Here is a 111570-nt window from a genome sequence, read left to right as displayed (position 1 = left end):
CTGTCAAGGGTGGCGTAAGCTGCCATCAAACATCATATCTGCAATTTTCAAGGTTCAATCTGAGCCTATTTCTTAGACTTCATTTTTTCATAACTCATTTGACACTACCCAAAATAGTCATTTATGGCTGAAAGCCAGCTTCTTGATCAATATGAGAAGTGATATCGGTTATATTTTCACAGTGAAAGGGTATAGTGACAGGATCAAAGGAAGAGGTTTGGAGTTCTTCCTCCTGATTCCAGTTATGAACAGCCTGGTATTGGAGGGTTCCATTCAAAAAATCATAGAAGCTGACGTCATAGTCTCCTGACCCCCTGTCGAGCCCGGAAATCCAGTAGCTGTCCCAGATAAGCTCGCCGTTTACCAGGGAGAAGCTGCTTTCTGTTCCACCAAAACGATAGCTTTCTTTAATGATAAGCTTTCCACCGGAAATATCCATGCTCTGATAGGGATCCTGCCCCATCCCACCCTCAATGCTTCCGCCGACCAGGGAGGATTTTTGGGAAAGGGCAGTTTCTGCAGCGCTTTCTATATGAGAGCCGGACAGGGGAAGAATGGCTGTTTTTACAGCAGGCCGGCAGCTTCCCAGAAGTAAAATGCACAGAAGCATAAACAGGAGGTGTTTTTTCATATGGTTTTACCTCGTACACGTATAGCATGCGGATAGTCAGCAGAAATAAATGGTCCTGAATGAAAAAAGAAGCCCTTCTGAGTAGTGGTTTACCAGGACAATTATAGTATATCATGTAAGGTTTTCTGCTTTCAATGCTTTTCCAGCAGCTTCCGTCAGGAACAAGACAGAAAAACAGGTGCCCGGCGCATTTCTATTTAATTTGACGAATTTTGAAAAGTCCGGTATGATAGACAGAGAAAAAAAGGAAAGAGGAAAGAGCATGGCAGGTTCAATATTTGGAAGGCAGTTCTGCATTTCTACCTGGGGGGAATCCCACGGGAAGGGCATTGGCGTCGTGATCGACGGCTGCCCGGCAGGACTTCCTTTAAGTGAGGAGGATATACAGAAGTATCTGGACAGGAGGCGGCCGGGCCAGTCCCAGTACACCACCAGCCGGAACGAGGGAGATAAGGCAGAGATTCTTTCGGGAGTCTTCGAGGGGAAGACGACTGGCACGCCGATCTCGATTCTGGTGGCGAATACGTCTCAGCGTTCCCAGGATTACAGCGAGATTGCGTCCTATTACCGTCCGGGGCATGCGGATTATACCTTTGATCAGAAATACGGCTTCCGGGATTACCGTGGCGGCGGTCGGTCTTCCGGGAGGGAGACCATCGGGCGCGTGGCGGCGGGAGCCGTGGCGGCGAAGCTCCTCTCGGAGCTGGGCGTGAGTTTAAGCGCCTATACCCGTTCCATCGGGCCCGCGGAAATCGACTATGACCGCTTCGACGAGCATGAGATTCGCAGAAACCCGGTTTACATGCCGGATTCCCAGGCGGCGGAGCAGGCCATGATTTATCTGAAGGAATGCATGAGGGAAAAGGATTCCGTCGGCGGAGTAGTGGAATGTGTGGTCAGAGGCCTGCCGGCAGGCCTTGGAGATCCCTGCTTTGAGAAGCTGGACGCCAATCTGGCGAAGGCGATTCTCTCCATCGGAGCGGTGAAGGGCTTTGAGATAGGCTCCGGCTTCGGAGCGGCGAAGCTCCGGGGAAGCGAAAACAACGATCCCTTTGTGAACCGCGGAAACGGGATTGAGAAGGAGCGCAACAATGCGGGCGGAACCTTAGGCGGCATCAGCGACGGAAGTCCCGTCGTGCTGCGCGCTGCCATCAAGCCGACATCCTCAATCGCGGCAAAGCAGCATACGGTGAATCAAGACGGTGAAAACATTGAAATCAGTGTGCATGGACGGCACGACCCGGTGATTGTGCCCCGGGCAGTCGTTGTCGTGGAGGCTATGACAGCCCTGGTGCTTGCGGATGCCCTGCTCTGCGGCATGAGCGCAAGGATGGATTTCGTACGGAAAATCTGGGGGAAATAAGGAATGGGATTGAACTATGTAATTGCAGGCTCCGGCGCCACAGGCGGAAGCATCGGTGCCTTCCTGGCGGCTGACGGGCAGGACGTGGTCTTTCTGGCAAGGGGAGCGCAGCTGGAAGCCCTGAGAGAAAAGGGAATTTCCATGAGGCATACGGCAAAGGGAGATTTTACGGTGTGCCCGGTGAAGGCTGAGACTATGGAAGAATATGGCGGCACGCCGGATGTGGTCTTTGTATGTGTGAAAAGCTATTCCCTGGAGGATGCGCTCCGGCTTGTAAGGCGGACAGGCTCTCCGGAGACCGTGGTGATCCCGATTCTGAATATTTACGGCACAGGGGAGCGGATGCAGAAGGAGCTTCCGGATATGACGGTGACGGATGGCTGCATCTATGTGGCAGCCCATGTGTCTGCGCCGGGAGAGATTACCCATGGCGGAGATATTTTCCGGGTGGTGTACGGGCTGAGGCCGGGACAGGAGCCAGGCACGGCAGTGCGCGCCAAGCTGGAGCAGGTAAAGCGGGATCTGGATCATGCGGGAATCAGCGGAGAATATTCGGAGAATATCCGCCGGGATACCTTTAAAAAGTTCATGTACACCAGCCCGATGGCTGCGGCAGGAGAGTACTTCCATGCGCAGGCCGGAGATTTCCAGAAGGAGGGAGAGCCCCGGGATACCTTTATTGCCATGGACAGAGAATACCTGAGGCTTGCGGACGCCATGGGCCTCGGGGTTCCGGAGGATATGGTGGAGGTGAACCTTAAGATTCTGGATGATCTGAGCCCCGAAGCGGGAACCTCCATGCAGAGAGACATCGCAAAGGGCGGAAGGTCCGAGATCGCAGGGCTGGTCTATGCGGTGGAGGATATGGCTGCGGCTTATCAGGCAGAGATGCCTGTCTGCCGCAGGGTGATTCAGGAATTAAAGGCGAGAGGATTAAAATAGATGTATCGGATAGTAAAGAAAGACGGAAACGCGAAGCATGCGGAATTTACGACCGTGCACGGCACTGTGCAGACGCCGGTCTTTATGAACGTGGGAACTGCAGCGGCTATCAAGGGGGCTGTGGCGACCTCGGATCTGGAGCAGATCGGCACGCAGATTGAATTGTCGAATACCTACCATCTGCATGTGCGTCCCGGCGACCAGATTGTGAAAAAGCTGGGAGGCCTTCATAAATTTATGTCATGGGATAAGCCGATTCTGACAGATTCCGGCGGCTTTCAGGTATTTTCTCTGTCCTCCCTGCGCAAGATCAAAGAAGAGGGAGTGTATTTCAATTCCCACGTGGACGGACGGAAGATTTTCATGGGTCCGGAGGAGAGCATGCAGATTCAGTCGAACCTGGCCTCTACGATTGCCATGGCCTTTGACGAGTGTGCGCCCGCTCTGGCGGACCGCGGTTATGTGGAGCGCTCGGTAGCCAGGACGACCCGCTGGCTTGCCCGCTGCAAGGCGGAGATGAAGCGGCTGAACGCCCTGCCGGATACGATCAATCCAGATCAGCTGCTCTTTGGCATCAATCAGGGGGCGGTTTATGAGGACATCCGTATCGAGCATGCAAAGCAGATTACGGAGATGGAGCTGGACGGCTATGCCATTGGCGGGCTGGCGGTAGGTGAGACCCACGAGCAGATGTACCAGATTATCGAGGCTGTGGTTCCTCATCTTCCGGAGGATAAGCCCACCTATCTGATGGGCGTGGGCACGCCGGCCAATATTCTGGAGGCTGTGGACAGAGGGGTAGACTTTTTTGATTGTGTCTATCCGAGCCGGAACGGGCGCCACGGGCATCTGTACACGAATTACGGAAAAATCAATCTGTTTAACGCGAAATATGAGCTGGATGAGCGGCCCATTGAGATCGGCTGCCAGTGTCCGGCCTGCCGCCGCTACAGCAGGGCCTATATCCGCCATCTTCTGAAGGCGAAGGAGATGCTGGGCATGCGGCTCTGCGTATTGCACAACCTGTATTTTTACAATACCATGATGGTGGAGATCCGGGATGCCATCGACGCGGGCCGGTATCAGGCCTATAAGAAAGAAAAGCTGGAGAAAATGAGGTCTGGCTCTTGACCGGAGATCCGTAGTTATGCTACTATTATAACAGTGTGTCCTGGTGTTTCAGAATTCTGCCAGATGAGGAGCAGCATGGCAGAACAGCCATGTTCAGAGAATGCGGGACAGCAGTTTTATTCTAGGAGGAAAGAACATGAATTTACTGGCAACAAGCGGCGGCGCAATGGGATGGGAGGTTATCATCCTTTATGTAGTAGTCATCGGAGCGTTTATGTATTTTGCGGCGATTCGCCCGCAGAAGAAGGAGCAGAAGCGTGTGAATGCCATGCTTGCCAATATGGAGGTAGGCGATGCGGTAGTGACCACAAGCGGATTCTATGGAGTCCTGATTGATATCACCGAGGACGACGTGATTGTCGAGTTCGGAAGCAACCGGAACTGCAGAATTCCGATGAAAAAAGCAGCGATTGCAGAGGTGGAGAAGAGCAATGAGTAAAAAACCGACAGTACTGATGATCCTGGACGGCTATGGCCTGAATGAAAATCCGGAAGGAAACGCCATCGCGATGGCGGCTACGCCGGTCATGGATCAGCTTATGAAGGAATATCCCTTTGTAAAGGGAAACGCAAGCGGACTGGCCGTGGGACTTCCCGACGGACAGATGGGAAATTCTGAGGTGGGCCATATGAATATGGGTGCGGGACGCATCGTATATCAGGAGCTGACCCGCATCACCAAGGAGATTGAGGACGGAGACTTTTTTGAGAATGAGGCGCTTGTGGCAGCCGTGGAGAATGCAAAGGCGAAGGATTCTGCCCTTCATATGTTCGGGCTGGTGTCCGACGGCGGCGTGCACAGCCACAATACCCATATTTACGGGCTTCTGGAGCTGGCGAAGCGCCATGGACTGAAAAAGGTCTATGTACACTGCTTCCTGGACGGCCGCGATACACCGCCGACCTCCGGTAAGGATTACGTACAGGAGCTTACAGACAAGATGAAGGAGATCGGCGTCGGCGAGGTAGCCTCTGTGATGGGCCGCTACTATGCGATGGACCGCGACAACCGCTGGGACCGCGTGGAGCTGGCTTACAAAGCTCTGACAAAGGGCGAGGGCGTGGAGGCTTCCGATGGTGTGAGCGCGATTGCGGCTTCCTATGAGAAGGACGTGAACGATGAATTCGTAGTGCCGGCAGTTGTGATGAAGGACGGCAAGCCGCTGGCTACGATCCAGGACGGCGATTCTGTGATCTTCTTTAACTTCCGCCCGGACCGTGCGAGAGAGATCTCCAGAGCCTTCTGCTGTGATGAGTTTACGAACTTCCCGAGAGAGAAGAAGCTGGATCTGACCTATGTATGCTTTACCGAGTATGATCCGACGATTCCGAACAAGCTGGTGGCCTTCCACAAGGTAGAGCTTCACAATACCTTTGGCGAGTATCTGGGAGCCCACAATATGAGCCAGCTGCGTCTGGCCGAGACAGAGAAATACGCCCATGTAACCTTCTTCTTCAATGGCGGAGTGGAAGAGCCGAACAAGGGTGAGGAGCGTATTCTCGTGAAGTCTCCGAAGGTGGCGACCTATGATCTTCAGCCGGAGATGAGCGCGCCGGAGGTATGCGATAAGCTGGTAGAGGCCATCAAGGCGGATAAATATGATGTCATTATCATCAACTTTGCGAACCCGGATATGGTAGGCCACACGGGCGTGATCCCGGCAGCTGTAAAGGCTATTGAGACGGTTGACGGCTGTGTGGGACGTGCTGTAGAGGCTCTGAAGGAGGTGGACGGCCAGATGTTCATCTGCGCAGACCACGGAAATGCGGAGCAGATGATTGATTATAACACAGGCGAGCCCTGGACCGCTCACACGACGAACCCGGTTCCGTTCATTCTGGTGAACGCAGATCCGGCTTATACCTTAAGAGAGGGCGGCTGCCTGGCTGATATTATTCCGACCCTCATTGAGATGATGGGAATGGAGCAGCCGAAGGAAATGACGGGCAAGTCACTTCTGGTGAGAAAATAAATAGCTTTGTTTGACCGTAGGAGGTGTGAAAGTGGGTATTGTCAGAATTATATTGACGGTTCTGTTTGTTGCGGTATGTGTTCTCCTGACGATTGTTGTATTGTCTCAGGAAGGAAAGTCCAATGGACTTGGCGCGCTTGCGGGCGGCAATTCCTTCTGGGAGCAGAATAAAGGCCGTTCCCTGGAAGGAAAGAAGGTACTGTTTACAAAGATACTGGCTGTGGCCTTCATTGTGCTGGCGCTGGTACTGAACCTGAATATTTTCTAAAGAAACACAGTGAACAAAAGCACTCCCGGAAATTCCGAGAGTGCTTTATGTTTAAGGGAAAGCGGTAAGCTTTTCCCTGCAGCAGATCGGATATGGCATGGGAAACAAGACATTTGAAGAAAGAAAGAAAATTATATATGAATTTATCAGTGATCCGCATTATGTGCCTATGAAGGAGAAGGAGCTGGCAGTGCTCCTTCAGGTGGCCAGGGAGGATCGGGAGGAGCTGGCGCGTGTTCTGAAAGAGCTGCTGAGCGAGGGGAAAATCGAGCTTTCCAAGCGCGGGCGCTACAACAAGGCTGTTCCCAGGAGGGTTACCGGAATCTTTACGAGCCACGCAAGAGGCTTTGGCTTTGTGTCTGTAGAAGGGCAGGAGCAGGATATTTTTATCGGAGAGAACGATACGGGAGACGCTTTTCTGGGAGACACCGTGGAGGTCGTGCTGAAGGGGCGCGGCGGCAGAAGGCCGGAGGGAGCAGTTACAAAAATCCTGGCACATGGCGTCACGGAGGTGATTGGTACCTTTGAGCGCAGCAAAAATTTCGGCTTTGTGATCCCGGACAACCAGCGGATCAACCGGGATATTTTTATCCCTCTGGAGCGTACGCGGGGAGCAGTCACGGGCCAGAAGGTGGTCGCAGAGCTCACGGACTACGGACGGGGAAGAAAAAGTCCCGAGGGGCGGATCACGCAGATCCTGGGAGAAGCCTCAGATCCGGAGACAGAGGTTCTTTCTATTATGATGGCTTACGGCCTCCCGGCAGAGTTTCCGGAGCGTGTGGAAAACCAGGCGGAGCGGGTGGCGAAGCCTGTATCTCCGGCAGACTGTGAGGGGCGGCTTGATTTCCGGGACGAGATCTGCGTCACCATAGACGGAGAGGATGCAAAGGATCTGGATGATGCCGTGTCTCTGCGCCGGGAGGGAGAGCATTACATCCTTGGCGTGCATATTGCGGATGTGGCAAATTACGTGCAGGAGAACAGCGCTTTGGACTGGGAGGCCAGGGACAGAGGAACCAGTGTATATCTGGCAGATCGGGTGCTTCCCATGCTGCCCCGGACTCTGTCGAACGGGATCTGCTCCCTGAATGAGGGAGAGGATCGCCTGGCCTTGAGCTGCATTATGACGCTGGACGAAAAGGGAAGGATTGTCGGGCATACGATTGCGGAGACGGTGATTCGGGTGAGCCGGCGTTTAAGCTATACGGGTGTGCAGAGGGTTCTGGATGGAGAGCTGGAGGAGCAGGCACTGTATCCGGAGCTGGTTCCGATGCTGCTTGAGATGGAAAGGGTATCCGGACTTCTTCGAAAGCGGCGCAGAAAGCGCGGCTCCATCGATTTTGATTTCCCGGAGACAAAGGTAGTTTTAGATGAGAGAGGACAGGTGCTCGACATCCGGCCTTATGAGAGAAATGCCGCTACCCGGCTGATTGAGGATTTCATGCTTGCGGCCAACGAAACGGTAGCGGAGGATTATTACTGGCAGGCACAGCCCTTCGTATACCGGGTGCATGAGAAGCCGGATGCGGATTGTATGCAGAAGCTGGGGATTTTTATCCGGAACTTCGGGTACCGTCTCCGGACGTCCGGGGATGAGGTTCATCCCGGAGAGATCCAGAAGCTTCTGGATCGAATAGCCGGAACTCCGGAGGAGGCTATGCTGAGCCGGCTTACTCTGCGCTCCATGAAGCGGGCGCAGTACGCTACGGACTGCAGCGGACATTTTGGACTGGCAGCGCCCTACTACTGTCATTTTACCTCGCCTATCCGCCGGTATCCGGATCTGCAGATTCACCGTATTATCAAGGAAAATCTGCGCGGGCGTCTGAATGAAGAACGGACGCTGCATTATGAGTCTATCCTGCCGGAGGTGGCGAAGCATTCCAGTGAAATGGAGCGGCGTGCCGACGAGGCGGAGCGCGAGACGATCAAGCTGAAAAAGGCAGAGTATATGGAGCAGCATATAGGAGAGGAGTACGACGGGGTGATTTCCGGAATTACCGCTTACGGGCTGTATGTGGAGCTGGTGAATACGGTGGAAGGTCTGGTGCATGTAAATTTGCTGAAGGATGATTTTTACGAATTTGACGAAGGGGCGAACGAGCTTCGGGGAGCGCATTCGGGCTTCGTTTACCGGCTTGGCGAGAAGGTCCGTATCCGGGTAAAGGGAACAGACAGGCTCTGCCGGACGATTGATTTTGAACTGGTATAGGAACAAAGGAGTTTTAAGATTATGGGGAAGGACAACTTCAAGCTGGTTGCCAACAACAAAAAGGCATACCACGACTATTTCATTGACGATACCTATGAGGCGGGAATTTCTCTTGCCGGGACAGAGGTGAAATCTGTGCGCATGGGTAAATGCAGCATCAAGGAAGCGTTTATTAAGGTGGAAAAAAACGAAGAGGTGTATGTCTACGGCATGCACATCAGCCCATATGAGAAAGGAAATATTTTCAATAAGGATCCCTTAAGGCCCCGGAAGCTTCTGCTTCACAAATATGAAATCCGAAAAATCGCCGGAAAAACGGCTGAGAAGGGGTATACGCTGGTGCCCCTGCGCGTCTATCTGAAGGGCAGTCTTGTGAAGGTGGAGGTAGGACTGGCACGAGGCAAAAAGCTTTATGACAAGCGCCAGGATATTGCAAAGAAGGATCAGCGCCGGGAGGCAGAGAAGGAGTTTAAGGTAAAGAATCTGTAGGCTTCAAATAAAGCCTTCCGCAGCCGCAAAAAGGCTCCGGAGAGACACACGAGAGCCTTGTGTGTTAGAAAATGTTATATAATTGAAAAATAATGTTAAAAGTGTGATAGAAATTGTTAAAAAACGAAAATTTCAGCTTGATTTCCTGCGAAAATGTATTAAAATAAAAATAGCATCGTGTGCGGCGAGGGCTGAAAGAAAGAAAAAGGAGAGGAAATCATGATTATCACACAGAAAAAGCCCATCGAGGAATTGATGGCGATGATCGGCGATGCGCAGAAGATCGCGATCCTGGGCTGCGGAAGCTGCGCTACAGCCTGCGCGACCGGCGGCGAGAAAGAGGTTGCGGAGTTAAAAGCGTATCTGGAATCTCAGGGCAAGACGGTAGTGGCGACCGGTATGGCAGACTACTGCTGTATGAATATGGGTGTTAAGACAGCGATGAAGAAACTGACGGCGGCAGGACCCGATGCGGTTGTCTGTATGTCATGCGGAGACGGCGTTCAGGTGGCGGCAAACCACAGCCCGGCTCCGGTTTATCCGTCCAACAATACGATGTTCCTGGGCGAGGCGGTTCGTTTTGGACTCTTCGAGGAAGCCTGTCATCTCTGCGGAGACTGCATGCTGGGAAGCACCGGCGGTATCTGCCCGATTTCCCGCTGCGCCAAATCTCTGGTGAACGGTCCCTGCGGCGGACAGAAGAATGGAAAATGTGAGGTCAATCCGGAAAACGACTGTGCATGGATTATGATTTACAAGCGCCTGGAGGCTCTGGGACAGCTGGACAAGCTGACAAAGAGAAGACAGGATAAGGGATATGAGAAGGTGGCATATCCGAGAACAATCAATATTAGGGGGAACAAATAATGGGCATGTTGGAAAAAGCGCTGGAAAGCGGAAAATTTGGTGTAACCGTTGAGATGGCTCCCCCGAAAGGATACGATTTTACAGAACAGATGGAGGCAGCCGAGCTTCTGAAGGGAAAGGTACATGGCGTCAATGTGACGGACATGCAGTCCGCCTGCCTGAAAGCATCCTCACTGGGCCTGTGCATTAAGCTGAAACAGGCAGGTCTGGATCCGATCATCCAGGTGACGGGCCGCGACAGAAGCCGTATGGGAATCATGGGCGACATGTTCTCCGCGGCAGCCTTCGGCATCGATACCATGCTGGCTCTGACCGGCGACCATCCGACGGTAGGAGACTGCAAGCAGTCCAAGCCGGTGTATGACCTGGATTCCGTGGGGATTCTGCATATGCTGACTGCGATGGAGGCTACGGACAGAGACTGCGGTGGCAATGAGATCGAGGGCGGCGCTCCGGTCTTCTATAAAGGCGCGGTCGTAACGCCGGTTTACGATCCGCTTCCTCTGCAGATCAACAAGCTGCGCCAGAAGGTAGAGGCAGGCGCGCAGTACATTCAGACGCAGGGAATCTTCGACATTGAGAGTCTGAAGCGTTTCATGGACGAGGTAGACAAGGCGAATATCCATACTCATATTATGGCTGGCATCATTCCGCTGAAGGCGGCAGGCATGGCCAGATACATGAATGAGAATGTTCCCGGAATCGCGGTTCCGCAGGATATGATTGACCGTCTAGCAGCGGCAGCGGCTGAGGGCAAGGAAAAAGGCGTCAAGGGACTTCCCACGCAGCTTGGCATTGAGATGGCGGCTGAGATGATCGCGAAGATCAAGGACGAGGGAATCTGCGACGGCGTACATATTATGGCAATCGGCGCAGAAAAGAATGTGCCGAAGATCCTCGAGAAGGCAGGACTGACAATCGAATAAGCAAAAGAAGCAGATGGGATGCTCCAAAAGCCGCAGCAGGCGAAAGGGAGCATCCCTTTTTATAGAATCAGCGCCGGTATGTCAGGGACAATGCGGCATCCAATGAAAAATAAAAAAAGCTCTTGAAGTACAGGGGGACTTATAGTATAATAAACCAGATTTAGAAGAGGCAAAGAGGGCCGCGTGTGCAAAGAGGCAGTAACTGTCTTTTTTTTTTGAAAAAATAAGTTGCAGTTCACACCGCGTTCTGTGGGCGGAGTGAACAGCAGCTCAAAATCAAGCGCGAGGGAAAAGGAAAGGAACAGGTGGATTATGAAAGCTTTTCTGATACTGGAAGACGGACATGTGTTTACAGGTACCAGCATAGGGGCACAGCGCGAGGTGATAAGCGAGATCGTGTTCAATACCTCCATGACAGGATATCTGGAGGTGCTGACGGATCCGTCCTATGCGGGTCAGGCTGTGACGATGACCTATCCGCTGATTGGAAACTACGGTATATGTTACGAGGATATGGAGTCGGAGAGACCCTGGCCGGATGGTTATATCGTAAGGGAGCTGTCCAGGATCCCCAGCAATTTCCGAAGCCAGGATACGATACAGAATTTCCTGGAGAAATACGAGATTCCGGGAATCGCCGGAATCGATACCCGTGCACTGACGAAAATTTTACGTGAAAGCGGCACTATGAACGGAATGATTACCACAAAGGAGTATGAGTCTCTGGATGAGGTGCTTCCGCGTCTGAAGGCCTATACCACAGGAAAAGTGGTGGAAAAGGTGACCTGCAGAGAGAAAAAGGTTCTGGAAAATGACGGCCTGAAGGTGGCTCTTCTGGACCTGGGCGCAAAGCGCAATATCGCCCGCTCTCTTCATGAGAGAGGCTGCCAGGTGACGGTTTATCCGGCCGGAACGAAGGCGGAAGAGATCATTGCGGCGAAGCCTGACGGAATCATGCTGTCCAACGGCCCCGGAGACCCGAAGGAATGTACTTCGATCATCGAGGAGATTCGGAAGCTCTATGAGACTGATATCCCGATTTTTGCCATCTGTCTGGGACATCAGCTTATGGCGCTGGCTACCGGAGCAGATACCTATAAGCTGAAATACGGACACCGGGGCGGCAATCATCCGGTCCGCGATCTGGAGACGGGAAAGGTCTACATTTCCTCTCAGAACCACGGCTATGCGGTAGATACGAAGAGCCTTGACCCGGCGGTGGCAGTGCCGGCTTTTGAAAATGTCAACGACGGAACAAACGAGGGACTGCGCTATACGGGCAAGAATATCTTTACCGTACAGTTCCATCCGGAGGCCTGCCCGGGCCCTCAGGATTCCAGTTACCTGTTTGACCGCTTTATACATACGATGGAGGTGAAGAAGAATGCCTAAGAATCCTTCTATTAAAAAAGTTCTTGTAATTGGTTCCGGTCCGATCGTCATCGGACAGGCAGCGGAGTTTGACTATGCAGGCACCCAGGCCTGCCGTTCCCTGAAGGAAGAGGGGATCGAGGTCGTTCTTCTGAATTCCAACCCGGCGACGATCATGACGGATAAGGATATCGCGGATCATGTTTATATCGAGCCCCTGACCGTCGAGGTGGTAGAGCGCCTGATTATCGAGGAGAAGCCGGACAGCGTTCTGCCCACTCTGGGCGGCCAGGCAGGACTGAATCTTGCCATGGAGCTGGAGGAGCGCGGCTTTTTAAAGGAGCATAATGTCCGCCTCATCGGAACGACCTCCGAGACCATCAAAAAGGCAGAGGACCGTCTGGAGTTCAAGAGCACCATGGAAAAGATCGGAGAGCCTGTGGCGGCCTCCCTGGTGGTGGAAAGTCTGGAAGACGGCATCGCCTTTGCAAATAAGATCGGCTATCCGGTCGTGCTTCGTCCTGCCTATACCCTGGGAGGAAGCGGCGGCGGAATCGCCCACAATCAGGAAGAGCTGGAAGAGATTCTGGCCAATGGCCTGAGACTTTCCCGTGTGGGACAGGTGCTTGTGGAGCGCTGTATCGCCGGCTGGAAGGAAATCGAGTATGAGGTAATGCGTGACAGCGCTGGAAACTGCATTACCGTATGCAATATGGAAAATATCGACCCGGTGGGCGTGCATACCGGAGACAGTATCGTTGTGGCTCCCTCCCAGACGCTGGGAGACAAGGAGTACCAGATGCTCCGCACCTCCGCGCTGAATATCATCAGCGAGCTGAATATCACCGGAGGCTGCAACGTACAGTATGCCCTTCACCCGGAAAGCTTTGAATACTGTGTTATCGAGGTAAATCCCCGTGTAAGCCGTTCTTCCGCTCTGGCTTCCAAGGCGACAGGCTACCCCATCGCGAAGGTGGCGGCGAAGATTGCTCTCGGCTATACGCTGGATGAGATCCCGAACGCGATTACCGGACAGACCATGGCAAGCTTCGAGCCCATGCTGGACTACTGCGTCGTGAAGCTGCCCCGTCTGCCCTTTGATAAATTCATCAGCGCCAAGAGAACGCTGACCACTCAGATGAAGGCTACCGGAGAGGTTATGGCTATCTGCGATAACTTCGAGGGAGCTCTGATGAAGGCGATCCGTTCTCTGGAGCAGCATGTGGACAGCCTGATGTCCTATGACTTTACGGCTCTTTCCAGAGAAGAGATTTTAAAGCAGCTTGAAGTGGTGGACGACCGCCGCATCTGGCTGATTGCCGAAGCCATCCGCAAGGGCATTTCTTATGAAGAGATTCACGCTATCACAAAGATTGATCTCTGGTTTATCGACAAGATTGCGATTCTTGTGGAAATGGAGCAGGCCCTGAAAACACAGGAGCTGACTGCAGAGCTTCTGAAGGAAGCGAAGCGCGTCGAGTTCCCGGACAACGTGATTGCCCGTCTTACCGGAAGGACAGAGGAAGAGATCCGGGATATGCGGTACGCGAACGGCATCACGGCTGCATATAAGATGGTAGATACCTGCGCGGCTGAGTTTGCGGCCAGCACACCCTACTATTATTCCGTATTTGGCAGCGAAAACGAGGCGGAGACCGACAGCGGCCGTAAGAAAGTGCTGGTGCTGGGAAGCGGCCCCATCCGAATCGGTCAGGGAATCGAGTTTGACTTCTGCTCTGTACACTGTACCTGGGCCTTTTCCAAGGAGGGCTATGAGACCATTATCATCAACAACAACCCCGAGACGGTAAGTACGGACTTTGATATTGCGGATAAGCTGTATTTTGAGCCTCTTACTCCCGAGGATGTGGAGAATGTGGTGCGGCTTGAGAAGCCGGACGGAGCTGTCGTGCAGTTCGGCGGCCAGACTGCCATCAAGCTGACAGAGGCTCTGATGAAAATGGGAGTTCCGATTCTGGGGACCTCTGCGGAAAATGTGGATGCTGCCGAGGACAGAGAGCTGTTTGACGAAATTCTGGAGAAATGCGGCATTCCGCGTCCGAAGGGACATACGGTATTTACGGCTGAGGAGGCAAAGAAAGCGGCGAATGAGCTGGGCTATCCGGTTCTCGTGCGTCCTTCCTATGTGCTTGGCGGCCAGGGCATGCAGATTGCAATCAATGACAAGGATGTAGAAGAGTTCATCGGCATCATCAACCGGATCGCCCAGGAGCACCCGATCCTTGTGGACAAGTATCTGCAGGGCAAGGAGATCGAGGTGGATGCGGTCTGCGACGGAGAGGATATTCTGATTCCGGGTATCATGGAGCATATCGAGCGCGCCGGCATCCATTCCGGAGACAGCATTTCTGTCTATCCGGCGGGGAGCATCAGCGACAAAGTAAAGGCTACGATTGAAGAATATACAAGAAGACTGGCACGTTCTCTTCATGTCATCGGCCTTATCAATATTCAGTTTATCGCGGTGGGCGATGAGGTCTATGTCATCGAGGTAAATCCCAGGTCCAGCCGTACCGTGCCCTATATCAGCAAGGTGACGGGCATCCCGATCGTACCGCTGGCGACGAGGGTCATTCTGGGACACAAGATCAAGGATCTGGGCTACCAGCCGGGACTTCAGCCGGAGGCTGACTATTATGCGGTGAAGATGCCGGTATTCTCCTTTGAGAAGATCCGCGGTGCAGATATCAGCCTGGGACCGGAGATGAAGTCCACCGGAGAGTGCCTTGGCATCGCAAAGACCTTCAACGAGGCCCTTTACAAGGCATTCCTGGGAGCGGGAATCCGTCTGCCGAAGCACAAGAACATGATCATTACCGTCCGTGATGAGGATAAGGAAGAGGCAGTGGAGATCGCGAAGCGCTTTGAGGCGCTGGGTTACCGGATTTATGCCACCAAGGGAACTGCCCGTGCGCTTCTGGAGGCGGATGTATCCGTGCGTCTGACCAGAAAGCTGGAGCAGGAGTCCCCGAATATTCTGGACCTGATTCTCGGTCACAAGATCGATCTGGTGATTGATACACCTTCCCAGGGCGTGGAGCACAGCCATGACGGCTTTATCATCCGGCGGAACGCCATCGAGACGGGTGTCAATGTGCTGACTGCTATCGACACAGCGAAGGCGCTGGTGACCAGTCTGGAAAATACAGACGCAAAAGCACTGACGCTGATTGATATCGCAAAAATCTGACAGGATAAAGAGCTCCGGCTGCGGAGCTCTTCTCAGGGCTGCCGTGAAAACCAGGAAAGAAAAGCCGGGTTTTCATGTGCAGTCTCTTTTGGCATAAAAGAGGAAGAAAGGAAGTGGGAGGCGTGAGGATTGCGGCAGCGGCGCAGATGAAAGAAATAGATCGGGTGGCAATCGAGAAACGGGGAATCCCTTCAGAGGTTCTGATGGAGCGGGCGGCCCGTCATGTGGCGGAAGCGGCAGAGGAATTTCTGGAGAAGAGAAGGAAAGGTCCCGCTTCTTCCGGTGAGGCGGCGCCGGAAGCCGGCTTCCGGATTGCCGTGTTCTGCGGGCCGGGAAACAACGGCGGTGACGGCGTGGCGGCAGCCCGGTTTCTGAAGGAAAAGGGAATGAAGGTGAGAGCCTTTCTTGTGGGAAGCCGTGAGAAGCTGACAGCGGATACGCGCCTGATGGAAGAGCGGCTCCGGGAAGCAGGGCTTTTGCTTGAGGACTGGCAGACGGAAGCAGAGAATTCGGAACAGAAATCCTGGTGCGCTTCTGCGGATCTGATTCTGGACGCGCTTCTTGGCATCGGCCTGAGAGGTGAGGTGCGCCCGCAGATGAAGGAAGTGATTCTCTGGCTGGATTCTCTTTCTGTTCCGGTGCTGGCGGTGGATATCGCAAGCGGCATCGACACCGACACGGGAGCAGTTCTGGGAGCGGCCCTCCATGCTTCGCTGACTGTGACCTTTACTCTGCCGAAATTCGGCCATTATGAAGGACAGGGAAGCTGCCATACCGGAGGCTTAACGGTCTGTGATATCGGGATACCGGAAGAGGTGGTGGCTCAGGTGCTGTCTTCCGGGACGGAAATGAGGGCCGAAAAGAGCAGGGAAGAGTCATGCGCCGGAGAAGCCGGGCAGGGATATGCGGTGTTTGAAGCCTGTGACGAGGCCTGCGCCAGAGCCCTGCTTCCAAAGCGGCGGGAGGACGGTCATAAGGGGACCTTTGGAAAGGTCTCTATCACAGGAGGAAGTGTGGGCTTTTCAGGAGCGCCGGTGCTTGCTTCGCGGGGAGCGGCCCGCTGTGGGAGCGGTCTGGTATTTCTTGGCGTGCCCGAGAGCATCTATTCGATCACAGCAGCTTCCTGCCTGGAAGTGATGCCCTCGCCTCTTCCGGATCAGGGCGGAAGAATCTCTTCCGGAGCCTTCTTTCAGATTCTTGAGCGGCTGAACGCCTGCGATGCGGGCCTTATCGGGCCGGGACTGGGGAGAAGCCAGGAGCTTTCCCTGCTGGTGTGCAAGCTTCTGGAGCAGACGGCCACGCCCCTTGTGCTGGACGCAGACGGCCTTTATGCCGTCAAAGACAGAAAGGAATTGCTGAAACGCCGGTGTGAGAAGGGCCTTGTGACGATTCTGACGCCCCATGAGGGAGAATTCGCCTATCTGGGCGGCGATCTGTCAAAGGGACGGAAGACGGCGGCTCTCCGGTTCGCGGAGAAGTATGGCTGCATTCTGGTACTGAAGGGACCGGCGACTGTCACAGCCTCGCCGGAGGGAAAGGCCTATATCAATACGACAGGAAATAACGGAATGGCAAAGGGCGGAAGCGGCGACGTGCTGGGCGGCATGGTATTATCCCTTCTCGGACAGGGAATGAAGCCTCTGAAGGCGGCTGCGCTGGCGGTATATCTTCACGGCCTGGCCGGCGATCTTTGCCGTGGCAGGCTCGGGGAATACGGCATGCTGCCGGGCGATCTGGCAGAGGAGATCCCTGCCGCCATTCTGCGCCTGCAAAGAGGCTGTGGAGAGGAGCTGAGAACATGGTAGATATGAAAAGCCTGCTGACCATGCAGGGAATGATGTTTCTGATGATCCTGATTGGCGCGGGACTGCGGAAAATACAGATTGTGACCACAGAAGGGCGCAGAAGCATGACCAACCTTGTGGTAAATCTGGTCCTTCCCTGCAACATTCTGTACGCTTTTTCCAACGCGGACGCTTCCGCCTTCCGCTCCATGCTGGTGGTAGTGGTCATGGCCTTTTTGATTCAGCTTGTCTGGTATCTTCTGAGCAAGGTTCTCTGGAGAGATATGCAGGAGAACAGGCGGGGCGTGATGCGCTACGCCTTTCAGTTCTCCAACTGCGGTTATCTGGGAAATCCGGTTATAGAAGGGCTTTACGGCGCCCAGGGTCTTGTGTACGCCTCCGTCTTTCTGCTTCCGGTGCGCCTCTTTATGTGGAGTGTGGGACTGGAATGCTTTCAGGAGGAGGCAGGAAGCTTTCGGAAAACCATCAGGCGGGCGCTGACTCATCCCTGTGTGCTGGCCACGATTCTGGGCGTGCTGTGGATGTTCTTTCCCATAAAGCTGCCGGATTTTCTGTACAATACGATTTCCGGCTTTAACCAGTGTCTGACGCCGCTGACCATGCTGGTTATCGGCTTTATCATGGCGGAGACGGATCTGCGGAAAATGTTCTGTAAGGATCTCTTTGTCATTACGGCGCTGCGGCTTCTGATACAGCCCATGCTGGTGCTGGCAGTCTGCAGGCTTCTGAATCTGGAGACGCTGGTGGCAGAAGTGGTCACGGTTCTGGTGTCCATGCCTGTGGCAAATACGACGGCGCTTCTTGCGTCCCAGCATGACTGCGACTATACCTTTGCCAGCAATGTGGTGGTATTTACCACGCTGGTATCCATGATTACGATCCCCATTTACGGCCTGCTGGTGGGAGTGGTGTTCGGGTAAAGAGCGTGATCCCGGCTGGGAAACATCCGGCCTGCGGAAGCGGCCCTGGACTGGCCGGAATACTTGCCGGTCCTGTGGTTTTATGGTAAGATGTGCAAAGAAGATGTCCTAAGCGGATAAGGGCAGGCGGGACGGGAATAAAAAGCCTGCCGGAGGACCGCATTTTTGCGGCGGAAAGGGAGAAAGACAGCATTGAAGTGGAATAAATATACATTGAAAACCAGAACGGAAGCAGAGGATCTGATCAGCTCCATGATGCAGGATGCAGGAATCGAGGGAATTGAGATCGAAGACAAAACCCCGTTGAGCGAACGGGACAAGGAGCAGATGTTCGTAGATATCCTTCCGGAGGGACCGGAGGATGACGGAGTGGCCTATATCAGCTTTTATCTGGAGCCGGAGGATGATCAGGCAGAGATGCTGCGTAAGGTTCAGGAAGGACTGGACGAAATCCGCAGCTGGGGTGTGGACGTGGGAGAGGCCACGATCACTGCGTCCGAGACAGAGGATAAGGACTGGATCAACAATTGGAAAGAATTTTTCCACCAGTTTTATGTGGATGATATTCTCATCAAACCCTCCTGGGAAGAGGTGCAGCCGGAGGATCGGGACAAGCTTCTGATTCAGATTGATCCGGGCACGGCATTCGGAACGGGTATGCATGAGACCACGCAGCTGTGCATCCGCCAGCTCCGGAAATACCTGACGCCGGAGACGGTGCTTCTCGATGTGGGGACAGGAAGCGGAATCCTTTCTATCATCAGCCTGAAGCTCGGCGCGAAACGGGCGGTGGGGACGGATCTGGACCCCTGCGCCTTGGAGGCCGTGAAAGAAAATATAGAGGTCAACGGCATCGATCCGGCGTCCTTTGAGATGATGATTGGAAACATCATTACCGAAAAGGAAGTACAGGACAGAGTGGGATACGGCTGCTATGATATCGTAGTGGCCAATATTCTGGCGGAGGTGCTGGTTCCGCTGACGCCGGTGATTCTGGCGCAGTTAAAGCCCGGCGGAATCTATATCACTTCCGGTATTATAGACGACAAGGAAGCGCTTGTGGTACAGACAGTAAAGGACTGCGGACTGACGGTGCTTGAGGTGGCGCATCAGGGCGAATGGGTCAGCGTGACAGCCCGGAAGGAAGAGTAAAGGGGTTTTTGGATATGCATCGTTTTTTTGCGGATCCGTCTCAGATCGGAGAGAAAGAGATTGTCATAACCGGACCGGATATCAATCACATCCGGAACGTCCTTCGGATGCGGACGGGAGAGGAGATCCTGATTGCGGACGGACAGGGGAGCGAATACCGCTGCCTTCTGCGGGAAATCAGAGAGGACGAGGTGCGGGCCGAAATCTGCTGGAAGCTGGATGGAAGCGCAGAGCTTCCGTCTGCCGTCACTCTGTTTCAGGGGCTGCCCAAGAGTGACAAGATGGATTTTATTGTGCAGAAATGCGTGGAGCTGGGCGTATCCCGGATCGTTCCGGTGTCTACGAGACGGACGGTCGTGAAGCTGGATGCGAAAAAGGAAGAAAGCCGCAGAAAGCGCTGGACGGGAATCTCTGAGAGCGCGGCCAAGCAGTCGGGGCGCGGCGTGATTCCGGAGATTTCCGGCGTGATGAGCTTTCGGGAAGCCCTGGAGGAGGCAGAAAAGCTTGACGTCTGCCTGATTCCTTATGAGAGGGCAGAAAATATGGCCCATACCAGAGAGGTTCTGGGCGGCATTCCTTCCGGATCCTCCATTGGAATATTTATCGGCCCGGAGGGCGGATTTGAGGAAGAAGAGGTAGAGAAGGCCATGGCGGCGGGAGCAAAGCCCATTACCCTGGGAAGACGCATCCTGCGGACGGAGACGGCAGGCATGGCTGTGATGGCCATGCTTGGCTATCTGCTGGAGGAGTAGTTATGGAAGTATATTTGGACAATTCGGCTACGACCCGCTGCTACGAGGGCGCGGCAAAGCTGATGTATGAAATTATGACAGAGCATTACGGGAATCCATCTTCCCTTCACAATAAGGGCGTGGATGCTGAGAAATATGTGCGGGAGGCGGTGAAGCTTATCGCCCGCAATCTGAAGGTGGAAGAAAAGGAGCTTTATTTCACCTCCGGCGGCACGGAGAGCGACAATCTGGCTCTCATGGGCTGCGCCCGGGCAAACCGCCGGGCGGGAAATCATCTGATTACCACCTGTTTTGAGCATCCGGCTGTCCTGAACACGATGAAGGAGCTGGAGGAGGAGGGCTTCCGTGTGACCTATCTTCCGGTGGATGAAAGGGGCGTGGTGCGCCTGTCCGATCTGGAAGAAGCCCTCTGTGACGAGACGATTCTTGTCTCTGTCATGTATGTAAATAACGAGATTGGTTCGGTGCAGCCCATAGAGGAAATCGGCGCCCTGTTAAAAAAGCGGAACCGAAAGATTCTGTTCCATGTGGACGCGGTGCAGGCCTTTGGAAAATTCCGCATTTATCCGAAAAAGCAGGGAATCGATCTGTTAAGCGTCAGCGGACATAAGATCCATGGGCCGAAAGGAATGGGTCTTCTCTATGTGGACAGCCATGTGAAGATCCGGCCGATTCTGTTTGGCGGCGGACAGCAAAAGGATCTGCGTTCCGGCACGGAAAATGTGCCGGGCATCGCGGGACTTGCGGAGGCGGTAAAAGAGTGTTACACAGACTTCGGAGAGAAGACAGAACGCCTGTATACCCTTCGTGAATACTTTATCGGGGAAATCAGAAAGCTGGAAGGAACCACGGTAAACGGGCCTCAGGGAAGAGAAGGGGCGCCCCATATCGTCAGCGTAAGCTTTGCAGGGGTGCGGAGCGAGGTGCTTCTCCATGCGCTGGAGGATAAGGGGATTTATGTGTCCTCGGGTTCTGCCTGTTCCTCCAATCACCCGGCGGTCAGCGGAACGCTGACGGCTATCGGAGTGAAGAGAGAGCTTCTGGATTCCACGATTCGCTTCAGCTTCAGCGAGTTTACCACAAAGGAAGAGCTGGATTACACGCTGGAATCCTTACGGGAGCTTCTGCCGGTTCTGCGGCGGTTTACCCGGAGATAGGGACGGGAATAAGAGAAAGGGGAAAGAGATGTTTCACGCATTTTTGATTAAATATGGAGAAATCGGAATCAAGGGCAAGAACCGCTATCTGTTTGAGGATGCGCTGGTGGCCCAGATCCGCCACGCCTTAAAACAGGTGGAAGGAGAGTTCCGTGTAACCAAGGAGCAGGGCCGTATCTATGCGGAGGCTAAGGGAGAATATGACTACGACGACGCGGTGGACGCCATGCGCCGGGTATTCGGTATCGTGGGAATCTGCCCGGTGGTGATTCTGGAAGACCAGGGCTTCGAGAAGCTGGGAGAGGACGTGGTGTCCTATCTGAAAGAGCGGTACGGCGGGGACTGTGACAAAACCTTTAAGGTTCACGCAAAGCGTGCCCGCAAAACCTATCCCATGGCTTCCATGGAGATGAACGCGGAGCTTGGCGCGAAGATTCTGGACGCCTTCCCGAATATGAGGGTGGATGTACATGAGCCGGATCTGATGCTGCACGTGGAGGTCCGTGAGAAGATTTACCTGTATTCCGATGTGATTCCCGGTCCGGGCGGTATGCCGGTGGGAACCAACGGAAAATCCATGCTTCTGCTCTCCGGCGGCATCGACAGCCCGGTGGCAGGCTATATGGTGGCAAAGCGCGGCGTCAAGATCGACGCGGTCTATTTCCATGCGCCGCCCTATACCAGTGAGCGCGCGAAGCAGAAGGTGGTGGATCTGGCGGAAAAGGTGTCCCGGTATACAGGCCCCATCTACCTGTATGTGGTGAACTTTACAGACATCCAGCTTTATATCTATGAAAAGTGCCCTCATGACGAGCTGACTATCATCATGCGCCGCTACATGATGCGGATCGCGGAGCGGATTGCGGAAAAGACAGGCTGCCTCGGCCTGATTACCGGCGAGAGCATCGGCCAGGTGGCAAGCCAGACGGTTCCCAGCCTGGCGGCGACCAACGAGGTCTGCACGATGCCGGTGTTCCGTCCCCTGATCGCCTTTGACAAGGAAGATATCGTTACGATCTCAAAGCAGATCGACACCTACGAGACTTCCATTCAGCCCTTCGAGGACTGCTGCACGATTTTCGTGGCAAAGCATCCGGTGACGAAGCCGAATATCAACGTAATTAAGCGCTCTGAGCTGAAGCTTGCCGAGAAGATCGACGAGATGGTGGATAAGGCTATTGAGACGGCGGAGCTGATTGTGGTAGGATAAAGGTGTGCAGCCCCGCCTGATTTATCCCGGCCTCTCTGGAAGGTTTTCCGAAAAAGTCAAGCCTGCCTTGGGAGCCGGACCTCTTCCCAGAAATTTGGCACACGATAGAAAAAGACAATTTCTGTATCTGTCAGATAGAAGTCAAGGTCATCCCAGCCTGCGGCACCACTAAGTCCCATGGCGCTGCTTATTTCCTGCAGAAGCTCAGTGTCGCTGATTCCGGTGATCTGAGAGGGGGTTACCAGTTCTCCGGTCTCACAGTTCAGAGTAATTCCGTCGCAGTATGAATCGGGGTTTGCGCCTCCGTAATAGGATACATTGTTGATCCGGAGACTGACATAATCCTCACCAACGTAGGAAAGCGACAGGATTTTCAGCAGGGAAAAAGGTGTATTTAAAAAATCGTTGGAACCGGATTTGACCGACTGGGCTGTTTCCAGATAGGCCGCTTCGTACTCCGCGTAGATCTGCCGGAGCGCCTGGTTCAGGACAGAAGCATTGGGAACGGCTTCGCTGAAAAAGTATTCCTCCAGAGTGTAATAATAGTTCATTTTTCCGGTTTCATCGGAGAAAAATTCCTGCTGCTTCTCTTCGATGGAGCCGTATGTATTCAGGTCATAGACCTTCTTTGTTTCTCCGGCGTCCGTTTGCTCCGTTTCAGTCTCAGCTGCAGAATCAGCTTGTGGGATGTCTGCAGCATATTCCGGAAGAGGCAGTTCAGAGAAAAAAATTCCCGGTGTCGGGAGCCTGACCGTCGTGGGCGCGCCACTGGCATTCAGTCAGCTTCATCTGGGTAAAGGCAGCCCGGAAGGAGGAGTCCTCGGGGCTGCAGGCGTAGACGCCGAAAGAGACCTCGCCTCCGGCTTCCCACATATGGCAGATGCGCATCTGGTGAAAGTGAATTCCATCCTCAGAGCATTCGATACAGAAATCGCTTTCCCGGCGGCTCAGCCTGTACCACATGGATTTGGTGGAGGCGCTGATTTCCGTCGTGGCCCAGTCGGAATAGCCATGGTTGGTGACCACGCTTCCCAGATGCTGGAAGACTTCGTTTTCGTATTCTACAGAGCTCTTCAGCCAGTTCTCACTGTCCAGATAGAGAACGATCCCGCACTGGTCAAAGCGGTGATGGCTGTCCTCAAATTCCGTCTTTACAATAAAGGAAAAATATTTGTCACGTGTTTTCATCTGCAGGACAGGAGCGTTATCGTTGCGGAAATGATAATAGGTCCGCTGCCACAGATCCGTGTGAGGTTCGGTGATAATCTCGATCCGGTCCTTTTCAATCGAGAAACGTTCGGGGTTTCTTGTCCAGTACAGCTTGTTTACATCAAAATCCATCCTGCTTACCTCCGGGAGTTTTACTGGTATTCTGGCCTTAGTATAACATGAAACGGGCCGCAGGGAGAAAAAAATTAAAAAATTTGCAAAAACCCTCGTCTAAATGAATCCTTCATCCGTCTAATAGTTATAAGACAAAGAAAAAGGAGAAAGATTTATGAAAAAGAACACAGCAGTAATATGGATGGCAGCAGCAGGACTTGTATTTCTGGCAGGCTGCACAGGCGGAACAAGCAACAGCAGCACAGTGAAAACAGAAGCAGTAAAAGACAGCTCCCAGGCGGAAGCTATGGATACAGATTTGGAAAATGCAGCGGCGGAAGGGGAACAGCCGGATGTTTCAGGCGCTTTTGACTGGCTCCCGGCAGGTGTAGAGCGGCAGAAAGCTGAGACAGAGCCCAATGAGGAGCTCCGAAAGCTGATTGCAGAATATTATGAGATTCCGGATTATGAGCTGGCAGATTCCCGGTACTATTATGATTACGTAGATCTGGACAGTGACGGAGAAAATGAGATCTTTGCCGTTGTGGTCGGCAGCTATACAAGCGGCACCGGCGGTTCTTCCGCTCTCTGGTGTGCAGAGCAGGATGGCGCTCTTACTGTAAAGCAGGCGTTTACGCTTGTCAATATGCCTGTCATAGTAGTTGATAATGAAGAGGGGGGACCGAAGAATCTGGTTCTGGAGCGTTCCGGCGGCGGAGCGGGAGCTGAATATGTGGAGCTCACCTGCGCGGACGGAGTTTATACAAATGTATCAGACGCAGAGCTGGTAAGCGATCTGGAAAATCTCCAGGGAGTGGCTATTCTCTGCAATGATCTGGCAGACGATATGCAGACAGGGAACTATCTGACGCTGGAGCCGGCGGGAGAGTAGCGCCAGGCTCAGGCAGGGAAACTATACGTTCGGAGAGCAGCCCATGAAACGGCATTTGGGAAAACACGAATTTGCGGAAAAAATGATGGAGAACCGTAAGCGTTTTTACTGCATTGCCTACAGTTATGTAAAAAATGAACAGGATGCTCTGGATATCATCAGCGAGGCGACCTGCAAAGGACTGATTCATCTGAAGGAGCTGGATGAAGCAGAGCACCTGGTAACCTGGATGACAAGGATCATTGTGAATACATCGATTGATTTTATACGGAAAAATTCCCGCCTGACAGCCTTGCCAGAGGATTCAGGCGGATACCCGGAGGAGAGGGATTGGAAAGGCAGACAGCCGGAGGAGCCTGACAGAGAAACGCTTTTCGATCTCTACAACGCGATGGACCTGCTTGATCCGGAGGAACGGACCTATATTGTGCTGCGTTATTTTGAGTCCTATAATTTCCGGGAAATTGCGGAAATGCTGAAAATACCGGAGAGCACAGTGAAATCACGGTCTTACCGGGCGCTGGGAAAAATGAAACAGCACATGACTGGAGGTTAGAAAATGAATACAGAGAAATTCGCGTACGAAAATATCGAGGTGCCTGACGACAGACTTGTACAGGCAATATACAGTGGAATGGGCCGGGCAAAGAGGATAAAAAGAAGACAGTATGCCGCGCGTTCTCTTACGGCGGCAGCGGCTGTGTTTGCGCTTCTTTTGTGCAGCGCGAATATCCCGTCCCTGTATGCATATGCCAGTGAAATCCCGATACTGGGCGAGTTTGTCCGGGCGCTTCACGCAGGCAGCGGAGGCGAACAGACGCTTCATGAGGATATACAGGCTGAGATACAGGACAACGAGCTGGTGATTCATTTTATAAATGACGGACGTACGACAGACACTGTGGCGCCTTACACGGCTCAGCATTATTCTGCTCCTTCCAGAATTACCCTGACACTTGAGAGTCTGACAGAGGAAGAGTATGAAAAGCTGGAAAGCCAGATCAGGGAGATGAAGGGCGTCGCAGATGTCTACAGAATCCTTTCCCCTGAAAAAGAGAAAATCAGCTTTGTAATGGTGCTGGATCGCCTGTATGATTATGAGGTAGTGGAACAGATTTTCCCGGGGATGCTTTCTATCCGGCTGTTTCAGGACGCCTATTATGCGGCAGGGGAGAAGGCTCCGGAGCAGCAGGTGTATTATCTGCGGACAGAGGGACTGGGGCAGGATCAGAGGCTGGAGGAGCTGCTGAAGAAGTATCAGGCAGAGGATCCGGCCCAGGTAAAGACCCAGGCAGGCAGCTTCATTCTGACAATTGGAGAATTTTCCTCGGAGGAAGAGGCAGAAAACAGGCTCTCTGAGCTTCAAAGGGATTATGATGGAGCTGTGGAATTCCAGGTGTCTATGGGAATGGCGAAGGAAATTCCGGAGAAGTAGGAATGAAGAAAGATTCCCGGAAAATTTAAGAGTCCCGGAGGTCTTCGGACAGTTTCAGACAGCCAGGCAGGCGCTGTGATTTACAAAAATCACAGCGCCTGCCTGCGTCTGCCTGGCCTCTGAAAATATGGGAGAGGGATTTTCAAGGCCTCTTCCTCTTTTTTTTCCTGTTGACAGAGTATTTTACGCTTGCTATCTGCGGATATTTCGTATATTCTTACACTAAGCTGATAAGAGCATATATGCCGAAACAGCTCTGACCGTGTATACCCTTGTCGACTTAGGGTAACACAGAAGGGTACAAAAAAGAGAATATAAAAATATGCTCAATAGAAAGTAAAACAGGAAGGCTCGAAAGCATGAAGTTTTATATCAGAAGCTATACCTCGCAGGATTGTCCTCTGCTGGCGCAGCTGTTCTATGACACTGTTCATACCATAAACGCCAGAGATTATTCACCGGAGCAGCTTCAGGCCTGGGCCCCCGGCCTGCCGGATCTGGAGCAGTGGGATCGTTCCTTTTTGGAGCATACGGCTTATGTGGCGGAGGCAGAGGGCATTGTTGCAGGCTTTGGCGACATGGATGGAACCGGCTATCTGGATCGTCTGTATGTGCATAAGGATTATCAGGGAAAAGGAATTGCCACGGCTCTCTGCGACCGGCTGGAGTCTGCAGTCCAGGGAAGGATTGTGACTCATGCTTCTGTTACGGCAAAGCCCTTTTTTGAAAAAAGAGGATACCGGACTGTAAAGGAACAGCAGGTGGAGCGGCGGGGGATTCTTCTTACGAATTATGTAATGGAGAAGCAATTTTTTGATTTGTCAAGAAAAAACACTTGACACCCATCTGCTTATAGTGTATGATAACCAGGCGGGTGATGAGCATGGAGAAAATTTTGGAGCAGACTCTCCTCTATGATTTTTATGGGGAACTGCTGACAGAGCATCAGAAGCAGATCTATGAGGACGTGGTTCTCAATGACTATTCGCTCAGCGAGGTGGCGCAGGAGCAGGGAATCAGCCGTCAGGGCGTTCATGATTTGGTGAAGCGCTGCAACAGAATCCTGCAGGATTATGAATCCAAGCTTCATCTGGTGGAAAAGTTTGTGACCATCAAGGAGCAGGTAGAGCAGATGAAGCGTTCTCTTCTCGATGCGGAGCAGCCCGACAGGGAAGAGCTGACACGCCGGCTTGACGGGATACTGGAAAATCTGTAGACGGCGCCAGATGGAATAGTGGAGAATTTGTAGATGGCATTTGAAAGTTTATCTGATAAATTACAGAATGTATTCAGAAACCTGCGCGGTAAGGGTCGGCTTACGGAAGCAGATGTGAAGGCCTCTTTGAAAGAGGTAAAGATGGCGCTTCTGGAGGCGGACGTAAGCTTTAAGGTGGTCAAGCAGTTTATCAAGGCCGTAGAGGAGCGGGCCATAGGCGCAGATGTGATGAACAGTCTGACGCCGGGACAGCAGGTGATTAAGATTGTTCATGAAGAGCTGATCCGCCTGATGGGAAGCGAGACTACAGAGCTGAGGCTCAGCGGCGGAATTACGGTTCTTATGATGATGGGTCTTCAGGGAGCTGGTAAGACGACAACGGCCGCGAAGCTGGCCGGCAAGCTGAAAGCAAAGGGAAAACGGCCTCTTCTGGCAGCCTGTGACGTATACCGCCCGGCTGCAATCAAGCAGCTGCAGGTAAACGGGGAAAAGCAGGGCGTAGAGGTCTTCACGATGGGCGAGAACCAGAAGCCCGTCAATATTGCGAAGGGCGCTTATGAATACGCCAGGAAAAACGGCTTTAATGTGGTGATTCTCGATACGGCGGGCCGTCTGCATGTGGATGAGGACATGATGGCTGAGCTGCAGGAGATTCGGGACAATGTTCCGATTGATCAGACGCTTCTGACCGTAGATGCAATGACCGGACAGGATGCGGTCAATGTGGCAACCACATTTGAAGAGAAAATAGGAATCGACGGCGTGATTCTGACCAAGCTGGATGGCGATACGAGAGGCGGAGCGGCTCTGTCTATCAAAGCCGTGACCGGAAAGCCGATTCTGTTTGTGGGTATGGGGGAAAAGCTCTCTGATCTGGAGCAGTTTTATCCGGACCGCATGGCTTCCCGTATCCTTGGCATGGGAGATGTGCTGACACTGATTGAGAAGGCCCAGGAGACAGTGGATGAGGAAAAGGCGAAGGCTATGACTCAGAAGCTGAAGAAGGCTCAGTTCGGCTTTGACGATTATCTGGAAAGCATGAACCAGATGAAGAAGATGGGCGGTCTGTCCAGCGTTCTGGCGATGATGCCGGGGCTGGGAAATCAGATGAAGAACATTGAGGACGCCATCGACGAGAAAAAGATGGCCCGGACAGAAGCGATTATTCTGTCCATGACTCCCAAGGAGAGAAGTAATCCCGAGATCTTAAATCCCTCCAGAAAGAACCGGATAGCCCGGGGAGCGGGAGTGGATATCGCGGAGGTGAACCGCCTGGTGAAGCAGTTTGAGCAGATGCGGAAGATGATGAAGCAGATGCCGGGCATGATGGGCGGCGGTAAATTCGGTAAAAGGGGACGCTTTAAATTTCCCTTTTAAATATAACAATTTTACAGCATAATAATGCGGAGGTGAATGAGATGGCAGTAAAAATCAGATTGAGAAGAATGGGTCAGAAGAAAGCTCCTTTCTATAGAATCATCGTAGCAGACTCCAGATCCCCGAGAGACGGACGTTTCATCGAGGAGATTGGAACCTATGATCCGAGCACTGATCCGAGTACCTTCAAGGTAGACGTGGAGGCAGCTAAGAAGTGGCTGGCTAACGGCGCACAGCCTACGGAAGTGGTTGGCAAGATTCTGAAGGCAGCCGGCGTTGAGAAATAATCGAGGTAGGACATGAAGGAATTGGTAGAGGTGATTGCAAAATCACTGGTTGAGCATCCGGACGAGGTCGTTGTCACAGAGACTGAGAATGAGAAATCCATTCTTGTGGAGCTTAAGGTGGCGCCGTCGGATATGGGCAAGGTCATCGGCAAGCAGGGCCGGATTGCCAAGGCTATCCGCAGTGTCGTAAAGGCAGCTTCCTCGAAAGAAGACAAAAAAGTAGTGGTGGAGATTCTTCAGTAGAAGCTCCGAGAAAGGCGGCGGGTGGAAACACCCGCTGTTTTGCACGCAGGCAGTGAGCCGTGGAGAAAGGATAAAAACGTATATGGAGCCATATTTACGGGTAGGAGTGATTTCGTCTACGCATGGCCTTAAGGGAGAGGTCAAGGTATTTCCGACTACGGATGATCCGGAGCGGTTTCGGAAGCTGAAGACGGTTTTTCTGGATACGGGGAAGGACTATCAGCTGCTTACGATCACCGGAGTCCGCTTTTTTAAGAATCAGGTGATTCTGAAATTCAAGGAGTTTCAGGATATTAACGAGGTGGAGCGATATCGGGGCCGGGATCTGCTGATCAAGCGGGAACAGGCTGTCCCCCTTGGGGAAAATGAAAATTTTATTGTGGATTTGATAGACCTGGAGGTTTTTGATGATACAGAGCAGAGGCTCGGGATTCTGACAGATGTACTGCAGACAGGGGCCAATGACGTCTACGTGGTGGAGACGGAGGAGGGGAAGGAAATTCTGCTTCCCGCGATTCCGTCCTGTATTCTTGAGGTAGATTTGGAGAACGGGCGGATGCTCGTCCATGTGCCGGAGGGGCTGCTTTGATGAACAGATATTATGTACTGACCCTGTTCCCGGAGATGATTCGGAACGGCCTTGGGACGAGCATCACCGGGAGAGCCATAGAGAAGGGAATGATCGGCCTGGAGGCCGTGAATATCCGGGATTATGCGGGAAATAAGCATGGGAAGGTGGACGACTATCCTTATGGCGGCGGAGCCGGCATGGTGATGCAGGCAGAGCCAGTCTATCAGGCGTGGCAGTCTGTGACAGAGCGCATCGGGCATAAGCCGAGAGTAGTATATGTGACGCCTCAGGGCTCCGTCTTTCACCAGGCGATGGCGGAAGAGCTCGCGCAGGAGGAGGATTTGATTTTCCTCTGTGGACATTATGAGGGTGTAGATGAGCGGGTGCTCGAAGAGATTGTGACAGATTATGTGTCTATCGGCGATTATGTACTGACGGGCGGCGAGCTTCCGGCTATGGTGATGATTGACGCCATCTCCCGTCTGGTTCCCGGCGTATTGAGCAATGAAGCTTCCGCAGAGTTTGAGAGCTTTCAGGATGGGCTTCTGGAGTATCCCCAGTACAGCCGCCCGGAGGAGTGGCGGGGAAAGAGGGTTCCGCCGGTTCTGATGTCCGGACATCATGCGAAGGTGGAAAAGTGGCGCCTGGAGCAGTCGCTGCTTCGCACGAAGGAGCGGCGTCCGGATCTGTATGAGGCTTATCGGAAGGAGCAGGAGCGTATGTTTGAGATTCGTTTTGTCAGGGAAGGCCTTCGTTTTCGGGCGAAGGAGGGACAGACGATTCTGGATGCGGAGATTGCGGCGGGAATCGCGCCGGACGCTCCCTGCGGAGGCCAGGGTAAATGCGGAAAGTGCAGAGTGACCGTAAATGGAAAGAACGTCCTGGCATGCCAGACAAAGGCGGAACCCGGCATGCGCATAGATACCGGAGAAAAGAAGAAGGCAGAGGCACAGATTCTTGCTTCGGGAAAGAAAAGGGAGGTTCCCTTTGCGCCGGGCGAGCTGCCTGCTGAAGTGGAGAATCCCCTGCTTGCAGCCGTAGACGTAGGATCTACCACAGTGGTTGCCTATCTGATGGATGGCACAACAGGGGAGGAGCTTGCGGTGAAGAGCCGGATGAACCCACAGAGGCAGTATGGCGCGGATGTAGTCATGCGCGGAAGCTATGCGCTGGAAAAGGGAGCGTCCGTTTTAAGCAGCTGCATCAGAGAAGCAGTGGACAGCCTGCTTAAGGAGGCGGCGGAAGACTGTGGAAGAAGCGCCAGGGAGATTGTGAAGGTTTCGATGGTGGGGAACAGCTGCATGCACCATCTGTTCCTGGAGATACCGGTGGATTCTCTGGTGGTAGCACCATATGAGCCGAAGGTCAGAGAGGCCTTGAGGCTTACGGCCTCTGAGTGCGGGCTGGCCTCCTGTCCCCATGCAGAGGTTCTGTGGCTTGCCAATATCGGAGGCTTTGTCGGGGCGGATACGACGGGCTGCATCCTGGCTTCCGGGATCGCGGAGCAGGAGAGCCTGACGCTTCTGGTAGATATCGGCACAAACGGGGAAATGGTTCTCGGGAACAGGGAAGGGCTGCTTTCCTGCTCCACAGCGGCGGGCCCGGCCTTTGAAGGTGCGAAAATTACCTGCGGCATGCGCGGAAGCGAGGGAGCTATTGACCGTGTATGGATTGAAAAGGGAAGGCCTGCATACCATGTGATCGGCGGGGGAGAGGCAAAGGGCATCTGCGGCTCGGGACTTCTGGACGCGGCGGCCTGCTTTCTGAAGCTGGGCATCATCGATGAGGGCGGAAGAATGGAAGAGGACTGGCATTTTACGGACGAAGTCTATCTGAATCAGAGAGATATCCGGGAGCTTCAGCTGGCAAAGGCAGCGATCTGTGCCGGCATACGTCTGCTCTGCGCCCAGAGAGGGGCAGAGCCGGCGCAGATCAGCAGAGTGCAGCTGGCTGGAGCCTTTGGGAACTATCTGAATCCATCCAGCGCCTGTGCGATTGGGATGTTTCCGAAGGAGCTGGAAGGAAGGATCCGCTCCATAGGAAACGCAGCTGGCGAAGGAGCGAAGCTTGCAGTCCGAAATCAGGAGGAATATGAAAAAAGCGGCCGTCTGGCGGCGGAGACAGAATTTGTGGAGCTGGCGCTGAAACCGGAGTTTCAGGAGGTGTTTGTGGATGAGCTTGCTTTTCCGGAATGAAGAGGAAGAAAAGGCATTTGAAGCGGGAAAGGATTTGGCTCTCTCCTGCGGATTTTCAGAGGCGGCCCTGCTGGACTGCAGTACGATTGAACTGTCGGATGCGGTGCGGCAGATGTGCGAGAAGAATACCTGCGGTATGTATGCAGGGAACTGGGCCTGCCCTCCCGGCTGCGGAAGCCTGGAGGAGTGCAGAAGCAGGATTGGCGGATACCGCTGGGGCATTCTGGTCCAGACGGTCGGAGAGCTGGAGGACAGCCTGGACTATGACGGAATGATGGAGACGGAGAAGAGGCATAAGGAAACGTTTCTGAAGGCTGCGGAAATGCTGAAAAGGCAGTATCCGGGGCTTCTGGCTCTGGGCGTGGGCTGCTGCACCGTCTGTTCCTCCTGCTCTTATCCGGACGCGCCCTGCCGGTTCCCGGATAAGCAGATTTCCTCGATGGAGTCCTATGGCATTATGGTAAGCGATCTCTGCAGGGCAAATGGGCTTGGTTATTACTACGGTCCTGGAAAAATCGCCTATACCTCCTGCTATCTGCTGGGCTGAAGCCCTGCCGGAACGGCCAGCCAATGGAACTGCCGGTTCTGTCCGGCCGGAAGCCAGGAAAAAGAATGGGAGACTGGAAAGCGATGATTATCATAGGAGAAAAAATCAACGGTTCCATACCGGCGGTGGCAGAAGCTGTCGCGGGGCGGGATGCGGACTTTATCCGGAAGCTGGCAAAGCTTCAGGCGGACGCGGGAGCAGACTTTATCGACTGCTGTGCAGCGGTTCCCGTGGAAGAGGAGGCCAGGGTGCTGAGGTGGATGATAGACTGCATCCAGGATGTGACCGAGCTTCCTGTTTCCCTGGACAGTCCCAGCCCTGAGGTGCTGCTGGAGGTGCTCCCATATTGCAGGAAGCCGGGACTTATCAACTCTGTTTCCGGGGAAAGCGGCAAGCTGGAAAAGATTTTTCCGGCGGCTGCAGACACAGGCTGGGGAATTGTCTGCCTTCTGTCAGACGATACGGGAATTCCTAAGTATGCGGCAGACCGGATAAAGGTTTTCGACCGGATTATGGAAAAGGCGGAAAGCTATCAGATACCGCCCGCCCGTCTGTATATAGATCCCCTGGCGGAGATGCTGTGCCTCTCTGAAAACGGCATGGAGACCGCTGCAGAGGTGATAAGAGCAGTGCGCAGAAGATATCCGGATATTCATATCACGGCGGCTGTCAGCAACGTTTCTTTCCAGCTTCCGGTCAGGAGGGCGGTCAATCAGGGCTTTGCGGTTCTGGCCATGAACGCAGGTCTGGACAGCGCGATCCTCGATCCCTCTGACCGCAGTCTGATGGGCGTGATCTATGCGGCAGAAGCGCTTCTGGGACGGGACGAATACTGCCTGGAGTATATCAGCGCTTACCGCAGAGGAATATTCGGGCCGGGAAAGTAATCTGGGAAGCCGGAATAAGCCCGGCAGAACAGGCAAAAACATGCTTGCTTTTTCGCAGATGATATGGTAGAATAGTGTACGTTGTGATAAAAGCAGATGGTCCGCTGCCGCGGCAGACGGGAAGAGGCGCCTGTATGGGCGACAGGAACAGATACGTGCCGGCCTCCGGTGCGGTTCCGGCAGAGCTCTTCGCTTCTGCGGTAAGAACATCCAGAATTAAGGAGGAGACAACGAAATGAACGAAATTATCAAGAACATTGAAGCTGAGCAGCTGAAGGCTGAGGTTCCCCAGTTCAACGTGGGAGACACCGTAAAGGTTTACGGAAAGATCAAAGAGGGAAACCGTGAGAGAATCCAGGTATTCGAGGGCATCGTCCTGAAGAAGCAGGGAGGCGGAGTCCGCGAGACCTTTACCGTAAGAAAGAATTCCAATGGCGTAGGCGTAGAGAAGACATGGCCGCTGCATTCTCCGAACGTGGAGAAGGTGGAAGTGGTTCGCCGCGGTAAGGTTCGCCGTGCAAAACTGAACTACTTAAGAGGACGTGTAGGAAAGCGCGCAAAGGTAAAAGAGCTGGTAAAATAGTGTTCGCTGCTGTTTTGGACAGAGTATGGCTTGATAAAAAGGGGAGAATGAAAATTCTCCCTTTTTATGTATATGGCGGAAACGCCGCGGTACCGCAGGAGGGGCGCATAATGCGTTTGTGCGCCGGCGGTATGTGGGAAAAAGTCCCGGAGGAGACCTATGAGAGGCTTAAGCTTTCGGAGAAGGAAAAAGAAAATCAGTCTGACAGTGATCCAGAAAGCAGCGCTGTGGGTGGGAGAGGTGATTCTGGCCTTTGCCATCGGCTGTATGCTGGCCTGGTTTTTCGGCTTTACCCTGACGAATGTGGGCCAGTCCATGGAGCCTGTGATTTACAGCGGCGACAGGGTTTTGGTGAACCGTCTGATTTATGAATTTAAAACGCCGGATTATGGAGACCTGATTGTATTTAAACCAAATGGAAATGAGAATGCCCATTACCATATTAAGCGTGTCGTGGGAAAACCGGGCGACACGGTAACGATTGAGAGCGGGCGTGTGTTTATAAACGGTGAGGTGCTGGTTGAAGAGGTTCAGACGGACAGCATGGAGGACGCCGGACTCGCGGAGGAAGGCGTGACGCTGGGAGAGGATGAGTATTTTGTGCTGGGCGACAACCGGAACAACAGTGAGGACAGCCGGAGCGCCGATATTGGAAATGTAAATCAGAAGGATATCCTGGGAAAAGCCTGGTTTGTCATTTCGCCGGGAGAGCATTTTGGGTTTCTGAAGTAAGAAAAAGAGGTTTTTATGAATATACAGTGGTATCCTGGCCATATGACGAAGGCCAGGCGTATGATGCAGGAGAATATCAAGCTGGTAGACCTGGTGATTGAGCTGGTAGACGCCCGCGTGCCCTTCAGCAGCCGGAATCCTGATATCGATGAGATGGGAAAAAACAAAGCGAGGCTTCTTCTCCTGAATAAGGCGGATTTGGCGGATGAGGCTGCAAATGAGGCCTGGAGCGCTTATTTTCGGAATAAGGGCTTTCAGGCAGTGAAGCTGGATTCCAGAAGCAAAGCCGGATTTAAGGCTGTGCAGGCGGCAGTCCAGGAGGCGTGCCGGGAGAAGACGGAACGCGACCGGAAGAGAGGAATTTTAAACCGTCCGGTCCGCGCTATGGTGGCGGGCATTCCGAATGTAGGAAAGTCTACGTTTATCAACAGCTTTGCGGGCCGTGCCTGTGCGAAGACAGGAAATAAGCCGGGCGTGACAAGAGGAGCTCAGTGGGTGCGTCTGAATAAGCAGGTAGAGCTTTTGGATACGCCGGGAATTCTCTGGCCCAGATTTGAAGATCCGGAGGTGGGTCTCCGTCTGGCGCTGATTGGCTCTATCCGGGAAGAGGTGCTCAATACGGAGGAGCTGTCCCTGGAGCTTTTGAAGCTTCTGAATGGGCGCTACAGAAGTGTTTTGCAGGAACGGTACGAGATTCCGGAGGACCGGGAGCCTGCAGAGCAGCTCTATGAGATTGCAAAAAAGAGGGGCTGCCTGAAAAAGGGCGGAGAGGCCGACACCCTGAAGGCGGCGGCGATACTCCTGGACGAGTTCCGTTCCGGGAAGCTTGGCCGGATTACGCTGGAAATGCCATAACAGGAGGATGAGGTATGTTCAGACGAAGAAAAAAGGAAGAACCGGAGTTTGAAGAGGAGGAGAACAGGAAAGGCCCCTTAAGAGAGCTTCTGGGAATGCTGATTTATATCGGTATCGTACTGGCAGTGACTTTTCTGATTATTACGTTTGTAGGCCAGCGTACCCATGTAAGCGGCGAATCCATGGAAAATACGCTGGACGATGGAGATCAGCTGATTGTAGATAAGATTACTTACCGGTTCCAGGATCCGGAGCGTTTTGATATCATTGTATTTCCGTTTCATTATAAAGAAAATACTTATTATATTAAGAGAATCATCGGACTTCCGGGAGAGACCGTTCAGATTGCAGACGGAACCATTTATATAGATGGGGAAGTTCTGCAGGAATCCTATGGGCGCGAGGTGATGCAGGATCCCGGGATTGCCGCGGAGCCGATCACTCTCGGGGAGGATGAATATTTTGTGCTGGGCGACAACCGGAACCAGAGCTCTGACAGCCGGGATCCAAGCGTGGGCCTGATTCACAGGGATGAGATCATAGGACGCGCCTGGCTCCGCATCTGGCCGCTGGATTCTTTTGGCATCCTGAAGCATCAGTAGGACTGCCGTGCCGCAGAAAATGTGCTGTACCCGGAAGAAGATGAGCCGGCACGAAGGAGGAGCGAAAGAGATGACAAAGACAGAGCTTCTGCGCCTGCAGAGAGAGGAACGGCGGCAGGAAAAGCTGAAAGCCGAGCGGGAACGCCTGGAGACAATGAGAAGCTATGAGCGTCAATATGCCCTGCGCGGCGCCCTGTGCGGCATTGATGAGGTGGGGCGCGGTCCCCTGGCGGGTCCTGTGGTGGCCGGGGCTGTCATTTTGCCGCAGGACTGTGAGATCCTGTATCTGAATGATTCCAAGAAGCTGTCGGAGAAAAAAAGGGAGCTGCTTTACGATGAGATTATGGAGAAGGCTGTCGCTGTGGGAATCGGGGCGGTGAGTCCGGAGAGGATCGATGAGATCAATATTCTGCAGGCCACCTATGAGGCGATGCGGATTGCGGTGTCGAAGCTTTCCGTCAGGCCGGATCTGCTTTTAAACGACGCAGTGACGATTCCGCAGGTGGATATTCCGCAGGTGCCGATTATTAAAGGGGATGCGAAAAGTGTTTCCATCGCGGCGGCCAGTATCGTCGCGAAGGTGACGAGGGACCGGATGATGGTTCAGTATGAGGAGCTGTACCCCGGGTATGAGTTTGCGTCAAACAAGGGCTATGGCTCTGCCCGCCACATTGCAGCGCTGAAGGAGATCGGCCCCTGTCCCATTCATAGAAGAAGCTTTATCAAAAACTTTGTCAGCCAGGAATAGGAGAGGGCAGGCTTTTTGAAGCCTGCAGGAGAGGGTGTATGGAAAACCGCCGGAAAACCGGAGCCGAATATGAAAGGAAGACTGCGGAATACCTGGAGCGCCTGGGGTGGAAGATTCTTGAGCGCAATTACCGGTGCCGCACAGGTGAGATCGATCTGATCGCCAGGGATGGGCGTACGCTGGTGTTTGTGGAGGTGAAATACCGCCGCTCCAGAGCTTACGGAAATCCTGCGGAGGCTGTGGATGGCAGAAAGCAGCATACGATCTGCCGGGTGTCAGATTACTACCGGATGACCCATGGGATCTCAGAGGATCAGCCCTGCAGATTTGATGTGGCTGCGATAGAGGGAGACGAGGTATGCCTGATAAGGAATGCCTTTCCTTATCAGTGACGGCAGGCGGCGTCTTGAGAGAAAGGAAGAGAATATGAGACAGATAAACTGGAAGAAGGCAGAAGGAAGGTCCGAGGCAGAATTGCGGGAGCAGGCGGGCGTTCCTTTTTTTGTATTTCCGTCTATTGAGAAGACGGGCTGCGTCGTTCATGGCTTCTCGACCCGCCTGGGCGGCGTAAGCGAAGGAATTTTCTCGTCTATGAACGTGAGCTTTACAAGGGGAGACCGGGAAGAGGCAGTCCGGGAGAATTACCGGAGGCTTGGAGCAGCTATGGGATTTTCCTGTGAAAATCTGGTGTGCACGGATCAGACTCATACGGTAAATCTCCGTGTTGTGACGGAGGAGGATCGTGGAAAGGGCTTTGTGCGTCCGAAGGATTACACGGATATAGACGGCCTGGTGACGGATGTGCCCGGGCTTGTGCTTGCTGCCTTTTATGCGGACTGTGTGCCTCTGTATCTTGTGGATCCGGTGCGCCGCTGTATCGGCCTTTCCCACGCAGGCTGGCGGGGAACTGTCGGGAAAATAGGAAAGAAAACAGTGGAACTGATGAGAGAGCAGTACGGAAGCCGCCCGGAGGATCTGGTGGCGGCCATCGGCCCTTCGATCTGTCAGAGCTGCTATGAGGTCAGTAAGGACGTGATCGAAAAATTCCAGGAGGCCTTTGACGAGCGCTTCTGGCCGGAGCTTTTTTATGAAAAGGACGGAGGAAAATATCAGCTGAACCTCTGGCGTGCCAATGAGCTGAGCTTTTTGGAGGCCGGGGTAAGGGCGGAGAGGATCGCAGCCGCAGGCGTCTGCACCTGCTGTAATCCCGGGCTTTTGTTCAGCCACCGGGCTTCCCGGGGAAGAAGGGGGAATCTCGGAGCGTTTCTGATGCTGAAATAGGGCAGAGAATTTCCAGAAGCCACCACTTTACGATAGAACATATGTTTGCTAGCATGAGGACATAAGATTCTGCAGCAGGCAGGAGAGCTCCTCTTTTGCCGGCTGCAGCGCTCAGGAAAAGAGGTGGCAGGGAAATGGAAGAGAATACAGGAGCAGAAACGGGAGCGTTTCAGCCGGTCAACATTCCGGTACAGATGTTCTGCGCGGTAGACAGGACAGGCGTGATCACGTCGCTGCAGTTTCGTTTTGAGCTTTCCGGGCACAGGGTAGAGCTGATTAAGATCGAGAGAACGCTGTCGCGGGATGAGAAGAACTATGTGGGAATCCGGGAAAGACAGTATATCTGCTCGGCGGTGATGGAGGGCGCAAGAAGGCTTTTGGAGCTTCGCCTCGACGTGGAAAGCCAGAGATGGAGAATCTTTCAGTTCCTTTCGTGATGAAAAAGAAGCGCTTTGTATTTCATGTGGATGTGAACAGTGCTTTCTTAAGCTGGAGCGCGGTTTACCGGACCTGCATTCTGGGAGAAAGCGAAGATTTGCGGAGGGCGCCGTCTATTGTAGGCGGCGATCAGGAGAAGAGGCATGGAATTGTCCTGGCAAAAAGTATTCCGGCAAAGCAGTTCGGTATACAGACCGGAGAGCCTCTGGTTTCAGCCAGAAGAAAGTGTCCGGATCTGATTGTGATACCGCCTGACTATGGGCTCTATGTAAGGGCGTCCAGAGCGTTGATGAAGCTTCTTAGGCGGTATTCGGATCAAGTGATCCCATATTCTATCGATGAGGCCTGGGTCATATTCGACGGCTTTGAGAGTCTGTATGGCAGAGAGCAGATGGTAAGCCTGGCATATCAGATGAAGCAGGAAATCCGGGACTGGCTTAGCTTTACAGTCAACATCGGCGTTTCGACCAAGCTTCTGCTGTCGAAGATGGCTGGAGAATTTTCGAAGCCAGACAGGGTACATACCCTGTTTGAGGAAGAAATGGACAGGAAAATGCGGCCGCTTCCCGTCTCAGAGCTTTTTATGGCGGGTCCCGCCCTGTCGGGGAGGCTTCGCAGTCTGGGCATCCGTACCATAGGAGAGCTGGCGGACGCCGATCCGGAATTTATCCGGACCCATCTGAAGCGGCCGGGGGAAGTCCTGCAGGGATATGCAAGAGGCAGGGAGCTGGAGCCGTATATTTTTACACATGAGGAAAATAAGGGCTATGGAAACAGTATGACAGCTCCGGCGGATATCACAGAGGAGCTGTACCAGGCAGCCTGCCGGAGCTTTTTGGAGCTCTGGGATGGCCGGACTCCGGTCCGCCAGATAGGAGTGCATGCTTCAAAAACAGAGAAGAGCAGGGAGCGTCAGTATCCGCTTTTTGGCAGGGAGCGTCAAGAGCGGCTGGAACGGCTTGACCGGGCGGTAGATGATATTCGAAGGAGATATGGGGAAGACTCAGTGATGAGGGCTGCGTTTCTGAAAAGCAGAGTGCCGCATATGGGAGGCGGCCTTGACAGAGAACGCAGAACCGGCGTCACAGCAGGCATTGACGTAGAAAAGGAGGGGCAGGGAGTTTCTGATGTGCGGCAGATTTTATGTAGATGAAGAGGTGTGGAGGGAGATTTACAGAATTGCGGAAGCGTCCGGAAGGGGACAGAGCCTGCAGAAGCATGCCGGCCTGGGGACTGGCGGCAGGAGAGACGTGTTTCCCTCCAGCCAGGCGATGGTTATCCGGGGCGTTCAAAAGCGGGCAGAGGTACAGAATATGAAATGGGGCTATGAGATTCCGGGCCTGAAAAAGCTTCTGATCAACGCCCGTTCGGAGACTGTGCGGGAAAAGAGACTCTTTGGCCAGGACTTTGCGTGCCGGCGCTGCCTTATTCCTGCGAAAGGATTTTATGAGTGGAAGAGAAGCGGAAGCGGATCCGGGAAAACAAAATACCGGTTTCATGACGGGAGCGGGATTTTGTACCTGGCAGGAATCTACCGCATGTCGGAACAGGGGGAAGAATTCACGATCCTGACCAGGGCGGCGGAAGGCTGTATGGAGGGAATTCACAGCCGGATGCCTCTGCTGATAGATGCCGGGAGCATCGATGCCTGGCTGTTTGCAGAGGGAGAGGCGGAAAAGCTTTTACATGCTTCACTGCCAGGACTGGAAAGAGAGAGGGCAGAGGAAGAAGGAAAGGAGCAGGACGGCGGCTATGAACAGCTGAGCCTGTTTTAAAGATTTCTGTAGAGCTGTACTATATAAAGCCATATATAAAATACGGCCGGAAGCAGATGGTGATGCTTCCGGCCTGTTTTGTCTATGAATGTCTGGCTGCTGCTCAACAGGAATACAATCCTTTGTGGCGCATGCCGTACTTATTCCGCGCTCTGTGCAGTCTGCTTCTTTTCCAGCAGCCTGCGGATCTTTTCTGTAGGCGTATTGATCTTGCCCACAGGCGTATCGTGATTCAGCGTATCGATGATCGTAGCCAGGAACTTCGTCATGTCTGCCTCTGTATAGTAGGGCTTCTTCAGAAGCTCCGGATCACGGTAATTCAGATTCGTCGTCACGATCCGTTTGATATACCCCTTCTCATAATATTCGTCGAATTTGTCAAAGCCGTCTGTGAAGAGACCGAAGGTGCAGCAGATATAGACGTGCTTTGCGCCCCGCTCCTTCATCTGCTTTGCCACATCCAGCATGCTTCCTCCGGAGGAAATCATATCATCGATGATGATGACGTCCTTGCCTACGAGGCTGTCGCCCAGGAATTCATGAGCCACGATGGGATTCTTGCCGTTGATGATGGTAGAATAATCGCGGCGCTTGTAGAACATGCCCAGGTCAATGCCCAGCACGTTGGAAAAATAGACGGCACGCTCCATAGCGCCCTCATCCGGTGCAATGATCATCAGATGATCGTTGTCCACCTTCAGATCCGGCTCTGTGCGCAGCAGCGCCTTCATAAACTGGTAGGGCGGCTGGAAGTTGTCAAAGCCGTTCAGCGGCGTGGCGTTCTGTACCCGGGGGTCGTGGGCGTCAAAGGTGATGATGTTTTTGACTCCCATGTTCTGAAGCTCCTGGAGAGCCAGGGCACAGTCCAGAGATTCCCGGCGGGTCCGGCGGTGCTGCCGGCCCTCATAGAGGAAGGGCATGACCACGTTGATTCTGTGGGCCTTTCCGGTAGCGGCGGAAATCATCCGCTTCAAATCCTGATAGTGATCGTCCGGCGACATATGGTTTTCGTGTCCGCAGACCGTGTAGGTCAGGCTGTAATTGCAGATATCTACCATAATGAAGAGATCGCTCCCGCGGACCGACTCGCCGAGACGGCCCTTTGCCTCTCCTGTGCCGAAACGCGGGCAGGAGCATTCGATCAGGTAGGAATCCTGCGCGTAATCCTGGAAATACACGTTGTCCCTGTGCTGCGTGTTGGCAGTCCTGCGGAAATCTACGAGGTAGCGGTCTACCTTTTCTGCGAATTCCCGGCAGCTTTCCAGAGCTGCGATCTTCAGCGGCGCTACCGGTAAAATGTTTTCAAACTGATTGTTGTCTGACATGAGTCCCTCCGAATGTATGACGTAGTAGAAAAACGGGCGCAGTTAATATACGCTATATATAAATTTATACCATTTTCAGGGGGACAACGTCAAGACAGAACGGCTTTGTTTTAAATTAAAAACTGTGAAAAGGAAAGAGAGGGAGGAACGCAGCTGTGACATTGCTTTTTCTCCGCAAGTAGGTTATCATATAAAAAATGGAAAAAGGAATTCGTTATTATGAAAAAAGCAAGAGAACATGTCATAAAGGCTGTAGAGCCGGGCAGCATCGCGGAGGAGCTGGAGCTTTCTCCCGGAGACGTGCTGGTATCTGTGAATGGACAGCCGGTGAGGGACGTGCTGGATTATCATTACCTGATTAATGAGGAATATCTGGAGCTTCTTGTGCGCAAGCCGGACGGGGAAGAGTGGGAGCTGGAGATCGAGAAGGAATATGAGGACGATTTGGGCATAGAGTTTGAAAACGGCCTGATGGATGATTACCGTTCCTGCAGCAACAGGTGTATCTTCTGCTTTATCGATCAGCTGCCGGAGGGAATGCGGGACACGCTGTATTTTAAGGATGATGATTCCCGCCTGTCCTTCCTTCAGGGCAATTATGTGACGCTGACGAATATGAGCGATGAGGATGTGGAACGAATCATCACCTATCATCTGGAGCCGATCAATATTTCCTTTCATACGATGAATCCGGAGCTTCGGTGCAGAATGCTGCACAACCGGTTTGCAGGAGAGGCGTTGAAAAAGGCAGACCGCTTCTTTGAGGCGGGCGTCATGATGAACGGGCAGATTGTGCTCTGCAAGGGGATCAATGACGGCCCGGAGCTGGAAGCCAGCATTGAAAGGCTGGCCGGATACCTGCCGTATCTGCAGAGCGTGTCAGTGGTTCCGGTGGGGCTGACCAGTCACAGGGAGGGGCTGTATCCGCTAAAGCCCTTTACGAAGGAAGACGCCGAAGAGGTGCTGGACCTGATTCATGGCTGGCAGGAGAGGCTTTACCGGGAGCATGGAACGCATTTTATCCATGCGGGCGACGAGTGGTATCTGCTGGCGGGCCGGGAGCTTCCGGAGGCAGAGACCTATGACGGCTACCTTCAGCTGGAAAACGGCGTGGGAATGGTGCGGCTTTTCCGGGAAGAAATCCGGGAGGAGCTGGAGAAGGCGAAGGAGCAGGAACAAAGCCCGGGCGCAGAAGGACGCCGGGTGACAGTCGCCACAGGAAGGCTGGCGGCTCCGATCCTGCAGGAGGCTGCCCGGGCGGTGGAAGCGCAGTATCCGGAGGTACGGGTTCAGGTGCTTGCGGTAGAAAACCGGTTTTTCGGGGAGCGGATCACAGTGGCCGGCCTTCTGACAGGCCGGGATTTGAAAGAGCAGCTTTCCGGGCGGGAACTCGGGGATGCGCTCCTCCTGACGGAGAATATGTTCCGGGACGGCACGGAGGCCTTTCTCGACGACATGACGGCGGGAGAGCTTTCCGGGGCTTTACAAGTTCCCATAACTATTGTAAAATCAGACGGAAAAGCCTTTCTGGAGGCCGTGCTGGGCCTGGAGAAGGAAGAAAAGCCAAAAACAGCGGGGACGGAGCACAGAGGAAAGCAGCCCTATGAGCACCGGCCCTGAAAACAGGAAACGATACAGAACAGGAGAACGACGAATATTATGAGTAAGCCGATAGTAGCCATAGTGGGGCGTCCCAACGTGGGAAAATCCACACTGTTCAACGCACTGGCCGGAGAGAATATCTCTATCGTCAAGGATACGCCGGGTGTCACCAGGGACAGGATTTACGCGGACGTCACCTGGCTTGATCATTCTTTTACGCTGATTGATACGGGCGGCATCGAACCGGACAGCAGCGATATTATTCTCTCCCAGATGCGGGAGCAGGCGCAGATCGCCATCGATACGGCAGATGTGATTATCTTTCTGACTGACGTGCGCCAGGGACTGGTGGACGCGGATTCCAAGGTGGCAGATATGCTGCGGCGTTCCAGAAAGCCCGTAGTTCTGGTGGTCAACAAGGTAGACAGCTTCCAGAAGTTTATGGGAGACGTCTACGAGTTTTATAATCTCGGCATCGGAGATCCGGTGCCTGTTTCTGCCGCGTCCCGATTGGGCATCGGAGATATGCTGGACGAGGTAGTGAAGCATTTTCCGGAGGGAAGCGGAGAAGAGGAGGAGGACGAAAGGCCCAGGATTGCCATTGTGGGCAAGCCGAACGTGGGCAAATCCTCGATTATCAATAAGCTGATAGGGGAAAACCGCGTGATTGTCTCCAATATCGCGGGAACGACCCGCGACGCCATCGACACGGAGGTGCGCCGGAACGGCAGGGATTATATTTTTATTGACACGGCAGGACTGCGCCGGAAGAACAAGATCAAAGAGGAGCTGGAGCGGTACAGCATTATCCGGACCGTGACGGCTGTGGAAAGGGCCGATGTGGTGATTCTGGTAATCGACGCCACCGAGGGCGTCACGGAGCAGGACGCGAAGATTGCCGGCATCGCCCATGAGCGCGGCAAGGGAGTCATCATTGCTGTAAACAAATGGGACGCTATCGAGAAAAACGATAAGACGGTCTATGAGTACACGAATAAGATCCGGACAGTTTTGTCCTATATGCCCTATGCAGAGATTACCTTTATCTCAGCTGTGACAGGGCAGCGCCTGCCAAAGCTTTTTGAGCTGATTGATATGGTGATCCAGAATCAGAACCTGAGAATTGCCACAGGCGTCCTGAACGAGATTATGACAGAGGCCGTCGCCCTGCAGCAGCCTCCGTCAGACAAGGGGAAGAGGCTGAAGCTCTTCTATATTACACAGGTGGCAGTGAAGCCGCCGACCTTTGTAATTTTTGTCAATGACAAGGAGCTCATGCATTTTTCCTATACGCGCTATCTGGAGAACAAGATCCGGGACGCTTTCGGCTTCCGAGGAACAGCGCTTAAATTTTTGATTCGGGAGAGGAAAGGAGAACAGTAACTATGATACGGCTGGTATGTGTGGCGGTTGGCTATCTATTCGGCCTGTTTCAGACAAGCTATATTTACGGACGGCTGAGAGGCATGGATATCCGGGAGCATGGAAGCGGGAATGCAGGCGCGACGAACGCGCTTCGGACGCTGGGCTGGAAGGCCGGCGCCATTACCTTCCTGGGAGACTGCTTTAAATGTGTGTTTGCGGTGCTTTTGGTGCGTTTCCTGTTTGACGGACGGTATCCCGGTGAAAATATAGGAGTGCTGCTTGGCATGTATGCGGCCCTGGGCGTGATTCTGGGGCATAATTTTCCCTGCTACCTGAAATTTCATGGCGGCAAGGGAATCTCGGCGACGGCGGGCTTGTTTCTGTCTCTGGATCCTGTGCTGACGCTGGTGGCCCTGCTTCTTTTCGCAGGTTCCGTGGGAATCACCCGGTATGTGTCGCTGGGCTCCATTCTGGTAAGCATCTGGCTGCCGGCAGGAGTCGTGATCTACGGTGTGATGGGAAAATGGGGACTTGCCCAGGGGCATCTCTATGAAATGTATGCGATTGCGATCTTTCTGTGCGCCATGGCGCTTTTCCGCCACCGGAAAAACATTCACGGACTGCTGACCGGCACGGAGAGAAAGCTGGGAGAAAAAGCAGAATAGAAAATGATTAAGGAAAATAAAAGTTAAAGGAGAGAAACTATCATGGCAAAAGTAGGCGTTATCGGTGCGGGAAGCTGGGGAACAGCCCTGTCTGTGCTCCTGCACAGCAATGGGCACGAGGTATCCGTCTGGTCCATTTCCCAGCCTGAGGTGGATATGCTGAATGCGCAGCATGAGCATAAGGATAAGCTTCCGGGCGTGAAAATTCCGGAGGAGATTCTGATCACGACGGATCTGGAGGGGACTGTAAGGGATAAGGAGCTTCTGGTGCTGGCGGTTCCGTCCCCGTATACGAGAAGCACAGCCAGATCCATGGCGCCTTATGTGGCGGACGGCCAGCTGATTGTCAATGTGGCAAAGGGAATCGAGGAAAGCACGCTGATGATTCTGACAGATATTATCGAGCAGGAGATTCCCAACTGCCGGGCGGCGGTTCTTTCCGGGCCGAGCCATGCGGAGGAGGTAGGCCGGGGCCTGCCGACTACCGTGGTAGCGGGAGCTCATGACAGGAAGACTGCGGAGTTTATCCAGAATATTTTTATGAATCAGGTGTTCCGTGTGTATACCAGTCCGGATATGCTTGGGATCGAGCTGGGCGGCGCGCTGAAAAATGTGATTGCGCTGGCGGCGGGCATCGCGGACGGCCTTGGATATGGCGACAATACAAAGGCGGCCCTGATTACCCGCGGTATCGCGGAGATGAGCCGGATTGGCGTGGCTATGGGAGGCCGTCAGGAGACCTTCAACGGCCTTTCTGGTATCGGAGATCTGATTGTGACCTGCGCCTCGGTACACAGCCGGAACCGGAAGGCAGGATACCTGATGGGACAGGGAAAAACCATGCAGGAGGCCATGGATGAGGTGAAGATGGTCGTAGAAGGAGTGTATTCTGCCAAGGCAGCCATGGCGCTTGCCCACAAATACGGCGTAGAGATTCCGATCATTGAACAGGTAAACCAGGTGTTGTTTGAGGATAAGCCTGCGAGAGAGGCCGTGATGGATCTGATGCTGCGGGATAAAAAAATCGAAAATCCTCTGCTTCCCTGGGATTAAGCATACAAAAGCAGGAGAGCGGAGAAAGGCAGGAGGAAACCGATTAAAAAGGCAGGAACCAGGCGTTTTGGCAGGAGAGGGGGAACCAGACCATGCGCTGCTATAACTGTAATAAAAATTTTGATTATGAGAAATATTATGGAATCTGTCCCAAATGCGGCTGCTTTAACAAGAGGGAAACCCAGGAAGAACGTCATGGAGAACTGCATGACCGTTTTGGAGACGATTCCGATCACAGGGCAGAAGGGGCCTGTGGGAAGCCCGGGTCTTATACCTCGTATTCAGACGTTTCCTCTGCCGGCTCTTCGTCTGGTTCTGCCAGCTTCGGGGGCGTAGATGCCAGGAAGCGAACAAAGAAAAAGAAGGGCTCTGGTTTTCTGATATTCAGCATATTGGTCTTTATTTTGGGTATCGTGGATTTTGGAACCCAGCTTGTGCGCTTGGCTGCGAGTCAGGCGGGCTCGGGCGCGCAAGCGGACGCTGCGCTGAGCACGGCTGCGCATGAGGCGGGAGAAAGCTTTGCCTTTCAGCAGGGAAGCCTACAGGTGCTGGAGATAAAGAAGCTGGCGGATCAGAATACTCTGGCGGCGATGGAAGAAGGAATGGAGCTGGTCGCTGTACACGTAGCAGGGCAGGGAGATGGAATGTATGAGGATTATAATCGGCTTGCCCCGCCCTATCTTGAGGTGGACGGCGTATACCATGGTATGCTGTCTGCTTATGCCTTTGAGCCTTATGGACAGATGCTGGGCGCATTTCCGGTCCTGGATGAGTGGGCTTTGATGGGCGAAGAAAGCTGTGACGGCTGGTATGCCTTTCTTGTGGAAGAGGGGACGTCAGAGGCACGGTTCTGGATTGACGAATACGATGGAAGCGACTGGGACGGCGGCAGGCTTCTGGCAGGCCATTATGTGGATCTTACGATAGAGGCGGAAGAGAGCGGAGCAAAAGGAGGAGAGACAGATGAGCAGTAAAAAGAAAACTAGATGTTCTGTCGTCTTTCTGATTATCGGGATTGCTTTCTGCATTGCAGGCGGCGCCCTGTCGCTCATGAACAGCGGTCTTTCCTTTGGCTCCGGAGGGTCTGAAAAGGAGCCCTGGTGCGTGGTGGAGCCGGAAGGAGCAGTCAGACTGGGAGACACCTATGAGGGCGTCCAGGCAGAGGAGGGCTATGCCTTCTATGAGCTTACCTTTTCGGTGAGAAATGAGGGAGATGCAGCGGCTTATTATCAGATGCCGAGCCTGTATTATGAAGGCGAAGACTATGACGACGTGTACGATCATTATTACTGGGAGGAATCAGAGGAGGAGGCGGAAGAGCCGCTTTTTGACGGCTATTATGAGCCGTGTGTTCCGCCCGGAAGGACAGGAAAGGCCTCTGAGGTGGTACAGATCAGGGATGGCGTGGAACGTATCACGGCTTCCTATTATCCGGGCTATTCGATGGAGGAAGTGTCCTTTAAAATCGTGATTGGAAAAGAGAAATAAAGAGGAACAGGGTTCGGAGAGCGGTCAGGGAAGCTGGCGCTCTCCATATTTTGTTCCCACGGCCTGTGGGCGCAAATATTCCGCCCGCCTGCTGCCGGGTATCGGGCTTTGGCAATATCGTATATTTCGATTCGTACCAGCAAAAAAATCGATTGACAAACGTTCGTTTCCGGGTTACAATGTGTAAAGTGATGCGGCGCTTTAATGCGGCACAGCGTTGTGGCGAAAAAGCGCCGGATAGCGAAATGGAGATACAGGAGGATTTACTATGAAAAAGTTATTAGCACTGATGCTTGCCCTGGGTATGACCGTTTCTCTGGCAGCCTGCGGCGGAAACACAGACAGCGCAGATACGGCTTCCGAGGCGGAGGCCACAGAAGAGACCGCGGATGCGGCTGATACGGCAGAAGAGACTGCGGATGCGGCTGAAGCGTCCGGAGACGGCAGCTATGTCATCGGTATCTGCCAGCTGGTACAGCATGAGGCGCTTGATGCAGCGACCCAGGGATTTAAGGACGCCGTGACCGAGGCTCTTGGCGAAGAAAACGTGACCTTTGATGAGCAGAATGCTTCCAATGATTCCGCGACCTGTGCGACGATTATCAACCAGTTTGTATCCAACAATGTGGACCTGATTCTTGCGAACGCGACAGCGCCTCTTCAGGCGGCAGCCCAGGGAACGGATTCCATTCCGGTTCTGGGAACCTCTGTGACAGAGTACGGCGTAGCGCTGGATATCGATAACTTTGACGGCCTGGTAGGAACAAACGTATCCGGTACCTCTGACCTTGCTCCCCTGGATCAGCAGGCAGCGATGCTTCAGGAGCTGTTCCCGGACAAAGAGACAGTAGGACTTCTTTACTGCTCTGCTGAGGCAAATTCCCAGTATCAGGTAGATACCGTTCAGGGTTACCTGGAGGAAATGGGTTACACCTGTACACAGTATTCCTTCTCCGATTCCAATGATTTGGCTGCAGTAGCTGCGACAGCTGCAGGAGAGAGCGATGTCATCTATGTTCCTACTGACAACACAGTGGCGTCCAACACCGAGATTATCCGGAACATCTGCGAGCCGGAAGGCGTACCGGTCATCGCGGGCGAAGAAGGCATCTGCGGCGGATGCGGAGTAGCGACTCTTTCCATCAGCTACTATGATCTGGGCGTGGCGACTGGAAATATGGCAGTCAAGGTACTGACTGGAGAGTCTGATATCTCTGAGATGCCGATCGAGTATGCGCCTGAATTTACGAAGAAATACAATCCTGAGCTTGCAGAGGCTATGGGCGTGACAATCCCTGAGGATTATGTAGCGATCGAGACAGCGGCTGAGTAAGCGGACAGTGTGCTTAGATTCAGCTATGCGGTAGTTGTATGGCTGGCAGGATAAAATTATCAAAAGCGGAGAAAAAGGACTTCCCTTTTTCTCCGCTTTTTGATATACTATTGAAGATTGTACGCTTTTTTGCGGGAGGAAGCCGCAAGAGTAGAAGCGGTATTACGCAGGTAGGAGGAATTATAAGGTGGAAATCATGAAGTTTATCAACGCCCTTCCGGGTCCTGTCGCTCAGGGACTGATCTGGGGGATCATGGCGATAGGAGTCTACATCACTTATAAAGTGCTGGATCTGGCGGATCTGACTGTGGATGGAACGATGGCGACCGGAGGAGCGGTATGCATTATGATGATGCAGAGCGGACACTCGGTAGGTGTTTCCCTGTTTGTAGCGTTTTTGGCAGGCATGGCTGCCGGTCTGGTGACAGGGCTTTTTCACACGGCCATGGGGATTCCGGCGATTCTGGCGGGAATTCTGACGCAGCTGGGGCTGTATTCCGTAAATTTGAGGATTATGGATGAGAAAGCGAACGTTGCGCTTGCCTTTGGAAAATACGATCAGATCGTTTCCCTCCGCTGGGTCAGGGACGTGCCATTTTATCAGAATACCATTTTTGTATCTGCTATCTTTGTGGTTGTCCTGATAGCAGTTCTTTACTGGTTCTTCGGGACGGATCTCGGATGTGCGATTCGCGCAACCGGAAATAACGAAAATATGTCCAGAGCGCAGGGAATCAATACCAATACCAGCAAGCTGGTAGGCCTGATGCTCTCCAACGGCATTGTGGCGCTCTCCAGCGCTCTTTACGCCCAGTATCAGGGCTTTGCGGATGTAAACGCAGGCCGCGGCGCTATCGTCATTGGCCTGGCAGCCGTCATCATCGGCAATGTGCTGTTTGGAAAGATCAGCCGGAATTTTGCATTTAAGCTGGTATCAGTGGTACTGGGAGCCATCATTTACTGGGTGGTGTATCAGGTGGTCATCACGGCAGGCCTGAATGCAAATGACATGAAGCTCATCTCAGCTCTGGTAGTGGCAGTGTTCCTGGCAGTGCCTTATCTGAAGGGCAAGTATTTTTCAAAACCTGTAAAACGGGGAGGTGCGTCCAATGCTTAGGATGGAAGGAATCTGGAAGACCTTTAACGCGGGAACCGTCAATGAGAAAACGGCGTTAAGCGGTCTCAATCTGGAGCTGAAGGAAGGCGATTTCGTCACGGTCATCGGCGGAAACGGAGCCGGCAAATCTACGATGCTGAACGCGGTGGCAGGCGTCTGGCCTGTGGACGAGGGAAAAATTTTCATAGATAACGTGGATGTGACAAGGCTGCCGGAGCATAAGAGAGCAAAATACCTGGGGCGCGTATTCCAGGATCCGATGACGGGCACGGCGGCCGGCATGCAGATAGAAGAAAATCTGGCGCTTGCGGCAAGACGCGGGGAGTTCCGCTTCCTGAAGCCGGGAATTACCCACAAGGAGCGCAAATACTATCAGGAACGTCTGGCTGCGCTCGGCCTGGGGCTTGAGGACCGGATGACGACAAAGGTAAGGCTTCTGTCAGGCGGACAGCGCCAGGCGCTGACCCTTCTGATGGCGACGCTGAAGAAGCCGAGCATCCTTCTTCTGGATGAGCATACGGCGGCGCTTGACCCGAAGACGGCTGCCAAGGTGCTGGAGGCCACAGACCGGGTAGTGAAGGAAAATAACCTGACTACTATGATGATTACGCATAATATGAAGGATGCCATTGTTCACGGAAACCGCCTGATCATGATGTATGACGGTCATATCATTTATGATGTGGCCGGGGAGGAAAAGAAGAAGCTGAAGGTTTCGGATCTTCTGGAGAAATTTGAGCAGGCCAGCGGCGGAGAATTCGCTAACGACCGGATGATGCTGGCTTAAGCGCCGGGGCGGATGTGTAAAAAGTATGTGAAGCCACAGCCCTGGAAAGGTCCGCGCATTGACAAGGCGGGCAGAAATTGCTACAATTCATAGAACGGCATTGTTTCTGCCCGGAGAACAGAACTCCGTCAGGAGCGGATTTCCGGGCGGATGCAAGAGATTAAGGAACAAGGAGTGTGAGCAAATGAAGCGAGTTGTGTTTTCCATTCTGGTAGACAATACTTCCGGTGTGCTGAGCCGCATTTCAGGCCTGTTCAGCCGCCGGGGCTACAATATTGACAGCCTGACTGTGGGCAGAACTGCGGACGACCGCTATTCCCGGGCGACTGTGGTAGCCAAGGGGGATGAGATCATTCTGCAGCAGATCGAAAATCAGCTGAATAAGCTGGTGGACGTGATTGATATCAAGCGCCTGGAGCCGGAAAGCTCTATCTGCCGGGAGCTGATTATGATTAAGATCAAGGTGAGTGAGGAAAACCGCCAGTCCCTGATTGCGGTGGCAAATATTTTCCGGGCCAAGATTGTGGATGTGGCCAAAGGCTCTCTTGTGATTGAATTGACAGGAAATCAGTCCAAGGTAGATGCGTTTATCGATCTCTTGAGCGGTTATGAGATTCTTGAGCTGGCACGGACTGGAATCACAGGACTTTCCCGTGGAACCTTTGACGTAAAGATGTATGGCGAGGATGGCAAGCTGATGGATTACGACTTCAGCTAGACATAAATTAAACAAAATGGAGGAATGAAAAAATGGCAAAGATCTATTATCAGGAGGACTGCAATCTTTCCCTTCTGGAGGGTAAGACGATTGCGGTAATCGGCTACGGAAGCCAGGGCCATGCGCAGGCTCTGAATGCAAAGGAATCCGGCTGCAATGTGATTATCGGACTTTATGAGGGAAGCAAATCCTGGGCGCGCGCAGAGGCACAGGGCTTTGAGGTTTATACAGCTGCCGAGGCTGCAAAGAGAGCGGATATTATTATGATCCTGATCAATGACGAGCTGCAGGCTGCCATGTACAAGAAGGATATCGAGCCGAACCTGGAGGAGGGCAATATGCTGATGTTCTCCCATGGCTTCAATATTCACTTCAATCAGATCGTTCCGCCCAAGAACGTAGACGTAACCATGATCGCTCCGAAGGCACCGGGCCACACGGTAAGAAGCGAGTATCAGGCAGGAAAGGGAACTCCCTGTCTGGTAGCGGTACATCAGGATGCTACAGGAAAGGCTCTGGAGTATGCTCTGGCTTATGGTCTGGCTATCGGCGGAGCAAGAGCCGGAATCCTGGAAACCACCTTCCGTACAGAGACTGAGACAGACCTGTTCGGTGAGCAGGCAGTGCTCTGCGGCGGCGTATGCGCCCTGATGCAGGCAGGCTTCGATACTCTGGTAGAGGCAGGCTACGATCCGAGAAATGCGTACTTTGAGTGTGTGCATGAGATGAAGCTGATCGTAGACCTGATTTATCAGTCTGGCTTCGAGGGAATGCGCTACTCCATTTCCAATACGGCTGAATACGGCGATTACATCACCGGACCGAAGATCATCACCGAGGATACCAGGAACGCCATGAGAAAGATTCTGAAGGATATCCAGGACGGCTCCTTTGCAAAGGAATTCCTGCTTGATATGTCTCCGGCAGGCGGACAGGCTCATTTCAAAGCGATGAGAAAGCTGGCTTCTGAGCATCCGTCAGAGAAGATCGGAAAGGAGATCCGGAAGCTGTACAGCTGGAATGACCAGGACAAGCTGCTGGACAACTAAAAGGATGAAGAGCTGGAGCAAAAAGATTTATCTTGAGCTTCCGAAGCCTTCCGAAGAGGACCACCGTCCGCTGCAGGAGCGGCTTACAGCCGCCCTGGAGGACAGTGGTCCTTTCCGGCTGGAGGAAGAGGCGGCTTATATCCGGATGCGTCCGGCAGCCCTGCAGGACGCACAGGCGGTCTGCACGCAGGGAGACTTCCGGGTGACCGCTACTGTCGGCTTCGACGGCCGCGGCTGGGAGCTTTTGAAGCTGGAGCCGGGAGACACGACAGGAGCCCATTACGGCCTCTGCGCGGATCTGGGAAGCACGACCATTCTGATGGAGCTGGCTGACCTGAACACAGGAGAGATTCTGGGGGCAGAGAGCATCTTTAACCCTCAGATTAACTGGGGAGAGGATATTTTAAGCCGCATCTTTTATACGAAGGATCAGCCAGAGCACCGGAAGCGGCTTCAGAGGGCGACGGCGCAGGGGTTCCAGACGCTTATTGAGCTTCTGAAGGAAAAGACCGGAGTCGATACGTTTTCCTGCCCGGTGCTGATCGTTTCCGGAAATACGGCTATGATTCATTTCCTGCTGGGACTGGACGCCTTCGGCGTGTTTCAGACTCCTTATGCGGTGCAGACGCTTGCGCCTGATATCTGCCGGGGAGAAGAGCTTGGGATCCCCATAAATGGCTTTGTATACTGCTGTCCCGGAGTGGAAAATTATCTGGGCGGAGATATCGTCAGCGGGATGCTGGCTACAGGCATCCCGGATCAGGAGGAGATCAGCGTCTTTCTGGATGTGGGGACGAACGGAGAACTGGTAGTAGGGAACAGGGAGTTTCTTCTGGCCGGGGCCGGAGCAGCGGGACCGGCCCTGGAGGGCGGCGTCGTCCACACGGGAATGCGGGCGGAGAGCGGAGCGGTAGACCGGGTAGAGACGGAGCAGGGCAGGCTGAAGGCTCATGTGATTGGAGAAGGAGAGGCGAAAGGAATCTGCGGCTCCGGGATTGTGGATCTGATCGCAGAGCTGTTCTTAAACGGCTGGATCGATCTGCGCGGGAAATTCCGGGAGGAGGCGCCGGAGGTAGTCCGGATTCCGGGACGGGAAGAGGAGGAAGCTGAGCTTGCGGTAGAGTATGCGCCGGGGCTTTACTTTTATCAGGACGACATTGACGAGTTCCTGAAGACGAAAGCGGCTGCCATGACGATGGTGGAATACATGATGAACCTTATCGGCCTTACGATGGATGACGTGGCGCGTTTTTATGTGGCAGGAGCCTTTGGCACACATCTGGATAAGGAGTCGGCGGTGACTATCGGCCTGTATCCGGATATCAGCCGGGATAAAATCATTTCTCCGGGAAATACCTCTTTGAAAGGTGCGGAAAGACTGCTGCTTGACCGTTCCCTGGCAGCAAGGGCAGAGGAGATTGTGGGCCGGATGCAGTATGTGCAGTTTGGAACGGTGGAAGACTTCCTGCATCTGATGGTGGCGGCTGCGGCGATTCCCCATACAGATCTGCAGAGGTATCCGTCAGTAGTAAAACGGCTGAAGGAGAGAGAAAAGAACAGTTAAGGAAAAGCTGGAGGGGGGATTATGAATCGATTCCTGAAAAAACTGTATCTGGCGATTGTCATACCCTGTGCACTTAATCTGCCTGTTACTCTTTTTTGGCTGACAGGCATCATGATTGGGGATAAATTTGATTATGATTTTCTGGAGCTGATCGTATGGCTGGCCGCGGTATTTTTTCTCTGCGCCGGCACATACCTCTGGATTTTGGCAGGGCCTGTTCATGATGGAGGAAAGACAGGGCTCCGGGTGCGGATGATGATGGGAGGCCGGCGAAGCGTCTTCTGGGGCCTTTACGGGATGGCAGCTCAGATTTTCATAGCCTGTATTTTTTCATGGACTGAATCTGGAATACTTCGTGCATTCGGAGGGGGATTCTGGATTTCAGATATGCTTTTGGCTGTGACAGGGATTCTGTCTCTGCTTGGCGTGGGGGCGCTGCGGATCTTTTTCACCTCCAGGAGGCTGAGTATCGTCCGGCGGATCGTGATGCTGCTTACCTGGTGGATTCCTGTCGTAAATCTGGCTGTGCTTTTGTATGTCTGCCGCCTGGTCTATGAGGAATATGATTTTGAAAGAGAAAAGGCAGAGCTTCGCGCTCTGAGGGTAGATTCCGACCTCTGCGCTACACGGTATCCGCTTCTGCTGGTTCACGGAATCGGTTTCCGGGATCTCCGGTATTTCAACTACTGGGGCCGGATTCCCCTAGAGCTGAAACGGAATGGGGCGGTCGTTTATTATGGAAATCAGGAGGCGCTGGGAACCATTGCATACAATGCGGAGGACATCCGAAAAAGGATCCTGCAGATCCGGGAGGAGACAGGCGTGGAGAAGGTGAATATCATCGCCCATTCCAAAGGAGGGCTGGATGCGCGCTGCGCGATTTCCACCCTTGGCATGAGTCCCTTTGTGGCCTCTCTTACGACGATGAATACGCCGCACAGAGGCTGCCGCTTTGTGGATTATGCCTGCCGCCTGCCGGAGAGCTTTTACCGCTTTGTGGCAGGCTGCTTTGACCGGACGTTTGCCAGATTTGGTGACAAGGCTCCGGATTTTTATACGGCCACCCGACAGTTTTCTACAGAGGCAAGCGCCCGTTTTAATGAAAAGACACCGGATATGCCGGGAGTCTATTACCAGAGCTATACCTCAAAGATGAAAAATCCGTTCAGCCATCTGCTGCTTTCCATACCATACTGTATGATTCGTCCCCTGGAAGGAGAAAACGACGGCCTGGTCAGTGTGGAATCTGCCAAATGGGGCGAATTTCGTGGCGTTTTTTCTAATAAAAGGCTGCGGGGAATTTCCCACGGCGATATCATTGACCTGAAGAGGCAGGATTATAAGGGCTTTGATGTGGTGGAGACGTATGTGCAGATTGTGGCGGAGCTGAAAGAGAGAGGATTCTGAAAACAAAAAAGTATTGACAGAAGCCCGTTCAAACACTATAATCTTATTTGTGCAACGATCCCTTCAGCAGCAGATTGTGTGAGTGCTCGGCAGTTGAAGGTATATTACCCAGACAGTTGTCTAGTGCACAATATACAACTGGAGGGAGGTTAGGTGTGGTACTATGTCGAATGTAATCGTAAAAGAGAACGAGACTTTAGATAGCGCTCTGCGTCGTTTTAAGAGAAACTGTGCGAAAGCCGGTATTCAGCAGGAGATTCGTAAGAGAGAGCATTACGAGAAGCCCAGCGTAAGACGTAAGAAGAAGTCTGAAGCAGCGAGAAAGCGTAAATACAACTAAATTGTGCGTAAAATTCCCCGGCGGATGTCGGGGAATTTTTTCGGGATAAAATTTTGGTCTCCGGAAGGACGGAACAAAAAAATCTGCACAAATACCAAGAAAAACAGAAAGAAAAAATTACTTTTTTGTCATTTTTACTATAGCTTTTTGCACAAAAAAGATATAGTATAAGTGAGATAATTTGGTTGGCATCAGGCAGGGGGGCCGCTGCCGGCCGATAGACTTCATTGACATGAGACAGGAGGAAATCGCATGGAACAGATGGAGACTGTGCTCAGCAGGCTTTCTGAGATCGAAAGTGCGGCTGTTTCTCTGGAGGAAAAGGCAATAGAGCAGAAAAAAGAGATTGCTGCGAAATACAAAGAAAAAACGAAGGCCTTTGACGCAGAGATGGATTCCCAGACAGAGGAAAAGCTGAAAACTCTGAATGCAAAGCTGAAGGCAGAGGCCGAAAACGAACTGCTGAAGATGAGGCTTGAGACGGAACGCGAGCTTGGCGCCATAGAGCAGGAATACCGCCAGAACCATGAGAAGCTGGCGGAAGGAATTTTCCGCAGAATGATAGGAGAGTAGGCATGGGCAGTCTGATGAAATACAGCGCCATTGCCACGAAGATACGGGCCATGGAGAGCCGCCTTCTGAAGGAAGAGGATTACCGCAGACTGGCGGAGATGCCGAATGTGCCTCAGGCAGTGGCTTATCTGAAGAGAATCCCCGCATACGAGACCGTATTTGGCAGTCTGGATGAGACGCAGCTTCACCGCGGGCAGATTGAAAGGCTTCTGATTGGAACCTTATATCATGACTTTACAAAAATTTACCGGTTTTGTGACAGAAGCCAGAAGAGTGTCCTGAAGCTGTATTTCAGTAAGTTTGAGATTGCCGTTCTGAAGCGGGCTTTCCGGCGGGCATTTAATCATGGAGACAGGACGGCTGAGGAGAAGGAATTCCGTGCCGCCATACAGCACTTCACAGAGATTCCTCTGGATAAGCTTTCGGAAGCCGTGACGGTACCGGAGATTCTGGAGGCGTTGAAGGATACGCATTATTACAGGGTGCTTCAGAAGCTGGAGCAGACAGAACGGACCAGCCTGTTTGATTATGAAATGACCCTGGATCTCTACTATTTTTCCATGATCTGGAAGCAGAAGGATAAGCTTTTGAAGGGGAAGGAGCAGGAGCTCCTGACAAAAAGCCTGGGAAGCAAGATTGATTTGCTGAATATGATGTGGATTTACCGGGCAAAAAAATATTACCAGCTAAGTGAGGTTTCAACCTATACGCTTCTGATTCCGATTAATTACCGGCTGCATGACAGCGATATCCGAAGCATGGTGACTGCCGCGGATGAGAAGGAGCTGGAGGATGTGATCCGGAAGACTTATTATGGAAAGAAATTTCTGGAGCTGGACGGACAGAAGCTGGAGAGTATATTCAATCAGGTAATCCGAAAAATTTATGGGGAAGAAAAACGGAGCAATCCGTATTCGATGGCAGTAATTACCAGCTATATTTTTGAAAAAGAGAGGGAGCTGGATAAGCTGACCACTGTGCTGGAGGGTGTCAGATATGGCCTGCCGCCCGAGGAGACACTGAAATACGTGGAGCAGACGAAGGACGGAAGCACACAGTAGAGGAGGTAGCAGCAAGTGATTGTTAAAATGAAGTTCTTAAGCGTCACAGGGCCGAAGGACGATATTGAACGCATGGCCGCTCAATATCTTTCCAAGTATGAGATTCAGCTGGAGAATGCCCTGACAGAGCTTAAGACGGTACGAAATTTGAGGGCCTATACGGACAAGAATCCCTATGAGGAGCTGATCCGTCAGGCGAAGGAATACCTTCCCGCCGGACTGAAGACGGACAAGGAGTTTCCTGACATGACGCCGGAGCAGGCAGAGGCAATCCTGAAGGAAGCGGAGAGCCATCTGACCGAGCTTCGCAACCAGAGGGCTGAGCTTTCCGAAAAGAGGGAGAAATGCAAAAGCCTGATGGAGGATATCGATCCCTTCCGGGGACTTGTGTTTGATGTCCACAGCCTTCTGAAATTCCGTTATGTGAAATACCGTTTCGGGCGGATTTCCAAGGAATATTTTGATAAATTTGAGCGGTATGTCTATGACACGCTGGATACGATTTTCTATATATGCAGCAGCGATGACGAATACGTGTGGGGCGTGTACTTTGTGCCTGCTTCCATGTCGGACAGAATCGACGCTGTCTATGCGTCCATGCATTTTGAGCACTTCTACCTGCCGGATGAATATGAAGGGACGCCCAGCCAGGCCTATGAGGCTCTGCAGAAGAAGGCGGCCGGACTGGATCAGAAGCTGGCAGAGGTGGATCAGGCCATGACGGATGTGGTGGCGGATCACGCAGATGAGCTGGCAGGAGCGCTCCAGTTCCTGGAAAAGCGTTCCGCAAGCTTTGACATCCGCAAATTCGCGGCTCTGACGAGAGAAAAGAACAATGTTTTCTATATTCTCTGCGGCTGGATGCCGGAGGATCAGGCAGACGCCTTCCAGAAGGAGATTGAGGAGGATGAGCAGGCCTTTGTGGTGGTAGAGGATGACCATGACAACATTTTCAGCACGCCGCCCACAAAGCTGAAGAATTTCAAGCTCTTCCGTCCCTTTGAGATGTATGTGAAGATGTACGGGCTTCCGGCCTATAACGAGATAGACCCGACCATGTTTGTGGCGCTGACCTATGCGTTTGTTTTCGGCGCCATGTTCGGAGATGTGGGCCAGGGACTTGTCCTTCTTTTGGGCGGCCTCTTCCTTTATAAAAAGAAGGGAATGGATTTGGCGGCGATCATCGCCAGCGCAGGTGTATTTTCCACCTTCTTCGGTTTTATGTACGGCAGCTTTTTCGGCTTCGAGGATACACTGATCAAGCACATCTGGCTGAAGCCCAAGGAGGCCATGATGACGCTGCCTGTGATAGGACAGATGAATACGGTGTTTGTAGTGGCCATTGTCTTTGGAATGTTCCTGATCCTGACAGCCATGATTATGCATATTATCGTATGTGTCCGCAACCATGACGCAGAAGGGACCTGGTTTGATACAAACGGAGTCGCAGGCTTTCTGTTTTACGGCTTCCTGGTTGCCTGCCTGATTCTGTTCATGAGCGGCCACGCTCTTCCGGCGGCGATTATTCTGGTGCTCATCCTTGGCGTTCCGCTTCTGGCTATGGCCTTTAAGGAGCCCCTGGGAGCCTGGCTGGAGAAGAAAAAGGCGAAGTTTGACGACGGCATTCCGATGTATCTGGTGCAGACCTTTTTCGAGATGTTTGAGGTGCTTTTGAGCTTCTTCTCGAATACGCTGTCCTTCGTCCGTATCGGCGCTTTCGCGGTCAGCCATGCGGCCATGATGGAGGTTGTGCTGATGCTGGCCGGATTTACGAACGGCGGCAGCGGCAACTGGATTGTGATTGTTCTGGGCAACGCCTTCGTCTGCGCGATGGAGGGACTGATTGTAGGTATTCAGGTGCTGAGGCTGGAATACTACGAGCTGTTCAGCCGTTTCTACAAGGGAACCGGACATGCGTTCAAGCCCTATGAGATGAAGAAATAAAAAGCTTCACAATAACAGCAATAAAAATTTAAATATAAATATCTAAAGGTATTTAAGGAGGAAAATGAAATGTCTATGGTAGTGAGAGTATTACTGGTTGCAGCATTAATTTTAAGTATTATCGTTCCGTTTGGCGCATATTTCCTGGGAGAAAAGAACCGCAGGCGCTATAAGAGATCGCTTGCATGTAACTGTTTCTTCTTCTTTGGAACCCTGGCGCTGGCTTCTATCCTGTCTCTGGGCGGAGCAGGAAGCGTACAGGCTGCTGAGGCGGCAGCAGACGTGGCTGCGACAGGCGCGGCAGCAGGCGGTCTGTCTTCCGGCCTTGGATACATTGCGGCAGCTCTGGCTACAAGCCTTTCCGGCATCGGTTCCGGTATCGCCGTAGCTTCCTCTGCAAGCGCGGCTCTGGGAGCCATCAGCGAGGATCAGAGTATCTTCGGTAAGTCCATGATCTTCGTAGCTATGGCCGAAGGTATCGCTCTGTACGGACTTATCATCTCCTTTATGATTCTTGGACAGTTATAAGCAGCCCGCCTGAAAGGAAGGAATTCCTATGAAGATGTATCTGATAAGTGATAATGTGGACACCTGTACAGGTATGCGCCTGGCAGGGATTGAGGGCGCCGTGGTGCATGAGAGAGAAGAGCTGAAAGAAGAGCTTGATCGTGTGCTGGCAGATAAAGAGGTCGCGGTGATCATACTGACGGAGAAGTTCGGCCGGGAGTTCCCGGATCTGATCAATGAAGTCCGTCTGAGCCGCAGCCTGCCGCTCCTCATTGAGATTCCCGACCGTCACGGTACGACCAGGGAAGAGAACTTTATCACTTCTTATGTCAATGAGGCTGTGGGAGTTAAACTGTAACAGGAGCAGCAGGCAGTCTGGCTGCACTGTTACGACCAGGAAGAAGGAAGGTGGATCGTGATGACGACAGAAGAAAAACTGCAGCATTTTACCATGTACGCCATGGAAGAGGCGAGAAATAAAAGCAACACCATGCTCCGCGAATATACAGACGCCCTGGAAAAGATTTTTCAGGAGCACAAGGAAAAGAAAAAGCGTCAGGCTGATCTGGAAATCAAGACAGAGACGGCCCGTCTCGTCAGCGAGAATAACAAGCAGGCTTCCGAAGCGCAGATTGAGATCCGGAGAATGCTGAGCAAGCGCCAGGCAGAACTGAAGGACAAGCTGTTTGTGGAAGTGAAGGATATGCTGGCCCGTTTCGCGGAAACCAGGGAGTATCATCAGATGCTGGTGCGCCAGTTCCGGGAAGCCATGGAATTCGCGGGCGGAGAGGAAATCATACTTTATATCGATCCGTCGGACGCCCAGATTCAATATAGTATCGAGGCGGAGATTGGAGCTCCGGTGACGGTCAGCACATATTCTTTTCAGGGAGGAACCCGTGCGGTTCTCCCGGCGAGAAATATTCTGATTGACAATTCGTTTGAGACGAAAATCGCGGAAGCCAAGGAGCATTTCCAGCTAAAAGGAGGGGCTGTCCATGAATAGAACAGGTGTTATTTACGGAATCAACGGCCCCGTCATCTACCTGAAGGGAAATACCGGCTTTAAGATGTCAGAGATGGTTTATGTAGGCAAGGAAAAGCTGGTAGGAGAGGTCATTGGCCTGAATCAGGATATCACGACAATTCAGGTCTTTGAGGAGACTACAGGACTGAAGCCGGGCGAGCTTGTAGAGGCTACCGGAGACGCCATCTCCGTTGTGCTTGCGCCGGGTATTCTTCACAATATTTTTGACGGAATCGAGCGTCCCTTAAGCGAGATCGCAAAGACCGGGGGCGCGTATATCACCCGCGGTACCGTGGTGGATTCCCTGGATCAGACAAAGCTCTGGGACGCCCACATGGTAGTAAAGGCGGGCGACCGTGTGCGCGGCGGCACCATCCTCTGTGAGGTGCCGGAGACAAAAGCGATTGTGCATAAGGTTATGGTTCCTCCGGATCTGGAGGGAACGCTTATCAAGGTCATGCCGGACGGACAGTATACGATCAAGGATACGATTGCCGTTCTGCAGCTGGACGACGGTTCCGAGAAGGAACTGACCATGATGCAGAAATGGCCCATCCGTGTGCCCCGTCCCACGAGAAAGCGTTATCCGGCTGCGAAGCCGCTGATCACGGGACAGCGTATCCTGGATACCCTGTTCCCAATCGCAAAGGGCGGAACGGCAGCCATCCCCGGAGGCTTCGGTACCGGAAAGACCATGACCCAGCATCAGATCGCAAAGTGGTCTGACGCAGATATTATCATCTATATCGGCTGCGGAGAGCGTGGAAACGAGATGACTCAGGTACTGGAGGATTTCTCCAAGCTGGTAGACCCGCGGAACGGAAATCCCCTGATGGACCGTACCACGCTGATTGCCAATACTTCAAACATGCCTGTGGCTGCCCGTGAGGCAAGTATTTATACGGGTGTAACGCTGGCAGAGTATTACCGTGACATGGGCTATGATGTGGCGATCATGGCAGACTCCACCTCCCGTTGGGCGGAGGCCTTGCGTGAGCTGTCTGGACGTCTGGAGGAGATGCCTGCGGAGGAAGGCTTCCCGGCTTATCTGGCGTCCCGTCTGTCAGCCTTCTATGAGCGCGCCGGCATGATGATGAACTTAAACGGCACAGAAGGAAGCGTATCCATCATCGGAGCCGTATCTCCCCAGGGAGGCGATTTCTCCGAGCCGGTTACGCAGAATACCAAGCGTTTCGTGCGCTGCTTCTGGGGACTGGACAAGTCTCTGGCTTATGCCCGCCATTATCCGGCAATTCACTGGCTGTCCAGCTACAGCGAGTACATCTCCGATCTGGCGCCCTGGTATAAGGATCATGTGGCAAAGGACTTTATGGACTGCCGCAACCGTCTGATGGTGATTCTGAATCAGGAGAGCAGCCTGATGGAGATCGTAAAGCTGATCGGAAGCGACGTGCTTCCCGATGACCAGAAGCTGGTGCTGGAGATTTCCAGAGTTGTGCGTCTGGGCTTCCTGCAGCAGAACGCCTTCCATCCGGAAGACACCTGCGTGCCGATGGAAAAGCAGATGAAGATGATGGAGACGATTCTCTATCTGTACGACAGGGCGAAGGCTCTGATTACCATGGGTATGCCCATGTCTGTGCTGAAGTCGGAAAATATCTTCGAGAAGGTCATCGCCATCAAGTATGATGTGCCCAACGATCGCCTCGAGATGTTTGAGGATTATAAAAAAGCGATTGACGAGTTCTATGATCACGTACTGGAAAAGAACGCATAAGGGGGATGAATTATTATGGCAATTGAATATTTAGGCTTAAGTGAAGTCAATGGCCCTCTGATCGCCCTGGAAGGCGTCCAGAACGCTTCCTATGAGGAAATCGTGGAGATTAACATCGACGCGAAAAAGAAAGAGCTGGGACGTATCATAGAGTGCTACGAGGATAAAGCGGTGATTCAGGTGTTCGGCGGGACCGAGAATATGTCCCTGATCAACACCCGCACCAAGCTGACCGGACATCCCATGGAGATTGCTCTCTCCCCGGAAATCCTGGGCCGTACCTTCAATGGTCTGGGCCAGCCCATCGACGGCCTGGGCGAGATCGTGTCGGATGTGCACCGGAATGTAAACGGCCAGCCCCTCAATCCGGTGATGCGGGAATACCCCCGTAACTATATCCGGACAGGCTTTTCCGCGATTGACGGTCTGACGACCCTGATTCGTGGACAGAAGCTGCCGATCTTCTCCGGAAACGGCCTTCCCCATGACCAGCTGGCAGCCCAGCTTGTAAAGCAGGCTTCTCTGGGAGAGGATTCCGACGAGCAGTTCGGTATCGTGTTTGCTGCCATGGGCGTAAAGCATGATGTGGCTGATTTCTTCCGCCGCGCTTTCGACGAGAGCGGAGCCTTCGAGCACGTGGCCATGTTCCTGAATCTGGCAAACGATCCGGTGGTGGAGCGTCTGATTACGCCGAAGGTGGCCCTGACGGCCGCCGAGTATCTGGCATTTGAGTGCAACATGCACATCCTGGTTATCCTGACGGATATGACCTCCTTCGCGGAGGCCATGCGTGAGGTTTCCTCTTCCAAGGGAGAGATCCCGTCCAGAAAGGGATATCCGGGTTACTTATACAGTGAGCTGGCTGCGATTTATGAGCGCGCCGGCATCGTGGAGGGCGTGAAGGGATCTGTGACGCAGATTCCGATTCTGACCATGCCCAACGACGACATTACACATCCGATTCCGGACCTGACAGGCTACATTACGGAAGGACAGATCGTACTGGACCGTGAACTGAACGGCCAGGGAATCTATCCGCCCATCAATGTGCTGCCGTCTCTGTCCCGTCTGATGAAGGACGGTATCGGAGAAGGCTTCACGAGAGAGGACCATCAGGATCTGGCGAACCAGCTCTTCTCCTCCTACGCGAAGGTGGGAGACGCGAGAGCGCTGGCCTCTGTCATCGGTGAGGATGAGCTGTCCCCGATTGACAAGAAGTATCTGGAGTTCGGTAAAGCGTTTGAGGCGCATTTTGTAGGCCAGGGCGCGGATGAAAACCGTACGATTGAAGAGACGCTGGATATCGGCTGGAAGCTTCTCGGTATGCTGCCGAAGGAAGAGCTCGACCGTGCGGATACGAAGATTCTGGAGAAATACTATAAGCCGGCAGAAACAGAGGAAAATTAATCCGGGTTTCCGAAGGCGGGTTTCGTCTCTGGCTGCAGGTCTGTGTAAGGCCGTCCCGCAGATTTTCACTGTCCGTGTCCATCCCTTCCTGTACACCAGTCTGCTTCCCGTCGGACTAAAAGGCAGTCCGCCGGAATCAGACAGGCGTTCAGGAAGAGGCTGAGACACTGGACAGATGAAAGTCCGCGGGGTGCCTGTGGCGAATCTGCAGACAGTGGAGAAACTCCGCACTCCGGAAAGCCCCGAAGTGATTTTCCGGCCGTGTGGCGGAGCGGAGCAAATTCCCGCCTTTGCGACACGGCGGAGTGAATTTCTGCAGGGCGCGAGAAGTCGGAATTCTATATGGGTGTTCGGTTTGCGGTCCTGCCCAGAGGTTTTATCTTTCCAGTGTACGACCTCTTCATGAACAGATGTATGAACGGGGCGGACTGCTTTTTAGTCCGTCTCCGGGCATACAGATGTACAGGAAGGGACGGACATCGGAAAGATGAAACCGTCGGGCGGTACAGAAGACCCTGTACACGCGAAAGAACCCGCTTTCGCGCCGCGCAGAAAAGAAGGAGGTAATTGCATGGACAACAGTGCAGTCCCCACAAAAGGCAATCTCATAGCGGCAAAGAATTCTTTAACGCTGGCCCGCCAGGGCTATGAGCTGATGGACAAAAAGCGTAATATTCTGATTCGGGAGCTCATGGGTCTGGTTGATCAGGCGAAGGATATACAGGCCGAGATTCGTACCACCTTTACGGATGCTTATGCGGCTCTTCAGCGGGCCAATATGGAGCTCGGAATTAACGCTGTGGCTGATGTGGCCAGAAACGTCCCTGAGGAGAACAGCATCGAGGTTAAGACAAGAAGTATTATGGGTGCAGAGATTCCGCTGGTGCGTTATGACGCGGCTACAAGAGCTCCGGTCTATGCTTTTTACAGTACAAAGGAATCTCTTGATATCGCCAGAGTGGCCTTTGAGAAGGTGAAGGATCTGACGATTAAGCTGTCCATGGTGGAGAATTCCGCCTATCAGCTGGCAGCCAATATCAAGAAGGCCCAGAAGCGAGCCAATGCACTGAAGAATATTACGATTCCCCGGTACGAGGCGCTGACAAAGAATATTTCCAACGCGCTGGAGGAAAAGGACCGTGAAGAATTCACCAGGCTGAAAGTTATTAAGAGAATGCATGGATAAAAGAGACAAGGGTTTTCGACAGGTTAGACAAGCTGTCGGGAACCTTTTTTTGTTGATTTTTGATTGCCTTTTGACATGCTGCACGGTAAAATGAGTTGTAAGGATTTCCTAAAAATATGAGGTGCAGTCATGTATTACATTGGGATTTGTGACGATGGAAAAAATACCTGTTCTGAGCTGGAGCAGATGGTCCTTTTCTATGCAGAACAGAAAAGTATGAAATGGAAGACTGCTGTCTGGTATACGGGAGAAAGCCTGTGCGATTATCTGAAAGCAGGGAATCCGCTGGATGTCCTGGTGAAACCTATTCGGCAGGAACAGGTGGAAGAGGTTCTTGATCTGGCGGTGAAAATCCTGGGAAAAAATGAGACTAAATTCATGTATCAGAGCGGCAGAGACTATTATTATATCCCCTACGGAGATATCCGGTATTTTGTCAGTGAAGGAAGAAAAATCCGTGTTGTGACGACACAGGGAGAAAAGGAGTTTTTCTTTTACTTATTTGCTGAGAGGGGCGTACCTTCTCAGCAAATAGTCGTTATAAATCTGCAAAAGGGTGAAATGTGATGAGAGTTTATTTTGAGCGAATCTTTGCAATAATAAGTTCTTCTTTTCTATTGACTGTTATTTTAATAAGCATACACCTTTTAATCGCATTTGTGGGGCTATACAAAACGAATTCTGCTCAGGAAGGTGTAGATAAAGAGCATGTATATGTTGAACTGCAGCAGGAGAGCAGCCCTTTTGATGTCCCATTAGAAAATTATGTTGACTTCTATTCGCAGCTATGCAGTAATTCAGAATTTGAATATTATGAATGCTATTTACAATATTTAGAAATGAGATCGGAATCTGAGAGCTTCTTTGATTATGAAACGGAAACATTACAAAAAGGGGGTGACGCGGTTTTATGCGTCCAGATAAGTGAAAATCTGCAAAACAGGAACCATTTTGAATGCTGCAGGGGGAGACTTTTCGATACAAAAGATTTTCAGTATTATGGAGGAACGATCCCTGTTATTTTGGGATATGAGTATCGGGATGTGTATCAGATAGGCTTTCAATTTACTGCAGTATATCTGTATCATACATATAACTTTGAAGTTGTGGGAATTTTAGAAAAAAATTCCATAATCCAGAATCCGGGCACCACTATACTGCTGGATAAATATATTATCATGCCTGGTTTTAATGTTTGTAGTATGCCGCAGGAAAATGCGGGAATAACGATTCATTACGCGAATAAAACAAGCGGTTGTCTGGTGGCTCCAACAGAGAAATTTGCAGAAGTATCGAACTGTATAAAACAGTTATTACTGGATCAGAAATGTGGATATTATACGATGGATATTTTCCCTGTAAAATATAATGTCATAGAGAAAACAGGTTTTGATATAGGAAGTTTTATCATCGGCTTATCAATAATATTTCTGGCTTTTCATATACTGTATTACCGGCATGTCAAAAAAACAAAGAAATATATTATAAAAAACAGAGTCTTCTTTGCATGCGCAGAATTAGCAGGAACAGGGCTGCTGTTCCTGACGACGTACTATGCTTTTTCATTTTTGATAAGTATGAAAATGGATATGAGAATTTTGGGTATTTTCGGCATTTTCGTTATTGTTACAAAATATGTTTATTTGCCGCCCGGCAGAGAGATCTGAACGGTCAGTCCATGGGGGACGGAATCGGAAAACTGAATGGTTCCCTTATGGGCTCTGACAATCTGTTTTACCAGCTTTAAGCCCAGTCCATGCTCTGTTCCTGTACTGCCGTCCCGGCTGCTGGAAATATCCTGTCCCTGGTTCAGCCTGCCAAGGAGTACGGCAGACAGGCCGGTGCCGTTGTCCGACACGGTACAGAGACAGCGCCCGTCCTCTTCGTCCACGGAAAGGAGGATCTTACAGCCCTGGGGATTGTGGGCCATGCTGTTCTGAAGCAGGTTGTCCAGCATCCGCAGAAGAAGGCCGGCGTCGCCGGAAAGATGGATGGAGCGTCCCGGATGAATTTCGGAGAATGTGAGCTCATACTGCCCGGGCAGGCCGTTGTTCAGCACTTCGCTGACGGCCTGTCTTCCGATTTCCACCAGATCCACGTCTTTGAGGCAGGCGGCCTGGAGAGAATATTCCAGCCGGGTGGTCAGATTCAGATCGTCGATCAGCCGCTTCATTTTTTCGCTTTCCCGGCGGATGATTCCCGCCTGCTTCCTTGCCTCCTGGGGAAGAAGAAGGTTGTCCTCCAGTTCGCTGGCGTACCCGAGCGCCATGGAGAGTGGTGTGCGGATGTCATGGGAGACCCCGCGAATCCACTCGGCCCTTGTGTTATCCTTTCGGGTCATATAGGCGGCTGCCCGGTTCAGTCCTGCGTTGATTTCCGCCAGCTCGCCCTGTTCATCCAGATGCAAAGGCCTGCCGTGGCTCAGATCCTGGATTCCCTGCAGCGCCGGGGCCATGGCCTTTTCTACCCTGCGGGTATTCCGGAGCAGGAGAAAGGAGATCAGGAAGAGGTTGAACAGGAAGACTGCGGCGCTTCCTCCCAGCAGGAATCCCATATAAGGCCAGTTCAGGACATAATAATATTTTATCAGAGTCCGGGGCGGGAAGCCTGCCACCATCAGGCTCCCGTCCTCCCGCGCCCAGACCTTTACCGGGTAATCCTCCAGATACCAGCGGCTGAAGGAGGCGATGTCCCCGCTTGTGTAGGATCGGGGCAGCTCCTCCGGCAGATCCTGCTGCCAGATCACAGTTCCATTCTGGTCCAGCAGCATGGCCCAGGCGCCGCTTTCCTCCATCAGGGAGAGAGCGGTATCGTCGGCTGTCCAGACCCCATTCTGTAGCGTTACATGCCCGGAAAGCTCCTGGACAGAGAAGGAGGTATCGGAATCGCTCATGCTTCCTGCCACCATAATCAGAAAGAACAGGGTCAGGTTAATGATGATGAAAAGCAGTACAATTCGAATCGTGGAAAAAATGTACCGCCGGAAAAAGCGCTGTACAGGATTCATGGCTTCTCCTCCTTCAGGTTCAAACGGTAGCCCAGGCCCTTTACCGTGATCAGGGAAACGGGCCGGGAGGGATTTTCTTCTATTTTTTCTCGCAGGTGCCGGATATGGGTGGAGAGGGTGCTTTCATACCCCTGCCAGAATTCTCCGCATATGGTCTCGCACAGGATTCCCGTGGTCACGATCCGCCCCGCATTTTCAAACAGCTTTTCAAACAGCTGGAGCTCTTTGGCGGTCAGAGAGAGCGTTTCGCCGTCTTTCCATACCTCCGCGCGGGACAGATCCACGGTGGAAGCTGCCAGTTCGACCTGGCGCTGCTGCTCCGGATAGGCGCGGCTGAGAATGGCTTTTGTCCGCAGCAGCAGCTCTTTGGGCAGAAAAGGTTTGGAAAGATAGTCGTCCGCTCCTGTTTCCAAGCCCTCGATGCGGTCCTCCGCCTCGCCGCGGGCGGTCAGCATCAGAACGGGGACGCGGCTTGTGCGGCGGATCTCCCGGAGCACGGCAAAGCCGTCCATTCCGGGCATCATGACATCCAGAATGATCAGATCGGGCTTCTGCTCCCTCCACAGCTGAAGGGCCGCGGCCCCTGACGAGGCGGCAAGAAGGTCATGGTATCCTGCATTTGTAAAAATAGAAAGCAGCATTTCCAACAGGTTCAGGTCGTCATCCACCAGTAAGATTCTGTGATCTTCCATAGCTTTCCATCCTTTCATAATCGTTCGTCAGCGCCGGCGCACAGAGGCCGCATAGTCCTTTGGGTACACCGGCGCTGTCTGTATTATACCCTTGAAAACGCCATCCGGCTATTCTGATCCGGAAATCTCAGAGAAAAATTAAGGATCGCTCAGTCTTAACTCAAGGTGGGAGTGATATTCTGCTGATATCACGAAAAGGAGGTATTCGTCTATGAACGATTACATGATTGAGACCCGCGGGCTCACGAAAAAATATGGAGAGCAGCTCAGCGTATCCGGCCTTTCCCTTCATGTGAGAAAGGGCCGCATCTACGGACTGCTTGGGCGCAATGGCGCCGGAAAGACGACAACCATGCGGATGCTTCTGGGACTGACCGCGCCCACCTCCGGCGATGTAAAGATCTTTGGGAAACCCCTTCGGGGCAATGAAAAGAAAATCCTGCCGCGTATCGGTTCCCTGATTGAATCTCCCGGTTTTTATCCCAATCTGACCGGGACGGAGAATCTACAGATATTTGCCTCTCTCCGGGGATTAAAAAAGCCGAAATATGTGAAAAACGCTCTGGAGGTGGTCAACCTTCCATACAAGGATAAAAAGCTGTTTTCCCAGTATTCTCTCGGCATGAAGCAGCGTCTGGCTATCGCGCTGGCAGTCATGCACAATCCGGAGCTTTTGATCCTCGACGAGCCTATCAACGGTCTTGACCCCATCGGCATCGCGGAAATGCGGGATTTTATCCGGGAGCTGTGCGATGCTATGGATAAGACCATCCTGATTTCCAGCCACATTCTTTCTGAAATTTCACTGCTGGCGGACGACATCGGCATCATTGACCATGGCGTGCTGCTGGAAGAGGAGAGCCTGGAGGAGCTGGAGCGGAAGAATGGTAAATATTTCTGCTTCCGGGTATCAGACCCGAAAACGGCGGCCCGGCTCCTGAAGCAGCAGATGGGAGTCCAGGACATTGCCATCGGAAATACGAATGAGCTGACGGTTCGGGATTCCGGCCTGGAAACAGGCGCGGCCGTCCGGCTGCTTGTGGAGGCGGGCCTGACCGTGTCGGACGCTCATCTTTATGAGGAGACCCTGGAGGACTATTTCAAAAAGGTGACAGGGGGTGAGGGCATTGCTTAAGCTTTTTCGCTGTGAATTCGCCAAGCTGCGGAGAAAGCCTCTGTTTTTCGCCGCGGCGGCGGTGTCTGCCCTGATTCCGCTGGCCTACGCTCTGTTTCTGCCTGATTTTAAGCAGTTTACAAGCAGCAGGGAAGCAGTGGATTCCATGATGGCAGCCCTGTTTCAGATGAGCGCCTATCTGCTTTTGATGCCCGCGCTGGTCGTGCTGGCCTCCAATCTTCTCTTTGAAGAACAGGACAATGATACGCTCAAAAATCTGGTGACGGTTCCCGTAAGCAAGGCATCCCTGGCTCTGGCAAAAATGCTGCTGCTGTTTTTGTTTTCCGCCGCCTTCATGGCTGTGGGAGGACTGGTGAACCTGGCCCTTGTGTCGGCGGCAGGCTGGGCGCCGGAGGGCTTTTGGAGGCTCTTCTGGGTGGGAATCGGCCAGGGGATCATGATGTGGGCCGGAGCGCTGCCCTGTATTCTTTTGGTGGTGCTTCTGAACCGCAGCTATATTATTTCCGTAATCATCGCCTTTTTCTATACAACCATCAATTACATTTTCGGCATGAATGATCTGCTTATCATGCAGCCCTTCGGCTTGAATCCGGGGACGCTGCTTCCGGGCTCCCTGGCCTTCCGCTGGTACTTTCAGTATTTTGACACATCCCATGCAGGCGCGGAGACAGCGGCCTTGCTGGAACGGATCAGTCCCTATTTTGTGACGGTTCCCCAGGCCTTTCTTGTAACCGGCGCAGAGGCCGTTCTGTTTTTGACTTTGATTGCTCTTGTCTATAAAAGACAGGCTGCTGAAAAGAAGGAGGTGTGAATCATGTGGAATATCATCAAAGGGGAATGGCAGAAGCTGCGCCGGTGCCAGATTTTGCTGGTAGGAATCGTGGCGCTGGCTCTCTGCCCTGTGGTGCAGTATGGAAGCCAGCTCATTGTCAATCCGGAGATACGGGACCCGAATTACGATTTTGTCCATCTGTTTTCCAGTGTGGTCTGGGGAAATACGCAGGTTTTCCTGCCTATTTCTCTCGTGATGACTGGAGGATGGATGATTGACCGGGAGCATACCAGTGACACCATGAAAAATCTGCTCGCTGTGCCGGTATCCTATCACAGGCTGCTGGGCGGAAAGCTGGCCGTGGCCGCGGCTTTGTCCCTGGTATTCGGGGTATACAGTGTCATTGCGACAGTGGTGACGGGGAGCCTGGCCGGGCTGGACGGATTTTCCATGATTGTTCTGGCGCGTCAGGGAGGCCAGGTGATTCTGGCGGCTTTTTATACCGGGCTTGTCTGCATGCCGCTGATCCTGATCTTCGGACAGATCCGGGGCGCTTATCTTGGCGGGTCGCTTCTGACCTTCTTTCTTGGCTACTGCATCCTGTTTTTCAAAGGCGGCTTTCTGCTTTCCGCGTATCCCTTTTCCGCGGCACTGGTGCTGTCCGGATTTGATATGCAGGAATACAACGGCGCCATAGAGTCTCCCAGTATTCCGCTGGCGCTTTTAGGCATGCTTTCGGTTCTGCTTTTGACTGCCGGAGTCCTGTTCTTCTCCCGTCCGGGCAGCAAAGCCGGAAGCTCCGGAAAGAAGAAAAAGAAAAAGGGCCGCGGCCAGCGCAGATAAGCCGGCAGCACAGATAAGGAGGACTTTATGAAACAGACAGATCTTATGAAACAGACAGAGCGAAAGAAAAAGGTATTGGCGGCGCTCTGCGCAGTTCTGTGCGCAGGCCTGCTGTCCGGGTGTTCTTCCGGCGGGGTTCTGGATAGTAAGGAAAAAAATGAGCAGCTGAAGGATACCATTCTGGAGACTTATGACGCGCTCATAGGAGGGGCAGGCACAGCAGTCCTGACCCCCGAGAGATCGCTGGAAGGGAGACTTACGAGAGGAGAAGATGATTATACAGGATCTTACAGGGCGTCTTATTATGAATTTACAGGCATGGAAGTGCTGTTCGGCGGCACGACGCTGGAACGGGAGGAGGGAGGAACCCTGGAGCTTACCTGCTCCCTTTCCCTTGAGAGTGGGAAGGCGGAAATATTCTTGTGTTCCGGCTCCGATGATCCGGAGATCCTTTTATCCGGGAGCGGGGAGTATACCGGCGCCTGGGAGGTAGACGGGGGAAGTACCTATATTGGCGTGCGGTGTGAGGACGCGGTGGGAGAGGTGTTTATTCAAATAGAATAGATAGAATATCGTGCGTGCAGAAATGTGGAACACGCGTCCCCTTTCTGTTGCTATACAGGCCGTCCTTTAAATGTTATTATTTTAACAAACAAAGGGGCTTGATAGCCGGAAAGGGGATTCATATGAAAATCAAAGCAGCAGTGACACACGCAAACGCAGAGCCGTTTCAGATTGAGACGGTGGATCTGGAGGAGCCGAAGGCGGGGGAAATTCTGGTGAAAATCGCAGCCTGCGGAATCTGCCACACCGACGAGGCCACGCAGCACGAGCAGGTGCCGACGCCGCTTCCGGCCGTGCTGGGACATGAGGGAGCAGGCATTGTGGAAAAGGTCGGAGAAGGCGTGACCGAGTTTAAAAAGGGGGACCGGGTCGGCTTTTCCTTTGCTTTCTGTGGTCACTGTGATAACTGCCATACGGCTCATGTGGCAAGCTGTGAGCATTTCAACGACATCAATTTTGGCGGCGTTCTGCGGGACGGAACCTCGAGATTGTCCCAGAACGGCGAAACACTTTCCATGTTTTTCGGCCAGTCGGCCTTTGCGGAGTATGCGGTGGTGGACGCGGACTGCGCGATCAAGGTGGAGGATGACAGCATCGATCTGGGGATTGTGGCGCCGCTGGGCTGCGGCATTCAGACAGGAGCGGGAACGGTGCTGAATTTCCTGAAGCCGGAGTTTGGTTCTTCCATCGTCGTATTCGGCTGCGGAGCTGTATATTTCGCCGCAGGGCTTAAGCCGCACTCTTTACGCGCTGGAGGAAGAGCTTCAGGTCAGGCTCTTTGAACGCTCTGTGAAGGGGCTTGAGCCCACCAGAGCCGGAGACTATTTTTATCAAGAGGCGGAGAAGCTTCTGAAAAGCATGCATCAGACGGCATTTCAGGTGCGGAGCCTTTATGGGGAAGAGGAAGCCCTGCGCCTGGTGTGCAGCTACGGGGCGCTGTCGGCCCTGCCCTATTCCAGAATTCTGGAATTTAAAAGGAAGTACCCGGAGATTCATCTGCAGTGGAGGGAATACCCGGATCTCCAGGCGGAGCAGCAGCTGGTTGAAGGCGATTACGAGATAGGGCTTCTGGTGAAGGGGGAGGAGCCGTTTGGAGACAGATATGAGAGCATCGATCTGTTTTCCCGCTGTATCAGGATTCTGGTGTATGAGGGACATCCGCTGTACGAACGGGAGCGTCTCACCTATCAGGATCTGAAGGACGAGCCTCTCATTATGGAGGGAAATGATTTCCGGATTTATGAGGTGTTCCGGAAAAAATGTATGGATGCCGGCGTATATCCGGAGATTGTGGCAGAGACCGGTGACATTGGCTTCTGCCATGAGCTGTGCGCAATGAAGCAGGGCTTAAGCGTCACCATTGATTTTGTGACAGAATATATCAGAACCGGCGGAGTGAAGGCGCTGCCCCTGGAAGAGCCGGAGATTCTCTGGACCGTGCAGCTGGTGCGGCACAGGGCGAACCGCCTGTCGCCGGCTGCGGAGAAATTTTTCAGGTATATCTGCAGTGGATTTCGTTGAAATCAGATAATAGAAGTGGAAGGAATTCTGAGCAGTACAGGAAAGCCGTATCTGGATATTTATTTTATGCGGGGAAGTCTGGCTGGTGTGAATCTGTTTCCGTTTCGGACGATTTTGGAACAGCTGTCGGGAAGAAATGAGTATTTAGGTGTGAAGGATATTTTCGTAAATGCGGTTATTAACTTCGCAGGGAACATCTGTCTGTTTGTACCGGTTGGTTTTTTATTGCCTGAAATCAGCAGGAGGTTTCGAGACATACGAAACGCTCTGGCTGTTCTGGAGACTGGTGTATCACTGCAGATTAGCCGGAAAAAAATTACGAGGTTAAATGTACGTAAAAAAATACAAAACTTTATTTTAGGGCTTGTTACTACTTTAACAACGTGCTATAATACAGTGGATTGCTGAAAAATTATCAAATTATATCACGTAAACGAGAGAGAGGTAACAGTATGAACAGTGAGACATCAAACAAAATCGTTGTAATCGGCGCCGGCAATGTAGGAGAGACTATCTGCTATACGCTGATGCTGCGCGCCCAGGTGGGCGAGATCGTTTTGATCGATGTGAATGAGAAAAAGGCGAAGGGCGCCGCTCTTGATATTTCCCATGGTACAGCCTTCTATAGCCAGGTACGTATCAAGCAGGGAGGCTACGAGGAATGCGCGGATGCGAAGATTATCATCGTGACCGCAGGCGTTGCACGTAAGGAAGGACAGACCCGTCTGGATCTGGCAAAGGTCAACACAGGCATTGCCAGGGATATCGCACAGAACATTATGAAGTATGCGAAGAATCCGCTGATTATCGTTGTGTCTAATCCGGTAGATGTAAATACCTATCTGATCCAGAAAGAGACAGGACTTCCGGCAGAGCGCGTAATCGGAACGGGAACTTCTCTGGATACCGCACGCTTCCGTTATCTCTTGAGCCGCCGCTGCAAGGTGGACATCCGCGATATTCAGGGATACATTCTTGGTGAGCACGGCGATTCCCAGGTTCCGATCTGGAGCAGCGTAAACGTGGCAGGCGAGACCATCGACCATTTCCTTCCTGCAGATGAGAAAGAGAAAGAGGAAGTAAAAACAGAGATTGCCACCAAGGCACGTACCGCAGGCGCAGACGTTATTTCTCTGAAGGGTGCTACCTTTGACGGAATCGCAATGTCTGCTTTCCGTATCGTAGAGTCTATTCTGAAGAACCAGAATACCGTTCTTCCGGTTGCTCATGTGCTGGATGAGAGCTACGGCGATATGGCAGGCTCTACCATCAGCCTTCCCTGCGTTGTAAACGGTGAGGGTATTGCCAGAACTCTGAAGATTTCCATGACAGATGAGGAGCTGAAGGCTCTGGGACATTCTGCGAAGGTGCTGAAGGACTTTATCGCAGACGTGGTTGCGAACGACTAAGCTGCGCAGGCATTTCGGCCTGAGAGGCTCCGGTGGCGCCTGCGGGCTGCGAATTGAAACTGCATAACAGCAGATCATAGAAGTAAAAAGAGGTACGGATTGAGAGAAAAATCCGTATCTCTTTTTTTGATCTGTGAAAAAAGTTTGAGTTTGATCCTGGAAATCTGTTTTGGAAATTTTGACATAACGTCTTGAGGGGATCTTGAGAAAACAATTATCAGTCAATAGCCTCTGTTTTTGGTATTGTATGTTAAGTATATGACAATATAGTTAACAAATTCACATATATAGGGAAAAAGTGTTGGATTAGCAGCTGCTAATTCCTAGAAAACAACTCGGAATTAACAAAAACAGATGAAAAAATAACACAGAAAATAACATTTTGCATAAATAATTTCGAAAAAACCACAAAAAAATCCCCGGAAGGGGTTGTTAAAAAAATGACGACATGATACAATGTTGAAAAATTGATAGAAATTTATCAAATGGAAAGAAGGAGGTAGTCAAATGGTGTACAGCTATTATCCGGGCTGCACGTTGAAAAACAAGGCGCAGGACCTGGATCGATACGCCAGAATGTCGGCAGAGGCGCTGGGCTTTACGCTTCAGGAGATTGAAGAGTGGCAGTGCTGCGGAGCTGTCTATCCTCTGGCTTCGGACGAAATCGCCACAAAGCTGTCGGCAGTCCGCGCCTTAAACGACGCGAAGGAAAAGGGCCAGGATTTGGTGACGCTCTGTTCTGCCTGTCATCATGTCATCAAGCGTGTGAACGACGATATGCAGCATGTGGAGGATATCCGCACCAGAGCAAACAACTATCTGAAGCTTGACGAGCCTTATCTGGGAGAGACAAAGGTGCTTCATTTTCTCGAAGTGCTCCGCGACCGGGTGGGCTTCGATACCCTGAAGGAAAAGGTGGTGCGTCCTCTGACCGGACGGAAAATCGGCGCGTACTATGGCTGTATGCTGCTTCGTCCAAGCTCCGTGATGGCCTTTGACGATCCGGAGAATCCCACAGTGATGGAGGACTTCATCCGGGCGCTGGGAGCGGAGCCGGTGGTCTATCCGTTCCGAAACGAGTGCTGCGGAGGCTACATATCCCTGAAAGACAAGCCGCTGGCCGGAAGCCTGGTGGATAAGGTCATGGAATCGGCGGTCTGTCACGGGGCGGAAGAGCTGATTACCGCCTGTCCCCTGTGTCTCTATAATTTGAGGAACAGCGGAAGCCGGGAGAAGGTTCCGGTGACCTATCTGACAGAGATTCTTGCGGAGGCTCTGGGACTGCTGCCGGAGGAAGAAGCGCCGGATCATGCGGCGGTTTCCGGGACGGAAAGCCAGGGAGAACACGCGGAAGGAGGAACGGCAGATGTATAGCACAGAAACGGCAAAGGCTGACATGATCCGCGAGATCAGCGGCGTCAATACAAGAAAGTGCATGAAGTGCGGCAAGTGCTCCGCATCCTGCCCGGCCTATGATGAGATGGACGTCCGGCCGCATCAGTTTGTCTCCTATGTGGAGAGCGGCGATGTGAGCTCTCTTCTGGAATCAAAGAGTCTCTGGAAATGCCTTTCCTGCTTCGCCTGCGTGGAGCGGTGTCCGAGAGACGTGAAACCGGCGAAGCTCATCGAGGCGGCAAGGCTGATGGTGATTCGCCAGAGAGGCGGAAACTATCTGAGCCCGGACGAGGTGCCGGAGCTTCTTGATGAAGAGCTGCCCCAGCAGCTTCTGGCAAGCGCGTTCCGCAAATACAGCAAATAGAGAGGATCAGGAGGTGAAGAAAAGTGCATAGAATAGGAGTATTTGTCTGTCATTGCGGTACGAACATTGCGGCGACGGTAGACATTGACCGCGTGGTGGCAGCGGCGGCGAAGGAGCCGGGCGTGGTACACGCGGAGGATTACCAGTATATGTGCTCCGAAGCCGGACAGCTCAAAGTCCGGGAGGCCATAAAGGAAAAACAGCTCACAGGCATCGTTGTCTGTTCCTGTTCTCCCAGAATGCACGAAAATACATTCCGCCAGGCGGCGCAGCGCGCAGGCTTAAATCCCTACATGGTAGAGATTGCGAATATCCGCGAGCACTGTTCCTGGATACATAAAGACAGAGAGGAAGCCACAGAGAAGGCCATTATTCTGGCGAGGGCGGCCATCGCGAAGGTGATGCTGAACGCACCCCTGACGGCCGGGACCAGCCGGGTAGTGAAACGGGCTCTCGTGATTGGCGGCGGGATCGCCGGCATCCAGACGGCCCTTGACATTGCCGAGGCCGGCTACAAGGTGGACATTGTAGAGAAGACGCCGAGTATCGGCGGAAGAATGTCCCAGCTTGACAAGACCTTCCCGACCCTGGACTGCTCTGCCTGTATCCTGACGCCGAAGATGGTGGAGGCGGCAGCCCACGAAAACATCACCATTTACACCTACAGCGAGGTGGAGAAGGTGACAGGCTTTGTGGGCGATTTTCATGTGGAAATCCGGAAGAAAGCCAGAAGCGTGGATATGAGCAAGTGTACGGGCTGCGGCGTCTGCCAGGAGAAATGCCCGTCCAAAAAGGCGCCCAACGAGTTCAACCGGGGACTTGATAAGAGAAGCGCCATCTACACGCCTTTTGCCCAGGCCATCCCCAACGTGCCTGTCATTGACCGGGAGCACTGCATCAAGTTCAAGACCGGAAAATGCGGCGTCTGCGCGAAGGTCTGCCAGGCCGGAGCCATTGACTATGAGCAGAAGGATGAGATCATTACGGAAAATTACGGAGCCATCGTGGTAGCTACAGGCTTCGATACGATTAAACTCGATAAATATGACGAATATGCTTACAACCAGAGTCCGGACGTGATTACCTCCCTGGAGCTGGAGCGTATCATGAACGCGGCAGGCCCCACAAAAGGCCATCTGGAGCGTATGTCGGATCACAGGGCTCCCAAGTCCATGGTATTTATCCAGTGTGTGGGCTCCCGCTGTGCCGATAATCGCGGAAAGAGCTACTGCTCCAAGATCTGCTGTATGTACACCGCCAAGCATGCGATGCTGATCCGCGATAAGTATCCGGATGTGGATGTGACGGTATTTTACATAGACGTGCGTACGCCGGGCAAGAACTTCGATGAATTTTACCGCCGGGCCGTGGAAGAATACGGCGTCCATTATATCAAGGGCCAGGTCGGAAAGGTGGCGCCCCAGGGCGATAAGCTACTGGTACAGGGCGTGGATCTGCTGGACAACAGGCGGATTCTCATGGAAACGGACATGGTAGTTCTGGCGACGGCGATAGAGCCGAATCCCGACGTGCGGAAAATCGCAACCATGCTGACGGCCAGCATCGACACGAACAATTTCCTGACGGAGTCCCACGCGAAGCTGCGTCCGGTGGAATCGCCCACGGCGGGCATCTTCCTCTCCGGCGTCTGCCAGGGACCGAAGGATATTCCGGAGACGGTAGCCCAGGCTGGAGCCGCGGCTGTGAAGGTAGTCGGACTTCTGGCAAAGGACCATCTGGTGACGAATCCCTGCGTGGCCAAGTCGGATACCCTGCTCTGCAACGGCTGTTCCTCCTGCGAAAAGGTCTGCCCCTACGGAGCCATTTCCTATGAGGAGCAGGAAGTGAACGACCACGGCATCCGGGAGACGAGACGTGTGGCAGTGGTCAACAGCGCCCTCTGTCAGGGCTGCGGAGCCTGCACAGTGGCCTGCCCGTCAGGCGCCATGGATCTGCAGGGCTTCTCAAACAGACAAATTCTTGCGGAGGTGGATGCGATATGCAGGTAGAAAATACAGAATTCCGACCGAAAATCGTGGCGTTCTGCTGCAACTGGTGCAGCTACGCCGGAGCGGACCTGGCCGGCAGCAGCCGCCTTGCCTATCCGGCGGATGTGAAGATTATCCGGGTGCCCTGCTCCTGCCGGGTGAATCCCATGTTTATCTTAAGAGCTTTCCAGAGAGGAGCCGACGGCGTGATCCTGTGCGGCTGCCATCCGGGAGACTGCCACTATACCACAGGCAACTATTATACCAGAAGAAGAATGACACTTCTGTTCTCTATGCTGGATTACCTGGGTGTGGAACACGGGCGTACCCGCGTGGAATGGGTGTCCGCAGCCGAGGGCGTCAAGTTCTCGACGACCATGAATGAGTTTGTGGCGAAGATTCACGAGCTCGGAGAAAACGTAAGACTGGAGGATCTGCGATGCAAGAACTGATCACAAGAGCAAAAGAGCTTCTGGCTGACGGAACCGTGTCGCGGGTGCTCGGCTGGAAAAAGGGCGATATGGGCTGGGACCCGGAGCCTGCTTATTTTGAAAAAGAAGAAGATTTGAAAGATTTCGTGTATAACCCCTTCTGCGGCGCGAATTTAAGCAAGTATCTGATCGCAGCCGGGAAGCTTCCGGGCACGACGCTGGTATTTTTAAAACCCTGCGATACCTACAGCTTCAACCAGCTCACAAAGGAGCACCGGGTAAAGAGGGAGAAGACTTATATCATTGGCGTAGGCTGCCATGGAACCCTGAAAGCAGAAAAGGTCTTAAGCGCCGGAATCAAGGGCATCGAGGACGCCGCCATTGAGGGAGATACGCTGAAAGTAAAGACCCTTTACGGGGAAAAGGAAATGCCCCTGATGGACGCCCTTCTGGAGCGCTGCCAGGTCTGCAAAGGGAAAACCCACGTGGTCTTTGACGAACTGATTGGCGCAGAGGAAGGCGAAGAGGCGGGACCGGGAGGACTTGCCGGAAACCGCTTTGCGAAGGTGGAAGAGCTGGAAGCCATGCCGCCGAAGGAGCGCTTCGCGTTCTGGCAGGAACAGCTTTCCAAATGTATCCGCTGCAATGCCTGCCGGAATGTCTGTCCGGCCTGCAGCTGCCTGAAATGCGTGTTTGACGGCAATCAGTTCGACAGCAGCCAGAAAGCGAATGCCGATACCTTTGAGGAGCAGATGTTCCATATTATCCGGGCTTATCATGTGGCCGGACGCTGTACAGACTGCGGCGAGTGCAGCAGGGTATGTCCGGAAGGCATCCCGCTTCAGCTTCTGAACCGGAAATTTATCAAGGATATCAATACATTCTACGGCGAATATCAGGCAGGGGCCGATACGGAAAGCCGGGCTCCTCTGACGGATTTTACCTTTGAGGATGTGGAGCCGGGGATCGTAAGTGAGAGAGGAGGCGGAAGATAGCATGTACAGAATCGACAAAAGCAGGCTCGCAGAGCTCTTTGCAGCCATAAGCGGAAATCAGGATCTCTTCCTCCCCTTACGGAAAGCCGATCAGACCAATTACGGGCTCTGGAGTGAAGAAGAATGCTTTGATCTCGATACGCTGAAAACCGTAAAGTCTGCCAAGGACTGCTTCTTTCCCCAGAGCGAGGTGCTCTACCGCTGTAAGAACGAGGACGGGAAGCTCTCCATCGATCCGCAGAAGCTCTGCGACAGGCCGTTTGTGGTCTTTGGCATGCGCGCCTGCGACGTGAAAGCCATCGAGGTGCTGGACAGAGTCTTCTTAAGCGATCCGGTGGATACCTTCTATGCGGCCCGGCGGGAGCACGGCACTATCGTATCCCTGGCGTGCCATGAGCCGGAAGAAACCTGCTTCTGTAAAAACTTCGGTATTGACGCGGCAGAGCCGGGAGCTGATGTGGAGACCTGGATCATAGAGGACGGACTGTACTGGAAGCCGCTGACGGAAAAAGGAGAGGCGCTTACGGTATCTCTGGCCGGGCTTCTGGAAAATGCGGATGCTGCTTCCACGCCGGACGCGGCGGAGAAGGCGGAAAAAGCCGTGGCGAAAGAGCAGTCATCCATTCGTGAAATCATTGAGAAGCTGCCCCTTTCCCATCTCGACCTTTCCAGATTCAAACCGGAAAATACCATGGAGCTTTTTGATTCTCCGCTCTGGGAAGAGCTGTATAAGCCCTGCCTGGCCTGCGGAACCTGCACCTTTGTATGCCCCACCTGCCAGTGCTACGACATCCGGGATTTCGACGGCGGAAAGAACGGCGTACAGCGTTACCGCTGCTGGGATTCCTGCATGTACTCTGACTTTACCATGATGGCCCATGGAAACCTGCGAACCAGCCAGATGCAGCGGTTCCGCCAGAGATTCATGCACAAGCTGGTCTATTATCCGGCCAACAATGACGGTTTATATTCCTGCGTGGGCTGCGGACGCTGCGTCAGCAAATGTCCCGCATCCCTGAATATCGTAAAAGTGATTAAGAAAATGGGAGGTGAGGCGTAATGTGTGAATGCAGCTGCGGCGGAAAGACAAAACCGGACACTCTGATTCCAATGATTGGCGTCATCACGGATATCCGGACGGAGACGCCGGATGTAAAGACCTTCCGCGTGGTAGGACGGGATGGAAAGAAGCTCTTTGAGCATATGCCCGGACAGTGCGCTTTTGTTTCGGTGCCCGGCGTGGGCGAGGCGATGTTTTCCATTACCTCTTCACCGACCAATACCGAATTCCAGGAGTTCAGCATCAAGCGCTGCGGAACCCTGACGGATTACCTGCATAATATGACGGCCGGCGAGGAAATCACCGTGCGCGGACCTTACGGCAATTCATTTCCGGTGGAGACGGCCCTGAAGGGTCAGAATCTTCTGTTTATCGCTGGAGGAATCGGCCTTGCGCCTCTGCGCTCCGTCATCAATTATGTGCTTGACAAGCGGGACAGCTACGGCGCGGTAGATATTCTGTATGGTTCCCGTTCCATGGATGACCTGGTTCAGCTGAAAGAAATCCGGGAGGTCTGGGCGAAAACGCCCGGTGTGGATGTGTACCTGACCATCGACCGGGAGCAGGAGGGCTGGGACGGCCATGTAGGCTTCGTTCCTTCCTATCTGAAAGAGCTGGAATTTGCCACAGACAAGACAGTGCTGGTCTGCGGACCGCCTATTATGATTAAGTTCGTGCTTGCGGCGCTTACGGAAATGGGCTTTGACAAAACCCAGGTATACACCACGCTGGAGCTCCGGATGAAATGCGGCGTCGGCAAATGCGGCCGCTGCAACATCGGTTCCAAATACGTCTGCAAGGACGGCCCCGTGTTCCGCTGCGATGAGATAGACGAACTGCCACCAGAGTATTAAGGAAAGGAACGGTATATAGAACATGCAGGATATGGTAAACGTATATTTTTATGGAAAAAAATATTCCGTGCCCGCAGATCTCACAATCATGGCTGCCATGGAATATGCAGGCTACCGGCTGGTCCGGGGCTGCGGCTGCCGCCACGGCTTCTGCGGTGCCTGCGCGACCATTTACAGAATCAAGGGAAACAACGAGCTGAAGACCTGCCTGGCCTGTCAGACCCAGGTGCAGGAAGGCATGTATATCGCTACGCTGCCCTTCTTCCCGGCAGACAAGCGGAATTATGACATGGAGGAAGTCAGCCCGAAGCAGCGGGTGATGATGGATCTTTACCCGGAAATTTACAGCTGCATCGGCTGCAACGCCTGTACAAAGGGATGTCCCCAGTCGCTGAACGTAATGCAGTATATTGCGTATGCACAGCGGGGTGATTTCGAGAAATGCGCGGAGGAGTCCTTCGACTGCATCGGCTGCGGCATCTGCACCTCCCGCTGTCCGGCAGGCATCTCTCATCCGATGGTAGGCACTCTGGCCAGAAGGCTGACGGGAAAATACATTGCCCCGAAGGCAGAGCATCTGGCGAAGCGTGTGGAGGAAATTCACAGCGGAGCCTTCGACGACCTGATTGAGCAGATTATGGAGAAGCCCATCACGGAAATGAAGGAACTGTACAATAACCGGGAAATTGAGAAATAAGGAGGGAAGCGGATATGTATACAGCGGAAATGCTGGAATCAATTAAAAAGGTGGAAGCTACCAGGGCGCAGCGCCTGGGCGTGGAGCCCAGAAGAATGACAGCAGAGGAAAAGGACGAGCTGCTGCGCAAGTTCCATCCGGATTACCGGGCGGAGGGCTTCCAGGAAATCAAGGTAGGCCCGAATAAGGGAGAAAAGGCTCCTTTTGAGCTGGGAACCCTGCTTCACTCCAACAGCCGCATTTTGAATGTGCCGATTGACCTGGATAACATAGATTACGACGCGGATGTGCTTGTTATCGGAGGCGGAGGAGCAGGCTCTTCCGCAGCGCTGGAAGCCCAGGCAGCCGGCGCCAGGGTGATTATGGTGACCAAGCTGCGTATCGGAGACGCCAATACCATGATGGCGGAGGGCGGCATTCAGGCGGCTGATAAGGAAAATGATTCTCCCCAGCAGCATTATCTGGACGCTTTCGGCGGCGGGCATTTCGCGGCAAGGCCGGAGCTTCTGCGCCGCCTGGTAATGGAGGCTCCGGACGCCATCCAGTGGCTGAACGATTTGGGTGTGATGTTTGACAAGGATAAGGATGGGCGGATGATCACGACCCATGGCGGCGGAACCTCCCGCAAGAGAATGCACGCCTGCAAGGATTACTCCGGAGCGGAGATCATGCGTGTGCTCCGGGATGAGGTCTGGAACCGTCAGATTCCGGTGGTGGATTTTACGGCGGCGGTAGAGCTGATCAAGGATGACAGGGGCCAGGTGGCAGGAGCCGTTTTGCAGAATATGGAGACGGGAGAATATAAGGTTGCCCGCGCAAAGACGGTGATCATCGCGACGGGAGGAGCGGGACGGCTTCATTATCAGAATTTCCCCACTTCCAACCATTACGGCGCCACAGCAGACGGACTGGTCATGGGATACCGGGCCGGAGCCCCGCTTCTCTACCAGGATACGATTCAGTATCATCCTACCGGAGCGGCGTACCCGGCGCAGATCTTCGGAGCGCTGGTGACAGAGAAGGTGCGCTCGGTAGGTGCGATGCTGGTAAACGTGGACGGCGAAGCGTTCATGCACCCGCTGGAGACGAGAGACGTATCGGCAGCCTCCATCATCCGGGAATGCACCGAGAGGGGAAAGGGAGTTAAGACTCCGACAGGCTGGGGCATCTGGCTGGATACGCCGATCATTGAGATGCTTCACGGAGAGGGAACGATTGAAAAGCGGATTCCCGCCATGCTGCGGATGTTCCTGAATTACGGCATTGATATGAGAAAGCAGCCGATTCTGATTTACCCGACGCTGCATTACCAGAATGGCGGACTGGAGATCGGAGGAGATGGCTTTACGAAGGTGATTCCAAACCTGCTGGTGGCAGGAGAGGCTGTGGGAGGCATCCACGGAAGAAACCGCCTGATGGGAAACTCGCTTCTTGACATCATTGTGTTTGGACGGAATGCCGGAAAGGCTGCAGCGGTAAGGTGCAAAGAAGTAGAGCTTGGAAAGATGAACCTGAACCATCTTCAGGAATATGCAGATGAGCTTGAAAAGGCCGGTCTGCATACGGGAAGCGTATCGCCGATGCTGCTTCCGGATTATACGTTCGGCTTGCCGAGATAGACAGCTGGGAAGGACAGGAGGGAATGACATATGGGGGTTATCCAATGGTTTCAGGAGAATGTATTTTCCAATACGCTGATGATGGTGTTTTTGATTGCTGTCATCGGGTATCTGGTAGGAAGTATTAAAATCTGCGGTCTTGAGCTTGGGACCGCAGGCATCCTGCTGGTGGCTCTGGTCTTCGGCCATTTTGGCGTGGAGATTCCGGATTTGGTGCGGGAGCTGGGACTGATCTGCTTCGTGACCTCGGTGGGGTTTATCGCAGGGCCGAAATTTTTCCGGAATTTTAAAAGCAACGCGGGCTCTTACATTCTTTTGGGAGTGCTTGTCATTGCCGCAGGGGCGCTGACCTGTGTGGCGGTTATCCGGATATTTGGAATTCCCACGGATATCAGTGTGGGAATGATGACCGGAGCGCTTACGAGTACGCCGGGGCTGGCGGCGGCTCTGGAAGCTACAGGATCGGACGCGGCTTCCGTAGGCTATGGAATCGCATATCCATTTGGAGTAGTAGGAGTGGTGCTCTTTGTACAGCTTGTGCCAAAGATTTTGAAGGTGGATATGGCTGCTGAGCGTGAGAGATTTGAAGCGGCGGCAGGCGTGGAGGTGGAAGAATACCACAAGACGAAAAAGGAAGAACTGTTTTACGCGGACAGTATGGGATTCTTCCCGTTCTCCCTTGCGATTGCCTTTGGAATTATTCTGGCAAAGATCGAGATTCCGCTGCCGGGCGGCGCGGTGTTTGCGCTGGGAACCTCCGGCGGGCCTTTGATTGCGGGGCTGATCCTGGGTCATTTCGGTCACTTTGGACGTCTGAGTGTACAGGTAGAGAAGCATGTGCTGGAGTGTCTCAGAGAATTCGGGCTTGCACTGTTCCTTCTGGGAGCCGGCGCGCAGGCCGGAGCAGGCTTTGTGGAGATTTTGAAGGAGCATGGAGTTCTTCTGTTCCTCTATGGAGCGCTGATGACGCTGATTCCGATGTTCATTGGATATTTCTTCGCTGTGAAGGTGCTGCACCTGAATCTGTTCAACACGCTGGGCTCCATCTGCGGAGGTATGACCAGTACGCCGGCTCTCGGAACCCTGATCCGTGTGGCGGAGACAGACGATGTGGCAAGCGCTTATGCGGCCACCTATCCCATAGCGCTGGTATCGGTGGTTCTGGCCAGCCAGTTTATCGGAATCTTCCTGTAGCATTATGTAGCATTAAGCCATGCGCAGGAACAGGGGGATTACGGATGGGATGTTTGCATCCCAGACGGAATCAGCCTGTTCCTGAATACGGCGCAAGCCGAGAGCGAGACGGAGCAAAGCGGAGTCGAGCTGCGCGTGGCTTAATGCGAAAAGAGAATGCACAGGAACAGAAAATATGATAAAATAAGAAACAGGTTTTATATTGATGGAGGTGAGAAGCTATGCGGGAAATACAGGCACAGCAGATTACAGACGTGATAGAGCGTCTGTGCATTGAGGCGAATGAGCAGCTGCCGGAGGATATCAAAAATGCAATCCACCGCTGCCGTGCATGCGAGGACTGGGGGATCGCCCAGGGGGTTCTTGATCAGATTATCACAAATTTTGAGATCGCGGGAGAAGAGAAGGTGCCGATCTGCCAGGATACGGGCATGGCCTGTGTCTTTCTGGAGATTGGTCAGGATGTACATATCACAGGCGGAGATTTGACGGAGGCTGTGGATGAAGGAGTACGCCGCGGCTATGATAAGGGATATCTCCGGAAATCTGTCGTGCGCGATCCGGTGCGCCGGGGAAACACAGGGGACAATACACCGGCTATGCTTTACACGGAGATCGTGCCCGGCGAGCAGATCAAGGTAACGGTAGGCCCGAAGGGCTTTGGAAGCGAGAACATGAGTGCGATCCGGATGTTCAAGCCCTCTGCCGGGATTGAGGGAATCAAGGATTTTATTCTGGAGACAGTGGAGAATGCCGGTCCGAATCCATGTCCGCCCATGGTAGTCGGCGTAGGAATCGGCGGAACCTTTGACAAATGCGCGCTGCTCGCAAAGAAGGCTCTGATGCGCAATACGGAAGTGAGAAATCCGGATCCTTATTACGCAGCGCTGGAGGAGGAGATGCTGGAGAAGATCAACCAGCTTGGAATCGGCCCCCAGGGCTTTGGCGGACGGACGACGGCTCTGGCCCTGAATATCGAGACTCTTCCGACTCATATTGCAGGTATGCCTTGCGCGGTAAATATCAATTGTCATGTGACGCGCCATAAGACGGAGGTGATATAATGGAAAAGCATATTACCCTTCCTCTGACAGAGGAGCTTGCCGCCACGCTTCATGCAGGCGACACGGTATATTTGACAGGAACCATTTATACATCCAGGGATGCAGGCCACAAGCGGATGTGCGAGACGCTGGCCAGAGGAGAAAAGCTGCCCTTTGATCCGATGGATGCGACGATTTACTATGTGGGCCCGACACCTGCCAAGCCGGGACAGGTGATTGGAAGCGCAGGACCGACGACCAGCGGCCGCATGGATGCCTATGCACCGACCATGATGTCTGTGGGAGCCCGCGGTATGATCGGAAAGGGGGCGAGACTTCCCGAGGTGGTCGAGGCCATGAAAAAGTATCACGGAGTTTACTTCGGAGCCATCGGCGGAGCCGGAGCCCTGCTTGCAAAATGTATCAAAAAATGCGAGCTGATCGCCTATGAGGATCTGGGCGCGGAGGCTCTCAGAAAGCTTTATGTAGAGGAAATGCCTCTCGTGGTTATTATCGACAGCGAGGGCAGAAACCTTTATGAGGAAGGAAAAGCCGCTTATCTGGCAGCGAAGCAGTAAGGGAAAAGAATGGCAGGACAGGGGCTGGCGCAACATTTCTGCGGCGGCCCCTTTTTCAAATAGAAAAGGTATGAAATATATGAAAATCCGTCTGGAAAAGGCTTCGGAATCTTATATTGTGGGAGTGCTTCTGGCTGTTACCGGGGGCTTTCTTGATGTATATACCTATGTGTGCCGCGGCGGCGTGTTTGCGAACGCCCAGACAGGCAATATCGTTCTGCTGGGAATCAGCGCCGCGGACGGAAACTGGGAGCAGATCTGGTCTTATGTCTGGCCGATTCTGGCGTTTATGGCGGGAATCCTGCTTACGGAGGCTGTGCGGAAAAAATACCGCTACAATCCGGGGCTCCACTGGAGACAGATTGTGATTGCGCTGGAATTTGTGGTACTGCTGTGTATCGCCTTTGTGCCGTCGGGCCCCTGGGATGATATGGTCAATACGCTGGTGTCCTTTGTCTGCTCGATGCAGGTGGAAAGCTTCCGCCTGCTTCACGGGAATGCCTATGCAACTACGATGTGTACCGGAAATTTAAGAAGCGCGACAGAGCAGCTTTTTTATTATAATATCAATAAGGATAAAAAAGCCAGAAACAGAAGCCTTCAATATTATGGAATTATTTTCTTTTTTATAGTGGGAGCGGTCGTGGGAACAGCTTTGACAAGAATGCTTCTGGAAAAAGCAGTGCTGGTCGTCTGCTTCCTGCTTTTGACAGTATTTGTTATCATGTTCATTCCCCCGGCTGAGCAGACAGAAGCGGCGTATCGTACGGATGGAAAAGGCTAAGCCAGGGAGTGCCGCCAGAAGACGAGGAAGGGTTTTTCTTTACAGGCCGTAAAAAAAATGTTAAAATGGACAGAAATTTATAAAGCAAGGGAGTAATGTTATGTCAGGTGATACACTGAAGATACTTATGGCGATGATTGGCTATATGCTGGTAGTCATCGGAATCGGCCTGTATTTTGCGAAGAGAGCGCAGGCAAACTCGGAAAATTATTTCCTGGGCGGCAGATCTCTGGGCCCATGGGTGGCGGCGATGAGCGCTGAGGCTTCGGATATGAGCGGCTGGCTTTTGATGGGGCTCCCCGGGGTGGCCTACTGGTGCGGGCTTGCGGATGCGGCATGGACAGCCATCGGCCTTGCCCTCGGAACCTACGTAAACTGGCTGATTGTGGCGAAAAGGCTGCGCCGCTATTCAGCGGTGGCAGGTGATTCCATTACGGTTCCGGATTTTCTGAGCAACCGGTTTCATGAGAAAAAGAAGGTGATTCTCGGAATTTCGGCAGTTTTCATTCTTGTGTTCTTTACGGTATATGCGGCAAGCTGCTTTGTGACCTGCGGCAAGCTGTTTTCCACATTATTCGGAACCTCTTACCATTCAATGATGATTGCAGGAGCGGTTTTTGTTTTGATTTATACCTTTATCGGAGGCTTTCTTGCGGAAAGCGCCTCTGATTTTATGCAGGCGGTTGTTATGGTAATCGCGCTTCTTACCATCCTGGTGCTTGGAACCTCGGCGGCAGGAGGACTTGGAAACGTCATTGAAAATGCAATGAAGATTCCGGGATATTTTTCCCTGACCTCCATTGCGACGCCGGTGACTGACGCGGCAGGCGTGCAGCAGGCGGCAGGCGGGGTTCCGCTGTTCGGAGAAGCGGGAAGCTACGGCTTCCTTACCATCATTTCCACACTCTCCTGGGGACTTGGATACTTTGGCGTGCCTCAGGTGCTGCTCCGCTTTATGGCTATCCGCAAGGAGGGTGAGCTGAAGCAGTCCAGAAGAATTGCGACCGTATGGTGCGTGGTTTCCCTGGCGGCAGCCGTGACGATCGGTGTGATTGGACGTTCCCTGTTCCCGGTGGAGGAAACCCTGGCTACCGCAAGCGGAGCGGAAAACGTGTTTGTTGTGCTGTCTCAGGCGCTGCTCCCGGCAGTGCTGGCCGGAATTATTATGGCCGGAATTCTGGCAGCGACTATCAGCTCCTCGGATTCTTATCTGCTGATTGCAGCTTCTGCCGTTTCTAAAAATCTCTATGAGGGAATTTTGAAGAAAAATCAGGCGGACGACAAAAAGGTTATGAATCTGTCCAGAGTCATCCTGCTTGTAATTGCTCTGGTAGGCATGGTGATTGCCTGGGATGAGGACAGTGTCATTTTCAACATTGTGTCCTTTGCGTGGGCTGGATTTGGAGCGACCTTCGGACCGATTATGCTGTTTTCTCTGTTTTGGAAGCGCACGAACCGGTATGGCGCCATCGCAGGCATGCTTTCCGGCGGAATCATGGTCTTTGTATGGAACCTTCTGCTGAAGCCCATGGGCGGTATCTTCGGAATTTACGAGCTGTTCCCGGCCTTTGTGATTTCCTGTATTGTAATTGTCGTGGTATCTCTTGCTACAGAGGCGCCCTCTGACGAGATTACAAAGGAGTTTGAACTGGTAGCCGGAAAGCAGGAGATCCGATAATGGCAAAGCATAAGGAGAAGGACGTCAAAACGAACGCCATGCGGATTCTGGAGCAAAAGAAGATTCCTTATGTGGTACATACCTATGACTGCGAGGAATTTATGGACGGAATCAGCATGGCGGACGCTCTGGGCCAGCCTCATGAGCTGGTTTACAAGACCCTGGTGACGGCTGCAAAAAGCAGGGAGCATTATGTCTTTGTAATTCCGATTGAGGCGGAGCTGGATTTGAAGAAGGCCGCAAAAGCGGTTGGAGAGAAAGCGATAGAAATGCTTCCGCTCAAGGAATTGACAGAACTGACCGGATATGTCCGGGGAGGCTGTACCTGTATCGGAATGAAGAAGCAGTTTCCTGTTGTCATGGACGAGAGCGCGCGGAAGCTTTCAAAGGTGATGGTCAGCGGAGGAAGAAGAGGCTCCCAGATGGAGCTTTCTCCTCAGGATCTGATGCGGGCTGCAAACGGCAGCTTTGCAGATGTGACAGCGTAAAACGCTGGCTTTTCAGCTTTGGAGTGCGGGGCCGGAAGCTGGGCCGGGAGCAGTGCCAGGCAGAAAATGAAAAAAAATAAAAAAATGCTTGCAAAATGTCTGGTTCTAGTATATACTAAGCAAGTCGGCAGGCGGGAAACAAAAAAGCCTGCACGTGGTCGATTGGTCAAGCGGTTAAGACGCCGCCCTCTCACGGCGGAAACAGGGGTTCGATTCCCCTATCGACTGCTGAAAAGCCCTTGGATTCCAGGGGCTTTTTGTTTTGCATGAAAGCCTTATGGGTTGAATCAGATAGCCGCTTTTACGGGCTTTCCAGAACTTGCTTTGCTGAAACCCGGGAACCTTCGCATACTAAGCAGCAGAATGAATGGCAATTTGATGCTTTCAAGGAGACTGCCAATATGCGTGGTAAATATGACTTCTATTCCTTTTTTGTGATTCCGGCGCTGACGCTTCTGCTGGCGGCGGGGGATGGGCTGACAGGGACGAATTTTTCCGTGATTGGAAACCGGGAAGGGAGCAGGGGAATATTTCTGCTCTGGAGCGCTGCAGCAGGGAATTATTTTTATTTGTATGGAAAAGATTTGATAGAATACGCTGACTGCAGAGACAAGCTTGTAAGAGCTTTTCTTTCCGCCGCCTTTCTGCTTTTCCTGTGCGGAACAGGGCTTCCCTATCTGCCGGGCAAGGTGCCTGTCCTTTCACGGCTTCATGTATGGGCTTCCTTTGGAGGCCCGTTTTTCCTTTTCCTGTGTCTGCACAGGCTTGTCTGGGTGACGGAAAAAAGGGAGGGCTGCAGAATGCGGGGACAGAAAATTTTTCAGCTTTCTGTGGCTGCAGTAGCGGCAGCGCTGTATCTGTGGGTTGGGATTGTATCCAGCCTGCTGGAGATGTTTGTGACCTTCAGCACCTGCGTCTGCTTTGCGGATCTTCAGCGAAGATTAGAAAAAATACGTTTGTCAAACCACTAGATATTGTGGTATACTATGCTAGTTAAGATGCAAACAGAACATTTGTGCGAATGAGGTGAGGGAGTGAAGGATAAGAAATGTCTTCTGTCAGCTGCCTGGCTGGTTCTGGCGGTAGTGGCAGGTCTGTATGTTTTATATCAGAATGGCGTGAACCTGGTCAACTCGGATGATGCCGGAGAAATGATTCTTGCGCAGCTTCTTTCGGAGGGAAATGGAATTGCGACAAGGGAATGGGTATATTCTTCAGAGCTGCGTGTGATCAATACACAGCTGATCCGTGCTTTTCTGTTTCGGTTTACAGACAGCTGGACGGCTGTCCATATCATAGGCAACGTTGCTTTGTATGCATGGCTCCTGTTGTCATACGCATTTTTTATGCGCTGGTTTACAGGGGACATAAAATGGTTCTGGTATACGGCGCCATTTCTTCTGATTCCTTTCAGCCAGATGGCCTTTTATGTGATCGGGCGGATGGGATACTATATCCCTCACATTGCCCTGTCCTTTCTGATCCTGGGGCTTTGGGGATATCTTTACAAAGATACGAGATACCGGAAGGCTGCCTGGATTGTTCTTCTTTTTGTTTCATTCGGAGCCTGTCTGGGAGGAATCCGGCAGCTTTTGATCACTTTTTTCCCTGCCTGGGCGGCCTTCTTTTTTATGATGCTGAGACGCTTTCCGCAGGTAAAGAGCCTGAAAGACTTTTTTGTGAAGCACAGCTATCTGTGGGCCAGTACGCTGGCGGGGATACTGGGGTATCTGGTCAATACGGCGGTGCTGTCCAGAATCTTTGTTTTTGACACCTATTCAGGCATGTACCTTCATCAGCCGGATCTTGACAGGATCCAGAATGTACTGATCCGGTTTCTGGACGCTTTCGGGTATTCGGAAGCGGGAGTTCCCGGTACAAGGCTGTTTTCTGTGGACGGCATTTTTTTTGTACTGAGTCTCGGATTTATGGTATTGATTCTGCTGATTCTGGTGATCCTGTGGAAGCAGAGAAGCAGACTGAGGCTGTTTTCTGAGTTTTTGCTGTGGTTCAGCATCTGGGGATTCGTATTGCAGGTAATTCTGTTTCTTTTTACAGATACGTCTATCCAGAGCAGATATTTTATCTTAAACATTATTATGTTTGTTCCTCTGCTGGCGGTATTCTATCTTGAGACAGACTATTCTGCTGTCATCCGCAAAGGGATTCTGATTGCAGCCGCCTTATGGATCAGTGTGCTGGGGATCCGGGAATACAGTCTCTGCCTTCAGGATAATGGAAACGAGGCGCGCATGGGAAGCATTGCATATCTGGAAGAACAGGATTATACGTTTGGATATGGAACCTTTTGGAACTGCAATGTCGTTACAGAGCTGACAGAGGGTGAGATTGAAATGGTTCCCTTCTCTGGCGGAGACGGAGAACAGCTTTCCCTGTATCCGTGGCTGGCCAAGATGGAGAATCTCTTCCTGGAGGAGCCGGTAAGCCCGGTCTTTCTGCTGCTGCATTATAACGAGCTGAACCAGTATGCGGAGCTGATTCAGGGGAAAGAGCCGGTTTATAAGGATGACTCTTATTATATTTACCTGTTTGACAGCTCAGATGAATTTTTGGAATTATTTAATCAGGAGTGAGAAATGATATGACAAAGAAAACCACCTACGACGCAGACAGTATTTCGGTGCTGGAAGGTCTGGAGGCTGTACGCAAAAGGCCTGGCATGTATATTGGAAGCGTATCCCGAAAAGGATTAAATCACCTGATTTACGAGATCGTGGACAATTCCGTGGACGAGCATCTGGCAGGCTTCTGTTCTGAGATTTGCGTGTTTCTGGAGAAGGATGGCTCCTGTACCGTGTCGGACAACGGCCGGGGAATCCCGGTGGATCTGCATGCGAAGGGCGTCTCTGCGGAGAGGCTTGTGTTTACGACGCTGCACGCAGGCGGAAAGTTCGACGATTCTGTGTACAAGACCAGCGGCGGCCTGCACGGCGTGGGCTCTTCTGTGGTGAACGCCCTGTCTACCTACCTGGATATTGAGGTGAGCCGCGACGGCTTCATTCATCACGATCATTATGAGCGCGGAGTACCGACCCTGGAGCTGAAAGACGGTCTTCTGCCGACGATTGGAAGGACGAAGGAGACCGGAACAAAGATTAATTTTCTGCCGGATCCGGAGATTTTTGAAAAGACCAGGTTCCAGGCAGAGGAGGTCAAAAGCCGTCTTCATGAGACCGCCTATCTGAATCCGGCGCTTACGATTATTTTCGAAGACCGGCGCGGCGAGCAGACAGAGCATGTGGAATACCATGAGGAGAATGGGATCGTCGGCTTCGTAGAGGATTTGAATAAGAATAAAGAAAGGATTCATGACGTCATCTATTTTAAGGGAGAGTCGGAAGGGATTGTCGTGGAAGGGGCCTTCCAGTATGTGAATGAATTCCATGAGAACGTGCTGGGCTTCTGCAACAATATTTACAATGCCGAGGGCGGCACTCATCTGACTGGTTTTAAAACCAGCTTTACGACGATCATCAACAACTATGCGCGGGAACTGGGAATCCTGAAGGAAAAGGATTCCAACTTTACCGGAGCCGATGTGAGGAATGGAATGACAGCCGTCATTTCCATCAAGCATCCATCCCCCAGATTCGAGGGGCAGACAAAGACAAAGCTGGACAATCAGGATGCGTCCAGGGCAGTGTCCAAGGTGGCGGGAGACGAGATAGTCCGCTATTTTGACCGGAACCTGGAGACTCTAAAGAGTGTGATTGGCTGTGCAGAGAAGGCCGCAAAGATCCGCAAGACGGAGGAGCGGGCCAAGACAAACCTTCTGACAAAGCAGAAATATTCCTTTGACTCCAATGGAAAGCTGGCGAACTGTGAGAGCAGGGATCCTTCCAAATGTGAGATTTTTATTGTAGAGGGAGATTCCGCCGGAGGCTCTGCGAAGACAGCCCGGGATCGGAATTTCCAGGCGATTCTGCCTATCCGCGGAAAAATTCTCAACGTGGAGAAGGCGAGCATTGATAAAATCCTGGCTAATGCAGAGATTAAAGCCATGATCAACGCCTTTGGCTGTGGCTTTTCGGAAGGGTACGGCAACGATTTTGACATCGCAAAGCTGCGGTATGACAAGATTGTCATTATGGCAGATGCCGATGTGGACGGGGCCCACATCTCTACCCTGCTTTTGACGCTGTTTTACCGGTTTATGCCGGAGCTTATCTATGAAGGCCATGTCTACATTGCCATGCCGCCTCTTTACAAGGCTATGCCCGCCCGGGGCGAGGAGGAATACCTCTATGATGACAAGGCCCTGGAACGGTACCGGAAGCGCCATAAGGGCAGCTTTACGCTGCAGCGTTATAAGGGACTTGGGGAGATGGATCCGGATCAGCTCTGGGAGACGACGCTGAATCCCAAGACCCGGATTCTGAAAAGGGTAGAGATTGAGGACGCCCGCATGGCCTCCAGTGTGACAGAGATGCTGATGGGGACAGAGGTGCCCCCCAGGCGTGCGTTTATCTACGAGCATGCCTGTGACGCAGAGCTGGATGTATAAGGCTGAAGGGATCAGGGAGGAATTATGGAAGAACAGATTATACGCACGGAATATTCGGATTTGATGCAGAAATCCTATATCGATTACGCGATGAGCGTCATTATTTCCCGCGCGCTGCCTGATGTGCGGGACGGCCTGAAGCCTGTGCAGAGAAGAACGCTTTACGATATGTATGAGCTTGGGATCCGTTATGACCGGCCCTACCGGAAATGTGCCCGTATCGTCGGAGATACCATGGGTAAGTACCATCCTCATGGGGACAGCTCTATCTATGAGGCGCTGGTGGTGATGTCTCAGGAGTTCAAGAAGGGACTGCCGCTGGTGGACGGTCATGGAAATTTTGGTTCCATCGAAGGAGATGGGGCGGCGGCTATGAGGTATACGGAGGCCAGGCTTCAGCGGGTGACCCAGGAAGCCTTTCTTTCCGATCTGGACAAGGATGTGGTTGACTTTGTCCCGAACTTTGATGAAAACGAGAAGGAGCCTGTGGTACTGCCGGCGAAGGTGCCGAACCTGCTGGTAAATGGTTCCGATGGAATTGCGGTAGGTATGGCGACCAGCATTCCGCCCCACAATCTGGGCGAGGTGATTGACGCGGCCAAGGCCTATCTGAAGGATCCGGATATTTCGACCGAGAAGCTTCTGGCGCTGATGCCGGGTCCGGATTTCCCTACGGGGGGCATTGTCGTAAATAAGGATGAGCTTCCGGCGATCTATGAGAGCGGCACTGGAAAGATCAAGCTTCGCGGCCGGGTCGAGGTGGAAAGACTGAAGGGCGGGAAGGAACAGCTTGTCATAACTGAGATTCCTTATACGATGATCGGCGCGAACATCGGAAAGTTCCTGAATGATATTGCCTCGCTTGTGGAGACGCGGAAGGCTCCGGAGATCACAGATATCTCCAACCAGTCCTCCAAGGAAGGGATCCGCATTGTCCTGGAGCTGAAGAAGGGTACGGACACAGAGGCTCTGAAGAATCTGCTTTATAAGAAAACACGTCTGGAGGATACCTTTGGCGTCAATATGCTGGCGGTGGCCGACGGAAGGCCGGAGACCCTGGGGCTGAAGCAGATCCTGGAATACTATATCGAGTTTCAGTATGAGCTGGCTACCCGGAAATACCGGACCCTGCTTGCAAAGGAGCAGGAAAAACGGGAGATCCAGGAGGGCCTCATTAAGGCGTGCGACGTCATCGATCTGATTATTGAAATCCTAAGAGGCAGCCGGAGCGTCAAGGAGGCCAAGGCCTGTCTGACGGAAGGAATCACAGAGGGGATCCGCTTTAAATCAGAAGCGTCCAGAAAGCGGGCGGCGAAGCTGCGTTTTACCGTGCGCCAGGCGGAGGCCATTCTGGAGATGCGCCTGTACCGCCTGATTGGCCTGGAAATTCAGGCCCTGATGGAGGAAAATAAAAGGACGCTGAAGAATATCGCAGAGTATGAGGATATTCTGGAAAACCATCAGAGCATGACCCGGGTGATTGTCCGGGAGATGGATGCTATTAAAAAGGCATTTTCCAGGCCGAGACGGACTTCTGTGGAAAACGCGGAGGAAATCGTTCTGGAAGAAAAGAAAATCGAAGAGATGCCGGTCATGTTTCTGATGGATCGGTTCGGCTATGCCAAAACGGTCGATATGGTTGTGTACGAGCGCAATAAGGAGGCGGCCGACTGCGAATATAAATATGTCTTTCCCTGTATGAATACAGGAAGGATCTGCGTATTTACCGATACCGGGAAGCTACACACTATCAAGGTGCTGGATCTTCCCTTCGGAAAATTCCGCGACAAGGGCTCACCCATCGATAATTTCAGCAATTACAGCAGCAGTGAGGAGCAGCTGGTGGGAATAGGAAGCATGGAAGCGCTTCGGGATAAGAAGCTGTTTTTCGGAACGAAAAGCGGCATGCTGAAAATTGTGGATGGAAGTGAGTTTGAGACAAACAAACGGACTGTGGCGGCTACCAAGCTTGCGGAAGGCGATGAGGTTCTTCTCGTGGCAGTTACTGATGGAAGCGAGCAGACGGTGCTCCAGAGCCGGGAAGGATATTTCCTGCGTTTCGGCGTCGCAGAGGTGCCGGAAAAGAAAAAGGGAGCCATAGGCGTGCGCGGAATGCGGCTGGGAGAAACGGATTCCCTGGAAGCGATCTATCTGTATCATGCAGGTACGGAGCAGACGATAGAGTACAGAGGGAAAACGATGGTTCTGAATAAGCTGAAAGCAGGAAGCCGTGACACGAAGGGAACAAAGGTGAGGGGCTGAACATGAAGATATTAGTGGCGCTGCCTCTGAACGAGAGGCAGAAGGAAAAACTGGAACAGAATTTCCGGCATCAGGAATTTGTGTACTGTCTGCCGGATCAGCTGACAGAAGAGATTCTTTCAGATGTGGAGGTCATTCTGGGAAATGTGCCGCCAAGGCTTTTGGCTCATGCGGGAAAGCTCAGGTGGCTGCAGCTGAATAATGCGGGCACGGAGGGCTACTGCGGCGGCGCGCTGCCCGAAGACGTCCTGCTGACGAACGCTACCGGAGCTTATGGGCTGGCAATCTCTGAGCATATGGTGGGAATGCTGTTTGAGCTTCAGAAAAACCTGAATCTCTACAGCCGGAATCAGAGAGAGCATGTCTGGAAAAGCGAAGGCCATGTCAGGATCATTGAGGGAAGCCGGGTGCTTGTGATAGGCTTAGGAGACATTGGAACCGCCTTTGCGCAGAAGATGAAGGGGCTTGGCTGCCGTACTGTGGGAATCAAGCGCAGAGAGGCAAGGAAGCCGGAGGGAGTGGACGACCTCTATACGCTGGAGCGCCTGGAGCGGCAGCTGCCTCTGGCGGATATCGTGGCCTTATGCCTGCCGGGAAATCAGGACACCAGGCATATGCTGAATGAGGAACGCATTGGAATGCTGAAGAAAAATGCTGTGGTTTTGAACGTGGGCCGGGGCATGACTCTGGATACAGAGGCGCTTACGAGGGCGCTTAAGGAGGGACGCATCGCGGGCGCCTGCCTGGATGTGACAGATCCGGAGCCGCTGCCTTCCGATCATCCGCTTTGGGATATGGAAAATGTGATTCTGACGCCGCATGTGTCCGGAGGGTTTACGCTTCCGGAGAATCTGGAAAAAATTCTGAATATCTGTATCGAGAACCTGGAGTGTTATCTGGTAAAAAGGCCTCTCCGCAATGTGGTAGACAGGAAGACGGGATACTGCATGTGAAGGCGGCCGGGGGCGGCATCCGGCAGGGATGCTGTTTCAGCCTTTACTTGCCAAGAGAGAAAAGCTGTGGTATGATTTTGGCAAATTCACAGCAGTGCATCCCGGAAAAGGAAGAAGACTGGGGAACTGCTGAAAACACGGATAGAGAAGCGAGGAGACGTTATGGAGAACGAAACGACTGGTAAAAATTTTATTGAGCAGATGATAGATAAGGATCTGGCGGAGGGCGTGTACGATACCGTCCATACCCGGTTTCCGCCGGAGCCCAACGGCTATCTGCACATCGGACATGCCAAGGCGATCCTGCTGAGCTATGGAATTGCCAAGAAATATGGCGGAAAATTTAATCTCCGGTTTGATGATACAAATCCGACCAAGGAGAAGACAGAATTTGTGGAGTCCATCAAGGCCGACGTTCAGTGGCTGGGCGCGGACTGGGAGGAACGCCTGTTTTTTGCGTCCGATTATTTTGAACAGATGTATGAGGCGGCTGTAAAGCTGATTAAGAAGGGAAAGGCCTATGTCTGCGATCTGACTGCGGATGAGATCCGCGAGTACCGCGGAACGCTGACGGAGCCGGGAAAGAACAGCCCGTACCGGGAGCGCAGCGTGGAGGAGAACCTGCAGCTCTTCGAGGAAATGCGTGCAGGGAAGTACGCGGATGGGGAGAAGGTTCTGCGTGCGAAGATTGATATGGCTTCGCCGAACATCAATATGCGCGATCCGATTATCTACCGGGTAGCTCATATGACCCATCACAATACAGGCGACAAATGGTGTATTTATCCGATGTATGATTTTGCGCATCCCATCGAGGACGCCATTGAGGGAATCACGCATTCCCTGTGCACACTGGAGTTTGAGGATCACCGTCCGCTTTATGACTGGGTGGTTCGTGAGCTGGAGTATCCGATGCCGCCCCGCCAGATTGAGTTTGCAAAGCTTTACCTGACCAATGTGGTCACAGGAAAGCGTTATATCAAAAAGCTGGTGGAGGAAGGAATTGTGGACGGCTGGGATGATCCCCGCCTGGTTTCCATCGCCGCGCTGAAGCGCAGAGGCTTTACGCCGGAGTCCATCCGGATGTTTGTGGATCTCTGCGGCATTTCCAAGAGCCAGTCCTCAGTAGACTATGCGATGCTTGAGTACTGTATCCGTGAGGATCTGAAGATGAAGCGGCCGCGCCTGATGGCGGTTCTGGATCCGATTAAGCTCGTTATTGACAATTATCCGGAGGGACAGGTGGAGTACCTGGATGCTGCCAACAACCTGGAAAATGAGGAGCTGGGCAGCCGGAAGATCCCGTTCTGCCGGGAGCTGTACATTGAGCGGGAGGACTTTATGGAGGAGCCCCCGAAAAAATATTTCCGTCTCTTCCCGGGCAATGAGGTTCGCCTGATGCACGCATATTTCGTGAAATGCGAGAGCTTTGTGAAGGACGAGACCGGAAAGGTCGTTGAGGTGCACTGCACCTATGATCCGGAGACAAAGGCCGGCAGCGGCTTTACAGGGCGCAAGGTGAAGGGAACGATTCACTGGGTTCCGGCGCCTTATGCAATTACGGCTCAGGTGCGTCTCTACGAAAATATTATCGATGAGGAGAAGGGCGTTTACAATGAGGATGGAAGCCTGAACCTGAACCCGAACTCTCTGACTGTGATAGAGAATGCTTATCTGGAGCCGGGATTTGAGGGCGCAAAGCCCTATGACAGCTTCCAGTTTGTGCGCAACGGCTTTTTCTGTGTGGATGCCAGGGATACGACTCCGGAGAAGCTGGTATTTAACCGCATTGTATCGCTGAAGAGCTCCTTTAAGCTTCCGAAGGCCTGAGCCGGAACACCGCAGCTCTGGCGAGGCTCCGAAAAGCCTCCAGGAGAAAGGGAAAGGGAGAGGAGAAGATGCGGGAGCTTGCAATCAGTCTTGACCCGGAGGCCCGGGAGCCTCTGTACGAGCAGATTTACAGCTATATGAAGCATGAAATCCAAAAAGGGCAGCTGCGCGCAGGAGAGCGGCTGCCCTCAAGTCGATCCCTGGCTGCGTCTCTGGAGGTGAGCCGCAGTACGGTGGATCTGGCATATGAGCAGCTGGTGTCGGAGGGGTATCTTGAGGCAGTACCCTGCAAGGGCTATTATGTGTGCCGGATCGAAGGGCTTTACAGCCTGGATCCGGGAAAGGAGCCGGTGAGGGAAAAAAAGACGGATGCTGCTTCACTCTGGGATTACGATCTGACGCCCAATGGGATTGATTTGGAGAGCTTTCCTTACGATGTCTGGCGCAGGCTTACGCGGAACGTGCTTCTGGACGACAGCAGGGAGCTGTTTCAGCTGGGAGATCCGAAAGGGGAATGGGAGCTGCGGGAGACGATCAGCCGCTATCTTCATCAGGCCAGAGGAGTCAGCTGCAGTCCCGGACAGGTGATTCTGGGAGCCGGAAACGATTATCTTCTGATGCTGCTTTCGGCGCTTCTGGGAACAGAGCACCGCGTCGCGATGGAGAGTCCGACCTATAAGCATGCATACCGGATTTTCGAACAGCTGGGCTGCCCGCTTACGACAGTTCCCGTGGATGCCCAGGGAATGAGCGTGGAACAGCTGGAGGCCTCAGGGGCGGATACCGCCTATGTGATGCCGTCGCATCAGTATCCCCTGGGGATTGTGATGCCAATCAAAAGACGCCTTGAGCTTTTGAAATGGGCTTCGGAAAAGGAAGGACGTTATCTCGTTGAAGATGATTATGACAGCGAGTTCCGCTATAAGGGAAAGCCGGTTCCGGCGCTTCAGGGCTCCGACCGGTATGGCCGTGTCATTTACATAGGAACTTTTTCGAAGTCCATAGCACCTGCGATTCGGATCAGCTACCTGGTTCTGCCGGAACCGCTTCTCTTAGAATACGAAGCGAAAATAGCGCGTTTTTCCTCAACGGTTTCCCGGATTGATCAGATGGTCCTGAATGCTTTTATCCGGGACGGCTATTTTGAGCGGCACTTGAACCGGATGAGGAGAATTTACGGCAGAAAGCATGATATCCTTCTGGAAAAGCTTCGGGAGCTTTCCGGCATCTGCAGAATCTCGGGAGAAAATGCAGGCGTTCATCTGCTGGCGGAATTTCACAACGGCATGAGTGAGGAAGAGGCCATCCGCAGGGCAGCGGGTCAGAGAGTCCGGGTTTATCCCCTCTCAGAGTATTCGATTGGCGGGACGCAGAGCAAAAGGGACAGAGCAGCCGTGCTTCTGGGGTATGCGACGCTGACAGAAGAGGAGCTTGAGGGAGCGGCAGAGCGGCTTATCCACGCCTGGGGCGGCAGCCGGGAACAGCGTGCAGAGGCTGAGGCAGGCATTTGTTTCCAAGCCTGGGGTAAAAACAGGGAAAATGGCAATACTGTTTTCAGATAAAAGGAGGAAAGGCATATGAGCGAAAAAATCTTAACCGTGACATCCGAAAATTTTGAAGAGGAGGTGCTGGAATCAGCGCTCCCGGTCCTTGTGGACTTCTGGGCGCCCTGGTGTGTCTACTGCAGGAGAATTGAAGCTGCGGTGGAGGAGCTTGCGGAGGACACAGAAGGGAAGCTGGTGGTCGGCAAGGTAAATGTGGACGAGCAGGCAGCTTTGGCGGACCAGTTTGGAGTAGAGACGATTCCAAGCCTGATTCTTTTCAGAAACGGTGAAAGAATCGGAGAGGATCTGGTAGCTCCCGGCTCCAGAGACGCGATAGAGGAATGGCTGGAGGATAACGAAATTGCTTTATGATATGATTGTGATTGGCGGCGGCCCCGCCGGGTACACAGCAGCCCTTTATGCGGCGAGAAGCGGCCTTTCTGTGCTGGTTCTGGAAAAGCTGTCTGCAGGCGGGCAGATGACCAATACAGAGCAGATAGACAATTATCCGGGCTTTCCGGAGGGGATCGGCGGTTTCGAGCTCGGAGAGAGAATGCAGAAGGGCGCCCTGCGCTTTGGGGCAGAAAATCAGTTCTCGGAAGTGAAATCCGTCGAGCTTTCCGGGCAGGTCAAAATTGTCCGTACCCGGAAAAAGGAATTTCAGGCACGGACAGTGGTTCTGGCTGCAGGAGCCTATCCACGCAAGACGGGAGTGGAGGGCGAAGACCGGTTTGCGGGCCGCGGCGTGGCTTACTGCGCAGCCTGTGACGGTATGTTTTACAAGGATAAGACTGTGGCTGTCTATGGAGGCGGCAACAGCGCGGTGGAAGATGCTCTCCTGCTCTCCCGAATCTGTAAGAAGGTTTATCTGATTCACAGAAGAGATACCCTGCGCGCCACGAAGGTTTACCAGGATGCGCTTTTTGGGAGCAGCGTGGAGCTGGTCTGGAACAGCCGGGTGACGGCGTTTCTGGGAGACAAGCATCTGAGCGGAGTGGAGATAGAGGATACGAAAACGGGAGAAAAGCGGGAGCTTTCCCTGGACGGAATTTTTGTATCCATTGGCCGGATTCCGGACACCGGGCTTTTTGAGGGCCAGGTGGACATGGATGAGGCCGGTTACCTGATTGCAGACGAAACGACGCGCACAAATCTTCCCGGGGTATTCGCAGCGGGAGATGTGAGGACAAAGCAGCTCCGGCAGGTGATTACGGCGGCAGCCGACGGAGCGGCTGCCGCGTGGAACGCGGAGCAGTATCTGGCAGAAGAAGGGTGTTAGGATTTTACAGGGCAGAAGCATCGGCCTAAAGCCGGGATCCCGGATTGCTTTTCCGGGATCCCGGCAATTTTTATAAATACGGAAAATTATAGTTGTGTATTCTTATGCAATAGGTTAAAATGGAAGACATACAACAGAAAGCGGCAGAGCCATCCGGCATAATAAAAGTATTCAGCACGGTTTCCCCCCACTTGAGAATATCCGGCTGCAAAGGAAGGGCTGCTGCTGCGTAACAAGGGAGATTAGTTATGAGTTTCAAAAAGAAAAATGGACAGGCTCCGGCGAAAAAGGATTTTACCAAGCTGAAGACGCCTCACACCTATGCGATTATCTTTTTCGTAGTAATCGTCTGCTGGCTTCTTACCTATCTGATTCCGGCAGGAAAATTCAGCACCCATACAATCGAATATACAGATGCGGACGGCGGTACGGCTACAAGAACGGTCCTGATGGCGGACACCTTCCGTTATTACTATAATCTGAACACAGACTTTGTGGCAGGCGCTCTTGAGGAGATCAGCCAGGATCAGGCTGTGATGGAAGAGTGGGAAGTGGATCCCGAGGCGCTTGCGGCGCTGATGGAGACAGATTCCTCTGCATGGACACAGGAAGATCTGGATGCGGTGGGCATCAGTGATGATGAAATGTATTCCCGGTATGGGGAAGAATTCTATGATACCAGCAAAAAGCTGCACAAGACGGCAGGCGTCTGGGGAACCGAGGATTTCGGCGGTTTCGGCTTCATGAACTATGTATTTGAGGGCCTGGTGACGGGAGACCGTTCGGGCTCTGCCGTAGGACTTTGCGCGCTGATTCTGGTAATCGGCGGCTCCTTTGGTATCATCATGAAGACAGGAGCGATTGACGCGGGAATTTATGCGTTTATTCGGAAGACCAAGGGTCTGGAGAGACTGGCCATTCCGCTGTTCTTTATTCTGTTTTCACTTGGAGGCGCGACCTTCGGCATGGCGGAGGAATGTATTCCGTTTGCGATGATTATGGTGCCCTTTGTGATTGCGCTGGGCTATGACTCCATTGTGGCCGTTACGGTAACCTATGTAGCTTCCCAGGTAGGTAACGCGGTATCCTGGATGAGCCCCTTCTCTGTGGCGGTTGCTCAGGGTATTGCAGGCGTTCCGGTGCTTTCCGGCGCCACCTTCCGTCTGACAATGTGGGTAGTTGTGACGCTGGCTTCTGCGGCATTCCTTATGGTGTATGCAGAGCGTGTCCGTAAAAACCCGCAGCATTCCGTAGTATATGCGGGAGACGCTTACTTCCGGGATCGGATGGTATCCGTGACAGATGAAGAGAGAGAGTTCAATCTGGGCCATAAGCTGATTCTTCTGGAGATGCTGGCCGTGCTGATCTGGATCGTCTGGGGTGTAACCCAGAAGGGCTTCTATATTCCGGAAATCGCTTCTCAGTTCTTTGTGATGGGATTCGTGGCCGGTGTAATTGCAATTATCTTCAAGCTGAACGGCATGACGATCAATGGGATGGCCTCTGCGTTCCAGGGAGGCGTAGCCGACATAGCAGGAACCGCCATGGTTGTAGGTATGGCAAAGGGAATCCTTCTGGTGCTTGGCGGTTCTGACGCGGATGTGTATTCAACGCTGAACACGATTCTGTATGTGATTGGAAATGCCCTGGAAGGAATTCCGTCCTTTATCGGAGCATGGTTCATGTACATTTTCCAGAGCCTGTTTAATCTGGTTGTGACATCCAACTCCGGACAGGCCGCACTGACGATGCCGATTATGGCGCCGCTTGCGGATTTGGTTGGAGTATCCCGTCAGATTGCAGTTCTGGCTTACCAGCTGGGCGCAGGCTTTGTGGATGCGTTTACACCAGTATCAGCCAGCCTTATCGGAGTTCTGGGTGTGGCCAGGATCGACTGGGGTACCTGGGCGAAGTTCCAGATTAAGATGCAGGCGTTTTTCTTCTTGATGGGAACGATTTTTATCGCTATTGCGGTGGCAATGAACTTCCAGTAAAACTGATATCCGTGTGCGGGGATGGATGTCCCTGTACACGGATACTTTTCATTCACGGATCCGCGGCAGGCGCGGAGAAACAAACAGGAAAGCAGGGATAAATATGGCAATGGTTACATTGATCCGAAACGCAAAGGTTTATCAGCCGGAGTATGCCGGAGTAAAGGATATTCTGGTACTCGGCGGCAGAATTGCAGCGGTAGGGGAAGGACTGAAGGCTGATTTCGGCGGAAGCGTAGAAGTAGAGGAAATGGATGCGGACGGTATGGCTGCCGTGCCGGGCTTTATCGACAGTCATGAGCATATTCTGGGAGGGGGCGGCGAAGGCGGTTTTCAGACCAGGACACCCGAAGCGTCGTTGGGAGATCTGATCAGGAACGGAATTACTACTGTGGTGGGCTGTATCGGAACAGACAGCGTGGCCAGAGATATGACGGCTCTCCTGGCGAAGGCCCATGCACTGGAAAATGAAGGAATCAGTACTTACGTGTATACAGGCTCCTATCGTGTTCCGGTACAGACGCTTACGGACAGCATCATGAAAGATATTATGATGCTGGACAAGGTGATTGGCGTCGGAGAGGTGGCAATTTCAGATCACCGTTCTTCGCAGCCCACCTTTGAGGAATTTGCCCGGATTGCGGCGGACGCCCGCGTAGCCGGCATGCTTTCCGGCAAGGCCGGAGTGGTGAATGTGCATCTGGGAGACAGTCCGAGACATATGGATCTGATTGAGCGCGTGCTTCATGAGACAGAGATTCCGGCTTCCCAGTTTCTTCCCACCCACGTAAACCGCAACGCAGGCCTTTTTGATGCCTGCCTGGAGCTTGCAAAGGAAGGCCTGACCATTGATTTTTCGGGCAATGAGGACATCGATTACTGGGAAACGATCTGCGACGAGGTACGGGTATGCAGAGGCGTCAGAAGACTGCTGGATATGGGAATTTCCAGCGACCGTTTCACGATTTCCTCTGACGGACAGGGCAGTATGCCTGTCTTCAACGCACAGGGAGAATATCAGGGAATTGGCATCGGAAAGGCGTCCAGCCTGCTCAAAGAGATTCGCGAGTGCGTACAGAAGGAAGGAATTCCGCTGGAGATTGCAGTAAAGGGAATTACCTCGAATGTGGCTTCTGTGTTGAAGCTCGGGGCCAAGGGACAGCTTAAGGCTGGATTTGACGCGGATATCTGTTTCCTGACGGATGACACGCTGGAGCTTAAGACGGTTATGGCGAAGGGGCAGTTTGTTGTGAAAGACGGAGAGCAGCAGGTATTCGGAACCTTTGAGAAGAAATAAAGGAAATAAAAGATAGAAGGATGCAGGGCTTTCGATTTTCTGTATCCTGTGTTCGGACATTTCACGGACATCTGTATGCTTCCGGACGGACTGAAGTCCGCCTGAACCACACAGATGTCCGCGAAAAGCCGGACACTGGGATATCAGAAAACCGAAAGCCCGTATTTGCTTCTATCGTTTATTTCTGATGGCGGTGAAACAGAGGGGGATAGGACAGTCAGCTCATTTAGTGAATGGTGGGAGATTTAGATGACAAGAAATTTATTGCGTATACAGAATGTGTTTCTGTGATGATGTGCGTATTGGAACGCGGGGTAGAAATCTGAGCGGGGCGAATCTATGTAAGCTTTCTGATATCCACGTGTCCGGCTTTTCGCGGACGCATGTAGGATTCAGGCGGAACTTGGTCCGTCCGGAAGCATACATGCGTCCGTGAAACGTCCGCAAGGTGAATTGCCACGCAGTGGCAAGAGAAAGCGGCCTGGGCCGAACACAGGATACAGAAAGCGTCTCTTATTCTGTAATGGTTTCTTTTACTTCCTCCGCTGCGTCTGCAACTGTTTCCTTCACTTCCTTCGCAGCTTCCTTTACAGTCTCGCCTGCATCCGCAGCTTTTTCCTTTACGGCCTCGGCTGTGTTGTTCAGAGATACATAGCCTCTCTCTGCCTGGGTGTCGCTGTCCAGATCCTCATCCTCGAATTCGTCGTCAAAATCATCGTCCAGATCGCTGAAATCCTCTTCCGGTGCGAAGAACTTTTTGTAAAGCGCTACGCCTCCGGCCACGACAGCGCTTAAAGCAGCCACGGTTCCGACAAATTTCAACAGCTTTTTCATATTACAGTTTCCTCCTTAAATAGATTTCTGATTTTTTGCTCCGGCGGCCGCAGCCGGTTCCGAAGATTATGTTTGGTAATTTTTCTCTATTGTAATACGGAATGGCAAAAAAGAAAAGCGAAAAAATATTAAAAATTTGTTGTCATTATAAAAAATATATATTACTCTATTAGATGGTACCGGAAGAGACAGATAACATGTGCAGACGAACTGCCGGACAGAAAGGATTTGTGCGGAATGAAAAATCGAATTTCCAGTATCGTTCTGGGGCTCCTGCTGATAGCGGCGGGCGTCAGCTATGCAGGCAATACGCTGGGATTTTGGGATTTCACGCTGTTTTTCAGAGGCTGGTGGACTCTGATTATTATTATACCCTGTATTGTAAGTATCATACAGCGCGGTGTGAACGGCGCCAATGCTGCCGGCCTGATTGTCGGAGCCGCCCTGCTTCTGGGCGCCTGGGATGTGATTGATTTAAGCCTGCTGCGCCGCCTTCTGGTTCCGCTGATTCTGATTTTGATAGGAGTCAGCATCCTGCTTTCCAATACAAGGATAAAGAGAGCCGCTGTCAACGCGGCCTGTGTTTTTGGAGGAGTAAATATCAAATGAAAAAGAAACTGATTCTTGCTTCGGCTTCGCCCCGGAGGAAGGAAATTTTAGAGCAGATGGGCCTTGCTTTTTCGATTTGCCCAAGCTCTGGAGAAGAACAGCTGAACACGGCAGATCCGGAAGAGGCAGTGAAAGAGCTGGCTCTTCAGAAGGCTTTGGAGGCGGCAGAGAAGCAGACAGAGCCCGCCCTGGTCATAGGGGCGGATACGGTTGTGGCTTTTGAAGGAAGGATTCTTGGCAAGCCTGCAGAGGAGGAGGACGCTGTTCGCATGCTGAAAATGCTTTCGGGAAACACGCATATGGTGTATACCGGAGTCGCCGTGATAGATACGGAAACAGGAAGAACCGTAAGCCATTTTGCAGAAGGCACCAGGGTAAGCATGTACCCGATGACGGAACAGTGGATCCGGAGGTATGCAGCCTCTGGCGAGCCCATGGACAAGGCCGGGGCGTACGCGATCCAGGGAGGCTGTATGCCGTTTATCCGTGAGATTCATGGAGAATATATGAATGTGGTGGGCTTTCCGGCAGCCCGTTTTTATCAGGAGCTTTTGAGGCAGGGAATTGACCTGCTGCAGCCGGAAGAGGAGGATGAGGCATGAGTTATCGGGCATGTATCTTTGATTTGGACGGCACATTGTGCGACAGCGTGGAATCGATTGCCTGGAGCGGAAACAGGATGCTTTCGGACTTGGGACTGCGCCAGGCGACGCTGGAAGAGTATAAGGCTTTTGTAGGAGACGGCGTGGATGTGCTTATGCGCCGGCTGCTGCGCTTCGGAGGCGACGAGGAGTGCGCCCGTTTTGAGGAGGCGAAAAAGCTCTATACAAAGTATTTTCATGAGGGCTGCCTGTATCATGTGAAGCCATATCCGGGAATTCCGGAGGTGCTGAAGAGGCTGAAAGGCGAAGGGGCGAAGCTGGCGGTTCTGTCGAATAAGCCCCATGAAAATACGGTGAAGGTGATAGAAAAGACGTTTGCTCTTGATACCTTTGATCTGGTGCAGGGCCAGTCGGATCTGTTTCCAAGGAAGCCGGCGCCGGACGGAGCGCTGTATCTGGCGGAGAGGCTTGGCGTTCTGCCGGAGGAATGCCTGTATGTGGGGGATACGGGAACAGATATGAAGACCGGAAGAGCGGCGAACATGTATACGGTCGGCGTGCTCTGGGGATTTCGGGACAGGGAAGAGCTCGAAAGAGACGGCGCGGACCAGGTGATTGCACAAGCCGGAGAGCTTGCAGATATTTACGGAAGGGAGAAATGAGAAATGATAAAGCTCGTGGCCAGCGATATAGACGGAACTCTGCTGCCGGAGGGAACCGCGCAGATTAACCCGGAAATTTTTGAGACGATCCGGAAGCTGAAGGCAAAGGATATTCTGTTTGCCGCAGCCAGCGGACGCCATTATACAAGTATGTCGAAGCTCTTTGAGCCGGTAAAAAACGATATGATTTTTATTACGGAAAATGGGGCCTATGTCTGCTGCAGAGGCTATGATATGCTGGAACAGCTCATTGACTGGACCTTAATCCGCCAGTGGGTACAGGAGGTCCGCCGTATTCCGGGAACCAGCTTTACTCTGGATACCAAGGAAGGGTTTTATACGGAAAGCTCGGATCCGGAATTTCTGGATCTGGTGGAAAACGGATACAGAAGCAGAATCACCGTTGTAGAGGATGTGCTGGCCCGGGAATACCGGGTGAATAAAATGGCCATTTACCGGAAAACAAATATCCGGGAGGTGGCGGATATCATGATTCCCCGCTGGAGAGACAGGCTGTACTGCGCAGTCTCGGGAGATATCTGGGTGGATTTCATGAATAAGGATACCAATAAGGGAAATGCTATCCGAAGCATTCAGCAGATTCTGAAAATCAGCCCGGATGAGACTATGGTATTCGGCGATAATCATAACGATTTGGAAATGATTCGCAGCGCCACAGAGAGCTATGCGGTGGGAAATGCGGCAGAGGCAGTAAAGAAGGCCGCGAAATATGTGACAGATACAAATGTAAACGACGGAGTTCTGAAGGTTCTTCGGACACTCCTGGACTGAGAAAAGGAGAGATAGATGATGTACGAGTATTCACAGAGCTGTCTGGAAACCTTTCTGAAAAAGCAGGGACAGCTGTTTGACGAGCCTGTGGCAGAGACGCTGGAGGAGGCAGAAGAATTCCTGGAGGACTGCATGGCTGTGGTTGTAAGCTCCCTGAAGGAGGTACGCAGTTATCTGGAGGAGAGCGGCATGGATGTAAGCTCCATGTCTCTGGAGGAGATAGCAGAGATAGAGGAGGTATTTGCGCTGGACGATGGGACTTACCTCATCGTGGAGGCTTAAAGAAGCAGGCAGTAATCAGACGGAGGAAGGAACATGGCAAAAGGAATCAGAAAAAAACTGGCTGTATTGCTTGCGGCGGCAGTAATGGCAGGCAGCTTTTCGGGCTGCGGACTGATGGAAAATACAGAGATTGTGTTTACGACAGGTCTCTCAGGCGAGCAGCTTTTTAAGATAGGAAAAAGCGTCTGCACGCTGCCGGAAGCCATGATTTATGTCATGGATTATCAGAGACAGTATGAAGGCGTGTATGGAGTGGAAATGTGGGAGCATGATTTCGGCGGAATCACCTTTGAGAACTATGTGAAGGATACCATTGTCGATCAGCTGGCTTCCATGAAGGCGATCACGCTTCTGGCCGGGGATTACGAGGTATCCTTAAGCAGTGACGAAGAGGAAAAGGTCTCTCAGGCAGCGGAGGATTATTACGGAGCTCTTACGGAAGAACAGATAGAGTATATGGATCTGGAGCTGAAGGATGTGGAAAGCCTGTACAGGGATCACGCGCTTTCCGGAAAGGTCTATGAGGAGATCACAAAGGACGTCAATACAGAGGTCAGTGACGACGAGGCGCGGATTATCACGGTGCAGCAGATCCGTCTGGATTCTGCCGAGACGGCACAGAGCGTAAAGGAGCAGCTGGATGAAGGGCGGGATTTTGCGGCGGTAGCATCCTCTTACAGCCTGGACAGCCAGGTTACTTACACGTTTGGAAGAGGAGAGCATGACGCAGCCTACGAGGAAGCGGCCTTTGCGCTGGAGAATGACCAGGTCAGCGATGTGATTGAGACGGAGGACGGGTATTATATTTTGAAATGCGTCAATAATTTCGATCAGGAGGCCACAGAGGATAATAAGGTGACGATGGTCGAAAAGCGCAGAGACGAGCTGTTTGAAAGCGTATATGAAAAGCTTGTGGCGGATACGCCGTCTCAGTTTAACAGCAGGCTTTGGGAGAAGGTTCACTTTGCGGACTGGACCGGAGAAATGCCCCCGGATTTTCTCGCGATTTACGAGGAATATCTGGGAGCATAGGAGACAGAGTAAAGGCTTTGCGGCCTGTGGAAATCAGAGCATTTCCTTCAGGCACTTCAGAAGTGCGGTATTCTGCTCCGGAAGCATAAAGCAGAAGCGGAAATAACGGTTGTCCAGGAAGGGGAAGGTGGAGCAGTTGCGTATCATCAGCCCTTTTTGGATGGCATGATCAAAGAGGTCATCAGCAGTGATGCCCTCTTTTTCGATCCGGGCCAGGATAAAGTTGGCCGCAGGCCTGTAAACCTTCAGGCTGTCCCAGGAGGAAAGCTCCTGATAAATCCGGGTGCGCTCGCCGGAGATGAGCTCCCGGGTTTTTTTGATGTATTCCGCATCGGTGAA

At 52.7% G+C, this 111570-nt stretch carries 113 protein-coding genes, 1 tRNA gene and 1 pseudogene (1 of these 115 cut by a window edge); 107 read left to right on the top strand and 8 right to left on the bottom strand.

Annotated elements, in window-relative coordinates:
• Window positions 1-121: 121 nt before the first annotated feature.
• Window positions 122-631 (bottom strand): hypothetical protein, encoded by a 510-nt coding sequence (locus B5E77_RS08570; protein WP_087164945.1) that lies wholly within the window; start codon window positions 629-631, stop codon window positions 122-124.
• 262 nt (window positions 632-893) lie between these two features.
• Between B5E77_RS08570 and aroC the strand changes: the two genes are divergently transcribed.
• From aroC to thiI, 18 genes are all read left to right on the top strand, one after another.
• The gene (gene aroC / locus B5E77_RS08565; RefSeq protein ID WP_087164964.1) at window positions 894-1994 is read left to right on the top strand and encodes a chorismate synthase; all 1101 of its coding nucleotides are present in this window, start codon (window positions 894-896) and stop codon (window positions 1992-1994) included.
• A 3-nt stretch (window positions 1995-1997) separates the two neighbouring features.
• On the top strand, window positions 1998-2936 hold the full coding sequence (locus tag B5E77_RS08560; protein ID WP_087164944.1) for a ketopantoate reductase family protein: 939 nt from the start codon (window positions 1998-2000) through the stop codon (window positions 2934-2936).
• Complete coding sequence (tgt, locus tag B5E77_RS08555; RefSeq protein WP_087164943.1) at window positions 2937-4067, top strand: tRNA guanosine(34) transglycosylase Tgt; 1131 nt, start codon at window positions 2937-2939, stop codon at window positions 4065-4067.
• A gap of 136 nt (window positions 4068-4203) precedes the next feature.
• Window positions 4204-4506, top strand: a complete 303-nt coding sequence (gene yajC, locus B5E77_RS08550; RefSeq protein ID WP_087164942.1) for a preprotein translocase subunit YajC — start codon at window positions 4204-4206, stop codon at window positions 4504-4506.
• Window positions 4499-6040, top strand: coding sequence for a 2,3-bisphosphoglycerate-independent phosphoglycerate mutase (gene gpmI / locus B5E77_RS08545; RefSeq protein WP_087164941.1), 1542 nt, complete (start codon window positions 4499-4501; stop codon window positions 6038-6040). The genes yajC and gpmI overlap by 8 nt, the downstream gene beginning before the upstream one ends.
• 31 nt (window positions 6041-6071) lie before the next feature.
• The gene (gene secG, locus B5E77_RS08540; protein ID WP_087164940.1) at window positions 6072-6308 is read left to right on the top strand and encodes a preprotein translocase subunit SecG; all 237 of its coding nucleotides are present in this window, start codon (window positions 6072-6074) and stop codon (window positions 6306-6308) included.
• Between the two features lie 97 nt (window positions 6309-6405).
• Complete coding sequence (gene rnr, locus B5E77_RS08535; protein WP_087164939.1) at window positions 6406-8520, top strand: ribonuclease R; 2115 nt, start codon at window positions 6406-6408, stop codon at window positions 8518-8520.
• Between the two features lie 21 nt (window positions 8521-8541).
• The gene (gene smpB / locus B5E77_RS08530; protein WP_087164938.1) at window positions 8542-9009 is read left to right on the top strand and encodes an SsrA-binding protein SmpB; all 468 of its coding nucleotides are present in this window, start codon (window positions 8542-8544) and stop codon (window positions 9007-9009) included.
• A 219-nt stretch (window positions 9010-9228) separates the two neighbouring features.
• Entirely contained in the window at window positions 9229-9876 is a 648-nt protein-coding gene (locus tag B5E77_RS08525; RefSeq protein ID WP_087164937.1) for a methylenetetrahydrofolate reductase C-terminal domain-containing protein, read from the top strand.
• Complete coding sequence (locus tag B5E77_RS08520) at window positions 9876-10802, top strand: methylenetetrahydrofolate reductase (RefSeq protein WP_087164936.1); 927 nt, start codon at window positions 9876-9878, stop codon at window positions 10800-10802. Before B5E77_RS08525 ends, B5E77_RS08520 begins: the two co-directional genes overlap by 1 nt.
• A gap of 312 nt (window positions 10803-11114) precedes the next feature.
• Window positions 11115-12194 carry a carbamoyl phosphate synthase small subunit gene (locus B5E77_RS08515; protein ID WP_087164935.1) on the top strand — a complete coding sequence of 360 codons (1080 nt, stop codon included), beginning with the start codon at window positions 11115-11117 and terminating at the stop codon, window positions 12192-12194.
• Entirely contained in the window at window positions 12187-15384 is a 3198-nt protein-coding gene (gene carB, locus B5E77_RS08510; RefSeq protein WP_087164934.1) for a carbamoyl-phosphate synthase large subunit, read from the top strand. The genes B5E77_RS08515 and carB overlap by 8 nt, the downstream gene beginning before the upstream one ends.
• A 113-nt stretch (window positions 15385-15497) precedes the next feature.
• Window positions 15498-17189 carry an NAD(P)H-hydrate dehydratase gene (locus tag B5E77_RS08505; protein ID WP_242963675.1) on the top strand — a complete coding sequence of 564 codons (1692 nt, stop codon included), beginning with the start codon at window positions 15498-15500 and terminating at the stop codon, window positions 17187-17189.
• Window positions 17183-18109: an AEC family transporter gene (locus tag B5E77_RS08500; protein ID WP_087164933.1), complete on the top strand. Its 927-nt coding sequence runs from the start codon at window positions 17183-17185 to the stop codon at window positions 18107-18109. The genes B5E77_RS08505 and B5E77_RS08500 overlap by 7 nt, the downstream gene beginning before the upstream one ends.
• A gap of 192 nt (window positions 18110-18301) precedes the next feature.
• A complete protein-coding gene (prmA, locus tag B5E77_RS08495) occupies window positions 18302-19261 on the top strand; it encodes a 50S ribosomal protein L11 methyltransferase (RefSeq protein WP_087164962.1) in 960 nt (319 codons plus the stop codon).
• Window positions 19262-19275: 14 nt separating this feature from the next.
• Window positions 19276-20013: a 16S rRNA (uracil(1498)-N(3))-methyltransferase gene (locus tag B5E77_RS08490; protein WP_087164961.1), complete on the top strand. Its 738-nt coding sequence runs from the start codon at window positions 19276-19278 to the stop codon at window positions 20011-20013.
• Between the two features lie 2 nt (window positions 20014-20015).
• Complete coding sequence (locus B5E77_RS08485; protein ID WP_087164932.1) at window positions 20016-21170, top strand: cysteine desulfurase family protein; 1155 nt, start codon at window positions 20016-20018, stop codon at window positions 21168-21170.
• A gap of 28 nt (window positions 21171-21198) precedes the next feature.
• Window positions 21199-22380 (top strand): tRNA uracil 4-sulfurtransferase ThiI, encoded by a 1182-nt coding sequence (gene thiI / locus B5E77_RS08480; protein WP_087164931.1) that lies wholly within the window; start codon window positions 21199-21201, stop codon window positions 22378-22380.
• Window positions 22381-22436: 56 nt separating this feature from the next.
• Here the strand turns inward: thiI and B5E77_RS08475 are convergent, their stop codons facing one another.
• Together B5E77_RS08475 and B5E77_RS08470 are read right to left on the bottom strand one after the other, a co-directional pair.
• Window positions 22437-22931, bottom strand: a complete 495-nt coding sequence (locus tag B5E77_RS08475) for a hypothetical protein (RefSeq protein WP_087164930.1) — start codon at window positions 22929-22931, stop codon at window positions 22437-22439.
• A 166-nt stretch (window positions 22932-23097) separates the two neighbouring features.
• Window positions 23098-23721, bottom strand: coding sequence for a DUF1349 domain-containing protein (locus B5E77_RS08470; RefSeq protein ID WP_087164929.1), 624 nt, complete (start codon window positions 23719-23721; stop codon window positions 23098-23100).
• A 157-nt stretch (window positions 23722-23878) separates the two neighbouring features.
• Here B5E77_RS08470 and B5E77_RS08465 point away from each other — a divergent pair, with 157 nt between their 5' ends.
• The 23 genes and pseudogenes from B5E77_RS08465 (at window position 23879) to B5E77_RS08360 (ending at window position 40367) form a co-directional block, all read left to right on the top strand.
• Window positions 23879-24595 carry a hypothetical protein gene (locus B5E77_RS08465; protein WP_087164928.1) on the top strand — a complete coding sequence of 239 codons (717 nt, stop codon included), beginning with the start codon at window positions 23879-23881 and terminating at the stop codon, window positions 24593-24595.
• Between the two features lie 43 nt (window positions 24596-24638).
• Window positions 24639-25151, top strand: a complete 513-nt coding sequence (locus tag B5E77_RS08460; RefSeq protein ID WP_087164927.1) for a sigma-70 family RNA polymerase sigma factor — start codon at window positions 24639-24641, stop codon at window positions 25149-25151.
• Window positions 25152-25154: 3 nt separating this feature from the next.
• Window positions 25155-26030, top strand: coding sequence for an SPOR domain-containing protein (locus B5E77_RS08455; RefSeq protein ID WP_087164926.1), 876 nt, complete (start codon window positions 25155-25157; stop codon window positions 26028-26030).
• 359 nt (window positions 26031-26389) lie between these two features.
• Entirely contained in the window at window positions 26390-26869 is a 480-nt protein-coding gene (locus tag B5E77_RS08450; protein WP_087164925.1) for a GNAT family N-acetyltransferase, read from the top strand.
• 44 nt (window positions 26870-26913) lie between these two features.
• A complete protein-coding gene (gene ylxM, locus B5E77_RS08445; protein WP_087164924.1) occupies window positions 26914-27246 on the top strand; it encodes a YlxM family DNA-binding protein in 333 nt (110 codons plus the stop codon).
• 33 nt (window positions 27247-27279) lie between these two features.
• Window positions 27280-28623 (top strand): signal recognition particle protein, encoded by a 1344-nt coding sequence (gene ffh, locus B5E77_RS08440; RefSeq protein ID WP_087164923.1) that lies wholly within the window; start codon window positions 27280-27282, stop codon window positions 28621-28623.
• Between the two features lie 41 nt (window positions 28624-28664).
• Window positions 28665-28910 (top strand): 30S ribosomal protein S16, encoded by a 246-nt coding sequence (gene rpsP / locus B5E77_RS08435; protein ID WP_087164922.1) that lies wholly within the window; start codon window positions 28665-28667, stop codon window positions 28908-28910.
• 12 nt (window positions 28911-28922) lie between these two features.
• Window positions 28923-29153 carry a KH domain-containing protein gene (locus B5E77_RS08430; RefSeq protein ID WP_087164921.1) on the top strand — a complete coding sequence of 77 codons (231 nt, stop codon included), beginning with the start codon at window positions 28923-28925 and terminating at the stop codon, window positions 29151-29153.
• An 82-nt stretch (window positions 29154-29235) separates the two neighbouring features.
• Entirely contained in the window at window positions 29236-29742 is a 507-nt protein-coding gene (gene rimM / locus B5E77_RS08425) for a ribosome maturation factor RimM (RefSeq protein WP_087164920.1), read from the top strand.
• Window positions 29742-30638, top strand: a pseudogene (gene trmD / locus B5E77_RS17635) (tRNA (guanosine(37)-N1)-methyltransferase TrmD); the annotation flags it as partial. The gene rimM and the pseudogene trmD, both read left to right, overlap by 1 nt.
• Window positions 30636-31919, top strand: coding sequence for an ASKHA domain-containing protein (locus B5E77_RS17630; RefSeq protein WP_275532755.1), 1284 nt, complete (start codon window positions 30636-30638; stop codon window positions 31917-31919). The pseudogene trmD and the gene B5E77_RS17630, both read left to right, overlap by 3 nt.
• Window positions 31897-32466 (top strand): DUF2284 domain-containing protein, encoded by a 570-nt coding sequence (locus tag B5E77_RS08415; RefSeq protein WP_087164918.1) that lies wholly within the window; start codon window positions 31897-31899, stop codon window positions 32464-32466. Before B5E77_RS17630 ends, B5E77_RS08415 begins: the two co-directional genes overlap by 23 nt.
• A gap of 65 nt (window positions 32467-32531) precedes the next feature.
• Window positions 32532-33353: a methyltetrahydrofolate cobalamin methyltransferase gene (locus tag B5E77_RS08410; RefSeq protein WP_330394649.1), complete on the top strand. Its 822-nt coding sequence runs from the start codon at window positions 32532-32534 to the stop codon at window positions 33351-33353.
• Window positions 33354-33588: 235 nt separating this feature from the next.
• Complete coding sequence (rplS, locus tag B5E77_RS08405; RefSeq protein WP_087164917.1) at window positions 33589-33936, top strand: 50S ribosomal protein L19; 348 nt, start codon at window positions 33589-33591, stop codon at window positions 33934-33936.
• A gap of 159 nt (window positions 33937-34095) precedes the next feature.
• The gene (gene lepB / locus B5E77_RS08400) at window positions 34096-34668 is read left to right on the top strand and encodes a signal peptidase I (RefSeq protein WP_087164916.1); all 573 of its coding nucleotides are present in this window, start codon (window positions 34096-34098) and stop codon (window positions 34666-34668) included.
• A 15-nt stretch (window positions 34669-34683) separates the two neighbouring features.
• Window positions 34684-35523, top strand: coding sequence for a ribosome biogenesis GTPase YlqF (gene ylqF / locus B5E77_RS08395; RefSeq protein ID WP_087164915.1), 840 nt, complete (start codon window positions 34684-34686; stop codon window positions 35521-35523).
• A gap of 14 nt (window positions 35524-35537) precedes the next feature.
• Window positions 35538-36125 carry a signal peptidase I gene (lepB, locus tag B5E77_RS08390; RefSeq protein ID WP_087164914.1) on the top strand — a complete coding sequence of 196 codons (588 nt, stop codon included), beginning with the start codon at window positions 35538-35540 and terminating at the stop codon, window positions 36123-36125.
• 70 nt (window positions 36126-36195) lie between these two features.
• Window positions 36196-36873, top strand: a complete 678-nt coding sequence (locus B5E77_RS08385) for a ribonuclease HII (RefSeq protein ID WP_087164913.1) — start codon at window positions 36196-36198, stop codon at window positions 36871-36873.
• A gap of 38 nt (window positions 36874-36911) precedes the next feature.
• On the top strand, window positions 36912-37265 hold the full coding sequence (locus tag B5E77_RS08380; RefSeq protein ID WP_087164912.1) for a YraN family protein: 354 nt from the start codon (window positions 36912-36914) through the stop codon (window positions 37263-37265).
• Window positions 37266-37299: 34 nt separating this feature from the next.
• A complete protein-coding gene (gene pgeF / locus B5E77_RS08375) occupies window positions 37300-38154 on the top strand; it encodes a peptidoglycan editing factor PgeF (RefSeq protein WP_087164959.1) in 855 nt (284 codons plus the stop codon).
• 134 nt (window positions 38155-38288) lie between these two features.
• Window positions 38289-38591 (top strand): hypothetical protein, encoded by a 303-nt coding sequence (locus B5E77_RS08370; protein ID WP_143468605.1) that lies wholly within the window; start codon window positions 38289-38291, stop codon window positions 38589-38591.
• Window positions 38564-39745 (top strand): Y-family DNA polymerase, encoded by a 1182-nt coding sequence (locus B5E77_RS08365; protein WP_242963674.1) that lies wholly within the window; start codon window positions 38564-38566, stop codon window positions 39743-39745. Before B5E77_RS08370 ends, B5E77_RS08365 begins: the two co-directional genes overlap by 28 nt.
• Window positions 39720-40367: an SOS response-associated peptidase gene (locus B5E77_RS08360; protein ID WP_087164910.1), complete on the top strand. Its 648-nt coding sequence runs from the start codon at window positions 39720-39722 to the stop codon at window positions 40365-40367. Before B5E77_RS08365 ends, B5E77_RS08360 begins: the two co-directional genes overlap by 26 nt.
• Before the next feature lie 140 nt (window positions 40368-40507).
• Here B5E77_RS08360 and B5E77_RS08355 read toward each other — a convergent pair whose 3' ends face one another.
• Window positions 40508-41692: a ribose-phosphate pyrophosphokinase gene (locus tag B5E77_RS08355; RefSeq protein ID WP_087164909.1), complete on the bottom strand. Its 1185-nt coding sequence runs from the start codon at window positions 41690-41692 to the stop codon at window positions 40508-40510.
• Window positions 41693-41911: 219 nt separating this feature from the next.
• Here B5E77_RS08355 and B5E77_RS08350 point away from each other — a divergent pair, with 219 nt between their 5' ends.
• The 25 genes from B5E77_RS08350 to B5E77_RS08230 all read left to right on the top strand — a co-directional run bounded on the left by B5E77_RS08350 (window position 41912) and on the right by B5E77_RS08230 (window position 67290).
• Complete coding sequence (locus B5E77_RS08350; RefSeq protein WP_087164908.1) at window positions 41912-43312, top strand: DUF512 domain-containing protein; 1401 nt, start codon at window positions 41912-41914, stop codon at window positions 43310-43312.
• Between the two features lie 39 nt (window positions 43313-43351).
• Window positions 43352-44677, top strand: coding sequence for a ribosome biogenesis GTPase Der (gene der / locus B5E77_RS08345; RefSeq protein ID WP_087164907.1), 1326 nt, complete (start codon window positions 43352-43354; stop codon window positions 44675-44677).
• A gap of 2 nt (window positions 44678-44679) precedes the next feature.
• On the top strand, window positions 44680-45324 hold the full coding sequence (plsY, locus tag B5E77_RS08340; protein ID WP_087164906.1) for a glycerol-3-phosphate 1-O-acyltransferase PlsY: 645 nt from the start codon (window positions 44680-44682) through the stop codon (window positions 45322-45324).
• Window positions 45325-45366: 42 nt separating this feature from the next.
• Entirely contained in the window at window positions 45367-46377 is a 1011-nt protein-coding gene (locus tag B5E77_RS08335) for an NAD(P)H-dependent glycerol-3-phosphate dehydrogenase (RefSeq protein WP_087164905.1), read from the top strand.
• 92 nt (window positions 46378-46469) lie between these two features.
• Window positions 46470-47351, top strand: coding sequence for a hypothetical protein (locus B5E77_RS08330; protein ID WP_087164904.1), 882 nt, complete (start codon window positions 46470-46472; stop codon window positions 47349-47351).
• Window positions 47341-47865 (top strand): hypothetical protein, encoded by a 525-nt coding sequence (locus B5E77_RS08325; RefSeq protein ID WP_087164903.1) that lies wholly within the window; start codon window positions 47341-47343, stop codon window positions 47863-47865. The genes B5E77_RS08330 and B5E77_RS08325 overlap by 11 nt, the downstream gene beginning before the upstream one ends.
• Window positions 47866-48133: 268 nt before the next feature.
• Window positions 48134-49198: an ABC transporter substrate-binding protein gene (locus B5E77_RS08320; RefSeq protein WP_087164902.1), complete on the top strand. Its 1065-nt coding sequence runs from the start codon at window positions 48134-48136 to the stop codon at window positions 49196-49198.
• A 196-nt stretch (window positions 49199-49394) separates the two neighbouring features.
• Window positions 49395-50315, top strand: a complete 921-nt coding sequence (locus B5E77_RS08315; protein ID WP_087164957.1) for an ABC transporter permease subunit — start codon at window positions 49395-49397, stop codon at window positions 50313-50315.
• The gene (locus B5E77_RS08310) at window positions 50308-51102 is read left to right on the top strand and encodes an ABC transporter ATP-binding protein (RefSeq protein ID WP_087164901.1); all 795 of its coding nucleotides are present in this window, start codon (window positions 50308-50310) and stop codon (window positions 51100-51102) included. The genes B5E77_RS08315 and B5E77_RS08310 overlap by 8 nt, the downstream gene beginning before the upstream one ends.
• 184 nt (window positions 51103-51286) lie before the next feature.
• Entirely contained in the window at window positions 51287-51820 is a 534-nt protein-coding gene (gene ilvN / locus B5E77_RS08305; protein ID WP_087164900.1) for an acetolactate synthase small subunit, read from the top strand.
• 32 nt (window positions 51821-51852) lie between these two features.
• Window positions 51853-52869 (top strand): ketol-acid reductoisomerase, encoded by a 1017-nt coding sequence (gene ilvC, locus B5E77_RS08300; RefSeq protein WP_087164899.1) that lies wholly within the window; start codon window positions 51853-51855, stop codon window positions 52867-52869.
• Window positions 52870-52873: 4 nt separating this feature from the next.
• On the top strand, window positions 52874-54433 hold the full coding sequence (locus B5E77_RS08295; RefSeq protein ID WP_087164956.1) for an ASKHA domain-containing protein: 1560 nt from the start codon (window positions 52874-52876) through the stop codon (window positions 54431-54433).
• 21 nt (window positions 54434-54454) lie between these two features.
• Window positions 54455-55840: a lipase family alpha/beta hydrolase gene (locus B5E77_RS08290; protein WP_087164898.1), complete on the top strand. Its 1386-nt coding sequence runs from the start codon at window positions 54455-54457 to the stop codon at window positions 55838-55840.
• A 163-nt stretch (window positions 55841-56003) separates the two neighbouring features.
• Complete coding sequence (gene rpsU / locus B5E77_RS08285; protein WP_004054229.1) at window positions 56004-56180, top strand: 30S ribosomal protein S21; 177 nt, start codon at window positions 56004-56006, stop codon at window positions 56178-56180.
• A 252-nt stretch (window positions 56181-56432) separates the two neighbouring features.
• Window positions 56433-56753 carry a hypothetical protein gene (locus tag B5E77_RS08280; RefSeq protein ID WP_087164897.1) on the top strand — a complete coding sequence of 107 codons (321 nt, stop codon included), beginning with the start codon at window positions 56433-56435 and terminating at the stop codon, window positions 56751-56753.
• A 2-nt stretch (window positions 56754-56755) separates the two neighbouring features.
• On the top strand, window positions 56756-57814 hold the full coding sequence (locus B5E77_RS08275; protein WP_087164896.1) for a V-type ATPase subunit: 1059 nt from the start codon (window positions 56756-56758) through the stop codon (window positions 57812-57814).
• 15 nt (window positions 57815-57829) lie between these two features.
• Complete coding sequence (locus B5E77_RS08270) at window positions 57830-59758, top strand: V-type ATP synthase subunit I (protein ID WP_087164895.1); 1929 nt, start codon at window positions 57830-57832, stop codon at window positions 59756-59758.
• A gap of 69 nt (window positions 59759-59827) precedes the next feature.
• Complete coding sequence (locus tag B5E77_RS08265) at window positions 59828-60286, top strand: ATP synthase subunit C (protein WP_087164894.1); 459 nt, start codon at window positions 59828-59830, stop codon at window positions 60284-60286.
• 28 nt (window positions 60287-60314) lie between these two features.
• A complete protein-coding gene (locus tag B5E77_RS08260; RefSeq protein WP_087164893.1) occupies window positions 60315-60623 on the top strand; it encodes a V-type ATP synthase subunit F in 309 nt (102 codons plus the stop codon).
• 60 nt (window positions 60624-60683) lie between these two features.
• Complete coding sequence (locus tag B5E77_RS08255) at window positions 60684-61271, top strand: V-type ATP synthase subunit E (protein ID WP_087164892.1); 588 nt, start codon at window positions 60684-60686, stop codon at window positions 61269-61271.
• Window positions 61264-63030, top strand: coding sequence for a V-type ATP synthase subunit A (locus B5E77_RS08250; RefSeq protein ID WP_087164891.1), 1767 nt, complete (start codon window positions 61264-61266; stop codon window positions 63028-63030). Before B5E77_RS08255 ends, B5E77_RS08250 begins: the two co-directional genes overlap by 8 nt.
• Before the next feature lie 15 nt (window positions 63031-63045).
• Window positions 63046-64437 (top strand): V-type ATP synthase subunit B, encoded by a 1392-nt coding sequence (locus B5E77_RS08245; protein WP_087164890.1) that lies wholly within the window; start codon window positions 63046-63048, stop codon window positions 64435-64437.
• A gap of 571 nt (window positions 64438-65008) precedes the next feature.
• On the top strand, window positions 65009-65623 hold the full coding sequence (locus B5E77_RS08240) for a V-type ATP synthase subunit D (protein ID WP_087164889.1): 615 nt from the start codon (window positions 65009-65011) through the stop codon (window positions 65621-65623).
• Window positions 65624-65752: 129 nt separating this feature from the next.
• Entirely contained in the window at window positions 65753-66190 is a 438-nt protein-coding gene (locus B5E77_RS08235) for a hypothetical protein (protein WP_087164888.1), read from the top strand.
• Window positions 66190-67290, top strand: a complete 1101-nt coding sequence (locus B5E77_RS08230; protein WP_143468604.1) for a hypothetical protein — start codon at window positions 66190-66192, stop codon at window positions 67288-67290. Before B5E77_RS08235 ends, B5E77_RS08230 begins: the two co-directional genes overlap by 1 nt.
• On the opposite strand, the gene B5E77_RS08225 is transcribed toward B5E77_RS08230, so the two are convergent.
• Together B5E77_RS08225 and B5E77_RS08220 are read right to left on the bottom strand one after the other, a co-directional pair.
• A complete protein-coding gene (locus B5E77_RS08225) occupies window positions 67263-68630 on the bottom strand; it encodes a sensor histidine kinase (protein ID WP_087164886.1) in 1368 nt (455 codons plus the stop codon). The two genes, B5E77_RS08230 and B5E77_RS08225, sit on opposite strands and share 28 nt — an antisense overlap.
• The gene (locus tag B5E77_RS08220) at window positions 68627-69322 is read right to left on the bottom strand and encodes a response regulator transcription factor (RefSeq protein WP_087164885.1); all 696 of its coding nucleotides are present in this window, start codon (window positions 69320-69322) and stop codon (window positions 68627-68629) included. The genes B5E77_RS08225 and B5E77_RS08220 overlap by 4 nt, the downstream gene beginning before the upstream one ends.
• 211 nt (window positions 69323-69533) lie before the next feature.
• Here B5E77_RS08220 and B5E77_RS08215 point away from each other — a divergent pair, with 211 nt between their 5' ends.
• From B5E77_RS08215 to iadA, 35 genes are all read left to right on the top strand, one after another.
• Entirely contained in the window at window positions 69534-70457 is a 924-nt protein-coding gene (locus B5E77_RS08215) for an ABC transporter ATP-binding protein (protein ID WP_087164884.1), read from the top strand.
• Window positions 70450-71268 (top strand): ABC transporter permease, encoded by an 819-nt coding sequence (locus B5E77_RS08210; RefSeq protein WP_087164883.1) that lies wholly within the window; start codon window positions 70450-70452, stop codon window positions 71266-71268. Before B5E77_RS08215 ends, B5E77_RS08210 begins: the two co-directional genes overlap by 8 nt.
• 3 nt (window positions 71269-71271) lie before the next feature.
• On the top strand, window positions 71272-72072 hold the full coding sequence (locus B5E77_RS08205) for an ABC transporter permease (protein WP_087164882.1): 801 nt from the start codon (window positions 71272-71274) through the stop codon (window positions 72070-72072).
• A 27-nt stretch (window positions 72073-72099) separates the two neighbouring features.
• Complete coding sequence (locus B5E77_RS08200; RefSeq protein WP_087164881.1) at window positions 72100-72636, top strand: hypothetical protein; 537 nt, start codon at window positions 72100-72102, stop codon at window positions 72634-72636.
• 122 nt (window positions 72637-72758) lie between these two features.
• Window positions 72759-73418 carry an alcohol dehydrogenase catalytic domain-containing protein gene (locus tag B5E77_RS08195; protein WP_087164880.1) on the top strand — a complete coding sequence of 220 codons (660 nt, stop codon included), beginning with the start codon at window positions 72759-72761 and terminating at the stop codon, window positions 73416-73418.
• Entirely contained in the window at window positions 73312-74157 is an 846-nt protein-coding gene (locus B5E77_RS08190) for a LysR family transcriptional regulator (protein WP_087164879.1), read from the top strand. Before B5E77_RS08195 ends, B5E77_RS08190 begins: the two co-directional genes overlap by 107 nt.
• A 15-nt stretch (window positions 74158-74172) precedes the next feature.
• Window positions 74173-74565 carry a VanZ family protein gene (locus B5E77_RS08185; protein ID WP_143468603.1) on the top strand — a complete coding sequence of 131 codons (393 nt, stop codon included), beginning with the start codon at window positions 74173-74175 and terminating at the stop codon, window positions 74563-74565.
• Window positions 74566-74609: 44 nt separating this feature from the next.
• Entirely contained in the window at window positions 74610-75566 is a 957-nt protein-coding gene (locus B5E77_RS08180) for an L-lactate dehydrogenase (RefSeq protein ID WP_087164877.1), read from the top strand.
• 507 nt (window positions 75567-76073) lie between these two features.
• Complete coding sequence (locus B5E77_RS08175) at window positions 76074-76940, top strand: CoB--CoM heterodisulfide reductase iron-sulfur subunit B family protein (RefSeq protein WP_087164876.1); 867 nt, start codon at window positions 76074-76076, stop codon at window positions 76938-76940.
• A complete protein-coding gene (locus B5E77_RS08170; protein WP_087164875.1) occupies window positions 76933-77325 on the top strand; it encodes a 4Fe-4S dicluster domain-containing protein in 393 nt (130 codons plus the stop codon). Before B5E77_RS08175 ends, B5E77_RS08170 begins: the two co-directional genes overlap by 8 nt.
• Before the next feature lie 23 nt (window positions 77326-77348).
• The gene (locus tag B5E77_RS08165) at window positions 77349-79334 is read left to right on the top strand and encodes a CoB--CoM heterodisulfide reductase iron-sulfur subunit A family protein (protein WP_087164874.1); all 1986 of its coding nucleotides are present in this window, start codon (window positions 77349-77351) and stop codon (window positions 79332-79334) included.
• Entirely contained in the window at window positions 79325-79765 is a 441-nt protein-coding gene (locus B5E77_RS08160) for a hydrogenase iron-sulfur subunit (RefSeq protein ID WP_087164873.1), read from the top strand. The genes B5E77_RS08165 and B5E77_RS08160 overlap by 10 nt, the downstream gene beginning before the upstream one ends.
• A complete protein-coding gene (locus tag B5E77_RS08155) occupies window positions 79753-80739 on the top strand; it encodes a 4Fe-4S dicluster domain-containing protein (RefSeq protein WP_087164872.1) in 987 nt (328 codons plus the stop codon). Before B5E77_RS08160 ends, B5E77_RS08155 begins: the two co-directional genes overlap by 13 nt.
• A gap of 1 nt (window position 80740) precedes the next feature.
• A complete protein-coding gene (locus B5E77_RS08150; RefSeq protein WP_087164871.1) occupies window positions 80741-81799 on the top strand; it encodes a 4Fe-4S dicluster domain-containing protein in 1059 nt (352 codons plus the stop codon).
• Window positions 81799-82653 (top strand): FAD/NAD(P)-binding protein, encoded by an 855-nt coding sequence (locus B5E77_RS08145; RefSeq protein ID WP_087164870.1) that lies wholly within the window; start codon window positions 81799-81801, stop codon window positions 82651-82653. The genes B5E77_RS08150 and B5E77_RS08145 overlap by 1 nt, the downstream gene beginning before the upstream one ends.
• A gap of 22 nt (window positions 82654-82675) precedes the next feature.
• Window positions 82676-83350, top strand: coding sequence for a 4Fe-4S dicluster domain-containing protein (locus B5E77_RS08140; protein ID WP_087164869.1), 675 nt, complete (start codon window positions 82676-82678; stop codon window positions 83348-83350).
• Window positions 83351-83364: 14 nt separating this feature from the next.
• Entirely contained in the window at window positions 83365-84969 is a 1605-nt protein-coding gene (locus B5E77_RS08135) for an FAD-dependent oxidoreductase (protein ID WP_087164868.1), read from the top strand.
• Window positions 84970-84999: 30 nt separating this feature from the next.
• Entirely contained in the window at window positions 85000-86163 is a 1164-nt protein-coding gene (locus B5E77_RS08130; RefSeq protein WP_087164867.1) for a permease, read from the top strand.
• A gap of 221 nt (window positions 86164-86384) precedes the next feature.
• Window positions 86385-87227 carry a fumarate hydratase gene (locus B5E77_RS08125; protein ID WP_087164866.1) on the top strand — a complete coding sequence of 281 codons (843 nt, stop codon included), beginning with the start codon at window positions 86385-86387 and terminating at the stop codon, window positions 87225-87227.
• Window positions 87227-87784 (top strand): Fe-S-containing hydro-lyase, encoded by a 558-nt coding sequence (locus tag B5E77_RS08120; protein WP_204248031.1) that lies wholly within the window; start codon window positions 87227-87229, stop codon window positions 87782-87784. The genes B5E77_RS08125 and B5E77_RS08120 overlap by 1 nt, the downstream gene beginning before the upstream one ends.
• 70 nt (window positions 87785-87854) lie before the next feature.
• Window positions 87855-88568, top strand: coding sequence for a YoaK family protein (locus B5E77_RS08115; protein WP_087164955.1), 714 nt, complete (start codon window positions 87855-87857; stop codon window positions 88566-88568).
• A 100-nt stretch (window positions 88569-88668) separates the two neighbouring features.
• Window positions 88669-90246: a sodium/proline symporter PutP gene (gene putP, locus B5E77_RS08110; RefSeq protein WP_087164864.1), complete on the top strand. Its 1578-nt coding sequence runs from the start codon at window positions 88669-88671 to the stop codon at window positions 90244-90246.
• Window positions 90246-90734, top strand: a complete 489-nt coding sequence (ybaK, locus tag B5E77_RS08105) for a Cys-tRNA(Pro) deacylase (protein WP_087164863.1) — start codon at window positions 90246-90248, stop codon at window positions 90732-90734. The genes putP and ybaK overlap by 1 nt, the downstream gene beginning before the upstream one ends.
• 156 nt (window positions 90735-90890) lie before the next feature.
• Window positions 90891-90962: transfer RNA gene (locus B5E77_RS08100), tRNA-Glu, on the top strand.
• A gap of 173 nt (window positions 90963-91135) precedes the next feature.
• Complete coding sequence (locus tag B5E77_RS08095) at window positions 91136-91705, top strand: hypothetical protein (RefSeq protein WP_087164862.1); 570 nt, start codon at window positions 91136-91138, stop codon at window positions 91703-91705.
• Window positions 91706-91768: 63 nt separating this feature from the next.
• On the top strand, window positions 91769-93328 hold the full coding sequence (locus B5E77_RS08090) for a hypothetical protein (protein WP_087164861.1): 1560 nt from the start codon (window positions 91769-91771) through the stop codon (window positions 93326-93328).
• A gap of 8 nt (window positions 93329-93336) precedes the next feature.
• Window positions 93337-95259 (top strand): DNA gyrase/topoisomerase IV subunit B, encoded by a 1923-nt coding sequence (locus B5E77_RS08085; RefSeq protein WP_087164860.1) that lies wholly within the window; start codon window positions 93337-93339, stop codon window positions 95257-95259.
• A 24-nt stretch (window positions 95260-95283) separates the two neighbouring features.
• Window positions 95284-97521 (top strand): DNA gyrase/topoisomerase IV subunit A, encoded by a 2238-nt coding sequence (locus tag B5E77_RS08080; RefSeq protein WP_087164859.1) that lies wholly within the window; start codon window positions 95284-95286, stop codon window positions 97519-97521.
• A gap of 2 nt (window positions 97522-97523) precedes the next feature.
• A complete protein-coding gene (locus B5E77_RS08075) occupies window positions 97524-98474 on the top strand; it encodes a D-2-hydroxyacid dehydrogenase (protein ID WP_087164858.1) in 951 nt (316 codons plus the stop codon).
• Between the two features lie 162 nt (window positions 98475-98636).
• Window positions 98637-100304 carry a glutamine--tRNA ligase/YqeY domain fusion protein gene (locus B5E77_RS08070; RefSeq protein WP_087164857.1) on the top strand — a complete coding sequence of 556 codons (1668 nt, stop codon included), beginning with the start codon at window positions 98637-98639 and terminating at the stop codon, window positions 100302-100304.
• Between the two features lie 68 nt (window positions 100305-100372).
• Complete coding sequence (pdxR, locus tag B5E77_RS08065; RefSeq protein WP_087164856.1) at window positions 100373-101866, top strand: MocR-like pyridoxine biosynthesis transcription factor PdxR; 1494 nt, start codon at window positions 100373-100375, stop codon at window positions 101864-101866.
• Between the two features lie 15 nt (window positions 101867-101881).
• On the top strand, window positions 101882-102220 hold the full coding sequence (locus B5E77_RS08060; RefSeq protein WP_087164855.1) for a thioredoxin family protein: 339 nt from the start codon (window positions 101882-101884) through the stop codon (window positions 102218-102220).
• The gene (trxB, locus tag B5E77_RS08055; protein WP_242963676.1) at window positions 102201-103127 is read left to right on the top strand and encodes a thioredoxin-disulfide reductase; all 927 of its coding nucleotides are present in this window, start codon (window positions 102201-102203) and stop codon (window positions 103125-103127) included. The genes B5E77_RS08060 and trxB overlap by 20 nt, the downstream gene beginning before the upstream one ends.
• Window positions 103128-103375: 248 nt before the next feature.
• Entirely contained in the window at window positions 103376-105121 is a 1746-nt protein-coding gene (yfcC, locus tag B5E77_RS08050; RefSeq protein WP_087164854.1) for a putative basic amino acid antiporter YfcC, read from the top strand.
• Between the two features lie 103 nt (window positions 105122-105224).
• A complete protein-coding gene (iadA, locus tag B5E77_RS08045; RefSeq protein ID WP_330394646.1) occupies window positions 105225-106418 on the top strand; it encodes a beta-aspartyl-peptidase in 1194 nt (397 codons plus the stop codon).
• A gap of 513 nt (window positions 106419-106931) precedes the next feature.
• On the opposite strand, the gene B5E77_RS08040 is transcribed toward iadA, so the two are convergent.
• Window positions 106932-107252, bottom strand: coding sequence for a hypothetical protein (locus tag B5E77_RS08040; RefSeq protein WP_087164853.1), 321 nt, complete (start codon window positions 107250-107252; stop codon window positions 106932-106934).
• A gap of 237 nt (window positions 107253-107489) precedes the next feature.
• Here B5E77_RS08040 and B5E77_RS08035 point away from each other — a divergent pair, with 237 nt between their 5' ends.
• Genes B5E77_RS08035 through B5E77_RS08010 form a run of 6 tightly spaced genes read left to right on the top strand, consistent with a single transcriptional unit; the run spans window position 107490 to window position 111231 of the window.
• Complete coding sequence (locus tag B5E77_RS08035) at window positions 107490-107861, top strand: LiaF transmembrane domain-containing protein (protein ID WP_087164852.1); 372 nt, start codon at window positions 107490-107492, stop codon at window positions 107859-107861.
• Window positions 107858-108463, top strand: coding sequence for a Maf family protein (locus tag B5E77_RS08030; RefSeq protein WP_087164851.1), 606 nt, complete (start codon window positions 107858-107860; stop codon window positions 108461-108463). Before B5E77_RS08035 ends, B5E77_RS08030 begins: the two co-directional genes overlap by 4 nt.
• Entirely contained in the window at window positions 108460-109125 is a 666-nt protein-coding gene (locus B5E77_RS08025) for an HAD family hydrolase (protein WP_087164850.1), read from the top strand. Before B5E77_RS08030 ends, B5E77_RS08025 begins: the two co-directional genes overlap by 4 nt.
• Window positions 109126-109128: 3 nt before the next feature.
• Entirely contained in the window at window positions 109129-109917 is a 789-nt protein-coding gene (locus B5E77_RS08020) for an HAD family hydrolase (protein WP_087164849.1), read from the top strand.
• An 18-nt stretch (window positions 109918-109935) separates the two neighbouring features.
• Window positions 109936-110199: a glyoxalase gene (locus B5E77_RS08015; RefSeq protein WP_087164848.1), complete on the top strand. Its 264-nt coding sequence runs from the start codon at window positions 109936-109938 to the stop codon at window positions 110197-110199.
• Between the two features lie 33 nt (window positions 110200-110232).
• Window positions 110233-111231: a peptidylprolyl isomerase gene (locus tag B5E77_RS08010; protein ID WP_087164847.1), complete on the top strand. Its 999-nt coding sequence runs from the start codon at window positions 110233-110235 to the stop codon at window positions 111229-111231.
• A 33-nt stretch (window positions 111232-111264) separates the two neighbouring features.
• Here the strand turns inward: B5E77_RS08010 and B5E77_RS08005 are convergent, their stop codons facing one another.
• On the bottom strand, window positions 111265-111570 hold the final stretch of the coding sequence (locus B5E77_RS08005; protein WP_087164846.1) for a pyridoxal phosphate-dependent aminotransferase. It continues 789 nt past the right edge of the window; only the last 306 of its 1095 coding nucleotides appear in the window; its start codon lies off the right edge, out of view; the stop codon is at window positions 111265-111267.

Source organism: Lachnoclostridium sp. An131, from assembly GCF_002160825.1.
Classification (GTDB): Bacteria; Bacillota; Clostridia; order Lachnospirales; family Lachnospiraceae; genus Laedolimicola.
The sequence above is the reverse complement of the archived record's forward strand: the minus strand, read 5'-3'. Positions and strand labels throughout refer to the sequence as shown.

Coding starts and splice junctions, on each gene's coding strand:
- B5E77_RS08570 (WP_087164945.1), bottom strand. CDS start 631: ATGAAAAAACACCTCCTGTTTATGCTTCTGTGCATTTTACTTCTGGGA.
- aroC (WP_087164964.1), top strand. CDS start 894: ATGGCAGGTTCAATATTTGGAAGGCAGTTCTGCATTTCTACCTGGGGG.
- B5E77_RS08560 (WP_087164944.1), top strand. CDS start 1,998: ATGGGATTGAACTATGTAATTGCAGGCTCCGGCGCCACAGGCGGAAGC.
- tgt (WP_087164943.1), top strand. CDS start 2,937: ATGTATCGGATAGTAAAGAAAGACGGAAACGCGAAGCATGCGGAATTT.
- yajC (WP_087164942.1), top strand. CDS start 4,204: ATGAATTTACTGGCAACAAGCGGCGGCGCAATGGGATGGGAGGTTATC.
- gpmI (WP_087164941.1), top strand. CDS start 4,499: ATGAGTAAAAAACCGACAGTACTGATGATCCTGGACGGCTATGGCCTG.
- rnr (WP_087164939.1), top strand. CDS start 6,406: ATGGGAAACAAGACATTTGAAGAAAGAAAGAAAATTATATATGAATTT.
- smpB (WP_087164938.1), top strand. CDS start 8,542: ATGGGGAAGGACAACTTCAAGCTGGTTGCCAACAACAAAAAGGCATAC.
- B5E77_RS08525 (WP_087164937.1), top strand. CDS start 9,229: ATGATTATCACACAGAAAAAGCCCATCGAGGAATTGATGGCGATGATC.
- B5E77_RS08520 (WP_087164936.1), top strand. CDS start 9,876: ATGGGCATGTTGGAAAAAGCGCTGGAAAGCGGAAAATTTGGTGTAACC.
- B5E77_RS08515 (WP_087164935.1), top strand. CDS start 11,115: ATGAAAGCTTTTCTGATACTGGAAGACGGACATGTGTTTACAGGTACC.
- carB (WP_087164934.1), top strand. CDS start 12,187: ATGCCTAAGAATCCTTCTATTAAAAAAGTTCTTGTAATTGGTTCCGGT.
- B5E77_RS08500 (WP_087164933.1), top strand. CDS start 17,183: ATGGTAGATATGAAAAGCCTGCTGACCATGCAGGGAATGATGTTTCTG.
- B5E77_RS08490 (WP_087164961.1), top strand. CDS start 19,276: ATGCATCGTTTTTTTGCGGATCCGTCTCAGATCGGAGAGAAAGAGATT.
- B5E77_RS08485 (WP_087164932.1), top strand. CDS start 20,016: ATGGAAGTATATTTGGACAATTCGGCTACGACCCGCTGCTACGAGGGC.
- thiI (WP_087164931.1), top strand. CDS start 21,199: ATGTTTCACGCATTTTTGATTAAATATGGAGAAATCGGAATCAAGGGC.
- B5E77_RS08475 (WP_087164930.1), bottom strand. CDS start 22,931: ATGAACTATTATTACACTCTGGAGGAATACTTTTTCAGCGAAGCCGTT.
- B5E77_RS08470 (WP_087164929.1), bottom strand. CDS start 23,721: ATGGATTTTGATGTAAACAAGCTGTACTGGACAAGAAACCCCGAACGT.
- B5E77_RS08465 (WP_087164928.1), top strand. CDS start 23,879: ATGAAAAAGAACACAGCAGTAATATGGATGGCAGCAGCAGGACTTGTA.
- B5E77_RS08460 (WP_087164927.1), top strand. CDS start 24,639: ATGAAACGGCATTTGGGAAAACACGAATTTGCGGAAAAAATGATGGAG.
- B5E77_RS08455 (WP_087164926.1), top strand. CDS start 25,155: ATGAATACAGAGAAATTCGCGTACGAAAATATCGAGGTGCCTGACGAC.
- B5E77_RS08450 (WP_087164925.1), top strand. CDS start 26,390: ATGAAGTTTTATATCAGAAGCTATACCTCGCAGGATTGTCCTCTGCTG.
- ylxM (WP_087164924.1), top strand. CDS start 26,914: ATGGAGAAAATTTTGGAGCAGACTCTCCTCTATGATTTTTATGGGGAA.
- ffh (WP_087164923.1), top strand. CDS start 27,280: ATGGCATTTGAAAGTTTATCTGATAAATTACAGAATGTATTCAGAAAC.
- rpsP (WP_087164922.1), top strand. CDS start 28,665: ATGGCAGTAAAAATCAGATTGAGAAGAATGGGTCAGAAGAAAGCTCCT.
- B5E77_RS08430 (WP_087164921.1), top strand. CDS start 28,923: ATGAAGGAATTGGTAGAGGTGATTGCAAAATCACTGGTTGAGCATCCG.
- rimM (WP_087164920.1), top strand. CDS start 29,236: ATGGAGCCATATTTACGGGTAGGAGTGATTTCGTCTACGCATGGCCTT.
- B5E77_RS17630 (WP_275532755.1), top strand. CDS start 30,636: ATGCGCATAGATACCGGAGAAAAGAAGAAGGCAGAGGCACAGATTCTT.
- B5E77_RS08415 (WP_087164918.1), top strand. CDS start 31,897: ATGAGCTTGCTTTTCCGGAATGAAGAGGAAGAAAAGGCATTTGAAGCG.
- B5E77_RS08410 (WP_330394649.1), top strand. CDS start 32,532: ATGGGAGACTGGAAAGCGATGATTATCATAGGAGAAAAAATCAACGGT.
- rplS (WP_087164917.1), top strand. CDS start 33,589: ATGAACGAAATTATCAAGAACATTGAAGCTGAGCAGCTGAAGGCTGAG.
- lepB (WP_087164916.1), top strand. CDS start 34,096: ATGAGAGGCTTAAGCTTTCGGAGAAGGAAAAAGAAAATCAGTCTGACA.
- ylqF (WP_087164915.1), top strand. CDS start 34,684: ATGAATATACAGTGGTATCCTGGCCATATGACGAAGGCCAGGCGTATG.
- lepB (WP_087164914.1), top strand. CDS start 35,538: ATGTTCAGACGAAGAAAAAAGGAAGAACCGGAGTTTGAAGAGGAGGAG.
- B5E77_RS08385 (WP_087164913.1), top strand. CDS start 36,196: ATGACAAAGACAGAGCTTCTGCGCCTGCAGAGAGAGGAACGGCGGCAG.
- B5E77_RS08380 (WP_087164912.1), top strand. CDS start 36,912: ATGGAAAACCGCCGGAAAACCGGAGCCGAATATGAAAGGAAGACTGCG.
- pgeF (WP_087164959.1), top strand. CDS start 37,300: ATGAGACAGATAAACTGGAAGAAGGCAGAAGGAAGGTCCGAGGCAGAA.
- B5E77_RS08370 (WP_143468605.1), top strand. CDS start 38,289: ATGGAAGAGAATACAGGAGCAGAAACGGGAGCGTTTCAGCCGGTCAAC.
- B5E77_RS08365 (WP_242963674.1), top strand. CDS start 38,564: ATGGAGAATCTTTCAGTTCCTTTCGTGATGAAAAAGAAGCGCTTTGTA.
- B5E77_RS08360 (WP_087164910.1), top strand. CDS start 39,720: ATGTGCGGCAGATTTTATGTAGATGAAGAGGTGTGGAGGGAGATTTAC.
- B5E77_RS08355 (WP_087164909.1), bottom strand. CDS start 41,692: ATGTCAGACAACAATCAGTTTGAAAACATTTTACCGGTAGCGCCGCTG.
- B5E77_RS08350 (WP_087164908.1), top strand. CDS start 41,912: ATGAAAAAAGCAAGAGAACATGTCATAAAGGCTGTAGAGCCGGGCAGC.
- der (WP_087164907.1), top strand. CDS start 43,352: ATGAGTAAGCCGATAGTAGCCATAGTGGGGCGTCCCAACGTGGGAAAA.
- plsY (WP_087164906.1), top strand. CDS start 44,680: ATGATACGGCTGGTATGTGTGGCGGTTGGCTATCTATTCGGCCTGTTT.
- B5E77_RS08335 (WP_087164905.1), top strand. CDS start 45,367: ATGGCAAAAGTAGGCGTTATCGGTGCGGGAAGCTGGGGAACAGCCCTG.
- B5E77_RS08330 (WP_087164904.1), top strand. CDS start 46,470: ATGCGCTGCTATAACTGTAATAAAAATTTTGATTATGAGAAATATTAT.
- B5E77_RS08325 (WP_087164903.1), top strand. CDS start 47,341: ATGAGCAGTAAAAAGAAAACTAGATGTTCTGTCGTCTTTCTGATTATC.
- B5E77_RS08320 (WP_087164902.1), top strand. CDS start 48,134: ATGAAAAAGTTATTAGCACTGATGCTTGCCCTGGGTATGACCGTTTCT.
- B5E77_RS08315 (WP_087164957.1), top strand. CDS start 49,395: ATGAAGTTTATCAACGCCCTTCCGGGTCCTGTCGCTCAGGGACTGATC.
- B5E77_RS08310 (WP_087164901.1), top strand. CDS start 50,308: ATGCTTAGGATGGAAGGAATCTGGAAGACCTTTAACGCGGGAACCGTC.
- ilvN (WP_087164900.1), top strand. CDS start 51,287: ATGAAGCGAGTTGTGTTTTCCATTCTGGTAGACAATACTTCCGGTGTG.
- ilvC (WP_087164899.1), top strand. CDS start 51,853: ATGGCAAAGATCTATTATCAGGAGGACTGCAATCTTTCCCTTCTGGAG.
- B5E77_RS08295 (WP_087164956.1), top strand. CDS start 52,874: ATGAAGAGCTGGAGCAAAAAGATTTATCTTGAGCTTCCGAAGCCTTCC.
- B5E77_RS08290 (WP_087164898.1), top strand. CDS start 54,455: ATGAATCGATTCCTGAAAAAACTGTATCTGGCGATTGTCATACCCTGT.
- rpsU (WP_004054229.1), top strand. CDS start 56,004: ATGTCGAATGTAATCGTAAAAGAGAACGAGACTTTAGATAGCGCTCTG.
- B5E77_RS08280 (WP_087164897.1), top strand. CDS start 56,433: ATGGAACAGATGGAGACTGTGCTCAGCAGGCTTTCTGAGATCGAAAGT.
- B5E77_RS08275 (WP_087164896.1), top strand. CDS start 56,756: ATGGGCAGTCTGATGAAATACAGCGCCATTGCCACGAAGATACGGGCC.
- B5E77_RS08265 (WP_087164894.1), top strand. CDS start 59,828: ATGTCTATGGTAGTGAGAGTATTACTGGTTGCAGCATTAATTTTAAGT.
- B5E77_RS08260 (WP_087164893.1), top strand. CDS start 60,315: ATGAAGATGTATCTGATAAGTGATAATGTGGACACCTGTACAGGTATG.
- B5E77_RS08255 (WP_087164892.1), top strand. CDS start 60,684: ATGACGACAGAAGAAAAACTGCAGCATTTTACCATGTACGCCATGGAA.
- B5E77_RS08250 (WP_087164891.1), top strand. CDS start 61,264: ATGAATAGAACAGGTGTTATTTACGGAATCAACGGCCCCGTCATCTAC.
- B5E77_RS08245 (WP_087164890.1), top strand. CDS start 63,046: ATGGCAATTGAATATTTAGGCTTAAGTGAAGTCAATGGCCCTCTGATC.
- B5E77_RS08240 (WP_087164889.1), top strand. CDS start 65,009: ATGGACAACAGTGCAGTCCCCACAAAAGGCAATCTCATAGCGGCAAAG.
- B5E77_RS08235 (WP_087164888.1), top strand. CDS start 65,753: ATGTATTACATTGGGATTTGTGACGATGGAAAAAATACCTGTTCTGAG.
- B5E77_RS08230 (WP_143468604.1), top strand. CDS start 66,190: ATGAGAGTTTATTTTGAGCGAATCTTTGCAATAATAAGTTCTTCTTTT.
- B5E77_RS08225 (WP_087164886.1), bottom strand. CDS start 68,630: ATGAATCCTGTACAGCGCTTTTTCCGGCGGTACATTTTTTCCACGATT.
- B5E77_RS08220 (WP_087164885.1), bottom strand. CDS start 69,322: ATGGAAGATCACAGAATCTTACTGGTGGATGACGACCTGAACCTGTTG.
- B5E77_RS08215 (WP_087164884.1), top strand. CDS start 69,534: ATGAACGATTACATGATTGAGACCCGCGGGCTCACGAAAAAATATGGA.
- B5E77_RS08205 (WP_087164882.1), top strand. CDS start 71,272: ATGTGGAATATCATCAAAGGGGAATGGCAGAAGCTGCGCCGGTGCCAG.
- B5E77_RS08200 (WP_087164881.1), top strand. CDS start 72,100: ATGAAACAGACAGATCTTATGAAACAGACAGAGCGAAAGAAAAAGGTA.
- B5E77_RS08195 (WP_087164880.1), top strand. CDS start 72,759: ATGAAAATCAAAGCAGCAGTGACACACGCAAACGCAGAGCCGTTTCAG.
- B5E77_RS08180 (WP_087164877.1), top strand. CDS start 74,610: ATGAACAGTGAGACATCAAACAAAATCGTTGTAATCGGCGCCGGCAAT.
- B5E77_RS08175 (WP_087164876.1), top strand. CDS start 76,074: ATGGTGTACAGCTATTATCCGGGCTGCACGTTGAAAAACAAGGCGCAG.
- B5E77_RS08170 (WP_087164875.1), top strand. CDS start 76,933: ATGTATAGCACAGAAACGGCAAAGGCTGACATGATCCGCGAGATCAGC.
- B5E77_RS08160 (WP_087164873.1), top strand. CDS start 79,325: ATGCAGGTAGAAAATACAGAATTCCGACCGAAAATCGTGGCGTTCTGC.
- B5E77_RS08155 (WP_087164872.1), top strand. CDS start 79,753: ATGCAAGAACTGATCACAAGAGCAAAAGAGCTTCTGGCTGACGGAACC.
- B5E77_RS08150 (WP_087164871.1), top strand. CDS start 80,741: ATGTACAGAATCGACAAAAGCAGGCTCGCAGAGCTCTTTGCAGCCATA.
- B5E77_RS08145 (WP_087164870.1), top strand. CDS start 81,799: ATGTGTGAATGCAGCTGCGGCGGAAAGACAAAACCGGACACTCTGATT.
- B5E77_RS08140 (WP_087164869.1), top strand. CDS start 82,676: ATGCAGGATATGGTAAACGTATATTTTTATGGAAAAAAATATTCCGTG.
- B5E77_RS08135 (WP_087164868.1), top strand. CDS start 83,365: ATGTATACAGCGGAAATGCTGGAATCAATTAAAAAGGTGGAAGCTACC.
- B5E77_RS08130 (WP_087164867.1), top strand. CDS start 85,000: ATGGGGGTTATCCAATGGTTTCAGGAGAATGTATTTTCCAATACGCTG.
- B5E77_RS08125 (WP_087164866.1), top strand. CDS start 86,385: ATGCGGGAAATACAGGCACAGCAGATTACAGACGTGATAGAGCGTCTG.
- B5E77_RS08120 (WP_204248031.1), top strand. CDS start 87,227: ATGGAAAAGCATATTACCCTTCCTCTGACAGAGGAGCTTGCCGCCACG.
- B5E77_RS08115 (WP_087164955.1), top strand. CDS start 87,855: ATGAAATATATGAAAATCCGTCTGGAAAAGGCTTCGGAATCTTATATT.
- putP (WP_087164864.1), top strand. CDS start 88,669: ATGTCAGGTGATACACTGAAGATACTTATGGCGATGATTGGCTATATG.
- ybaK (WP_087164863.1), top strand. CDS start 90,246: ATGGCAAAGCATAAGGAGAAGGACGTCAAAACGAACGCCATGCGGATT.
- B5E77_RS08095 (WP_087164862.1), top strand. CDS start 91,136: ATGCGTGGTAAATATGACTTCTATTCCTTTTTTGTGATTCCGGCGCTG.
- B5E77_RS08085 (WP_087164860.1), top strand. CDS start 93,337: ATGACAAAGAAAACCACCTACGACGCAGACAGTATTTCGGTGCTGGAA.
- B5E77_RS08080 (WP_087164859.1), top strand. CDS start 95,284: ATGGAAGAACAGATTATACGCACGGAATATTCGGATTTGATGCAGAAA.
- B5E77_RS08075 (WP_087164858.1), top strand. CDS start 97,524: ATGAAGATATTAGTGGCGCTGCCTCTGAACGAGAGGCAGAAGGAAAAA.
- B5E77_RS08070 (WP_087164857.1), top strand. CDS start 98,637: ATGGAGAACGAAACGACTGGTAAAAATTTTATTGAGCAGATGATAGAT.
- pdxR (WP_087164856.1), top strand. CDS start 100,373: ATGCGGGAGCTTGCAATCAGTCTTGACCCGGAGGCCCGGGAGCCTCTG.
- B5E77_RS08060 (WP_087164855.1), top strand. CDS start 101,882: ATGAGCGAAAAAATCTTAACCGTGACATCCGAAAATTTTGAAGAGGAG.
- yfcC (WP_087164854.1), top strand. CDS start 103,376: ATGAGTTTCAAAAAGAAAAATGGACAGGCTCCGGCGAAAAAGGATTTT.
- iadA (WP_330394646.1), top strand. CDS start 105,225: ATGGCAATGGTTACATTGATCCGAAACGCAAAGGTTTATCAGCCGGAG.
- B5E77_RS08040 (WP_087164853.1), bottom strand. CDS start 107,252: ATGAAAAAGCTGTTGAAATTTGTCGGAACCGTGGCTGCTTTAAGCGCT.
- B5E77_RS08035 (WP_087164852.1), top strand. CDS start 107,490: ATGAAAAATCGAATTTCCAGTATCGTTCTGGGGCTCCTGCTGATAGCG.
- B5E77_RS08030 (WP_087164851.1), top strand. CDS start 107,858: ATGAAAAAGAAACTGATTCTTGCTTCGGCTTCGCCCCGGAGGAAGGAA.
- B5E77_RS08025 (WP_087164850.1), top strand. CDS start 108,460: ATGAGTTATCGGGCATGTATCTTTGATTTGGACGGCACATTGTGCGAC.
- B5E77_RS08020 (WP_087164849.1), top strand. CDS start 109,129: ATGATAAAGCTCGTGGCCAGCGATATAGACGGAACTCTGCTGCCGGAG.
- B5E77_RS08015 (WP_087164848.1), top strand. CDS start 109,936: ATGTACGAGTATTCACAGAGCTGTCTGGAAACCTTTCTGAAAAAGCAG.
- B5E77_RS08010 (WP_087164847.1), top strand. CDS start 110,233: ATGGCAAAAGGAATCAGAAAAAAACTGGCTGTATTGCTTGCGGCGGCA.